Here is a 112,174-nt window from a genome sequence, read left to right on the forward strand (position 1 = left end):
GGCCGGGGCAGCCGGGGCGCCCGGGACGCGGGCGGCGGCACGGCGGGTGGTGCCCGCTCCGGCGGGGACGGTGGTGCGCGTCGTGCGCGGCGCCCGGGCGGCGGGAGGTGCGGCCGCCGGCTCCGGCGGCGGCTTCGGCGCACCGTGGGGGCAGTAGGTCAACGACATGTCACAGTGCTCGCACCAGGCGTCCGCGCTCACCCGACCACCATAGGACGACGGAGGTCCCCGGCTCCAAGCCGGACGGGGTACGGCGGGCTCGATCCGGGCCCGACGTGCGCGACGTCACGTGGTGCGGGCGGGAGCGGACCACGCGCATCTCCGCAGGCCGGCGGTCCGCCCGGCGCCAGCCCAAGACGGCTCCGCTGCTTGGATGCGGGGATGGACGGACGCGACGAGCGACACCTGAGCCGGCTGAGGGCGATCGCGGCGGTGACCGCGGCACCCCACCGCTACTGGGACCTGATCTCGGCAGTCCGGACGCTGGACGAGGCGGTCGTCGCGCTGCAGGAGACCTACGACCTGGGCGAGGAGGAGGCACAGGCCGTGCTCGCTCTCCAGGGCCGTAACTTCGTCGAGTCCGAGGTGCAGAAGGTCCGGGAAGCCCTGGGCGGGCAGCCGGGGACTTACCCGGAGCCGCCGGTCGTGCCTCCGTCGGACGAGCCCCACGAGGTGGCCTCGTCCCGCGTGTGCGACGCACGCGGCGACGTCCCGCCGGAGCCGCCCCACCTCGCTCCCGACCGCGTGGGCGACCTGGTCCACTACGCGCGCGCCCAGGCCGAGTGGCTGCGCCACGAGCAACGCGAGGCCCGGTCGCGGAACCTGCCGCACGAGGGGGGCGACGAGGCCATCGCCACCTGGGAGACGGTGGCGCTGGCGCTCGCGGAGGCGTTCGACCTCGTGGACCTGCTCCCGGGCGAGGACGAGGTGCGTGGTTTCGAGGGCCGCTAGCGCGGCCACCTCAACCACCGAAGCCGCGGGGCCGGCTCAACCACCGAATCCGCGGGGCGGGGTTTCGAGGGCCGCTAGCGCGGCCACCTCAACCACCGAGTGCCCGGGCGGCCACCTCAACCACCGAGTGCCCGGGCGGCCACCTCAACCACCGAGTGCCCGGGCGGCCACCTCAACCACCAAAGCCGGGCGGCCGGCGCGACGACCGGGCCGCTCGTAGGCTCGACGGCATGACCGCGGTCGTCGTCGTCCTGCTCCTCGCCGCGGTCGCCGCTGTCGCGGTGGCCGCCGCCCAGCGGGCGCGCGCGAGGCGCGAGCGGGAGCGGGTGGCCGCGCTCGAGGCCGTCACCCGCGTCGCCGACGAGGACGTGACGCGCTTCGGCGAGGAGCTGCAGGACCTGCACGTCGAGACGCTCACCACCGACCTCGACGTCGCGATGCGCCAGGACTACCAGCGCGCGCTCGACTCCTACGAGGCCGCGAAGGACCTGCTCCGCGACGTCGCCCGCCCCGAGGACGTCAAGGCCGTCACCCGCTCGTTGGAGGACGGCCGTTACGCCATGGCCTGCGTCCTCGCCCGGCAGGCCGGGGACCCGCTCCCCCAGCGCCTCGCCCCCTGCTTCTTCAACGCCGCGCACGGCCCGTCGAGCGAGGAGGTCGAGTGGGCGCCGCCCGGCGGCGTCGCGCGCGACGTACCCGTCTGCCGTGACGACGCCGAGCGGCTCGCCGCAGGCGCCGAGCCCGACACCCGCATGGTCCGCGACGGCAGCCGCATGGTGCCCTGGTACGACGGCGGCGCCGCCTACCGCCCGTACGCCGACGGCTACTACGGGGTGGCCGCCATGAACGGTCTCTTCCCCGTGCTCGTCCTCAGCATGATGGCGAGCGACGCCTCCGCCTTCGACACGTACGGCGGGGCCGACGGCGCCGGCGGGGGCTGGGACATGGGCGGCTCCGACGACGGCGGCGGCTTCGGGGGCGGGGGCTTCGACGGCGGGGGCTTCGACGGCGGTGGCGGCGGGTTCTGAGCGCCGCGACGTGACGCACCGCACGGGGCGGTTGTCACGGTGACAGTCGTGCTGTCATCGTGGCCGCCATGACCCTTCGCATCGCGTCCATGCTCATGTACGACGGCAACCCCCGCTCCGCCGCCGACCAGGTCAGCGCCTGGGAGAAGGCCGGTCTCGACTCCGTGTGGGTGGCCGAGGCGTACGGGTTCGACTCCCCCACCCTCATGGGCTACCTGGCCGCGAAGACCGAGACGGTCAAGATCGGCGCCGCGATCCTCAACATCTTCTCCCGCACCCCCGGCGCCCTCCTGCAGACGGCCGCGGGCCTCGACAACGTCAGCGGCGGTCGCGCGATCCTCGGTCTCGGTGCCTCCGGGCCGCAGGTCATCGAGGGCTTCCACGGCCTGCCCTACGAGAAGCCGCTGGCCCGCACCCGCGAGGTCGTCGAGATCATCCGCCAGGGCCTGCGCCGCGAGCCGCTGCAGCACGAGGGCCTCATCAACCTCCCGCTCACCAAGGAGCAGGGGGCGGTCACCGGTCTCGGCAAGCCGCTCAAGCTGCTCACGAAGCCGGAGCGCTCCTCGATCCCCATCTGGATCGCCGCGCTGGGCCCGAAGAACGTCGAGCACACGGCCGAGTACGCCGACGGCTGGATCCCCCACCTGTTCCACCCGGAGAAGGCCGCCGGCGTGTGGGGCGACGCCCTCGCGGCCGGCGCGGCCAAGCGACCCGACGAGCTCGGCACCCTGCAGGTCATGGCGGGCGGCATGCTCGCCATCGGCGAGGGCGAGGACACCCGCGCGCTGCTCGACCTCGCGCGGCCGCTCTTCGCGCTCTACGTCGGCGGCATGGGCGCCAAGGGCAGGAACTTCTACAACGACGTCGCGAAGGCCTACGGCTACGAGCAGGAGGCCGAGGAGATCCAGGACCTCTACCTCTCGGGCAAGAAGAAGGAGGCCGAGGCGCTCGTCCCCACCGAGTGGCTCGAGGCCGCCAACCTCGTCGGCCCCGCCTCCTACGTGAAGGAGCGCCTCGCCGCGTTCGAGGAGGCCGGCGTCACCGACATCAACGTCACCCCGGTCTCCGCCGACCCCGCCGCCACGATCGCGGAGCTGCGCGACCTCATCGGCTGACGCCGTACAGGTCGCCGTGGGCGGCGACCCGGTCGAGGACGACGTCGAAGGTCATCTGCTCCAGCGCGAGCGGGTCGTCGGCGCCGTCCTCGACCTCGTCCCACGTCAGCGGGGCCGCTGCGAACGGGCGGTCGCGTCCCCGCAGGGAGTACGGCGCGACGGTCGTCTTCGAGCCCGCGTTCTGCGACCAGTCGAGGAAGACCTTGCCCCCCCGGCGCTGCTTCGTCATCGTCGCCGTGACCAGCGAGCCGTGGGAGCGCTGCAGGTCCTCCGCCACCTCGCGGGCCAGCGCGGTCGAGGCGTCCGGGTCCGCCGGCGCCTCGGCGCGCGGCAGGGCGTCGAGGTCGGCGTACAGGTGCAGGCCCTTGCTGCCGCTGAGCACCGGGGTCGTCGCCATCCCGCGCTCCGCCAGGCGCTCGCGCACCATCAGCGCCACGACGCAGCACTCGTGCAGCCCGGCCGGATCGCCGGGGTCGAGGTCGATGACGAGCCGGTCGGGGCGCCGGGAGCGACCCGAGCGCCCGACGCGCCACTGGTGCACGTGCAGCTCGAGCGCGGCCAGGTTGACCAGCCAGGTGAGGGTCGCGAGGTCGTCGACGACGGGGAAGCGGATCGTGCCGTCCTCCGGCTCGCCGCCGCTGCTGCGGGCGCGACGCGAGCCGGTCGTCGACACCTCGGCCGTCCGGACCCACGGCGGGGTGCCGGACGGCGCGTTCTTCTCGAAGAAGCTCTGGCCCCCGACCCCGTGGGGCCAGCGCACGCGCGTCACCGCCCGGTCGCGCAGCTGCGGCAGCAGCACCGGCGCGATGCGGGCGTAGTAGTCGAGCACCTCGCCCTTGGTGGTGCCGGTGACCGGGTACAGCACCTTCTGCAGGTTGGTCAGGCGCAGCACACGGCCCTCGACCTCGACCCGGACCTCCGTCCCCGCCGCAGCCGGCACCCTCAGTGGCCGATCGCGATGAGCGGCACCTGCGCGGGCTCGAGGTGGAGCATCAGCGCCTCCATCACGTGCCGCGGCACGCTGACGCACCCCGCGGTCGCGCCCGAGCCGTTGACGTGCAGGAAGATCCCGGCGCCGCGGTAGCGGACCTGCTCGCGGTAGTTGTAGTCGGTGACGACGCTCATCTCGTACTGCGCGCCGTAGTCCGTCAGCCGCTCCGAGGAGTCGGCCCCCGTCAGCCACCACCGGAACCCGCCCTGGTCCTGGTGCCGGTAGCGGTTGTAGTGGCCCGACGCGTTGTCCTGCACCCAGAAGTCGCCCGGCATGATCTTGCGGTACGGCATCCGCCACGCCGTCTGGTGGTTCCACCTGCCGAACGACGAGATCAGCCCGTGGGTGCCCAGCGGTGTCGTGCCGCTGCCCTGCCGGCGGCGCGTGGGGGCGACGAGCCCGCCGTACCCGATCCGGCCGTCCGTGGTCAGGAACTGCACGTCCCAGCGGCCGCTGCGCAGCTGCCAGAACGCGACCCGGGCGCGGTAGCCGCTCGTGCGGTTGACGGTGACGACGGCGCGCGTACCGCTGCGCAGCGCCACGTCGATGCCGTCGAGGCGCACGGTGCTCGCCGCCCGCGCCGCCGTGGGACGCACCAGGCCGGTGACGGCGAGGGCGCCGACCGTGCCCAGGGCCGCGCGTCGCGTGGCCGTGTACGGCGTGGGGCCGGGGGTGGTGGGGGGTGTGCTCACAGGTCCTCCGCCTCGAGATCGGATCGGACCCCACGGTACGACGGCTGGCGCAGCCGCGCACCGGACTCGTCGGGAGCGCCGCCCAGGCCCAGCGCCTCGACGTCGACGACCACGACGGGCTCCACCCAGTGCGTCCCCGTCGCGTCGACGCGCGGCACCTCGTCGGCGAACGGGCTGGTGCCGCGCTCCAGCGGGGCCAGCAGGTCGCGCAGCACGGGGCCCGCCTTGCCCGCGATCCCCGAGCCGACGCGTCCGCGGTAGAGCAGGCCGGCCGCGGTCGGCGTGCCCACGAGGAGGGCGCCGAGGCGCGACGTCGAGCCGGTCTCCGGGCGCCAGCCGCCCACGACGTAGGACTCGCGGCGCCGGTGGGGGAACTTCAGCCAGTCACGGCTGCGCGCGCCGGGCTGGTACGGCGACTCGGCGCGCTTGCTGACGATGCCCTCCAGGCCCTGCTGGTCCGTGGCGGCGAGCAGCATGGCGCCGTCGTCGTACGTCGGGGGCACCTGCCAGCGGTCGTCGACGGCGACCAGCGCCTCGAGGCGCTCCCGGCGCTCGGCCAGCGGGCGGCGCAGCAGCGACCGGCCGCCCACCTCGAGCAGGTCGAAGGCGACGAGGGTGACCGGCTGCGCGGCCGCGAGGCGGGCGGCCCGGCGGGTGTCGCGCACGTGCATCCGGTCGGCCAGCGCGGCGAAGCTGGGCCGGCCGTCGGCGAAGGCGACCACCTCCGCGTCGATCACGGCGTCGCGCCCGCCGACCGCGTCGACGAGCCCGGCGAGCTCCGGGTAGGCGGCCGTCACGGTGTTGCCGTTGCGGCTCTCGAGGCGCAGCGCGCCGTCGCGCACGTGGGCGAGCACGCGCATCCCGTCCCACTTGACCTCGTGGACCCACCCCGCGGCGGCGGGCACGGCGTCGCCCCGGGTCGCGAGCATCGGGCGCAGGTCGGTCGTCACGCGGTCATCCTGCCCTGGTCCCGGGTACCGGTGGGGGCGATACTGACCGGGTCGCCCGACGGTCTTCCCCGCCCCCGATGAGTCCGGGGCCCCGTCGGGGTCGGAGCTGGTGGCCCGGTGGCGACGGAGAGGAGTGGGCGATGCGCGCGATCTGGAAGGGTGCGGTCTCGTTCGGCCTGGTGAGCGTGCCGGTCAAGCTCTACGCCGCGACCGAGTCCCACGACGTCTCGTTCCGCCAGGTGCACGCGAAGGACGGCGGACGCATCCGCTACCAGCGCGTCTGCTCGCTCGACGGCGAGGAGGTGCCCTACGCCGACATCGCGAAGGGCTACGAGACCGAGGACGGCGAGATGGTCGTGCTCGACGAGGACGACCTGGCGTCGCTGCCGTCGAGCTCGTCGCGGGAGATCGCCGTCGAGAAGTTCGTGCCGAGCGAGCAGATCGACCCGCTGCTGTTCGAGAAGTCCTACTACCTCGAGCCCGAGAAGAGCGGCGCGAAGCCCTACGCGCTGCTGCGCGAGGCGCTGCTGGCCGCCGACCGGATGGCGGTCGTGACCGTGGCGATCCGCAACCGCACCACCATCGCGGTGCTCCGCGTGCGCGACGACGTGATCGTGCTGCAGACGATGATGTGGCCCGACGAGGTGCGCACCCCCGACTTCTCCGTCGAGGTCGGCGAGGTGAAGGACACCGAGGTCAAGATGGCGCAGATGCTCGTCGAGACCCTGGCCGGCGACTTCGACGCCGACGAGTTCACCGACGACTACGCCGAGGCGGTCGAGGCCGTCGTCAAGGCCAAGGTCGAGGGCGGCGAGGTCACGCGCACCGAGACCTCCACGAAGAGCTCCGGCGAGGTGGTCGACCTGCTCGCCGCGCTCCAGCGCTCCGTGCAGGCCGCGAAGAAGGCCCGCGGCGAGGACGTGCCGGACCAGGCCGAGGACGCGGCGGACGACGAGGCGGAGGACGAGGCAGCGGACACGTCCGACGAGGCCGACGAGAAGCCCGCCCGGAAGCGCACGCCGCGGAAGACGGCGACGAGCGGGACCGCCGCGAAGGCGCCGGCCAAGAAGGCGGCCGCCGGGAAGACCACCGCGAAGTCCGCCACGAAGAAGACGGCGGCGAAGAAGACCACCACCAAGAAGGCCGCCGAGCGCAAGGCCAGCTGACCCGCTCCCCCCGTCGTGCCGGCCCCGGTTCAGCCCAGCGAGCCGTCGCGGGAGCGCAGGCGCTCCGCGTCACCGGTGCCGCGCGCGGCGACGGAGTCGGGGAAGGCCCGGTCGGCCAGCGAGAACACGAGGTCGGTGAGCCGCGGCGCGACGACATTCGCGATCTCGGCGAGGCGGGCGGGGAGCACGTCGACGGTGATCGGCCGCTCCTCGAGCGCCCGCACGACCTTGAGGGCCGCCTGCTCCGGCGTCAGCGCGGGCACGCGGGAGTACGCCTCGGTCGGCGCCACCATGTCGGTGCGCACGAGGGAGAGCCGCAGGTTCGTGAAGGTCACGTTGTCGCGGTAGGTCTCGCGCCCCGCGATGCGCCCGAAGACGTCGAGGGCGGACTTCGAGGCGATGTAGGCCGCGAACTTGGGGCTCTTCACCTGCACGCCCCACGTCACGACGTTGACCACGTGGCCGAACTTCTGCGCGCGCATCGCCGGCAGCAGGCCCATCGTCAGGCGCAGCGGACCGAAGTAGTTCACCGCCATCGTGCGCTCGAAGTCGTGGAACCGGTCGTAGGTGAGGTCGAGCGAGCGGCGGATCGAGCGCCCCGCGTTGTTGACGAGGTGGTCGACGGGCCCGAACTCGGCGACCACCCGCCGTACCAGCGCGTCGACAGCGGGGCCGTCGGTGAGGTCCACGACGAACGTGTACGCCGTGCCCCCCGCCGCCTCGACGGCGTCCCGCACCCGGTCGAGCTCCGCCGCGCGCCGCGCCACCAGCAGCACTGTCGCGCCGCGCGCGGCGACCGCCCGCGCCGTGGCCTCGCCGACGCCCGAGGAGGCGCCGGTGACCAGCACGGTGCGGCCCGCGAGCGGGCTCGTCGGGTCGCCGGTGAGGGCGCGCACGACCCGCCGCACGCGGGCCAGCGGGGTGGCGAGGAGGAGGGACATGTCCCGAGCGTACGGCGGCACCCGGCCCCCGCGGGACCCCTCAGCGAGCGGCGTCGAGACGCGCGCGCTGGTCGGGGTCGAGCTCGAGTGCGGCCGCGGCGAGCGCCTCGTCCAGCTGCTCGGGCGAGGACACGCCGACGATCGGGCGCATCGCGGGCCGACCGCCGAGCAGCCAGGCGAGGACCACCTGGCCGGGCCGCGCCCCGAGCTCGCCCGCCACCTCGTGCAGCACGGCGAGGCGACGCGTCGTGCCGGGGTGGTCGTAGGGCTCGGGGAAGGGCCGGTCGGCCCGGTCGTAGCTGCCCTGCACGAGCGGGCTGTAGATCCACAGGTCGAGGCCCGGGTTCTCGGTGACGTGGTCGACGGTCTCGTCGGTGACGAAGCCGAAGCGGTGGTCCTTGCCGGGCACCTCGGTGTCGGGGCGCGGGCGCACGTAGGACGTCGTCAGCTGCAGGGCCGTGAACGGCTCCGTGCCCGCCACCGCGGCCAGCGCGTTGGCCCGCTCCACCCGCCACGTGGGGTGGTTGGAGATGCCGAGCCGGGCCACCTGGCCGTCGGCGACGAGCTCGCCGAAGGTCGCGACGACGTCCTCGAGCGGCACGCTGCGGTCCTCCAGGTGCGCCCAGTAGAGGTCGACCACGTCGACGCCGAGGCGCTCGCGGCTGGCGACGATCGAGCGGCGCACGACGTCGGGGGCCAGGCCGACGACGCGGGAGGGGTCACCCGGCACGACCGGCTCGGGGCCGACCTTGGTGGCCAGCACGACCTCGTCGCGGACCCCGGGGTTGCGGCGCAGCCACTCCCCCAGCAGCGCCTCGCTCTGCCCGCCCGCGCCGGTCTCGGAGGCCCAGAAGGCGTAGCAGTCGGCGGTGTCGAGCGTGGTCCCGCCCGCCTCGACGAAGCGGTCGAGCAGCGCCATCGAGGTGCGCTCGTCGGTCTTCGTCCCGAAGTACATGCACCCGAGCACGAGGTCGCTGACAGCCATGCCCCGATCGTCGCAGACGGCCCCGACCCACCCCGGCGCCGGTGGCTCAGCACCAGTCCGCGGCCACCCGTCGTACGACGGTCAGGTTGCGGCTGGTGCCCGTCACGCCGAGCACGCGCTCGGCGCGGGCGTTGTCGAGGCTGGTCGCGACGTACCCCCCGGACAGCGTCAGGTGCACCGCCCGCCCGCTGACCCGCGCTCGGGCGTCGTCCCCCGACAGGGCCTCGAACGCGGCCGCCGCCTCCGGCGCGGGGGTGTCGCGCAGGAGGGTGACGTACTGACCCGCGGGCGGCGCGGCGCCGCTCGTCGCCGCCGCGGCGATGGCGGCCGCGAGCATCGCCTCGCCCTCCGCGGCCGCCGTGCGGACCTCCGCGGGGGTCAGCACGGCGACCTCGATCGGGAAGCCGCGCTCGGCGCTCAGGGCCTCCTCGAGCCGCTCGGTCAGGCGTGCCACGCTGCGCATCGGGGTGCGCAGGAGCACGTTGCCCGTGTGGATCTACGTCGTGGGGTCGGCGAAGCCCGCGGCCTGCAGCGCCGCGCGCAGCTCGACCATGGGATACCGGCGGCGCGGGCCCAGGTTGATGGCCCGCAGGAACGCGACGTAGGTGGGCACGCCGTCATCGTCGCGCACCCGTGCCGCGGGCGGGCGTCGGCGCGCGCTCGCGCCTACCGGGCCGCGGGCGCCTCGGGGCTCGCGCAGTAGGAGACGGCACCCTCGGCCGGGCCGTGGTAGGCGAAGTCCCGGCCCTCCACGGCCAGCACGACGCGCCGGCCGGGCACGACGGCCTGGGTGTACATCCCGCCCGCGCTGGGGCAGCCCAGCGCGCCGCTGCGCCACTCGACGGCGTCGTCGGAGACGACGGTGACCTCGGCCGGGTCGACGCCCTCGCGCTCGGCCAGGTCGGCCACCGCGGCGGTGACCACCTCGTCGTACGTCGTGCCGCCGGGGGTCGCGCTCATGTCGTCTCCTGCCGAGGGGGTCGCACCGGAGGTGCTGGGCGTGGTGCGGTCGCGGGCCGCGTCGTCGCCGGTGTCGCCGTCGCCGCAGGCCGCGAGCGCGAGGGTCGCGACGAGGGCGAGTCCGGCCAGCGGGGTGCGCAGGCGCGTGCGGTCGAGGACCATCCGAGATCAGCTCCTGGGTCGGTCGGGCTGCGGTCCACCCTAGGACGCGGCCCGGCCCCGGGCGGTTCCCTCAGCCGGCGGCGCCGTCGTCCGCGGGGAAGATCATGCAGGTCGAGGTCGCGAACGCCACGAGGCGACCGTCGGCGTCGGTGAGGCGCCCCTCGGCCAGGGCGGTGCGCCGGCCCCGCTGCACCATGGTGCCCTCGGCCCGCAGCACGCCGGAGGCGTCGGTGGCCGGGCGCAGGAACTTCACGGTGAGGTCGAGGGAGGTGTAGCGCTCCCCCGGCGCGAGGGTCGAGTGCACCGCACAGCCGCACACCGTGTCGAGGAGCGTCGAGTGCACGCCGCCGTGCACCGTGCCGAGCGGGTTGCCGTGCCGGGTCAGGTCGGGCACCAGCTCGACCCGCACCCGGCCGCGCTCGGGCACGTCGAAGGCGCTCATGCCGAGGGTGGTCGCGATGGGCGCCGTGGGGAGCACGCCGGCGACCATGGCGCGGAGCTGGGCGAGGCCGTCCATCGGGGCGGGCTGGGTCTGGGTCATGGACGCAGCCAAGCAGGGCGTTGCTGAGTCTGTCAACGAGACCTAGGGTGGCGGGGTGTCCCGCCCCTCCGTGCTCGACCACGCCACCGACAACTGCTCGCTCGTGCGGGCGGTGCAGGTGCTCGGCGACCGCTGGACCCTCGTCGTGCTGCGCGAGGTGTTCATCGGCGTGCGCCGCTTCGACGACATCCGTCGTCACACCGGCATCCCCCGCCAGGTGCTCACCACCCGCCTGGCGACCCTCGTCGACGCCGGCCTCCTGCACCGCGCGCCCTACCGCGAGCCGGGGGCGCGCGAGCGCCACGAGTACCGGCTGACCGAGAAGGGCCTCGACCTCCAGCCCGCACTCGTCGCCCTGACCCGCTGGGGCGACCGCCACCTGGCCGACCCCGAGGGGCCGCCGCTGGAGTTCCGCCACCGCGACTGCGGAGCCTCGGTGGACGTTGCTCCGGTCTGCTCGGCCGGTCACGTGCTCACCGACCCCCGCGAGACGAGCATCGAGCCGGGCCCGGGCGCACGGCTGCTGCCCACGGCCGGGGGCTGAGCCGCCGGCCGGTCCTCGCTCAGGACGTGCGCCGCACCGCCCAGTCGCGGATGCGGTCGATGCGCGCACGCAACTGCTCCGCGGTGGCGACGGCTGCCGGCGGTCCGCCGCAGTCGCGGCGCAGCGCCGCGTGGGTCACGCCGTGCGGCTGGCCCGTGCGGTGGTTCCACGCCGCCACCAGGCCGTTGAGCTCGCGACGCAGGACCGCCAGCTGCTCGTGGGCGGTCAGCTCGTCGGCGGTGTCGGCCGCGCGGGCCGGTGCAGGTGGCCCGGCGTCGGCCGCGGCCTTCTGCTTGCGGGCGCGCTCCGACTGTCGCGACTGCAGGAGGTCGCGCACCTGGTCGGCGTCGAGGAGGCCCGGGATGCCGAGGAAGTCCATCTCCTCCTCCGAGCCGACACTCACCTCGCCCGCATGGCCGAACTCGCCGCCGTCGTAGAGCACCCGGTCGAAGACGGCCTCCGAGCCGAGCGCCTCGAACGGCAGCTGGCCCTCCTCGGCCATCGCGGACTCGCTCGCGTTGGCCTGCGCCAGCAGGTCGTCCTCGGCGGCGAAGATGTCGTCCTCGTCCTTCACCGTGCGGCCCAGCACGTGGTCGCGCTGCACCTCGAGCTCGGAGGCGAACTCGAGCAGGCGCGGCACCGACGGCAGGAAGACCGACGCGGTCTCCCCCCGCTTGCGGGCGCGCACGAACCGGCCGACGGCCTGCGCGAAGAACAGCGGCGTGGACGTGGTGGTGGCGTAGACCCCGACCGCCAGGCGCGGCACGTCGACGCCCTCCGACACCATGCGGACCGCGACCATCCAGCGGCTCTCCGCGGCGGCGAACTCCGAGATCTTCTTCGACGACGCCTTCTCGTCGCTCAGCACGACCGTGGCCGCCTCGCCCGTGATGGCGCGCAGCAGCTTGGCGTAGGCCCGGGCCGAGGTCTGGTCGGTGGCGATGACGAGGCCGCCCGCGTCGGGCACGTGCCGGCGTACCTCCGAGAGCCGCTTGTCGGCGGCCGCGAGCACCGACGGCATCCACGACCCGGCGGGGTCGAGGGCGGTGCGCAGGGCGTGCGCCGTCATGTCCTTCGTCAACGGCTCGCCGAGGCGGGCGGCGACCTCGTCGCCCGCGCGGGTGCGCCACTGCATCTCGCCCGAGTAGGCGAGGAAGAGCACCGGGCGCACGACGTGGTCGGCCAACGCGTGCTCGTAGCCGTAGGTGTAGTCGGCCACCGAGCGCGGGACCCCGTCGGGGCCCGGCGCGTAGGTGACGAACGGGATGGGGTTGATGTCGGAGCGGAAGGGCGTGCCCGTCAGGGCCAGGCGGCGCTGGGCCGGCTGGAACGCCTCGCGGACGCCCTCGCCCCACGACAGCGCGTCACCGGCGTGGTGGATCTCGTCGAGGATCACCAGCGTGCGGAACCGCTCGGTGCGGATGCGCATCGCGAGCGGGTTCACCGCGACGCCGGCGTAGGTGACGGCGATCCCGACGTACTCCTTCGAGGTGCGGCCCTGGCCCGCGGCGTACGCCGGGTCCACGGGGATGCCGACCTTCGCGGCCGCCGCGGCCCACTGCACCTTGAGGTGCTCGGTGGGCGCGACGATCGTGATGCGGTCGACGACGCGCCGCTCCAGCAGCTCCTTCGCGACCGACAGGGCGAAGGTGGTCTTGCCGGCGCCCGGGGTCGCGACCGTCAGGAAGTCCTTCGGGGAGTCCTCGAGGTACTGCCGCATCGCGGCCACCTGCCACGCACGCAGCGACGGGGCCGTGCCCCACGCCGCACGCTCCGGCCAGGCCGGCGACAGGTCGACGGTGCTGGGCTCCTGCGGGCTGCCGGGTGCTCCCCCGCTCACGCCTCGTCGCCCGAGCCGCCGCCCTTGCCCGAGCCGTCCTGCATGGAGTCCCAGACCTCCTTGCACTCCGGGCAGACCGGGAACTTCTCGGGGGCGCGGCTGGGCACCCAGACCTTGCCGCACAGGGCGATCACGGGGGTGCCGAGCACCATCGCCTCGGTGAGCTTGTCCTTCGGCACGTAGTGGCTGAACCGCTCGTGGTCACCGTCGTCGACCGGGACCGTACGACGGTCCTCCACCACGCTGGTGCCACCGCTCGTGCCCGGGCCGGAGAATCCGATGCGAGTGCTCACGGGGTCGATCCTACGGTCCCCCGGGCGTTCCGACCGACTCGACGGAGCGGCCGAGGGGGTCAGTTCAGGGTGGGGTCGACGGGCCGGTTCACGGCCCAGGCGAGCTCGCCCGGCTGGCGCCGCAGCACGTCGCGGCGCAGGTCGTCGGGGTCGTCGGCGAAGGCGTCGGCGGGGACGCCGGGCACGACGTACCAGCTGCCCTCCGCGACCTCGGCGTCCAGCTGGCCCGGGCCCCACCCGGCGTACCCGACGAAGATGCGCAGGGCGGCGAGGCCGCCCTCGAGCAGCTCGACCGGCGTGTCGAGGTCGACCACTCCCATGCCCATGCCGCCGATCACCTCGCGGTAGCCGACGGGCGGCGCTGCGGGGTCCGCCGGGCGGGCGAGGCCGAGCGCGCCGTCGGGGCTGACGGGTCCGCCGCGGAAGACGACGTCGGGGTCGGAGACGACGTCGCGCCACTGGTCGAGCACGTCGGCGACGAGCACGGGCGAGGGGTGGTTGAGCACGACGCCCAGCGCACCGTCCTCGTCGCTGTCGAGCAGCAGCACCACTGCCTCCGCGAAGTTCGGGTCCTGCAGCTCCGGCGAGGCGACCAGGAGCATCCCGGGACGGGCCTCGATCATGCGTCCATCATGCACGCGACCGCCGCACCTGGGGGGTACGGCGGTCGCGGCGGCGTCGCGGGGACGCCTCACGCGGCGAGTGCCGCCCGCAGCCGGTCGAGCAGGGTCGGGCGGGGCCCGGCGGCGTGGGCGCCGACCCGGGGGGTCGCCGCCGCCTCGGCGGCGAGCGTGGCCCGGGCGCGGTCCTCGATCGCGGCGCCGACCGCGGCCGACGCGGCGTCGTCGAAGCTCGAGCGGCCCGCCATCGCGGCCAGCACCAGGCGCTCCTTCGTCACGGCGATGCCGAGCATGCGGTCGGCCTCCTCGCCGGCGCCCTCGGTCGTCGCCCGGTCGAGCACCATCCGCACGCCGGCGAGGTCGCGCGCCGTCGCGACCCACGCGGCCACGACGGCGGCCTCGAGGTCGAGCGGCTGTCCGGAGAGCTCGCGGTCGATGCGCCCGGCCAGCCGGGTGTGCCAGCGCAGCTGCAGCGCGCCGAGCAGGTCGAGGTCGTCGCGGAAGGTCTCGGCGACCCCGGCGACGTCGGTGGGCAGCAGGCCGTCACGCCGGGCGTCCGCGGTCGCGGCCACGGCCGCGAGCACCTCACCGCGGCGGTGGTACGAGTTCCACGTCATGGTCGTCTCCTTCGGTCGGGCATTCACATACCAGCGGTACGTACTGCGAGTATGCCCAGCAGGTACCCCGCACCGAAGGCACCGTGACGGTGACGTCGCGCACGTGGCGGCGCTCACCCTCCCGGAGCCGCGCGCCGCCCCACCTATGCTGGGCGGCGCCATGAGCAAGCCCCCCTCGTCCAAGCGCCGCCTGCCCGGGCTGCCGTCCGTCCCCGGCACCAACCGGCGGGCGCAGTACTCGGCGTCGACGAAGCGAGCACTGGTCGACGTGGCCGAGCGCCTCTTCGCCGAGGAGGGGTACGCCGGAGCCTCCCTCGACGCGATCGTCGCGGGCGCCGAGGTGACGAAGGGCGCGCTCTACCACCACTTCCACGGCAAGCGAGCGCTCTTCGAGGCCGTCTTCGAGCGCGTCGAGGGCGAGGCGGTCAAGGCGATCCAGCGCTCGATGGGCCAGGCGCGCGACCCGTGGGACAAGGCGCTGGCCGGGCTGCGCGCCTTCGTCGACGTGGTGCAGCAGCCGGCGTACCGGCGGGTGGTCGTGCAGGAGGGGCCCGCCGTCCTGGGCTACGAGCGGATCCGCGAGCAGCAGGAGCGCACGAGCTTCGCGCTCGTGCACGACATGGTGGCCGACGTGCTCGCCGACCCGGGCGCCCCGCTCGACGACCTCCTGCTCTCGTCGTTCAGCAGCGTGTTCTTCGGCGCGCTGTCCGCCGCCGGCGAGTTCGTCGCCGACTCGGACGACCCGGGTGCGGCCAGCCGCCGCGTCGAGGTCGTCGTCGGCTACATCCTCAGCGGGATGCAGCTCATGCGCGACGGGGGCGTCGCACTCCCCACGACCGAGCAGCTCGACGAGCCCGAGGCCCTCGAGGGGGAGGCCGACCCGGACGGCGCCCCGCCCGCGGCCGACTGACGCTGGCGCCGCTCAGTCGTAGGTGACCGACCCCTCGGTGGCCGGGACCAGCTCGATCCACGTGTGGCCCGCCGGGACGGCCAGCTCGGCGCCGTCGGCGCCGAGCAGCCGCAGCGGTGCGGCCGCGCTGGCCTTCGACCACGTGGCCTCGACGGCACGACCCGCGTGGAACACCGTCGCCGTGCCGGTGCCCTCGAGCACCGACTCCGGGACGGGGTTGCCCGCGGGGTCGAGGTAGCCGGCGTCGACGACGTCGACCTCGAGGGCGACCACGGTGTCGGCCCGGAAGTCGTCGCCCTCGCCGGCGTTGCCGTCGACCACGGCGTAGGCGTCCCCGTCGAGCTCCCAGCTCGTCGTGTGCGACCCCGAGAACCGGACGTCGACCTCCGTGGCGGGCGCGCCCCCGGCCCACGCGGCGCCGTCGCCCCACGCGAGGTAGTCGTCGGGACGCTCACCGTCGGAGGGGGTGCCGACGACCTCGGTCAGGTCGGCGAAGAGGTTGTAGGGGATGCGGCGCGCGTCGCTGCGGGAGAACCCCGCGGGCGCGCCCTCCTCCTCGACGAAGCCGACCCCGGCGTCGCGCAGCCGTGTGATGGTGCGCTGCGCCGCCCCGCTGGTGACGACGGTCGTGTCGTCGGTGGGCACGATGCCGATGTCGCTGGCCCGCATCGACCGCACCGGCCCGACCTCGTCCGGCAGCTCGGTGTGGAAGAAGGCGGCGAGCCGCGTCGTACCGCCCTCGACGAGCTCCTCCACCACGAGGTCGGCGCTGCCGAGCCCCCGCTGGGGCGCCGAGGCCGCCGTGTTGTCGATCTTCACCACGAAGGCGGGCCCCGTGGTCGCCGACGGGTCCGCGGGCAGACCGGTGAAGGGCCACGTCGGCGGCGGCTCGGGGGCCGCCGCGGGTGCGGGGTCGTCCCCCTGCGCGGCGACGTCGCCCGCGTCGCCGGAGCAGGCCGCCACAGCCAGGGCGAGCGCGAGCGCACCGACCCCGCCGATCGTCCGCCGGGCCCGTGCCCGCGCCGTACCCGTCACTGCCCCGCTCCTCGTCGTCCCGTCGTGCCCGGCGCAGCCGCCGGCGCGCGCCAGTCTGGGCCGCGGGGGCCGGGACGGCACGGCGCCACGCGCACGGATGACGCAGGACGCCCCACTGGTCGAGACCAGTGGGGCGTCCGAGGTGCCTGCAGGAGAGGGGGGACCGGGGCGGTCGCCGGCGCTCAGAGGAGCGTGGCGCCGCCGTCGACGTAGAGGGTCTGGCCGGTGATGTACGACGCCTCGTCGCTCGCCAGGAACGTGACCGCGGCCGCGATGTCCTCGGGCAGGCCGATGCGCTTGACGGGGTTGCGCTCGGCCACGCCGGCGCGGAAGTCCTCGACGCTCATCTTCATCCGGGCCGCGGTGGCGTCCGTCATCTCGGTGGCGATGAAGCCGGGGGCCACCGCGTTGACGTTGATGCCGAAGGGGCCGAGCTCGATGCCGAGCGTGCGGACGAAGCCCTGGATGCCCATCTTCGCGGCCGAGTAGTTCGCCTGGCCCCGGTTGCCGAGCGCGGAGGTGCTGGAGAGGCACACGACCTTGCCGTAGCGCTGCTCCGTGAAGTGCTTCTGCGCCGCCTTGGTCATGAGGAAGGCGCCCTTGAGGTGCACGCCCATGACGAGGTCCCAGTCGACCTCGGTCATCTTGAACAGCAGATTGTCGCGCGTCACGCCCGCGTTGTTCACCAGGACGTGCAGACCGCCGAGCTCGCTGACGACCCGGTCGACGGCCGCGTCCACCGAGGCCGCGTCGGACACGTCGGCACCGATGCCCACCGCTCGCGCCCCGTCGGCGAGCTCGACGCGGCCGGCCGCGTCGGCGGCGGCCCCCTCGTCGAGGTCGAGGATCGCGACCGACGCGCCCTCGCTCGCGAACCGCTGGGCGGTGCCGAAGCCGATGCCCCGCGCCGCGCCCGTGATGACTGCCACCCGTCCGTCGAATCGACCCATGCGCGTCACCCTAGGCCATCGCCCGGCGCGGCCAGGGCGTCCCGGATGCGGCCGGCGGCGGCGGCGCGCTCGCCCGCGCCGTACTTCTGCCGGGGCCAGAAGAAGCCCCGCAGCCCGTCGCCCTTGGTGCGGGGCACGACGTGCAGGTGCAGGTGCGGCACCGACTGGCTGACGACGTTGTTGACCGCCACGAACGACCCCTGGGCGCCGAGGCCGTCGACCACGGCGCGGCACAGCCGCTGGGCGGTCGCGAGGAACGGGTCGCGCAGCGCGGCCGGCAGCTCGTCGAGCGTCACGACGTGGACGCGCGGCACCAGCAGCACGTGGCCGTGGAACACCGGGCGCTGGTCGAGGAAGGCGACCAGGTCGTCGTCGGCGTGCACGACGTCGGCGTCCGCCTCCCGCGCCACGATGGCGCAGAAGACGCACACGGTCGCGGCCCGTGCTGGTGGCACCCGGCGCTCAGCCGTCGAAGTGGTGCAGGTCGCCCAGGCCGTAGGTCCAGCGGAAGCCGTGGTTCGCGAGGATCTGCACGACCCGGTGCGAGCGGCTGCGCCACGCGACGGTCGGGTGCGACCGGCTGAGCCACCACGTGTTCGGCACCGCGCCCTGGGCCGAGCGGTACGGGTTCTCCCACGGGTTGATGTCGATGGAGCGGCCCGTCGAGTGCGGCGAGCGGCGGCTCGGGTTGCCCACGACGCCGCGGCAGTTGAACGCCGAGGTGTTGTCGGCGGCCATCGACTTGTAGTCGTCGGCCCCCCGCAGCCGCGAGCTGTAGCCGAACCCGTCGGGGCGCACCATCGAGCGGATCGGGATGCCGCCGTCGTGCAGGGCGCTCAGCATCCGCGCCGTGCGCGTCGCGATCGAGCGGTGCACGACGACCTCGCCGCGGTAGCGGAAGCCGTCGAAGCCGAGGTAGTTGACGCGCACCAGCCGCAGGTCGGCGCGGCCCACGGGGCAGCCGGGGCGCCACGAGCGCCCGACCATGTCCGCCCAGATGTGGTTCGGGATCGTCAGCACCTCGGGCGCCGGGCCGGGGATGGTGGCGCGGGGGGCCGGCGGCACGTAGACCGTCGGGCGGGGCGCGCCGCTGGGCAGCACGACGGGCGGGGCGTACGGCGCGACGTTCACCCAGCGCTCCGGGCTGATGCCCTGGGCGATCCACTCCTGCGGGCGGAACACGACGCGGTACTTCGTGCCCCTGCGGGGCTTGAACACGACCTTGCCGCCGCCGTTCGACGCCAGCGGGGCGCGCGCCGCGACGACCTCGTAACCCGACCCGTCGTTGGCGTGCACCTCGACCGTGCCGGTGACCGGGTTGCGGGCCTCGTCGCGCACCGCGTACCAGAGCGTCAGGGGGTGCTCGTCGCGCACGCTCGTGGGCGCGGCGAGCTCGACGACCGCCCGGCGCTGGCGCAGCGTGATGCGGCCCTCGCCGATGGCCCCCGCGTGCTCGCCGTCGCTGTCGAAGAGGGCGCGCACGACGTTGTCGCGGGAGTACGCCGCCACGACCACCGTCGCCGTCGTCGTGCCGTCGGCGCCCGTCGTGAGCGTCGCGACGGGCGCGAACTTGCCGTAGGTGAAGCGCTCCACGCGCACGCGGGCACCGGCCAGGGGCGCGCCGTCGGCGTCGGCGACGGCGATGGTGACGTCCACCTGGTCGCCCTTGAACCCGGCCGGGGCGCTCACCGTGACCCGGGCGGGCGCCGCGGCGGCGGGGTCGGCGGGGGCGTCGGGCTCCGCCGCGCCGGCGTCGGGCTCGGTCGCCCCCGCGTCGGGCTGGGCAGGCTGGGCGGGCTGGCTCGGCGCTGCGGGCTCGGCCGGCTCGGTCGGCGTCGTGGGCTCGGTCGGCTCGGAGGCCGGCGGGTCCGTCTCGGCGGTGACCGCGTGCGGCGCCGCGGCCGCGGACGGCGCGGTCGCGTCGGCGTACCCCACCCCCGGGGCCACGAGCAGGGCGGCGACGACGAGGCCGGTGACCGCGACGGTGCCCCGCGGACGCAGCGGGCTGCGCCACCGGCGCCGGGACGAGAGGGGGGACGCGGGGCCCGAGACGCTCATGGGAGCAGGGTAGGGAGGAGGGGGCCCGACCACAACGGCCGACGAGCCCTAGGCTCGGCGCGCCGAGGACCACCCGCCCGACCCCGAGGACCGCCCGTGACCACCGCACCCGCCGCCGGACCCGCCCGCCGCGGCCTGGCCCAGGTGTGCGCGGCGGGGGTGCTGTGGGGCACGGGCGGCCTGGCCGTCCACGAGCTGCACGAGCGCGAGGGCATGGCGTCCGGCACCGTCAGCGCGTGGCGGATGGGCCTGGCGGCGCTCGTGCTCGTCGTCGTCGTGCTGGCGCTGCGCCAGGGACCCGCCGTGGCCGCGCTGGCCCGTCGCCACCCGGTCCGCACGGCGCTGCTCGGCGCGGCGACCGCGGCGTACCAGGGGCTCTACTTCGCCGCCGTCCTCACCGCCGGCATCGGGGTCGCGACGGTGGTCGCGCTCGGCCTGGCCCCGCCGCTCGTCACGGTCGTCGAGTGCCTGCGCGAGCGCCGGGCGCCGCGCCCCGGCGAGCTCGTCGCCCTCGTGGCGGCTCTGGCCGGCCTCGCCCTCGTCACGTACGGCGGCAGCGACGCCGCCGCGGGCCCGTCGCCGCTGCTGGGGGTCGGGCTCGCCGTCGCCGCCGCGGTGGGCTACGCCGCGACGACGCTCGTGGGGCGCACGGTCAGCCAGGAGGCCCCTCCCCTGGCGCTCACGACGCTGGCGACGACGGTCGGCGCCCTGCTGCTCCTCCCGTGGGCGGCCGTCGAGGCCGCGCGGGGCCTGCCGGTGGCGACGACCGACCCCGTCTCGCTGACGTGGCTGGTGTGGCTGGGCGTCGCGACGATGGCGCTGGCCTACGGGCTGCTCTACGCCGGGCTGCGCACGACGAGCAGCGGCACGGCGACCGTCGCCACCCTGCTGGAGCCGGTGAGCGCCGCCCTGCTCGCGGCGCTGGTGGCCGACGAGCGCCTCGGGCCCGTCGGGGTCGTCGGCGGCGTGCTCATCCTGCTCGCCGTGGCCGTGCGCGCGGTGACCGAACCGCGCGGGACGGACCCCACGGTCGTGCTCGGGGCTCAGCCCGCGGTGCGGCGGTAGAGCCGCTGCGGGCGGCCCGCGCCGCCGTACTGCAGACGGGCGGTCAGCTCGCCCGTCTCGACGAAGTGCTCGAGGTAGCGCCGCGCGCTGACCCGCGACACCCCCACCCGGTCGGCCACCTCGGCCGCGGGGAGCTCGACGTCGCCGGTCAGCTCGGCCGCCACCGCGGCCGCGGTCTCCGGCGACAGCCCCTTGGGCAGCTGGCGGCGGGCGGCGCCGACGGGGGCGAAGACCGCGTCGATCGCGTGCTGGGTCGTGCGCGCCTCGGGCCGCGGGCCGGTCTCGCCGTCGTCCGCCCCGATCGCGGCCAGCGCCTGGTGGCTGCGGCGGAAGTGCTCGAGACGGGCGACGAGGTCGTCCCGCTCGAACGGCTTGACCAGGTAGTGCGCGGCGCCGGCGGCCGCCGCCGCCCGCACCGTGTCGACCTCGCGGGCCGCCGTCACGATGATGACGCCCGTGTCGTCGCCCCGCCCGCGCAGGCGCCGCAGCACCTCGATGCCGGACAGGTCGGGCAGGTGCACGTCGAGGAGCACGAGGTCGGGGGCCAGGCGCTGGACCTCCGCCAGCGCGGCCGTGCCGGTGGCGGCCACGCCGACGGGCACGAACCCGGGGATCTGCTCGACGAAGCGCGTGTGGATGGAGGCGACCATGAAGTCGTCGTCGACCACGAGCACCCGCAGCTCGTCACCCGCCCCGCTCATGCCCGACCTCCCGGCAGCACCGCCGTGAACACGGCGCCGGGCGACCCCGTGCCGACCCGTACCTCGCCGCCCCGACGTTGGCAGACCTGGCGCACGAGCGCCAGTCCGATGCCCCGGCCCCCGGCGACCGGCTCCTTGGACGACCAGCCGCGCTCGAAGACCAGCTCCCGCTCGGCCGCGTCGACGCCGGGACCGGAGTCGGCGACCTCGACCCACGCGGCGGCGCCGTCGTACCAGAGCCGCACGCGGACCCCGGCGTCCCCGGCCTGCCCGGCCTGCCCCGCCACCTGCCCGGCGACCGCGTCGACGGCGTTGTCGACGAGGTTGCCCAGGACGGTGCCGACGTCGGCCGCGAGGTCGGCGTCGAGGCGCGGCAGCGTCTCCTCCCCCACGAGCTCGACGGCCAGGCCGCGCTCGGCGGCGACGGTGGACTTGGCCACGAGCAGCGCCGCGACCTGCGGGTCCTCGACCCGGGCCCGCACGCGGTCGCTGATCGCGGCCTGGCGCCGCACGATGGTGCCGATGGCGGCCGCCGCCTCGTCGTGCTCGCCCAGCTGGAGCAGCCCGGAGATGGTGTGGAGCCGGTTGGCGAACTCGTGGGTCTGGGCGCGCAGGGTCTCGGTCACCGACTCGCGGGCGCGCACCTCGCTGCGCAGGGCGAGCAGCTCGGTGTGGTCGCGCAGCGTCACCACGACCCCGCCGGTCACGCCCCCGCCGCGCACCCGCGTGCGGTTCACCACCAGCACCCGCCCGCCGACGACGAGCAGGGCGTCGCGGATCTCCTCGACGTCGCCGGCCGCGGCGAGCACCGCGACGACCTCGGGCGGCAGCGCGGCGTCGAGCAGCGCCGTCCCGGGGCCGACGGCCGGGTCGAGCTCCAGCAGCTCACGGGCGGTGTCGTTGACGACGGTGATGCGCCCGTCGTCGGCGACGGCCACGAGGCCCTCGCGGATGGAGTGCAGCAGCGCCTCGCGCTGGTCGGCCAGCGCCCCGATCTCGGCGGGCTCGAGCCCGCGGGTGCGGCGCTTGATGAGCCGGGAGAGGCCGAAGGAGCCGACCGCGCCGAGGGCGAACCCGAGGCCGAGGAAGACGGCGAGGTCGGGCGCGGACCGTTCCAGGCGGGCCTGCCAGCCCGGGTACCGCTCGGCGACCATCACGATGCCCACCTGGTCGCCCGTGTCGGAGAGGACCGGCACGAGGGCGGCGAGCGAGGGCCGGCCGCGCTCGCGGACGTCCCCGGTCCACACCCGCCCCTCGAGGATCGAGCCGTCGCCGACGTCGACCTGCTCGCCCTCCTCCGTCGGATTCGGGCCCACCACCTGCCGACCCCCGGCGTCGAGGAGGTAGACCGCGTCGGCCCCGAGGCGGTCGCGCACGTCACCGGCGTACGACGCCAGCGCCTCCTCGGGCGGGTACCGCTCCTGCAGGCCGCTGCGCACGGCCCCGGTGTTGGCCAGGTTCTCCGCCGCTGAGCGCAGCCGGCTGCCGCGGTCGTCGCGGAACGCCGAGTCCGCCTGCTGCACCGTGACGAAGCCCGCCACGGTCAGCACGACGAGCAGCACGCTCAGCTGGAGCAGCAGGAACTGCCCCGCGAGCGTGAGGCGCGAGCGTGACCACAAGTTGCCGAACCTCCGTTGCGACCCAAAGCGTGACGGGGGCCACACCACCGGTGACGATCCCCACATGTGGAACCCATTCTCCCGCCGGACCGCGCGACGACGCGCGGCCGGGACCGTCTCGGCGGTGGTGCTGCTCGCGGCCCTCACCGGCTGCGGCGTCACGCGCGGTGACGCGTCGAACGACTTCACCGTCTACATCCCGAACAGCCCTGGTGGAGGGTACGACCAGACCGGCCGTGCCGCCGTCGCGGCCATGGAGCGCAACGACCTCACGGGCGGCGACTTCGAGATCAGCAACATCATCGGCGCCGGCGGTTCGGTCGCCATGTCGCGGCTCATGAACGCCGAGGGCGACCCGCGGCTGATGATGTACATGGGTCTCGGCGTCGTCGGCTCGCTCTACTCCAACGGCAACGACTTCCGCCCGCAGGACGCCACCCCGATCGCCAAGCTGATCGAGGACCAGGAGGGCGTGCTCGTCCCCCGCGACTCCCCCTACCGCACGCTCGAGGACTTCATCGCCGCATGGCGCGCCGACCCGAACGCGATCGTCGTGGGCGGCGGCTCGTCGGTGGGCGGCCCCGACCACCTCTTCCCGATGCTGCTCGCCCAGGCGGCGGGCATCGACCCGCGCGAGGTCCGCTACGTCGTGTACGACGGCGGCGGGCCGCTGACGTCCGCGCTGCTCGGCGACAAGATCCAGGTGGGCTTCTCGGGCCTCGGCGAGTTCGAGGGCCAGATCGCCTCGGGCGACCTGCGCGCCCTGGCCGTCTCCGGCGAGGAGCGCGTCGACAGCCCGTCGCTCTCCGACGTCCCGACCGTGACGGAGGGCGGGGTCGACCTCGTCTTCAACAACTGGCGCGGCGTGCTCGCCCCGCCCGGCATCACCGACGAGGAGCGCCAGCGCCTCATCGACCTCGTCGAGGAGATGCACGCCACCGACGAGTGGCAGCAGGCGATGGCCGACAACGGCTGGATCGACGCCCTGCAGACCGGTGACGAGTTCACCGAGTTCCTGGAGTCGGAGGACGCCCGCGTCGCCGACACCCTCGACGAGCTGGGTCTCGCGACGTGAGCGCCACCCGCGACGGCGCGCTCCGCCGTACCCCCGACCCCTCCTCCGCCCCCTCCTCCCCCGCAGCCACAGGTGACCCCGTGACCCTCGATCCCCCCGCGCCCGAGCGCGACCTCGCGCAGCTGGGCCTCGCCGCCGCGCTGGTCGTGGTGGGCCTCTACACCGTGTACGACGCCTCCACCCTCGTCGTCGGGTTCGCCGACCCGGTCGGGCCGAAGGCGTTCCCCTACGTCATCGGCGCCGTGCTGACGGGCCTCGGCGTGCTGCTCGCCGTCGCGGCCCTGCGCGGCGACGTGCCCGACCTCGACGACGGCGAGGACGTCGACCTCTCGCAGGGGTCGGACTGGATGACCGTCGTCAAGCTCGTCGCGGTGCTGGTGCTGACCATCGCCACCGTCGGCTGGCTCGGCTGGGCCGTCACCGGCGCCTTCCTGTTCGCGGGGGCGACGTGGGCGCTCGGCTCCCGCACGCCCGTGCGGGACCTGCTCATCGGCGTCGTGCTGTCGGTGACCAGCTGGTACGCGTTCTACGTCGGCCTCGGCATCCCGCTGACGCCGGGCGTCCTCGACGGAATCCTCTGAGAGGGGCCTGGACCATGGAAAGTCTCTCGCTGCTCGGCGACGGCCTCGCGACGGCCCTCACCCCCGAGAACCTGCTCTGGGCCGCCATCGGCGTCCTGCTCGGCACCTTCGTCGGCGTGCTGCCCGGCATCGGTCCCGCCATGGCGGTGGCACTCCTGCTGCCCGTCACCTTCGGCCTCGAGCCGACCCAGGCGTTCATCATGTTCGCCGGCATCTACTACGGCGGCATGTACGGCGGCTCGACGACCTCGATCCTGCTCAACACACCCGGTGAGTCGGCGTCGGTGATGACGGCGCTCGAGGGCAACCGGATGGCGAAGAAGGGGCGGGCCGCCCAGGCGCTCGCCACGGCCGCCATCGGCTCCTTCATCGCCGGCACGATCGGCACGCTGCTCGTCGTGTTCTTCGCCCCGGCCCTGGCCGAGGTCGCCGTCGAGATCGGCGCGCCGTCGTACCTCGCGATCATGCTCATGGCGATGGTGCTGGTCACCAGCGTGCTGGGGTCGTCGCGGCTGCGCGGCTTCATCGCGCTGTTCCTCGGCCTGACGATCGGGCTCGTCGGCCTCGACCTCAACACCGGCCAGCCGCGCCTGTCGTTCGACCAGCCGCTGCTCGCGGACCGCATCGACATCGTCGTCGTGGCCGTCGGCATCTTCGCCGTCGGTGAGGCGCTGTGGGTCGCGGCGCACCTGCGGCGCAAGCCGCTCTCGGTGATCCCCGTCGGGCGCCCGTGGATGGGCCGCGACGACTGGCGGCGCTCGGTCGGGCCGTGGCTGCGCGGCACCGCGCTCGGCTTCCCGTTCGGCGCCGTGCCGGCCGGTGGCGCCGAGACGCCGACGTTCCTGTCCTACGTGCTGGAGCGGCGCCTGGCCCGCAAGGGCCACGAGTTCGGCCACGGCGCCATCGAGGGCGTCGCCGGACCGGAGGCGGCCAACAACGCCTCGGCCGCCGGCACCTTCGTGCCGCTGCTCGCGCTCGGCCTGCCCGTCACCGCGACGGCGACGATCATGCTGGCCGCGCTGCAGGGCTACGGCATCCAGCCCGGCCCGCAGCTGATGACCGAGCACGCCGACCTGGTGTGGACGCTGCTCGCCAGCCTGCTCATCGGCAACACGCTGCTGCTCGTGCTCAACCTGCCGCTGGCCCCGCTGTGGGCGAAGCTGCTGCGGATCCCCCGGCCCTACCTCTACGCCGGCATCCTGTTCTTCGCCTCACTGGGTGCCTACACCGCGAACCAGCAGCCCTTCGACCTGTTCCTGCTGCTCGTCTTCGGCCTGCTCGGCCTGGCCATGCGGCGCTTCGGGCTGCCGGTGCTGCCGCTCATCCTCGGCGTCATCCTCGGCCCGCTGATGGAGACGAAGATGCGCGAGGCGCTCGCCATCTCCGACGGCGACCTGAACGGCCTGGTCGACGAGCCGCTGGCCGTGATCGTCTACGGCGTCATCGTGCTGCTCGTCGTCGTGCCGCTCGTGCTGTCCCGGGTGCGCCCCGGCGCGGCGCCGACGGCCCGGGTCGCCGAGGACACCATCCCCACCGACCCCACCGACCCCCGTGAGCCTCGTGAGAAGGAGACCGCCCGATGAGCGCCGAGACCGTCGTCATCGCCTACACCCCCGACGAGTTCGGGCGCGCCGCGCTCGAACACGGCATCGTCGAGGCCCGCCGCCGCTCCGCGCGGATCGTCGCGGTCAACGCCACCCGCGGCGACGCCCTCGTGGACGAGCGGTACGCCGACGACGCCGCCATCGACGCGCTCGAGAGTGCGCTCGCGGAGTCCGGCATCGAGCACGTCATCCGCCGCCCCATGGCGCCCGACGTGTCCGAGGCCGTGCTCGAGGTCGCCGAGACCGACGGCGGCACCGTGATCGTCGTGGGCCTGCGCAAGCGGTCCCCCGTCGGCAAGCTCGTGCTCGGCAGCGTCGCCCAGCGCGTGCTCCTCGGCGCCGGTGTGCCGGTGCTGGCCGTCAAGCCGTAGCCCCACCCCGGTGGTTGAGGTGGGTGCGCCAGCACCCCTCGAAACCACCACCGGACACGAACGTGGTTTCGAGGCTCGCTAACGCGAGCACCTCAACCACCGGGGAGCCAGCCCGACGCCGGTGGTTGAGGTGGGTGCGCCAGCGACAGTTCCGGTGGTTGAGGTGGGTGCGCTAGCACCCCTCGAAACCACCACCGAATCCGAACGTGGTTTCGAGGCTCGCTAGCGCGAGCACCTCAACCACCGGGGAGCCAGCCCGGCGCCGGTGGTTGAGGTGGGTGCGCCAGCGACAGTTCCGGTGGTTGAGGTGGGTGCGCCAGCACCCCTCGAAACCACCACCGAATCCGAACGTGGCTTCGAGGCTCGCTAGCGCGAGCACCTCAACCATTGGGGCCACCGACGGTCACTCGCCCTCGGGGTCCTCGGGCTCGGCACCGAGGAGGTGCTCCAGGATCCCCAGCGCCTGGCCGTCGGTGACGGGTGGGCCGTTCACCTCGGGCTCCTCGGGCTCCTCGGGTTCGTCCGCCGGCACCGGCACGTCGAGCCGGCGCAGCGCCCGCTCGACGGTGCGGTCGCGCTCCAGCTCCTCGCGCAGGTCGACCTCTTCGGCCGCGGGCACGAGGCCGTGCAGGCGCCAGAGACCGGCGTCGTCGCCAGGGCGGTCGTCGTCCACGTGTGCTCCTCGGGAGGGAGGGGCGACCGTAGCCCGCGCGGCCCCGGCGGCCCACGGCGGCCCGCGGGGGGTCAGCCGGCGCGGTGCGCGTCGTACCGCTGCTGGTGGAAGGCCCGGGGCGTCACGGCGACCTCGGGCTGCTCGAGGTCGTCGAGGTCCGCGGCGATCTCGACCCCGGCCTCGGCGCAGGCCGCCACGTAGTCCTCGTAGTCGACGCGGAGGCCGTCGTGGTCGGCGCTCAGCGCCTCGCTGATCGTGCGGCCCTCGAGCACGCCGAACTGGCCCTCGGTGTCGAGCAGCACGACCGCCGCCTCGGCCAGCGGGGTGTCGTCCGGCCCCCGCCAGTAGCCGTAGGCCGCCTCCTCCTCGCGCTGCGCCACCCAGGTGACGAGGGCGGCGGTGTCCCGGTTCGCGGCCACGTTGGCGGCGATGTCGGGGTTCGCGAGGTCGTCGGGCGTCAGGTAGGACTCGTCGAGCACGGCCGGCACCTCGCCGTCGGCGAGGAACGTGACGCCCTCCTCGCTCCACGGCGTGTCCTCGCCGCGCGCCTCGCGCTCCCGCCACACCTGCGCGTCCGTCGGCCACGTCGTCATCGCTGTCCCCCTCGTCGTCCGGTACGGCGGCACTCGCCGCCCCCGGCCGGTCTGTCCGGTCGCGGGGACGCGCAAACCCACCGGCGGGCGGCGAGTGCCGTCGCACCCTGCCGCGGTGGCCCAGACCGAGGAGGAGCGGCGGCGCGACCTCGTGCTCCTGCGCCGGGTGCGCGACCGCATCGACCGCGACCACGCGCAACCGCTCGACGTCGAGTCCCTGGCGCGCGGCGTGCACTGGTCGGCGGGCCACCTGAGCCGCGAGTTCCGGCGGGCGTTCGGCGAGTCGCCGTACAGCTACCTCATGACGCGGCGCATCGAGCGGGCCATGACGCTGCTGCGGCGCGGCGGCCTCAGCGTGACGGAGGTGTGCTTCGCGGTGGGCTACGGCTCGCTCGGCACGTTCAGCACCCGGTTCACCGAGCTGGTCGGGATGGCGCCGAGCACCTACCGCGCGCGGGCGGCGGCCGGCGACGGCGCCGGCATCCCGCCCTGCGTCGCCAAGCAGGCCACGCGACCGGTCAGGAACGGAGAAGCACCCCGGCCCGACCCGCGCCTAGGTTGAGCGGCATGAGCCTGAGCATCCACCACGCCTTCCTCCCCCACACCGACGCCGAGGCCTCGCTGGCGTTCTACCGCGACGCGCTGGGCCTGGAGGTCCGCAACGACGTCGGCCACGAGCAGATGCGCTGGATCACCGTCGGCCCGCCCGGTGGAGCGGGCACCTCGATCGTGCTGCACCCGCCGGCCGTCGACCCCACCATCAGCGACGAGGAGCGCCGCGTGGTGCTCGACCTCATCGCGAAGGGCACGTTCGCCGCGCTCACCCTGGCGAGCGACGACCTGGACGCCGACTTCGCCCGCATCGAGGCGAGCGGTGCCGAGGTCGTGCAGGAGCCGACGGACCAGGACTACGGCGTGCGCGACTGCGCCTTCCGCGACCCGGCCGGCAACCTCGTGCGCGTCAACCAGGCCTGACGCGGGCCTTCCCCCGACCGGCCCTGCTCGCCTAGCGTCGCGCGCGTGGACACGGGGACCCGGGAGTGGCTGCTCGACCAGGATCCGGCGCTGCGCTGGCAGGTGGAGCGCGACCTCCTCGACGCCCCGGACGAGGTGTGGCGGGCCACCCGGGCACGGGTCACGACCGAGGGGTACGGCGCCCGCCTGCTGGCCCTGCAGGACCCGGACGGCCAGTGGGCCGGCGGCGCCTTCTTCCCCGCCGACTTCTCCGAGCACGCGCCCGACGCCGAGGGCCAGCCGTGGACGGCCACGACGTGGTCGCTCAGCAGCCTGCGCGAGTGGGGCGTCGACGCCTCCCACCTCGCCGGTACGGCGGAGCGCCTCGCCGCGGGCTGCCGCTGGGAGTACGACGACCTCCCCTACTGGGGCGGCGAGGTCGACGTCTGCATCAACTCGTGGACGCTGTCGAACGGGCTGTGGCTGGGCGCGGACGTCGACGGCCTCGTCGACTGGTTCCTCGACCACCGCCTGCCCGACGGCGGCTGGAACTGCTTCTGGGTCGACGGCGCGCGCCGTTCCTCGTTCCACTCGACGCTGAACGCCCTCAAGGGGCTGCTCGACCACGCCGTGCGCACGGGCGACGCCGGACGCACCCGGGAGGCGCGCCGGGCCGGGGAGGAGTACCTGCTCGAGCGCCGCCTCCACCGCCGGCTGTCCACCGGCGAGACAGTGGCGCCGTGGGCGCTGCGTCCGACGTACCCGCCCCGGGCCTACTACGACGTGCTCAACGCGCTCGACCACTTCCGCGCCGCGGCCGCGCACGAGGGCACCCCGCCCGACCCGCGCCTCGCCGAGGCCGTCGCGATCCTGCGCGAGCAGCAGCAGCCCGACGGCCGGTGGCTGCAGGGCCCGCCGCACCGGGGACGCACCTGGTTCCCGGTCGACGTCGACGAGGGCGAGCCGAGCCCGTGGCTGACGCTCCAGGCGCTGCGCGTGCTGCGGTGGTGGGACGCGGAAGCGGGTTGAGCCCGGTCGCGCGGTCTCAGCTCGCCGACAGGACCGCCCACGCGATCAACTTGTCGAGGCGTCGGATGTCGACCTTCTTGTCGAGCTTGATCTTGATGTGACCCGCACGGGTCCACAGCTCGAGCTCCGCATTGAAGTCGAGGAGCTTCCCGGCGTTCTCCGAGGACCACATGTCGATGCGGCTGTAGGGCAGGGAGTAGATCTCCACCTTCTTTCCCGTCAAGCCTTGAGCATCGCGCACGATCAGCCGCTTGCTTGTGAACACCGCGGAGTCACGGAACGTCTTGTACGCCGCGACGGCCTGCTCCCCCTCCACCAGGAGGTCGTTCACATCGTCCGGGATGGGGATCTCCTGGATCAGGGTCCAGTTGGTGATGGTTGTCGTCTCCATGGCGGGCACTGTGGCAGTCGTGGGCGCGTGGCGTGGCGTCTTTCGAGGACTCGGCGACGACGGCGGTGTCGAGATGTCAGCCGTGACGGGCGGACGTCCGTTCGCGGGACGTCATGCGAAGCGTGCCCCTGGGCGCTCGGTCCGCATGACGCCCCACGCCCGGGGTCCTCGTCCGCCGCGGACGTCATGCGCAGGGTGGCGCCGGGGCCCCGATCGGTACGACGTCCGGCGTCGGCCGCTCGCCGCTTCCGGGCCCGCGGCGGCCCCCGATCGTGTTGGATCGGCCCCGTACGGATCGCGCCGTACGCACGCACCGCCGACGGGAGCACCGATGGACTTCGCAGAGTACCGCCGCCACGACGCCACGGGCCTGGCCCGGCTGGTCGCCGAGAAGCAGGTCAGCGCGGCCGAGCTGCTGCAGGTCGCCCGCGAGCGCGCCGCCGAGGTGAACCCGCGGATCAACGCGATCGTGCGGGACGTGCCGTGCGCGGGCGACGAGGAGCGGAGCGGCCCCTTCGCGGGCGTGCCGTTCCTCATCAAGGACCTGGGGCAGGACTACGCGGGTCTGCCCACCTCGAGCGGGTCGCGGTCGTTGCAGTCCGTGCCCGCCGCCGAGCACTCCACCGTCGTCCAGCGCTGGCTCGACGCGGGCCTGGCGATCTTCGGCAAGACCAACCTCCCCGAGTTCGGCGCCAAGGCCATCAGCGAGCCCGACGCCTGGGGCCCGGCGCGCAACCCGTGGGACCTCACCCGCACCCCCGGCGGGTCGTCCGGCGGCTCCGCGGCGGCGGTCGCGGCCGGCATCGTGCCCGCCGCCGGCGCCAACGACGGCGGCGGCTCGACCCGCATCCCCGCCGCGTGCTGCGGCCTCGTCGGTCTCAAGCCGGGCCGCGGGCTCACCCCGCTCGGCCCCGGTGCGGGCGAGATGATGCACGGCGCCGCGGTGCAGGGCGTCGTCACCCGCACCGTCCGCGACAGCGCGGCGCTGCTCGACGTGATGGCCGGCGGCGAGCCGTGGGGCCCGTACCAGCCGAGCCTGCCGTCCGCGCCGTACTCCTCGGTGCTGGGGAAGGACCCCGGCCGCCTGCGCATCGGCGTCCGCGTGCCGTCCGCCATCACCCCCGACCCGCACCCCGAGGCGTACGCCGCGGTGGCCGGCGCCGTGCGCGCGCTCACCGACCTCGGCCACGAGGTGGAGGAGCTGGCGGAGGCGCCGTTCGACGACGCCGCCCTGGCCCGCGAGTTCCTGCTCGCCTGGTTCGTCTACATCGCCTGGGAGGTGCGCGACGCCCAGCAGCGCCCCCGCCACGGCCTTCGAGCGCGACACCCGGATCATGGCGGCGCTCGGCAACGCCACGAGCGGGGTCGACTACCTCGACGCGGTGGAGCGGCGCCACCAGCACGCGCGGCGGCTCTCGACGTACTTCGACACCTACGACCTGCTGCTCACCCCGACCCTGGCCACTCCCCCGCCGAAGGTCGGGGAGTTCGAGCTGCCGGCGGCGCTGCGGGTCGCGGCGGACGCGCTGCTGCGCACGGGTACGGCGCGCCTGCTCACCCGCACGCCGATCGTCGACGACATGGTGCAGAAGAACCTGGGGTGGGTGCCCTACACCCAGCTCGCCAACGTCACGGGCCGCCCGGCGATCTCGCTGCCGCTGCACCAGACGGCGGACGGGCTCCCGCTCGGCGTGCAGCTCGTGGCCCCGCTCGGGGGCGAGACCTTGCTCCTCCAGCTGGCCGCCCAGCTCGAGGAGTCGGTGCCGTGGGCCGACCGGGTCGCGCCCCTGTGAGGTGGTGGTCACCGGTCGGCGGCAGACTCGACCCATGACCGACGCCGCGACCGGATCGCTGACCTTCGCCGACTCGACCGTCATCGCCGCCTCCCCCGAGGCGGTCTACGCGCTCGTCGCCGACGTGACCCGTACGGGCGAGTGGTCGCCCGTGTGCGAGGCCTGCTGGTGGGACGAGGGCGACGGACCCCGCGTCGGCGCGACCTTCACGGGCCGCAACGTGACGCCCGGCCGCACGTGGGAGACGCGCTGCGAGGTGACGGTGGCCGACGAGGGCCGCGCGTTCGGGTGGAGCGTGACGGGCGGCAACGTGCTGTGGACCTACACGATGCGGCCCGTCGAGGGCGGCACCGAGCTGACGGAGTCGTGGGAGTTCACGCCGCAGGGGCAGGCGTTCCTGGCGGCGAAGTTCCCCGAGGACCCCGAGGCGCAGATCGCCGGGCGCGAGCAGGCCGCACGCACCGGCATCCCCGCCACGCTGGCGCGGATGAAGGAGATCCTCGAGCAGCGCTGAGGCCCGCCCCGCGTGCGCCGGTCGGTCAGTTGGAGCCGGCCGGGAGGATCGGCGGCGTGGACCATCACGACGTGACCATCGTCGGGGCCGGCAACGCCGGCATCTCGCTCGCCGCCCGGCTGCGCCGGGAGGGGGTCGCGGACGTCGCGATCGTCGAGCCGCGCACCACCCACCACTACCGGCCGCTGCTCAACTACGTGGGAGCCGGCCGCGCGCCCATGTCGGCGCTCGAGCGGCCCACCCGGGGCCTCGTGCCCGACGGCTGCACCCTGGTCGAGGACCACGTCACCGCGGTCGACCCCGGCGCCGCGGGCGGGCCCACCGTCACCACGGCGGGCGGGCGCACCCTGCGCTCGACCACCCTCGTGCTGTGCCCGGGCCTCGACGAGGACTTCGCCGCCACCCCCGGCCTCGCGGCGGCGTACGACGCCGGCTGGGCCGCCTCGACCTTCGTCGGCGAGGCCGCGCCCCGCGTGTGGCCGGCGCTGCGCGACCTGACCGCGGGCCGGGTGCTCTTCACCGTGCCGCCCGAGCCGGCGCCGTGCGGCCCGACCGCGCTCAAGCCGCTGCTGATGGCGTGCGACCACTGGCGTCGCCGCGGCGTGCTGGGGCGGCTCGAGGTCACGCTGGTGCTGCCGGACGCCTCGCCCGTCGCCGTACCCGAGCCGGACCGCCGACTAGAGGAGGTGCTCACGGGGTACGGCGTGCGCGTGCTGCGCCACGCCCGCGTCGCCCGGCTCGGCGACCGGGCGGTCACCGTCACGACGCCGGGCGGCACCGAGGTCGTCGACGACCTCGCGTTCGCGCACGTAGTGCCGCACTACCGGGCCCCGCGCTGGATCGAGGCCGCCGGGCTGGCCGGAACCACCGCTGCGGGCCTGGCCGCCGTCGACCCACGGACGATGCGCCACCCCGAGCACCGGGACGTGTGGGCGCTCGGCGACTGCGCCGACCTGCGCACCCGGCCCTCCGGCGGGGCGCTGCGCAAGCAGGTCGCCGTGCTCGCCGCCAACATCACCGCGGGTCCCGACGTCGCCGACGCGGACCTGGAGCAGTACGACGGGTACACCGTCATGCCCATCACCACCGACCGGCGGAGGCTGATGCTGGTCGAGATCGACCGGTCGGGGCGCCCCTCGCCCACCGTCCCGTTCCCCGACCTGACCCGCCCGCGCCGGGCCACGTGGCTCGCCGACCGCTACGGGCTGCCGCAGACGTACTTCCGGAGGATCCTGCGCGGGAAGGTCTGAGGCGCGGCACGCGCAGCAACGACGAACGGCCGCCCCGTGCGGGGCGGCCGTTCGTCGTCAGAGGGCTGCTGGTGGAGCTGCGGGGAATCGAACCCCGGTCCTCGAGCGCTGATCCAGGTCTTCTCCGGGTGCAGTCCGCGTTGTCGCTTTTCTCGGCCTCGGCGCTCGCACGGACACGTCGCCGACAGGCTCAGTCAGGAAAGAGTCCCGGCCGCCCCTCCTGACAGGAGACGACCAGCAAGTCCTCTAGATGAGGCCTGGGTCCGGGACGAGGACGGGTGCCCGGTCAGACCCTTCGATCACTGCTCAGGCAGCGAGAGCGAAGTCGTTGCGATTGGTGTTGGCAACTGTGTTTTCCAGCGATCGTTTACGAGATGGCGCTGGCTTCTCGACCCGCTTCTCCTGGAACGAACGTCCCAAGTCGAAACCGATCAGCCCCTCTTGAGTTGTGTTCCACGGACGACGCACCACCGCCGACCCGCTCCGCAGAGCGTACCTCCCCCAACCAGACCGGTGCGAGCGCTATTCCGCCGCCCGGGTCGGCGAGCAGGGCGTCACCTGCTCGTCACCCACGAGGCTCGCCACGGCTCTATGCTCCCGCCGTGCCCACGCTCGCGCCGGTCGTCCTCCTCGTCTCCGAGCACCACCACGGCGTGCTCGCCGACCAGTTCGGTCGCTACGCACGCGAGTACGACGTGCGCACCGCCCGGTCGGCCGCGGAGGCCGTCGAGACCATCCGCGCCGCCCGCGCCGAGGACCGCGCGGTCGCGCTGCTCGTGCACGACGGCGCCCTGCCCGACGCGCACCCGCTCGTCGCGTTCGCCGAGTGGCGCGAGCTGGTGCCGACGGCGCGCCGGCTCGTCGCCTCGCCGTACGAGCGGTTCCTCGACGACAGCGAGACCCTGCGCCACGGCCTGGCGGCCGGCAAGTTCGACGCACACCTCCTGATGCCCCGCGGGGTGCGCGACGAGGAGTTCCACGGCGCGGTCTGCGAGCTGCTGTCGGACTGGGGCTCCACGTCGGTGGCGCCCGAGGTCGACACGGTGCGCATCGTCGGCGACCCCGATGCCACCCTCGAGCGCGCGATCAGCGAGTACACCGGCCGGATGGGCATGCCGACCCTCGTGCACGCCCCCGACAGCCCCGTCGGCGTGGAGCTGACCGCGGAGTTCACGGCCGCCGGCGGCGAGGCGACGTACCCCCTCGTCTCCCTCACGGGCCGGCCCCCGATCGCACCGCGCGACGTGCGCGCCGTCGCGGCCGCGTTCTACGGCCCGCCGCAGCCGGTCGGGTCCACCGACACCGTCGACCTCGTCGTCGTGGGCGCCGGGCCTGCCGGCCTGGCAGCGTCGGTGTACGGCGCGTCCGAGGGCCTCTCGACCGTGGTCGTCGAGGCCGAGGCGATCGGCGGCCAGGCGGGCACGAGCTCGATGATCCGCAACTACCTCGGCTTCCCGCGCGGCGTCTCCGGGATGCGGCTCGCGCAGCGCGCCCGTCTGCAGGCGATGCGGTTCGGGGCGCGGTTCGCCACGGGGTGGGAGGTCACCGCGCTGGAGACCGGGGACGGCGTGCACCGGGTCGTCACCGACGCGGGCACCGTCGAGGCGCGGGCCGTCGTCATCTCCACGGGCGTCGCCTACCGCAGCCTCGGCGTGCCGGCCCTCGAGAACCTCGTCGGCCGGGGCGTGCAGTACGGCTCCGCCACCTCCGTCGCCCGGGAGATGGAGGGGCACGACGTCGTGGTCGTCGGCGGCGGCAACTCCGCGGGCCAGGCCGCGCTGCACCTGGCGCGGTTCGCGCGGTCGGTGACGATCGTCGTACGACGCCCCTCCCTGGCCGAGACGATGTCGCAGTACCTCATCGACGAGATCCGCTGGAACCCGCGCGTCGACGTCGCACCCTGCTCGCAGGTCGTCGACGGCGGCGGCAACGGCCGGCTGGAGTGGCTCGACGTGCACGACACCTCGACCGGGCGCACCACCCGGCGCGAGGCGCACGGCCTCTTCCTGCTCATCGGCGCGGCGCCGCACTGCGGGTGGCTGCCGCCCGAGATCGCCCGTGACGCCCACGGCTTCGTGCTGACCGGCCGCGCCGTGCCCGAGGAGAGCTGGGTCGCCGGGATGCCGCCGGCCGACCTCGCGACGTCCGTGCCCGGCGTCTTCGCCGCCGGCGACGTGCGCGCCGGGTCGATGAAGCGCGTCGCGTCCGCCACCGGCGAGGGCGCGTCGGTCGTCTCGCTGGTGCACGCGCACCTGGCGCCCTGATGTCGAGGCTGTTCTCCCTGGCGAGTCGCGGGAGCGTCGAGGGGTTCCTCGAGCGCTACAGCGCGGACGACGCCCGGCTCGTCGAGAGCTCGGGCCGGACGTTGCTCATGCACGCGCTGCGGAACGACGACCCGCGGCGCGCGTCGCGATCGCGCGCCGGCTGCTGGACGACGGTGCCGATGCGGCCGCCACGATGCCGGACTCCGGGGTGAACGCGCTGCACGTGCTGCTCGGCGTCCTCGACCACGACTTCACCGCGGACGAGTTCGTGGCCGCGAACCCCGCCGCCCAGCCGTTGCCGGAGGCGCTCGTCACGCACGCGACCATCGACTTCGACGCGCACGTGCAGCGCGCGGGAGCGCCGGTGACGACGCTGCGCGACCGGGTGCTCGCCGAGACGAAGGAGGGCAACCCGCTGCGGAGGGCCGCGGAGGCGTCGGCGGGGTAGGCGGGCGTGGTTTCGAGGGCCGCTGGCGCGGCCACCTCGACCACCGGAACAGCGCGGGTGCCTCAGTCGCCGAAGAGCCGCGCGGCGTTGTGCCAGCACACCTTCGCGAGCCAGGCGTCGTCGAGGGCGGCGTGCCGCTCGCGCAACGCCTCCAGCACCTCGACCTGGTGCACGTAGGGGTAGGGGATGTTCGGGAAGTCGGAGCCGAACAGGATCTTGTCGCCCAGCGCCGCGTAGCGCGGCAGCAGCGCGTCGGGCACGTCGCCCGGGTGGCGACAGACGCCAGCCACCTCCCCCACCCTGTTGCTCGTCTCGGCGAAGAAGTGAGTGAACGCCATCGTGGTGTCGAGGTGGACCCGCTCGTAGGTCTCCGCCATCGTCAGGAACTCGTCGTACTCGGGTGCCCCCAGGTGGGCCATGACGAGCGCGAGGCGGGGGTGGCGCGCCAGCACCTCGGCAACCGGGCCGGGGCCGGTGAACGCGGTCGGCACCGGGCCGGAGCCGGCGTGGAGCACGACCGGGGTGCCGGAGGCCTCCAGCACCTCCCACACCGGCGCGAGCAGCGGGTCGCGCACGTCGAAGGCGCCGACCTGCACGTGCACCTTGAACACCTGGACGCCGGCGGCGACCCGGGCCGCGACGTACTCCCCCGCACCCGGCTCGGGGAAGAACGTGGCGCAGTGCAGCGCCTCGGGCACCCGCGCGGCGAACTCGGCCGCCCAGTCGTTGAGGAACTCGGCCATGCCCGGCTTGTGGGGGTAGGGCAGGGCGGTGAAGCGGCGGACGCCGTACGCGCGGAGCCGCTCGACGTTCGCCGCGTCGGTGTCGAGGTAGCGGATCGGCCACTCGCGGCCGATGAGCGGGCCCGCGGACGCGAACACCGCGCGCACCTTCTCGGTGACGCGCGGCGGCAGGAAGTGGGTGTGGACGTCGAACAGGCCGGGGACGCCGAGGCGCTGGAGGACCGCGTGCAGGTGGTCGCGGCGCTCCGCTGGGTCGTCGAGCGGGGGGACGCCCGCGCTCACACCCGGTCCATGCCCTTGAGCTGGCGGCCCAGCGCCTGCTGCTTCTCGCGGTTCGCCTGGCGCTCGGCCAGCGAGTGGCGCTTGTCGTAGGACTTCTTGCCCTTCGCCAGCGCGATCTCGACCTTCGCGCGACCGTCGGAGAAGTAGAGCGACAGCGGCACGATCGTGTAGCCCTTGTTGGCCACCTTCGTGGCGATCTTGTCGATCTCGGCGCGGTGGAGCAGCAGCTTGCGCTTGCGGCGGGCGGCGTGGTTGGTCCACGTGCCCTGCGCGTACTCCGGGATGTGCACCGCGTGCAGCCACACCTCGTCGTGGTCGATGTCGACGAAGCCGTCGACGAGGTTCGCCCGGCCGGCCCGCAGCGCCTTCACCTCGGTGCCCTGCAGGACCATGCCGGCCTCGAAGGTGTCCTCGATGTGGTAGTCGTGCCGCGCCTTGCGGTTCTGCGCGACGAGCTTGCGCCCCTGCTCCTTGGCCATCCGTCCATTCTCCCAGCAACGCGCAACCGGTTTGACCCGGTCGTCACGGGGCCGCGGGCCGCGGATCAGAAGTAGTTCATCGGGTTCGTCGGCGACCCGTTCTTGTAGACCGTGAAGTGCAGGTGGCAGCCGGTCGACCAGCCGGTCGAGCCGACGTACCCCACGAGCTGCCCGCGGCGCACGTCCTGCCCCACGCTCACGACGTACCGCGTGGCGTGGTTGTAGATCGTGGAGACGCCGGCGCCGTTGACGTAGCCGTTGTCGATGATGAGGCGGTTGCCCCACGCCGACTGGAAGTAGCGCTCGACGACCTCGCCGTCGGCAGCCGCGTACATCGGGGTGCCGCAGCCCGCGCCGAAGTCCACGCCGTCGTGCAGCGAGTAGTAGCCGTAGATGGGGTGCACCCGCATGCCGTACGGCGAGGTGACGCGCCCGTTGACGGGGTAGCTGAGGCCGCTGCTGCTGCCCCCGCCACCGCCGCTGCTCGAACCACCACCGCCGCTGGACCCGCCGCCACCGCCGCTGCCCTGGTTGGCGCGCTGGCGGGCGGCCTCGGCCGCGGCGGCCTCGGCGGCGCGCCGGCGCGCGGCCTCCGCGCGCTGGCGCAGGACGGTGCTGATGCGCTGCGACTCGGACTCCAGCGTGGCCAGCTCGGCCCGGTCGGCGTCGCGGGCCGACTGGGCGGCGGCCTCGACCTCGGCGTGGCTGGCGACGAGGGACTGCACCTGGGCCTCGGCCTCGGCGGCCTGCGCCTCCAGCGTGGCCATGCGCTCCAGGTTGGCGGCGGCCTCGGCGCGCTCGTCGGCGACGAGGTCGCGGGCCTCCTGCACCCGGACCTCCTGCACCTCGAGCATGACCTCGGCGGCCCGCAGGTCGTCGTACGCGCGGGCCTCGGTGCCCAGCACCGTGTCGCGCGCCGCCTCGGCCCGGGTGAGGTCGGAGAGGTCCTCGGCGCCGAGCATGGCGCCGAGCGCCTCGAGGTCGGCGTCGGGCGTCATCGACTGGTCGACGATCTGGCGGCCGACGCGGGCGCGCTGACCGACGACGTCGTCACGGCCGCCCTGCAGCTCGGCCTCGGCGGCGGCGAGCTCGACCTCGGCCGCGTTCAGCCGGGTCTGCATCTCGGCGTCGTAGGCCTGCGCCTGCCCCAGCTCGGCACGCGCCGTCGAGAGGCGGGCCTGCGCGGAGGCCAGCTGGGCGGTGGACTCGCGCAGCTGCGCGGTCGCGGCGGCGAGCTGGGCGCTGGACTCGGAGAGGTCGGAGTTCGTCGCGTCGATCTGGCCCTGCACCTGCCCCTGGCGCTCGCGCAGCTCGTCGTCCTCGTCGTCGGCGTACGCGAGGGGTGCGGTCGCGGCACCGGCCGCGACGGCGAGGGACACCGCGATCGCGGCGAGCCGTCGCCGCGACGGCAGGAGGAACTGCTGCATGGGGAAGCCTTTGCCTAGTTCGGGGAAGTGAACCGCACGCGACGGTAGACCACGCAGGTCACACCTTGAGGTATTTCCTCGTCAGCAGGAGTGTCGGCAGCACCGTCAGCAGCGGGCCGAGCAGCGCGATGACGCCGAACGCCACCCACCACTCGCCGAGCCCCACCCACGGCATGAAGTCGAGCGTGGCCGCTGCCCGGTCGTTCACCACGAAGCGCAGCAGGGCTGCCAGCGCCCCGCCGGCGAGCAGCACGCCGAGCAGCGCGGTCACCAGCGCCTCGAGCAGGAACGGCAGGGCGATGTAGAGGGTCGACGCGCCCACCAGCCGCATGATGCCGATCTCCTTGCGGCGCGCGAAGGCCGCCAGGCGGATCGTGTTGCTCACCAGCAGCAGCGCACCGATGACCAGCACCACCGCCGTGGCGATCGAGGCCCACTGCGCGGCCCCGAGGACGTCGAAGACGGGCTCCAGCAGCTCGCGCTGGTCGGTCACGCGTCGTACGCCGTCGAGGGTCGCCACCGCGCTCTCCACCCCGGCCGACTGCTCGGGGTCCTTCAGCGTGATCCAGAGGGACGCGTTGAAGTCCTCGGCCGTGACCGCGGCGTCCTCGCCCTCGATGAGGCGGCTGTCGCCCTGGGCGCGGGCCAGCTCGAGGGTCTTGTCGTAGGCGTCCTGCTGGGTCTCCTCGCGGACGCCGGCCGTCTCCGGGTTCTCCTCGATCGCCCGCAGGATGTCGGCCTTCTGCGCCTCGGTGACCTCGCCGTTGCAGGTGCCCGCGATGTCGGTGGCGTTGCAGAGGTAGACGGTGATCTCGACCTGGCTGCCGAACTGGCGGTCGGCGATGTCGGCCTGCTGCTTGAGCAGCACGCCGACGCCCACCAGCGTCAGGGAGACGAAGAGGGTGAGGATGACGGCGAGGTGCATCGAGACGTTGCGACGCAGGCCCTGCCCGAGCTCGGTGAAGACGTAACGCAGCTGCATGTGGGGGGAATCCGCTCCTGGTTCGGGGTGAGGCCGGGTGGGCTCTGCGTCAGCTCTGGAAGCCGTAGACGCCCTGGGCCTGGTCGCGCACGAGGTGGCCGTTCTCCAGCTCGATCACGCGCTTGCGCATCTGGTCGACGATGCTGTTGTCGTGCGTCGACATCAGCACGGTCGTGCCCGTGCGGTTGATGCGGTCGAGCAGCTTCATGATGCCGACCGAGGTCGACGGGTCGAGGTTGCCGGTCGGCTCGTCGGCGATGAGGATCTTGGGCCGGTTGACGAACGCCCGGGCGATCGCGACCCGCTGCTGCTCGCCGCCCGACAGCTCGTCGGGCATGCGGTCGGCCTTGCCGTCGAGGCCCACGAGCTCGAGCGTCTGCGGCACCAGCTCGGTGATCTGGGCGCGCGGCTTGCCGATCACCTGCAGCGCGAACGCCACGTTCTCCGCGACCGTCTTGTTCTGCAGCAGGCGGAAGTCCTGGAAGACCGTGCCGATCTGGCGGCGGTGCCGCGGGATCTTCCAGCTGGCGAGGCGGTTGATCTCGCGGCCGGCGACGTAGACCCGTCCCTGGGTGGCGCGCAGCTCGCGCAGCACCAGGTAGAGGAACGTCGACTTGCCCGACCCCGAGGAACCCACCAGGAAGACGAACTCGCCCTTCTCGATGTCGAGGGTGACGTCGTCGAGGGCCGGGCGGCCCTGGCCGGGGTAGGTCATGGAGACCTTCTCGAAGCGGATCACCGGAGGGACGTTAGCCCAGGCTCCCCGGGCCCCCGGCGACCACGGGGCGCGTGTTCTCCCCCACGCCGGGCCTGCGTCGGGCCGCCGCCCGGTCCACGAGCTCGTCGCGGAAGGCGGCCGCGGCGGCGGTGAGCGGCGTACCGGCCCGCCACACCACCGACAACCGCCACGGGGGCACGTCGTCGGCCAGCGGGCGGGTCACGCAGCCGTGCGTCGGCACGATCGAGGGCAGCACCGCGACGCCCGTGCCGGCCCGCACGAACGCCACGACCGACGGCAGGTCCCCCGCCTGCACCACGAGCCGCCGCTCCAGCCCTGCGCCCGCCAGGGCGGTCTCGAGCAGCACCCGGTTGGCGTAGCCGGGCAGCGTGTCCACCCACCGCTCCTCCGCGAGCTGCTCGAGGCGTACGACGGACCCGCTCGCCGCCGGGTGCCCCTCCGGCAGCACCGCCAGCGCAGCTCGTCGAGGAGGCGCCCCGCCAGGTCGGCCGGGCGCGGCAGCGCGGAGAAGGCCAGGTCGAGCCGTCCGCGCCGCACGTCCTCGTGCAGCCCCGTCGACCCCGCCGGGGAGGCGACGAGCGTCAGCTCGACGTCGGGGTGACGCTCCTGGAACGCCGACGCCGCGGCGGGCACCTCGAGGGCGTCGAGCGCGGGGAACAGCCCGACCCGCACGCGTCCCCGCAGCCCGGCCGCGGGCTCGCGCGCCTCCGAGCGCAGGCGGGCGAGCGCCGCGAGGGCCTCGCGGGCGGCCGGGACCGCCCGCTCCCCCGCCGCGGTCAGCCGCATGCTGCGCGTCGTGCGCTCGAAGAGCACCGCGCCGAGGTCGCGCTCGAGCGAGCGCAGCGCCGCCGAGACCGTCGACTGGGCGGCGTGCACCCGGGTCGCGGCGCGCGTGACGCTCAGCTCCTCCGCGACCGCGACGAAGACCTCCAGGCTGCGCTCGTCCACCGGGCCAGCCTCGCACTGTTCGGTCGCTCCGCACAGTGCGATCGAAGAACTTCGTTGGACTCGATCAATGCGCGGGCGGACCCTGGAGGCATGGAGCACCCCACCACCCCCGCCCGGCACCCCGGGCAGTCGGCACCGACCGGGCACCGCCGCGGCGCGGTCGTCGTCGCCGTGGCCTTCGCGGTCGGCGGCGTTCGCGACGCTGCCCACGCCGCTCTACGCCGAGTACCGCCGCGCCGAGGGCTTCTCGTCCCTCAGCGTCACCGTCGTCTTCGCGGCCTTCGCGGTCGGCGTGCTGCTGGCGCTCGGACTCGCCGGCCACCTCAGCGACGTGCACGGGCGGCGCAGCCTCCTGCTGGCGGCGGGCGTCGCCCAGGTGCTCTCCGCCGCGGCGTTCGTCGCGACCACCGACCTGGCGGGCGTCCTCGTCGCTCGCGTGCTCTGCGGCGTCGGCGTCGGGCTCCTGGTGCCCACCGCGACCGCGGCGCTCGCCGAGCTGCTCGGGGCCGGCGGGCGGGGAGCGGGCGGGCGGACCGCCGCCTCGACCGTCGTGGTCGCCAACCTCGGCGGGCTGGCGGCCGGCCCGCTCGTGGGCACGGCGCTCCTGGCGGTCACGGGCACCCCGCTGCGCGACCCGTTCCTCGTGCTCGGCGTCGCGCTCGTGCTGGCGACCGCCGCCCTCCTGCTGGTGCCGGAGACGCGGGCACCCGCGCGGCCGCGTCCGCCGTACCGGCCGCAGCGGCTGGCGGTCCCGCCCCACGCGCGGGCCACGTTCTGGTCGCTGGCGCTCGCCTCGTGCGCGGCGTTCTCGGTGCTCGGCAGCTACGCCGCGCTCGCCCCGCGGCTGATGGCCGAGGTCTTCGCGGTCGACTCGGTGCTGCTCGCGAACCTGCCCGTCACCCTGCTCTTCGGCTGCGCCGCGCTCGGCCAGCTGGCCACGGCCTCGTGGTCGACGAGTCGGCGGCTGGCGGGCGCGGCGGTGTTCCTGGGCGGCGGGCTCGCCCTCGTGGCGGCCACCGCGCTGGCCGCGAACCTGCCGGGCGCCCTCGTCGCCGCCGCCGTCGCGGGCACCGGCGTGGGCCTGGCCTTCCGCTCGGCGGTCGCCGGCGTCGTGGCCCTCGCCCCGCCCGAGCGGCGCAGCGGGGTGACGGCGTCGCTGCTGCTCGTGACGTACGCCGGCCTCACCGTGCCCGTCGTCGCCGTGGGGCTGCTCGCCGAGGTCGCGTCGGCCACGACCACCCTCGTCACGCTCGCCGGCGTCGTCGGCACCGTCGTCGTGGTCACGACCGGCGCGGGCGCGCGGGTGCTGTCACGTGCCGAGCAGCACTCGTCGGGGTCGCCCCCCGCGTCCTCCCCCGTCTCGTCCCCCGTGTCCTAGGGTCGACCGGGTGAACCGCCCGGTCCCCGCCCTCGCCGCTCTCGTCGTGCTCGCCCTCGGCACGGTGGCCTGCACGGGCGACGACGGGGGTGACGGCGACGCACCGGTCGCGTCGCCCACGACCACCGCACCCCCGGCGCTCGCCGACCTCGACACCACGACCCTGGGCGTCGAGCGCTCCGCGTTCTGCGACGACGTCACCGACGAGGCGGTCGCCGCCGCGCTGGGCGCCCCGCCCGTCGAGGCGGTGCCGTGGGACACGGGCGCGCCGACGCAGATCGCGCCCGGCCGCGAGGACCTCGTCCACGAGGTCGGGTGCCGCTGGTACGGCGAGGGCGGCGCCGCCGCGCCCACGAGCCCGGCCGCCTCCGCCTGGGTGTTCGTGCCGCCGACGACCCCGGCGGCGGCCGCGGCGTACGTCGAGGAGACCGCGGCGACCGAGGGCTGCCGCGTGCTCGAGGGGCAGCCGGCGTACGGCGCGCCCTCCCTCGCCCAGCTGTGCGGCGCCGAGGGAGTCGCGGAGGTCTCGTTCCGCGGGCTGCTCGGCGACGCCTGGCTCACCTGCACGCTGCGCGTGCCGACCTCCGCGGCGTTCGACGAGGCCGCCACGGTCACCCGCGCCTCCGACTGGTGCGCCGCCGTCGCGGTCGCCGCCGGCCCCTGATCCCCCACCCGAGGAGAGCCACGATGATCGACCGCAGCGCGTTCCTGGCCGGCACGGCCACCACGTCCGACCTCGTCGACGCGCTCGTCGACGCGCTCGTCGACGCCGGCCTCGAGGTGCGCTCGTGCAGCACACAGCTGCGGCTGTACGGCGCACGCCCCCGCTTCACGGGCCCCGTCCGCACGGTGCGCTGCGACCGGGACAACGGGCTGGTGAAGCGGACGCTGAGCTCGCCCGGTGACGGCGCGGTGCTCGTCGTCGACGGCGGCGGGTCGCCGTGGTCGGCGCTCATGGGCGACCAGATCGCCGCCGCGGCGGTCGCCAACGGCTGGGCCGGCGTCGTGATCAACGGTCCCGTGCGGGACGTGACGGCCCTGGCCGGGCTCGACCTCGGCATCAAGGCGCTCGGGTCCAACCCGCGCAAGAGCGCGAAGGACGCCGCGGGCGAGGTCGACGTGCCCGTGACGTTCGGCGACGTCACGTTCACGCCCGGCGCGACGCTGTGGAGCGACGAGGACGGGATCGTCCTCACCGACTGAGCAGCCGGTGCCTCAGCTGGCGTCCGCCTTCTCGGCGCCGCGGCGCCAGCGGATGCCCGCCTCGAGGAAGCCGTCGATCTCGCCGTCGAAGACCGGCGTGGGGTTGCCGACCTCGTAGCCGGTGCGCAGGTCCTTGACGATCTGGTACGGGTTCAGCACGTAGTTGCGCATCTGGTCGCCCCACGACGCCTGCACGTCGCCGCGCAGCCCGTCGAGCTCGGCCTTCTCCTCGGCCTTCTTGAGCGCGAGCAGCTTGGCCTTGAGCACGACCATGGCGCTGGCCTTGTTCTGCAGCTGCGACTTCTCGTTCTGGCAGCTGACGACCGTGCCGGTCGGGAGGTGGGTGAGACGCACCGCGGAGTCGGTCGTGTTGACCGACTGGCCGCCGGGACCGCCGGAGCGGAACACGTCGACGCGGATCTCCTCGTCGGGGATGTCGATCTCGTCGGTCTGCTCGAGCACCGGCACGACCTCGACCGCGGCGAACGAGGTCTGGCGCCGGCCCTGGTTGTCGAACGGGCTGATGCGCACCAGGCGGTGCGTGCCCGACTCCACCGAGAGGGTGCCGTAGGTGTAGGGCCCGTGGATCGCGAAGGTCGCCGACTTCAGGCCCGCCTCCTCCGCGTAGGAGGTCTCGAACACCTCGACCGGGTAGTTGTGGTGCTCGGCCCAGCGGGAGTACATGCGCAGCAGCATCTCCGCGAAGTCCGCGGCGTCGACGCCACCGGCGCCGGCGCGGATCGTCACGAGGGCCTCGCGGGCGTCGTACTCGCCGTTGAGGAGGGTGCGCACCTCGAGGGCCTCGACCGCCTTGTGCAGGCGGCCCAGCTCGGCGACGGCGTCGGCGAGCGAGTCGGCGTCGCCCTCCTCCTGCGCGAGCTCGACCATGATCTCGAGGTCCTCGATGCGGCCCCGCAGGGTCTCGAAGCGCTCGAGCTCGCCCTGGAGCGCGGAGAGGCGGCCGGTCACGCGCTGGGCGTTGGCCTGGTCGTCCCACAGGTCGGGGGCCGCGACCTCCTCCTGGAGGGCAGCGACCTCCCGCTGCATGCTCTCGACGTCGAGCACCTGCTCGATGGTGCGCATCGTCGCGCCGAGCTGCTTGATCTCTTGGTCGAAGTCGGGTCCAGCCACGATGACCAAGCCTACGTCACGGCGTGCGGCCCCCGGTCAGACCAGCCGGGGGTCACCGACGGCGACGTCGGTGACGGCGACGACGACGTCGTCGGGGCCCAGGTCGGGGTCCGGGCCGAGCAGCCCCCGCAGCAGGTCCAGCACCTGCGCCCGTACGGCGTCCCCCAGGGCGGGCAGCACGGTGCCGTAGGCCGCGACGAGGTCGATCTCGACGCCGGTGAGCCGGCCGTCGTCGACGAGCAGCCGCAGGCCCTCGGGGGCGTGGCTGGGCGAGGACTGCAGCAGCTCGCGCAGCGCCGTGCGGACGACGCGCTCCGAGACGTAGGTGCGCGAGCCCGCGGCGTCCTGGTCCGGCCGACCGTCGGCGGCGAAGGTCAGCAGGGGCTCGGAGGGCAGCACCGAGCTGCGCACGCGTGCCATCACCGAGGCGGACAGCTCGACCCACCCGCCGGGCGGCTCAGGCCGCTCGCTCCGGGCGGTCTCGGTCGCGCGGACGAACGGGTCGACCGGCTCTAGCGCCACCGTTCCATCCTCTCGGCCAGGGTGCGTCGTCCGCGGTGCAGGTGCCCGCGGACGCTTCCGGTGCTCAGGTCCAGCGCCGCGGCGATCTCGTCGTACGACAGACCCTCGATCTCGAAGAGCAACCAGGCCGCGCGCTGGTGCCACGGTAGTTCGTCGAGCGCGGCCTGCAAGGCGGCGAGCAGCTCGGAGTCGAGGGCGTCGCGCAGCGGGTTGTCCTCCGCGGGCCGCAGCGCGGCCGAGAGCAGCTCGTCGTCGATGGGGGTGGGGCGGCGGTGGCGCTGCAGGTCGGCGGCGCGGCGGTGCACCAGCCGGAAGAGCCACGTGCGCAGGCTCGAGCGGCCCGCGAAGGTGTCGAGCCCCTTCCACGCGGAGATCAGCGCCTCCTGCGTGACCTCCTTGGCGTCCGCGTCGCTGCCGCCCACGAGGCGCAGGGCGTAGCGGTACATCCCGGGGGCGTGGCGGTCGACGAGCACGGCGAAGGCCTCCTCGTCCCCCAGGCGCGCAGCACGCAGCAGCGCGTCGTCGGTGGCTCCGCTGCGCTGCGGGCCGTTCGGGCTCATACCGGTGGATCGTGACGGGGCCCTCCAAGCGGGCCCATCCGCAGGTGCCCTCGGCGACGAACAGCAGTCGCCCCTCGGGAGGGTCGTGACCCGGATCACACGGCGGCCGCGTGACGATCCCGGGCCTCCACGCGACCAACACCTGTCCGACACGAACGAGAGGAACCACGATGACCGAGAAGCAGAGCACCACGACGACCACCGCCCTCGAGAGCCGCGGCACCACCGCGCTGACCTCCGAGGCCGGCCGCACCTCCATCGCCGACACCGTGGTCTCGAAGATCGCCGGCATCGCCGCCCGCGACATCAGCGGCGTCCACGACCTCGGCGGCGGCACCGCCCGCGCCGTCGGCGCGCTCCGCGAGCGCATCCCCGGCTCGCGCACCAACCTGTCGCAGGGCGTGAGCGTCGAGGTGGGCGAGCGCCAGGCCGCCGTGGACCTCGACATCGTCGCCGAGTACGGCGTCGCGATCGCCGACCTCGCCGCCGCCATCCGGCGCAACGTCATCTCCTCGGTGGAGCGGATGACCGGGCTCGAGGTCACCGAGGTCAACATCACCGTCCACGACGTCTTCCTCGACGACGGGCAGGACGACGTCGAGCCCGCCGCCCCCCGCGTGGAGTGAGCGAGCCCAGCGTGGACCCGCACGAGGTCGCCCTGCCGGAGGAGCCGGCGGCGCCCGCCGCGGCGGTGCTGGAGGACCCGGTCGACCTGGTCGCCCGCGCCGTCCGCTCCGTCCCCGGGGTGCACGACCTGCACGGCGGCGTGCTGGGCGAGGTCGCGACGTACCTCCCCGGCCGGCGCGTCGCCGGCATCCGGCTCCGCGAGCCCGGTGCCGACGTGCACGTCGTGCTCGCGTGGGCGGCGCCGCTGACGGCGACCACCGAGGCGGTCCGCGCGGCCGTCCGCCCCCTCGCGGGCGGGCCGGTCGACGTGACCGTCGAGGACGTGGCCCCGCCCGGCGCGCCCCGGCCCACCGACGACTGACCGCACCACCCACCCCATCCAGGAGGAGACGTGGAGGCACCCGCCACCGCGCGCACCGACGCCGACGCCCTGCGCCGGCTCCGGCGCGAGGCCGCCCTCGCCCACCACCCCGACCGGGGCGGTGACGCAGCGACCTTCGCCCGCGTGATGGCCGAGCTCGAGGTCCTCCGCAGCCGCGGCACCGACGCGGTGCTGCCCCCTGCGGCGACGGCCACCCCCGTGGTCGTCGTCCCCGGCAGCCGGCTGCGGCGCGCCGCCCACGTCGTACGACGACAGGGGCGCGCCGCGGCCGGGGGGATCCGCCGACGGGTCCCCCGGGGCCTGCCCGGCGCCCGCCGGTACGGCCACCTCTGAGCACGCCTCCCCCACACCACCCGTGAACCCGAAGGAGAACACCCTCATGACCACCTCCAGCCTCGGCCTCGTCGCCGGCCTGCTGCTGACGATCGCCGTCACCACCGGCGGCTTCCTCGGCCTGCTCCTCGCGGTCGTCCTCGGCGGCGGCGGCTACCTGCTCGGCGGCCACGTCGACGGCGAGCTCGACCTCGGAGCCCTCGTGCGAGGACGTCGTGGCTGAGCAGGCCGTGGCGCCGACCCGCCCGACGGTGCCCGCGCACCGCGGCGAGCCCGCGCCCGACGACGCCGAGAACCGCGGCACGCTCGAGGTGCGCACCACGGCGGTGCGCACCCTGGTGGAGCGGGCGGTGCTGGAGACCCCCGGCACGGTCGCCCACCGCAGCGCGCTGGGCCGTCTGACCGGCCAGGGCAGCCCCCGGGCCGACGTGGAGATGCACGGTCGCAGCGCCCGGGTGAGCGCCGACGTGGCCGCCGTGTGGCCGTGCTCGGTGACCGCGATCGCCGCCGGCGTGCGCGACCGCGTGCGGGAGCGCGCGGCCCGCCTGTCCGGCGTGCACATCAGCACCGTCGACGTGACCGTGCACGTCGTCTCCCCCGACGACGTCGACTCCCCGCGGAGGAGGGTGGAATGAGCGAGACCCTGGAAGCCCGACGCGGCACCACCCGTGCCGCCACCCCGCCCGACGTGGCGCTGCCGAAGCCGCTGAGCGCCCCGCCCCGCGCCCTGCCCGGCGCCGGCGCCGTGGCCGTGCTGCTCGGCATCGTCGTCATCGGCCTGGCCGTCGTGGGTGTCCACGACCTGGCGGTGCGCCAGGGCTGGGCGACGACGCGCACCGAGTGGCTGCGCTCGACGGTCGATGCCGTCGACGGCCTCACCCCGTCGCTCGGCCTGCTGATCGGCGCCGCCGTGCTCGGCGTCGTCGGCGTGCTCCTCGTGCTCGTCGCCGTGAAGCCGGCGCGGGCCACGCACCGGCCGACGAAGGACGGGCGCCTCGACCTGTGGCTGGCGCCCGGCGCCCTCGCCGCCCTCGCGCAGAGCGCGGCCGACCGGGCCCCCGGCGTCGTCGCCGCCGAGACCGTCCGCGTCTCGCGCCGCAAGGTCCGCATCGCGGTGACGACGAACCGCGAGCCCGCGCCCGTGCGGCAGGCCGCCCAGCGCGCCGCGCAGGAGGCCGTCGGCCACCTGACCCGTGCCCGCATCGACGTCGTGACGAAGGAGCTGCCGCGATGACCCCCCGCGTCCGCGTGCTCGACCGCACGCTCACCCTGCTGCTCGGCCTCGGCCTGGTGGTGCTCGCCCTGTTCGCCTTCGACTGGCGCTTCGGCGTCGTGGGGCGCTACCAGGACAGCCTGCCGACCGGCCCCGCGAGCGACGTCGTCGCCAGCGGCTGGTGGCCCTGGGTGTTCGCCCTCGCGACCGTGCTGCTGGGCCTGCTGGCCCTGGCGTGGCTGCTGGCGCACCTGCGCCGCCCGGGCCCGTCGAGCCAGCGGCTCGACTCCAGCGACGAGACGGGCCGCCTCGAGGTGGACCTGCGCTCGGTGGCCGCGGCCGCCGCGGAGCGGTTCGCCACGATGGCCCCCGTCACCGGCGCCCGGGGCACGACCGAGGCCCGGGGCCGCCGCACCCTGCTGGTGCTCCACGCCTCCGTCGACCCGGCGGCCGACGCCACGACGCTGACCGAGGCGACCGAGGCGAGCGCCCGCGAGGTCGCCGCCGCGTTCCCCGACGACGACGTGCGCCTGCGCGTCGTGCTCGACGCCCCGCGCCGCAAGCGGCTCGGCCGCGGCACCGACCGGGTCCGGGTGCGCTGAGCGCGTCCCGTCCCTCTGAGCCCCGTGCACACCACGCGCGGTGGGAGCGCCCGCTCCCGACTTGTGATCACCGACCGGAAGGAGAACGACATGGGTATCGCCGACAAGGCCAAGAACGCCGCCGAGGACCTGGCCGGCAAGGCCAAGGAGGTCGTCGGGGACGTCACCGGCAACGACGAGCTCAAGGCCGAGGGCAAGGCCGACCAGACCAAGGCCTCCGCGAAGGACAAGGTCGAGGGCGTCAAGGACACCTTCAAGAGCTGACGCCTCGCAGGTGCGTGCGGGCCCGGTCGCCACTGGCGGCCGGGCCCGCGGCGCTACCGGTGGTTGAGATGGCCGCGCCAGCGGCCTCGAAACCACCACCTCACCGCGGACGTCCGCCGGCCCGCCCCGGACGTCATACCGATCGTGGCCCCAAGGGCTCGCCCCGCATGACGTCCCGCGACCCGCCCCGGACGTCATACCGATCGTGGCCCCAAGGGCTCGCCCCGCATGACGTCGCACGGGGTGCTCGGGGCGAGCGCCTCCACCCCCTACCTGCTGACCGCTCGTACGGCGTGCACGTGGGCGGTCTTCGGGTACGCCGCGGGGTCGCGCCGCTCGTCGGCCGGGAACTCGAACAGGTCGATCATCAGCTGCTGCTCGTAGTCGATCCGTTGCGCGCTCGTCGCCACCACCGCCCCGTCGACGGTGAACTCGACGCGCTCGCCGCCCCAGCGCACGCCGTACTCGTGCGGCTGGGTGGCGTCGATCGGCAGGTCGACGTCGGTGACCTCGTCGACGAGGCGGGGGTCGTGGTGGGCCTTGACGCCGACGCGGACGGTCGAGCCGCCGGGGCCGATGCGGTCGCCGAACAGCTCGGCGATGCAGAGCTCGCCGGAGTCGTCGGGGCCGGAGTCGTCGACGCCGACCAGCCAGATGCCGAGCATGCAGGTGGGGTCGGGGCTCGCGCTGGCGCGCACGACGACCTCCCCGGCGTCGGCCACCCACCCCTTCCACGTCGGCGTCCCCGTCACGACGACGAGGCCGTCGGGGCGGTGGCGGTGGGTGCCGGCGGTGCCGCCGACCGGGCCGGCCCACGTCGCGGTCTGCACGTTGCTGACCCGCATCTGCCCGTCGGCCTCGCGCCAGGCGGGCTGATCGGCGTCGACGCGCAGCCGCAGCCCGTGCTCGTCGAGGTCGTAGCGCGCCGCCGACCGCTTCGGGATCGTCCAGTGCGGCAGGTAGTGCGGCACCCAGAGGTCGGGGTCGAGCGCCGGGGCCGTGAACGTCTCGTCGATGCGCGCGCGGGTCACGGCAGGAGTATCCGACTCAGAGCAGCCCGTGCGCCCGGAACACGTCGTCGAGGATGGCGTGCACGACGGGCTCCTTGCGCGCGTTGTAGTCCATCACCACCCCACTCACCGCGTTCGTCTCGTCGGCGGCGGCCCGCTTCGCGGCGGCGTACCGCTCCCGGTCCGCCGGGTGCTCGCGCAGCCAGTCACGCAGCAGCCGGTGCCGCACGACCTCGGGGCAGTCGGGGCCCCACACGTGCACGTTGGCGCGCGGGGCCTCGCCGCGCAGGATGCGGTGCTCGTGCCAGCGCGGCTCGCGCAGCAGCAGGGTGAGGCCCGCGGCCTCGAGTGCGGGCACGTACGCCGCCTCGTCGCGCGGGTCGGGCACCGTCACGTCGACGTCGATCACCGGCTTCGCCGCCAGCCCCGGCACCGCGGTCGACCCGACGTGCTCGACGGCCAGCGCCACCGGGCCGAGTGCGGCCCGGATCAACTGCTCGAGACCGGCGTACGCCGCGGGCCAGAGCGCGTCGTACCCGACGACGGCGATGTGCTCGACCACCTCGGGTACGACGCGCTCCACGTTCGCGGGGTCGTGGACGTAGTGGCGGACGATCTCGGCGGGCTCGAGCACGGGGCGAGGCTAGTCAGCCGAGCTGCAGCGCCGCCGTACCCGTCGCGGCCACGGTGGCCTCGTCGGGCCCGCCGGGGAGGACGAGCGGAAGGTCGAGCGGGGCGTCGACCCGCACCTCGACCGTGCCGCCGTCGACCGCCACGTCGAACTCGAGCCCCGGCCAGCGGGCGTGGGCGCCGATCTCCTGCAGGTACGACGCGACCGCCGCCTCGGCGGCCTTCTCCGTCTGGATCGCGCGACGGTCGGCGCGGAACCCGCCCGTGTACGCCTCCCCGCCCAGCGCCCCCGCGTCCGCACCCGCCAGCGCCGCCCCGTCCGCGACCGTCGCGAGGCCCTGGCGCTGCAGGTACGCCGCCGACGCGTCCACCACGACGGCCAGCAGCATGAACAGCACGCCCGCGAAGCCGACGATCATCAGCGTCGTCTGGCCGCGCTGGTCCCGCCGACGCAGCCCGCTGGCCGGGGCGCTCACGACGCCTCCCGGAACTGGCCGTACGGCACGGAGTGCGTCGCCTCCAGGGCGAACGTCGGCGCGCCGCCGCCGAGCACCTCGGGGAGGTAGGGCAGCTCGACCGCCGAGTCGACGACGACCGTGATGATCGCGCCCGGCAGTCGACAGGCGGCCGGACCGGTACGGCGCGCCTCACCGTCGGGCGCGCTGCAGCTCACCTTCACCCCGACGGGCTCCTCGATGCCCTGGTCGGAGAACGCCAGCCGGGCGGCCGCGTCCGCCGCCGCCTGCCCGGAGGCGTGGTCGTCGGAGAGCGCGTAGGCGCGGGCGGCGGTGCGCGACGCGGACGTCACCGCGAACGCGCCGCGCTGCACGTCGAAGACCGCGAGCACGATGTAGATGACCGGGACGAGCAGGATGATGCCGAGCCAGGTCAGCTCGATGACGGCGCTGCCGCGCTGGTCTCGCACCCGCCGCTGCCGGCGACCCCGGCTCGCCCCCGCGCTCACGGCGCCTCCTCGACGGCGTGCCCCTGCACGCGCAGCTCGATGCCCGGGCCGCCGAGGCCGAGCGCGGGCACGGTGGCCTCCACGGTCACCCGCACGCCGGGCCGTCCCTCGACGGGCCGCTCATCGACCCGGATGCGCTGCGCGAAGCGCGAGGCCACGGCGCGCTCGATCTCCTCGCGGGTGCGGCGCTCGCCGTCGGCCAGCGAGCGGTCGTACGCCGCCGCGTGCCGCGCGCCCTCGGACGCCGCCGACGTCAGCGTGTTGCGCACGTGGAGCACCAGCGCGACCTGCGCGATCCCGGCGAACAGGGGCAGCAGGACGACGAGCACCAGCACGAAGTCGACGACGGCCGAGCCGCGCTGGTCACGTCGCCGCCCGTCTCGCCCGGAGCGCGAGCGGCGCGGGCGCTCAGCCCAGGCCACTGACCGAGCCGAGCGCCCGCGACAGCATGGCGTTGAGCTCGGGACCGGCGAAGGTCCAGATGGCGTAGACGAGGCCGGCGGTCATGACGGTGACCATGACCCAGCCGGGCACGTCGCCGCGCTGGGTGCGGCGCGCCGTACCCCCGGTCAGCAGCAGCACGGCCGCGCGCAGGCGGGCGAGCAGGTGGATGAGTCCCGAGACGGACATGTCGCTCCTTGGGTGGTGGGAGGGAGGGCAGGACGAGGAGGGGCTCACGGCGCCACCAGCCGGAGACCGATGACGCCGGGGTAGAAGGCGAAGAGCACCACGACGGGGAGCACCAGGAAGACGACCGGCACCATCATGAAGACCTCGCGGCGGGCCGCGGACTCGATGAGCTCGCGCCGGCCGGCGTCGCGCACGTCGGCGGCCTGGGCGTGCAGCACGTCGGACAGCGGGGTGCCCCGCTCGACCGCGACGGCGATGCCAGAGGCGAACCGCGCCACCAGCGGCAGGCCGGTCGTGGCGGCCATCCGGTCGAAGGCGTCGGCGACCGGCTCGCCGGTGCGGACGGCGGCGAGGACCCCGGCGAGCTCGCGGGACAGCTCGCCGCCACTGCGCCGTACGACGCGCTCCAGCGCCGCCACCGGGCCCTCGCCCGCGGCCACGGCGAGGGCGAGCAGCTCGGCGACGGTGGGGAACTCCTCGATGATGCGCCGCTCCCGGCGGCGCACCTGCGACGTCAGGTGCTGGTCACGCGCCAGGACACCACCGACGAAGGCGAAGAGGCAGAACACGATCGCGCTCACGGCGGCGCCCGGGTCGGCCAGCGTCCGCACGGCGCCCCAGACGGCGGCGGCCGCGAACGCGGCGAGCCCCCAGGTGACCTGCTCGATGCGGAACTCGTGGACGGACCGGTCGATGCCCGCCCGCGCGAGGCGCCGCCGTACGGACGTGGCTCCGCCCAGCACCTTCTCGACGCCGTCGGCGGCGCTGCGGAGCAGCGGTCCGAAGACGCCGGACGCGGCACCCAACGGACCACCGGTCCCGGCGCCGACGGCGGGCAGCGACGCCCGGCCCGGGGAGGCACCGGAGAGACGGGGGACGTCCCGCACGAACGGTGCGACCCGCAGGGCCAGCGGCGGCCGCCGGACGGCCCGCACTCGCGCGAGGACGAGCAGCACGCCACACGCGACCGTCGCGCCCAGCAGCGCCCCCCACAGGGCCGGGCTCACCGGAGGATCCGCCGTTCGGTCGGCAGCCGCCCGATCCGCATCATCAGGCGATAGGCGACGACGCACACGGCCGCGCCGGCGACGAGGATCGCCGTACCGGTCGGGGTGGCGTAGCGGCGGATGACCTCGCCCTGGAACGACATCATCAGCAGCACCAGCCAGGGCGCCGCGACCGCGAGCCGCGCGCCGTTGACGGTCCAGGCCTGGCGCGATTGCATCTCCGAGCGCAGCCGGGCGTCGTCGCGCAGGTAGCCCGACAGGTTGCGCAGCAGGCGGCCGAGCTCGCCGCCGCCGACCTCGCGCGCGATGCGGAGGCCCTCGACGACGCGGTCGCCGACGGGGTCGGCCAGCCGCTCCTTCAACCGGTCGAGGCAGTCGGAGAAGCGGCCGGTCACCTGGTAGTCGAGGGCGAACGCCGCGAACGCGGGCCGCAGCGCCTCGGGGCCCCGCTCCCCCAGGCCGGCGACGGCGTCGGGCAGCGACAGCCCGGCGCGCACGGCGGACGCGAGGTTGTCGACGGCGTCGGGCCACACGTCCGCGAACTCCGCCTGCCGCGTGCGGGCGCGGGCGCTGACGAGGGCGTAGGGCAGGTACGCCGCCAACGCGCCGAAGACGAGCGCGATCGGGGGCGTGCGCGACACGGCCTGCAGGATCACCGCGGCAGCCGTCCCGCAGAGGGCGCACAGCACGACGAAGCTCGCGGGCGAGACGCTGGTGAGCCCTGCACGGGCGAGCAGACGAGCCAGCGCGCCGGGACCACGCTCAGTGGCGCGCGGCGTGCGCGGCACGAAGAACGCCGACCACACGAGGAGGAGCCCCAGCCCCACCCCCAGCCCGACGACCGCCCCCACCGCTCAGCCCGCCTGCAGGATCCGGTGGACGTCGATGCCGTTGCGCTCGAAGGCCTCGACGCGCGGCGGCATCCCGTGGGTGCGACGCAGCTCGCCCGACTGGCGCACGAACAGCGGCTCGACCTCGATGACGTCGTTCTCGACCCGGCCGGGCACGCCGACGATCTCGTTCACCCGCCGTACCCCGCCGGGATCGATGCCGAGGTGGACGACGATGTCGACCGAGGCCGCGACGGTCGGCACGACGAACTTGGCCGACACGTTCTCGCCCGCCAGCAGCGGGAGGGTGCACATCTTCACCAGCGCCTCGCGGGCGCTGTTGGCGTGCAGCGTGCACATGCCCGGGAGACCGGAGTTGAGTGCGAGGAGCAGGTCGAGGCACTCCTCGGAGCGCACCTCCCCCACGATCACGCGCGAGGGGCGCATCCGCAGCGCCTCCTTCACCAGCGCCCGCAGCGGCACCTCGCCCGTGCCCTCGAGACCGGCCTGGCGCGTCTGCATCGCCACCCAGTCGGGGTGGGGGAAGCGCAGCTCGAAGACCTCCTCGGCTGACACCACGCGGTCACCGCCCGGGATGGCCGCGGCCAGGCAGTTCAGCATCGTGGTCTTGCCCGCCTGGGTGCCGCCGGCGACCAGCACGTTGAGCCCCGCCCGTACGGCGGCCGTGAGGAACGCGGCGGCCTGCGGTGTCATCGACCGCAGCTCCACCAGGTCGTGGAGACCGGCCGCCTTCAGCACGAACTTGCGGATGTTCACCGCCGTGAACCCTCGCGTGATGCCCTCCAGCACCACGTGCAACCGGTGCCCGTCGGGCAGCATCGCGTCCACGAACGGGCTCGACACGTCCAGACGCCGGCCGCTCGTCTTCAGCATCCGCTCCACCAGGTCCGCCACCTGGGCCTGGGTCAGCATCAGGTTCGTCAGCTCGTGGCGCCCGTTGCGCGCCACGAACACCCGCGAGGGGTCGTTGATCCAGATCTCCTCCACCGACGGGTCGTCCAGCAGCGGCTGCAACGGACCGAAGCCCGCCACCCGCGCCACCACCTCCGCGACCACCGCCGGCGGGTCGACCAGCTTCGCCACCGCACCCGTCATGGACAGGTCGTCGTGCTCACGCGCCGCGTCCTCCGCGATCCGGCGCACCGCGGCCACGTCGCGCTGCGGGTCCACCCCCTGGGCCCGCACCACCTCGCGCACCCGGGCGTCGAGGGCGTCGACCACGGCGGCCGGGGCAGCAGCCACCGGCGCACCCGTCGGCACCGCCCGCTGCCCGGGCGCACGAGAACGCGCGTCGGCGATCGACATGTTGAGCCCTCATCCCGAGTAGAGGTCGTCCACGGATCCGCCGCCCATTGCAATCCAGGCCGGCGGGGGCTCGCAACCACTCATCCACAGGTTTTGCCCGCCGGAGTCGTGCATGCTCACCCCCGTGACAACTCCACGCAGCAGTGACGCGACCGGCGGGCCGAGGGGACGCCGTACCCGGTTGCGGCGTGCCGCACCGCTCGCTGCCCTCGCCGGCGCCGCGGCGGTCTTCGTCGCGGCGGTCGTCTACCTCACGGTGGACACGGACCGGCGCCCGTCGCCGGACGGGGCGCGCGTCGCATGCCACGCGCACGTCGAGAGCGAGCTCGGCCAGCTGGTCCGCTTCGACCCGTCGCCGACGGTCGCCGCGGACGGCGACTACGTCACCGTGAGCGGTACGTTCAGCAGGGCGACCGGTCCCGGCGACGGCGGCGAGTACCACTGCGCGGCCCACTGGGTCGGTAGTGACGACGGCGGCTGGTCGGTGGGCACGTCCGCGCTCGCCGACGACCCGACGGCGGAGCCCACGCCCACCGTCATCGCCCGCCACCGCCCGTCCCCCACCCCGACGGCAGAGCCTCCGTCGGCGAGCACGCCGTGACCACCCGGCGGCGCGGGTGGGTGCGGCGCGTCGTACCCCTCGCCGCCCTCGCGACGGGGGTCGGGGTGTTCGCGCTCGCGGCCGGATACCTCTTCATCGACCGCGACGGGCCGCCCACCGACCACGGGGCGCGCCTCGCCTGCGAGGCGGCCCTGCAGGAGACGACCGAGGACGAGCTGCGGTTCGACGTGCCGGAGAGCGTGCACCGGGACGGCGACGCGGCCACGGTGGACGGCTCGTTCGGTCTGCAGGGCCAGCCCGACGACGTGGGCAACGGCAGCTACACCTGCGCGGCGCGGTGGACCGGCGGCGAGACCGCGCCGTGGGAGGTCGATCAGTTGTCGACGCTCACGGTGAACCGCTCGGGGTTCGACGTCCCCGCGCCCTGAGGGCGCATCGCTCAGATGGACATCACGAGGTCGGGGTGCCGGCGGTAGGACGCGCTGAGACGTGGCGCGCTCGTCACGGAGGAGCCCCCTCGGCGCCCCATCTCCTCAGCGCGAGGATCGGTTCTCGCAGGGCGAGACCGCGTTCGGTGAGCGCGTAGGCGCGGGTGTTGTGCTTCAGCGGCAGCCGGGACAGGACGCCCGCCGCCTCGAGCTCGCGCAGACGGATGGCGAGCATGTTCGTCGGCGCCCCCAGGGCCCGCTGCAGGTCCCCGTAGCGCTGTGGCCCGTCGAGCAGCTGGTCGACGACGAGCAACGCCCAGCGGGCTCCGAGGATGTCGAGCGCCGCGGCCAGGTCGCTCATGCAGTCGCGTCGGCGTCCGGCTTCATCCAGAACGGCGAGTAGTGGTAGCCGTCGGGGTCATCGAACTGGCGCTGGTACATGAAGGGGTAGTCGTCGGTGCCGCCGATCCGTCCGCCGGCGGCCCCGGCCCGCTCGACGAGCTCGTCGACGGCCTCCCGGCTGCCGAGGTCGAAGGAGACCGTGACCTTCGACGGCGTGTCGACCCCGCCGACCAGCTCCTCGACGCCGCCGACGCTGGCGTACATCTCGCGGCTCCCGAGCATGACGTACTGCCCGGGTGCGATCTCGAAGCACGAGACGTTGTGGTCGGACATCTCGGCGTTGCGGATCCACCCGAGAGCGCCGTAGAAGGCGGTTGCGCGTTCGACGTTCTCGACCGGGCAGGTGATGAAGAGGCTCATGCGGAACATGCTTGTAAAAACGAAGTGCGGCGTCAAGGGTCACCGCGCGGCGGACGCGGAGACCCGGGCCACCCGCCGTGCCTAGGATCCCGCCATGGGTCTCAGCTTCTCGCTCCTCGCCCTCTCGCGCGACGGCGCCCTCGACCTGTCGCGCCCCTCGGAGGGGGCCGAGGCGGACGCCGCCGCGGTGGTGCAGCGGCTGTTCCCCCGCACTCCCCACCAGCTGACGCAGAGCCGACCGCTGCTGCAGACCGCCTTCCCGCCCCGGGGGACGCCGGTGGTCGGCGTGTTCGAGTCCGGGGTGCTCGTCGCGACCCGGGACGCCCACCTCTACGACCCCGGCATCCTCCACGCGCGCTACCGCAAGCTCACGGAGTGGCCGGACGTGCGGCTGCTCACCGCGGCCTCCGTCAACGACATGTTCGCCTACGGGCGCTGGGCGTCGGGCGAGCTGGCCCGCTGCTTCTCGGTCAACGCCGTGGCCGGCGTCGTGCGTGACCGCGGGACGCCCGACCCCTTCGAGGAGCAGCTCGCCGTCGACCCCGAGAACTGGCTCGACCTGTGCAACGCGGCCCTCGCGTCCGTGCTCCGGTTGCAGGGCGACGCCGCGCCGGGCTTCGCCGGGGCGGTGCCGTGGGAGGACGTCACGATGCACGTCTTCGAACGCGCGCACGGGTAACCGGTGCTCGTGCACGACCTCGAGCCCCGCCGCGCGCTGACGCGCACCCTCGCCCACCGCCCCGCCCTCACCGTCGCCGCGAAGGCGGCACTGGCGGCGGTGATCGCCTGGCTGGTCGTGCAGCCGTGGGGCGACGTGGCCGACGACTACGCCTACTACGCGCCGCTGGGCGCCGTCGTCTCGGTCTCCACCACCGTGGCCCAGTCGGTGCGCGCCACCCTGCAGTCGGTCGTCGCCATCGGTCTCGGGGCGACGCTGGCGGCCGCCGCCATGTTGAGCGACCTGCCGCAGCTGCTCGCCCTCGCCCTCGTCGTCGGCGTCGGCAGCATGCTCACCTCGTGGCCGCGGCTCGGCACCATGGCGAGCTGGGTGCCCATCTCCGCGCTCTTCGTGCTCATCATCGGGCGGGAGGACCCGTGGCACTACGTGCTCGGCTACCTCGGGCTCACCACGGTCGGCGCGGCCATCGGCGTCGTCGTCAACGCCGCCTTCCCGCAGCTGCCGCTCGTCTCCACGGCCGCGGCCCAGGACGCGCTGCGCACCGAGCTGGCCGGGCAGCTCGACGACCTCGCCGACGGGCTGAGCCAGGAACCGCTGCCCCGCCCCGAGGAGTGGGCGAGCCGCCGGCGCGACCTCAGCCAGCAGACCCGCCGCATGCAGGACCTCGTCGCCCGCGCCACCGAGGCCCAGCAGGCCAACTGGCGCGCCCCACGCTGGCGCACCAGCGCCGAGCGCACCCTCGACCAGGGCCGCGCGCTCGACAACCTCGCCTTCCAGGTCGAGGGCGTCACCGAGCTGCTCGCCGAGAACGAGCACGCCGCCAACGAGCACGTCGTGCTCGGCCCCGAGCTGCGCCCCGGCGCCGCCCGCGCCCTCACCGCGCTGGCCGACGCGCTGCGCTCCGTCGACGACGCCAAGGCCGACCCCGAGGCCCACGACACCGCCCGCGCCACCCTCGAACGGCTCGCCGCCGACATCCAGGAGATGCGCCGCGAGACCGACGCGGAGTACTTCGCCGCCGGCAGCCTCGTCGTCGCCATGCGCCGCGCGCTCGCGACGATCGCGCCGTCCGACCGGGGCGCGCGACCGAGCGCCTGACGCCCCGCCCGCTCAGGTACGCCGGAGCCGACGGAACCGCCGCCGCGTCACCACCGCGGCGACAGGAACAGCACGACCGACAGCGCCGCAAACGCCCAGTCGACCGTCGACACACCCTCCTCGTCGACGAACGCGCCGTCGGTCACCACGGTGCCGACCATGACGACGGCCAGCAGCAGGAGGAGCAGCGCGCCGACCACACTGAGCCACGCGCCCGCGACCCGCACGGGCCGGGCGAAGAACGGCTCGTAGCCCGCGTCGTCCCGCACCCCCTCACTCCAGGTGCGCCAGAACCCCGCGGCGGTGACGACCTCGGCGTCCGGGTCCGGGGCGACGGTGCGGTCGAGGATCGCCAGGCCCTCCGGCGGCAGGCCGAGGAGCTCGACGAGCTCGACCAGCGGGTCGCCCCGGCGCTCGTCGGCGCGCATCAGCGCCCGCAGCGCGACCATGTCGAGGTCGTGCGCCCCCTCCCCTGCGACCTGGTGGGCCAGGAACGCCGCGACGTCGTCGGCCGTCCCGGTGTCCCGCGGGCCGACCTCGCGCCAGCCCGTCCCCCAGCTGGAGCGCGCGAACGCGCGGTCCCCGTGCGCCACGTCGACCCCGCACGAGCCGTCGGCGTCGCGCCACAGGGCGAGCACCGGCGTACGACGCGGGCCCGCCGCCGCGACGACGCCCGCCAGCGCGGTGAAGAGCTCGTCGACCTCGGTGGTCGTCGTCGGCTCCAGCGCCTGCCACCCCTCCCCCAGCGGCGTGATGCGCACCGGGCCGGTGATGTTCGCCGCGATCCGTGCCCCCATGCGCGCGCCCTGCTCGTCGCCACGGCGGAGCACGACGACCCGCTCGATGGGCGCCGACTCGAGGGCGGGCAGCTCGAGCAGCTCCTCGAGCGCCTCGACGAGCTCGTCCACCCAGCCGTGGCTGCGGCCGAACGCGGCCGCCACCGCCCCGGTGGGGTCGGTGCGCGGGTCGGGCGCCGGCGGCTGCGGGTGGCGGCGCGCCCGCCGCGCCTCCCAGCGCGCGATCCGCTTCTCCTCCCGCGGCGTCAGCGGCACCGGCGTCGGCCGCACCGGCGGCTTGGCCCGCACGCCGAACAGCGCCGTCAGTGCCTCGGCGACGGCGCGGAGGTCGCCCGCGGTGCGCTCGCCGTCGGTGCGGTACGTCGCGCGCCCCGCCGGCCCGGCGACCACGGCGACGAGGCTCGCCTCGAAGTCCTCGCCCTGGTCGCCGCCGTCGCCGCGGCGCCGCCGTGACCGACGGCCCGCGGAGCCCGCCTCGTCGGGGTCGCGCTCCTCGGACACGTCCCAGAACCCGACGACGTCGGTGCGGGCGGCGAAGAGGTCCAGCGCGCCGTGGTCGCACCAGGCCAGCGTCCACCCCCCGGCACCCGTCGGGGCCACGGACCCCTCGACGCGGGCGCGGTCGAGCGTCTCCGCGACCTCCGCCTGACCTGCCCGGACCAGCAGCAGCACCGCCGCACCTCCCTCAGCTCACGAGCGGCACATCCTTCCAGCCGGCCGCCGGCGACGAGCGGGAACCGCGGCCCCCGCTCAGGAGCCGGCGGGGTCCTTGAGCACGACGGTCACGCACCGCACGAACGTGTCGCCCACGTTCTCCAGGTCGTGCACCGTGCACTGGTCGCCGGCGTAGGTCAGGAAGTTGGTGTGGCCGACCTCGACGTCGACGACGCGGCTCGTGCCGTCGTCGTAGCGCTGCAGCACGCGTCCGGGGTCCGTCACGGTCCAGAAGTAGTCCTGGTCGTGGCAGTGGAAGGGCAGCCGCTCGCCGGGCTGCAGCGACAGGTCCCAGACCTGGACGCGGTCGTTCTCGAACCACACCCGGGTGCCGATCGCGCGGTTCTCGCGCACGTCGCGCAGCTCGTCGGCGTAGTCGGCCGGGTCGAAGGTCGGGCCGACGTCGGCGCCCTCGGTCTGGCCGGGCGCGGGCTTCTTGGTGGTCTCGCTCATCGGTCGCTGCTCCTCCGGTGGTGGTGGTCGTCGTGGTCGTCGTGGTCCGCGGGGCGGGTGCGGGCGTCCGTGACGATGGCACGCGCCTGCGCGTGCGCGGCCGCGAGCGGGGTCGTGCCGGCGGCCCGGGCGTCGTCGAGGATGCTCGTGACCCGCGCCCCGATGCCGGCGAGCGCCCCGTGCAGCCGGTCGTCGTCCCAGCCCGCGGTGAGGGAGTGGATGTGGACCACGCCGCCCGCGTTGGCCACGAAGTCGGGCACGTAGAGGATCCCGGCGGCCTCGAGCTCGTCGGCGCACCCGTCGTCCTCGAGGGTGTCGTTCGCGCCGCCGGCGACGATGCGGCAGCCCAGGTGCGGGATCGCCGCGCGGGTGACGACCCGGGCCGCGGCGCAGGGCGCGAGGACGTCGGTCGGCTCGCTCAGCGCCCGGTCGACCGGGATGGCCCGGCCGTCGACCTCGCGGGCGACACGCGCCGCACGATCGGCGTCGATGTCGGTGACGGTCACCCGGGCACCGGCCTCGGCGAGGAGGCGCGCGAGGGCGGCCCCGACGTTGCCCACGCCCTGCACGACGACGTCCACCCCGGTGACCCCGTCCGAGCCGAGCCGGTGCTCGGCCGCGGCGCAGACGGCGTGGAAGACGCCCAGCGCCGTCCACGGCGAGGGGTCGTCGCTCGCGCAGGTCGACGGCGCACCCACCGACGCCATCAGCGCCAGGTCGGCGGTGGTGGTGCCCATGTCGACCCCCGGCAGGTAGGCGCCGCCCAGGCGGGCCACCAGCTCGCCGAACCGCACGAGCCGCTCGGTACGCCGGCTCCGGTCACCGTCGTCGATGATCACCGACTTGGCCCCGCCGTACGGCAGGCCGGCCAGGGCGTTCTTCCACGTCATGGCCCGGGCGAGGCGCTGCGCCTCGAACGCTCCGTCCCAGAAGGACGGGTAGGCCCGCATCCGCACACCACCGAGCCCCGGCCCCAGCGCGGTGCTGTCGACGGCGATCACGGCGCGCAGGCCGGTGGCCGGGTCGGCACAGGTGATGAGCTGCTCGGACCCGAACGGGTCCGGCAGGTGCTCGCCGGTGGCGGGCAACGGGGTCGCGGTGGCGGTCGGGGGCATGACGGATGTCCTCTCGCGGACGGGTGGGGGCGGGGTGGTGGGGTGGTGGCTCGGGGGGGGCGGTCGGGTGGCGTGGGTCAGGCGGGCGCGGCGGCGCGGAGCGCGGCGTTGCGCTCCTCGATGGCCTCACGCGTGGTGGGGAACAGCAGGGCCGCACCCTGGTCGGCGATCGCCTGCGCGCGCTCGACGATCGGGCGCATGCGCTGGTCGTACGCGCGCAGTGCGGCGGGCACGCCGGGTGCCTCCTCGAGCGCCTCGGCCAGGGCGCGGGCGCCGACCATCGCGAGCGTCGTACCCATGCCGGAGAAGAACGAGGCGCAGTAGCCCGCGTCGCCGACGAGCGCGGTGCGCTCGCCGGTCCACGACGGCATGCGGATCTGGCTGACGGAGTCGAAGTAGAAGTCCTCGGCGCCGACGACCTCGGCCACGGCCTCGGGCGCGACCCAGCCCTCCATCCCGGCGAACGCGCGGCGCACGATCTCCCGCTGGGCCGCGACGTCGCGGAAGTCGTGCTCGAGCCACTCCGAACGGAAGCCCAGCAGCGCCGACGTCGAGGTGCCGTCGCTGCGGAGCATCACCATGCGTCCCGGGGTGTTGAGCACCTCGGAGCCGGTCGCGACGCCCACCGAGCGGCAGCGCTTGGCGATGGAGACGTAGAGGCCGAGGTGGTGCACGAACTGCCGCTCGGGACCGAAGACGAGCTCGCGCACCGCCGAGTGCATGCCGTCGGCGCCGACCACGAGGTCGACGACGAGGACGCTGCCGTCGTCGAGCGTCACCGCGCGCCCTCCGTCGGGCGCGGTGGTGATCGCGGTGATCCACGTGTCGAAGCGGAAGTCCACGTCGTCGGGCACCGCCGCCCGCAGCAGGTCGGCGAGGACGTCGCGGGAGATCTCGACGTCCTCGGTGTTGTCGTAGACGTCCGCGGCGGGCCGGAGCTCGGCCTGCGTGGCGCCCGACTCGTCGACGAAGCGGTAGACGTCGTCGTGCGGCACGCGCAGGCGCCGCACGTCCTCCCAGATGCCCATCGCGCGGGCGACCTCGACCGCCTCCTCGCGCACGTCGATCGAGACGCCGCCGCTGCGCAGGCCGTCGGAGCGCTCGACGACCGTGACGTGGTGGCCGTGGCGGGCGAGCCAGTGAGCCGTGGTGAGGCCGGCGATGCTGGCGCCGGAGATGAGGACGTCCATGGTCTTCCTTGCGGGGTGGGTGCGGTCGTGGGTCGGGGCGGCCCCGTCGGGGGCGGCGGCGCTCAGGGCGCTCCCCCGCGGTCCCACCGGGAGGTGAGGAAATCGAGCACCCGGGCGACGAGCGGCTCGGCGGAGAACTCGGGGGCCCCGTGGTCGGCGCCGGGCACGACCACCAGCTCGGCGGGCACGCCGTGCGCGTGCAGCGCGTCGATCAGCCGGCGCGACTGGCCGAGCCCGACGCGGCGGTCGGCGTCGCCGTGCGCCACCAGGAACGGCGGCACGTCGTGGCCCGCCTCGCGCCGCCGGGCCAGGTGCGCCTCCAGCGCCGTCGGCGCGGGCGACGTCTGGTCGAAGAAGCGGGCCATGACCGCCTCGAGCGCGTCGACCTCGTCGGGCGTCGTGTGCTCGGCGTCCGCCCGCAGCGCAGCGGGGTCGGTGACGGGGTGTTGCGCCACCACGGCAGCGACGCGCGGCCAGGGGGACGGGTCCGGGCGCGACAGGCCACCGACCGGGCGCCCCACCGGGTCGGCGCCGGTGATCCCGACGAGCGCGGCCAGGTAGCCGCCGGCCGAGGACCCCCACAACGCCACGCGCCCGGGGTCGAGGCCGAACCGGTCCGCGTTGTCGGCCACCCAGGCGACGGCGGCGCGCACGTCCTCGACGGCGGCGGGGAAGGGTGCCTCGCCCGCCAGGCGGTAGGACACCGACGCCACCGCGACCCCCCGGGCCGGCAGGGTCACCCAGGGCCCCATCGCCGGCACGCCGGCGAGGAAGGAGCCGCCGTGGACGTGGACGACCACGGGCCAGGGCCGACCCTCCTCCCCCGGTACGGCGGGCAGGTGCAGGTCGAGCTGCAGCGGGCGCCAGCCCTGCACGACCGCGTAGCGCAGGTGCAGGTGGCTGCGCGCACCGGGCAGCACCTCGACCGGGGGCGGCGCCACGAGGTGGGGGTCGACCAGTGCGTCGAGGTCGAGGTGGGGCATCAGGTCGTCGGGGTGCACGGGGGCCTCCTGGGGGTGGACGGGACGCGCCGTCTCAGGATGCATCGATCTCGAGCTCCCCGACCCGCCGCGCGCGCAGCGTGTAGGCCACCGCGCCGTACAGCCCGGCGGCCAGCGGCAGCAGCGGCATGAGGGCGATGACGCGTGACGAGCTGCCCGTCACCTCCTGGTAGTTGGCCAGGATGATGGCGACGATGGCGACCATGCCCGCGCCGGCGACCAGCGGGGCGCCCAGCGTCACCCACCGGCTCTCGGGCAGCAGGCCCCGGCGTCCGGCGACGACGATGCTGAGGCAGCAGCCGATCATCAGCGACGTCAGCGAGATGCTCGTGATGCCCGAGACCGCCGGGAAGAGGTTGAGGATCGGGTCCGCCCCCGAGACCGCGAAGGGCACCAGCATCAGCACGGACAGGCCGATCTGCAGGGCGCTGCTGCGGTGCGGCGTGCCGAAGCGCGGGTGGGTCGCCGCGAGGGCCCGCGGGAGCAGGCCCGTGCGGCCGAGCGAGAAGTGGTAGCGCGCGGCCATGTTGTGGAACGCGACGCCGGCGGCGAGGAAGCTGATCGTCACCATCGCCGAGAGCAGGCCCCCGGACCACGACCCGAGGTAGGCGTCGGCAGCGCGGAAGACCAGGGAGCCCGGATCGGCCGCGGCGGCCGCCTGCACGTCGTCGTAGGCGGCGACGATCGACCAGGTCGAGAAGACGAAGACGGCGACGAGGAGCGCGATCGAGGTGTAGGTGGCGACCCGGATCGAGCGGCGGGCCGCCTTCGCCTCCTCGCCGTAGATGGCCGTGGCCTCGAACCCGACGAAGGAGAGGATGCAGAAGACGAGCGTCATCGCGATGTTGCCGTCCAGCATCTGCCCGGGCGTGAACACCCCCAGGTCCCACGAGCCGGGGCGCTCGAGGAGCACGGCGACGCCGAGCACCACGATGACGGCGAACTGCAGCAGCGAGACACCGGTGGTGAGCCGCTGCGCGACGTCGACGCCCCGCCGGCCCAGGTACGCCGTGAGCGCCAGCGCGACCGCGCCGTAGAGGTACCAGGGCAGGTCGACGTCGAGGTAGGACACGGCGGTCACGTCGGCGAAGTAGCCGGTGGCGGCGATCATGCCGCCGGCCGCCATGTTGTAGGCGACCGTCGCGACGAACGCGGCTCCGGCGCCGACGGCCCGACCGAGCCCGAAGCCGATGAACGCGTAGTACGCCCCCGCGTTGGTGACGTGGCGGCTGAGCGCGACGTACGCCGTCGCGAACACGGTCAGCAGGACCGCCACGACGACGAGCAGGCCGACGGTGCCGGCGCCGACGCCGAAGGCGAGGCTGAGGGAGATGTTCGACGCCATCGCCGTCAGGGGGGCGGCCGCGGCCACGACCATGAAGGTCAGTCCGAAGGCGCCGATCGTGTTGCGCTTGAGGCTCGCCGGAGCGGTGCCCACGGGTTCCGGCTGCAGTGCTGAGCTCACGGTGCCACCTTCTGGAATGGATGCGACTCTCTCGGATTGGATGCAGTTTGCGAGAGATCGGCGCCCCTGGCAAGAGGGTTCGCGGAATCGACCCCTGCCCGTCACCCGGGGACGGGTGGCCGTACGACGGCGTCCGGCAGGCCCAGGAGCGCGGAGAGGCCGTCGAGGCCGTCCTCCTCCGGGCGCCACGGGGGCGTCGGCGCCCGCACGGACGCCGAGGCGATCCGGTCCTCCCGGCGCCAGTGCTCCTTCCGGATCGCCACCGAGGCGCCGGGCTGGGTCTCGACGTGGCAGCGGGTCGCGACCGAGCCGACGAGCCGCAGGCTCTCCTCGACATCGCCGCGCTGCCACGCGTCCACGGCGGCGACCAGCACGCGCGTCGGCGTCGCGCCGAGCGCAACCGCCCGCGCCCCGGCGTGCAGGTCGGCGACGAGGCCCGTGCCGCCCATCCCCGACATCGCCACGACGTCGGTGTGCCGCACGAGGGCGGCGACGGCGACGAACGTGGGCGGGGACTCGCACTTCACGGCCGCGACGAAGTCGAGGCCCTCCACCGCCCGCAGCAGCTCGTCCAGCCCGATCGTCACGCCCGTGGCCCGGGGCAGGTCCTGCACGACGAGCGGCAGTCCCGACGCATCGTGGACGGCCCGCAGGTGCCGCCGCGTGCTTCGCGCGTCGGGCGCGGGCACGGGGACCAGCAGGGCGTCCGCCGACCGGCGCAGGTCGGCGGAGCGCCGGACCTCGGCGACGGCGTCGTCGGTCCGCGTGCCCGCCAGTCCCACGACCAGGCCGGCGCCCCGCGCGCGGGCCACGGCGCCCAGGTCCCGGACGACCGCGTCGCGCTCGGCCGCGGTGAGGGTGGCGGGCTCCGCGATCGCGCCGAGGGCCACGAGCCCGGTGCAGCCGTCGTCGAGGAGGCCGCCCGCCAGTCGCACGAGGGAGCTCCGGTCCACGACCGCGGCGTCCGCCGAGAACGGGGTGGGCACCATGGCCCAGCAGCCGAGCGGTCGGGACGGGGCGGCAGCGGGCGCGCCCGACGGATCGTGAGCGGGGGGAAGCACGGGCACGGGGTCTCCTCGGGAGGTCGTCGACACGACGGATCGATTGGATGCAAAACTGGGGCCGGGTCCGGCGCGGCGGGCCCACCGCGACGGGGAGGTGCCCCGTCCGCGACCGGGCGACCCGCCCAGGAGGTGCCAGCGGTGGTGGCCGAGACGCAGAACGGACGCGAGACGGACGGCGCGCTCGGCGAGTGGCTCGCCGACGAGCTGCTGCGCCGGATCCTCTCCGGCGAGGTGCCCGTCGGCAGCTGGATCCGCCACGCGGCCGTCGCCGAGGAGTTCGGCGTCAGCCGGACTCCCGTCCGCGAGGCGCTCCGCGTCCTGCACGCCCAGGGCGTCGTGACCATCACGCCGAACCGGGGTGCCCGGGTCAACGGGCACAGCGGGCGCGACATCCGCGAGCTCGGCGCGGTGCGGGGCGAGCTGGAGGGCCTGGCCGCCGAGCTCGCCGCGGGCCTCATCGACGACGACCAGCTGCGGCGGCTCAACTCCGCGTGGGACCGCTACGACCGGGCGGTCGATGCCCACCAGGCCGCCGACCCCGAGGCCGACCCGGCCGGCGTCACCGAGGCGGCCCGCCTGTGGGCGGAGGCCAACGAGGACTTCCACGGCGTCATCCTCGAGGCGGCCGCGAGCCACCAGCTGAGCCTCACCATCGCCGAGATCAGCCGGCGCCTGCCCCGCAACTCCGCCTTCGCGGCGTACGCCGGCAACTCGCGGCTGCTGCGGCAGAACTCCGCCGAGCACCGCCAGATCGCCGAGGCGATCAACGCCGGCGACGCGGCGCGCGCCCGGCGCGCCATGACCCGTCACGTCCGCTCCTCCGCCGAGGCGCTCGCCCGGTGGGTGGAGAACCAGGGCCAGAGCCGGGACCGCTGAGCGTCACTCCCGTCGCGCGCGGGCACGGTGCTGCAGGCCCCCGGCGAGGGCGACGCCGTACGTCAGCAGTGCCGACAAGCCGATGCCGACCCCGGGGTGCCACCGCAGCGTGAGCGCCCCGACGAGGGCACCGAGCCCGATCGCGACGACGGCCAGCGCCCGGCGGGCCCAGGGCTGCCCTCCGCCGGCCCCCAGCCGGGAGTCGGCGGCCAGCCCCGTGATGGTCGAGGTGACGACCACGGTGGTGACGTCCTTGACGGCGACGTGGCGGGCCACGGCGGCCTGCAGCCCCATCGCCCACGCGATGACGCCCGCGAGGACCAGGCCCTCCTCGTGCCCGTACGACGTGGGCCGGGCGGCCGTGTAGCCGGCCGTGGCCGCGAAGGTGGTGCCCACGACCGCGAGGAGCACCGCCGTACGGGTCTGCCACCCGGCGGGCACCGCCCGCTGCGCGCGGCCACCGGTCGCGGCGCCCGCCATGAACGCCCCGAGCGCGACGAGCGGACCGGCCACCGGGAGGCCCTGCTCCCCGGCCAGGCCCATGCCGAGGATCACGACGTTGCCCGTCATGTTGCCGGTGAAGACCTTGTCCAGCGCCAGGTAGCCGATCGCGTCGGCGACGCCCGTGGAGAACGTCAGCACCAGCATGAGGGCCACCGCGGTCGAGGGCGCGACCCCGGCCCGCGCACTGCTCACCCCGCTCACCGGCCCGCCGCGTAGCCCTGGGCGCCCCGCGCGTTCGCGGCCGCGCCGAGGCGGCCGGTCGCGGGGTCCCGGACGACCGCGGAGAGGCGCCCGAGGCTCCAGCCGTCGGCGACCGTGACGTCGTGCCCGCGGCGCTCGAGCTCGGCGACGACCTCGGGGCCGACGCGGTCCTCGACGACCAGCCCCGCGGCACTCAGCTCCCGCGGCCAGAACGAGCTCACGAGCGCCGTCGTGTGGAAGGCCGGGGCGTCGACGGCCTGCTGGGGCGTGTAGCCCCCGACCAGGGTGCGCAGCAGGTACAGCAGCTGCCACTGGTCCTGCTGGTCGCCGCCCGGCGTGCCCAGCGCCGCGGTGGTGAGGCCCCCGCGGCTCAGCATGGTCGGGCTCAACGTGGTGCGCGGCCGGCGGCCGGGACGCAGGGCCGAGGGGCTGTCCGGGTCGAGCCAGGTCATCTGCAGGCGCGTGCCGAGGCAGAAGCCCAGCTCCGGGACGGCGGGCGACGACTGCAGCCACCCGCCCGACGGCGTCAGCGAGGCCAGGTTGCCGTGCCGGTCGACGACGTCGACGTGGCAGGTGTCCCCCCGCGTGCTGCCGTCCCGCGCCACCGTCGGCTCCCCCGTTCCGGCCCCGGCCGCCGCCCCGCCCTCCAGCACGAGCGGCACCCGCCACGGCGTCAGCCCCGGCAGGTCGCCCGGCCGGTGCTCGCACGAGGCCGTCGCGCCGATCTGCGCGGCCCGGGCGGCGGCGTACTCGCGGGACAGCAGCGCCCGTCGCGGGTCCGAGCTGCCGCCGGCCCCCTCGGGGTGCACCGGGCCGGCGTCGCCGTAGTAGGTGTCGCGGTCGGCCATCGCCAGCTTGAGGGCCTCGGCCACCGTGTGGATGCCGAGCGCCGTCGACGGGTCGAGGTGGTCGTCCGGGAAGTGGTCGAGGATGGCGAGCGCCTGCAGCAGCACCGGGCCCTGCGTCCAGAAGCCCGCCTTGTGGACCCGGGTGCCGCGGAAGTCGAGGACGAGCGGCTCCTCCGTGGCGACCCGGGCGTCGGCGAGGTCCTCGGCGGTGAGGAGCCCCCGGTGGTCGCGGCCCGAGGAGTGGCGGTGGGGGCGCTGGACGGCCGCCGCCACTGCCGCGGCCACGAAGCCGGTGCGCCACTCGCCCGCCACCGCGTCGATGCGCTCCTCCCGGGTCGCCGCGTCCGGCGCGGCCCGGAGCAGCCGCCGCAGGGTGGCGGCGTACGCCGGGTTGGTCACCACCTGCCCCACCGCGGGCGCACGGCCCTCCCGCAGCCAGATCGCCGCGGAGGTCGGCCAGTGCTCGATGAAGTGGTCGGCCATCGCCGCCACGACACCGCACAGCTGGGGTCCCGCCGCATGGCCGGTCTCCAGCTGGTCGACGGCGTAGGCCAGGACGTCGGCGACGTCCCAGGTGCCGTGGTCGCGCAGCACGTGGAGCAGCGCGAGCACCGCGCCCGGGACGGCCGCCGCGAGGGCGCCGCTGCCGGGCACCTCCTCGAGCCCCTCCGCCCGCATCCGCTCGATCGTGGCGCCCGCGGGCGCCGGGCCCTGACCGTCGACCACCGTCGGCGCCCGGCCCGCGGGCGCGACCAGCGCCACCATGTCGCCGCCCGGGCCGTTGAGGTGCGGCTCGACCGCGTGCAGCACGAACGCGGCCGCCACGGCTGCGTCGAACGCGTTGCCACCCCGTTCGAGCACCGACTGCGCCGCAGCGGTCGCGGACCAGTGCGTGGAGGCGCTCATGCCGTAGGCCCCCTCCAGCGTGGGCCGCGTCAGGTGGGCAGGAGGCGACGTGAAGGCCGAGGCCGGCAGCGGGGAGGACACAGCCGACAGTATGCAAATACCGGTGATTGGATGCAATACGGCCACGGCGCACACCACGCCTCGACCCGGCCTCCCTGTGAATCTCGCCCCATCCTCCCCACGAGCACCATTCGCCACATACATTGCGGCCTTGTGCCAGTCAACGACCACGAGCCCGTGTCGCCGGGCGGACCGGAGCGCACCCGCCCCGCGGGCCGCGTCCGCCGTACCGCGACCCGGCGCGCCGCCGCCCTCCTGGCGGGCCTGGCGCTCGTCGTCGTCACCCTGACCCTCGTCACGGGCGGCAACCCGCTGGACCCCGAGCCCGAGGGCGGGGCCGAGCAGTCCGCGGCCGCGGGCGGCACGCGCGTGGCCATCTACATGCCGTTCGACGACGGCGGCCGCACGGGCCTCATCCGCCCCGCCGACCACACCCCGCGCCTGCTCGGCGGCTTCTCCTGGGACCTCCACAAGGGTCCGGGCGCCGCGGTGAAGCCGCAGATGAAGTCGTTCGACGGGCCCGTGAGCCTCAAGGTCGCGCGCGTCGACTCCAACAACAACGGCGCCGGGCAGATGGTCACCCTCGACGTGCGGGTCGGCGGCACGGCGGTCGGCCAGATCCGCTACGGGCACCTCGCGAACGTGCAGGTCAGCACGAGCACGCCGGCGTTCCCGCCCGGCACCACCATCGGCTTCCTGCCGAGCGGCAAGCGCGACGACTCCCGCTGCGGCGACGGCACCGCCGACGGCTGGGCGTACTCGTCGTCGTGGCGCGTGTGCACCGAGAGCGGCATCCACACCCACACCGACTTCCAGAAGGGCTGCTGGGCGGCGTTCGACACCTACGCCGTGCTCCCCGCCGACACCCCGATCGCCATGATGTCGACGGCCCTGCCGACCGCGAGCAACGCCCGCTGCGACGCCGCCGAGCTCGCGCACGTCGCCACCGACCCGGTCGCCGAGGGCGACTTCGTGGGCTACGGCGGCCACGTCTACCGCATCGCCGGCGGTGCCCCGATCCACGTCTCCAACTGGGCGGCCTTCGGTGGCACCCAGCCCAGCGAGACCTACGACGCGGCCCAGTGGGGCACGCTGCGCCGCTACCCCGTCGACGAGACCTGGATCCGCGGCCTGCCCTCGGGCCGCGTGTTCCGCATCGCCGGCGGCGCCCCCGTGCACGTTCCCGACATCGCCCCCGACGGGCCGGTCGTCGACGTCGACGACCGCGCCATCGACCGCATCGGCACCGACCACGTCTACGACCACCTGCGGCCCGCGCCGGTCGACGGCACCTTCCTCGTCGCGGCCCGCAGCGGCCGCACGTACGTCGTCGCCGGCGGCGCCCCGCTCTTCGTCTCCTCGCTCGCCCCGTGGGGCGGCACCCGCGCCGTGACCCGGGTCTTCGTCGGCGAGGAGGCCCTCGACAACGCCGGCGGCACGGGCGGGTTCGCCTTCCTGCGCCGCACCCCCGTCGACGGCACCTTCCTCATCGGCCGCTCCACCGGCGGCGTCTTCCGCGTCGCGGGCGGCTCGCCGCAGTGGGTCGACTCGTGGGCCCCGTACGGCGGGGTCCAGCCCACCACCGCCGTCGACGACGCCGCGATCGACCGGGCCGGCACGGGCGGCGAGTGGGACCGCATGGCGGCGTACCCCGCCGACGGCACCGTCCTGCGCACCGTCACCGACGGCCGCCTCTACCGCGTCGCGGGCGGCGCCCCGCTGCACCTGCCCACCACCGCCGCGCTCGAGGACCCCGCCCAGGCGCCCGTCGACGTCGCCGCCACCGTCGTCGACGACGCGGCGCGCGCCGACCGCAACCACGCCCACCTGCGCGCCACCCCCGCCGACGGCACCTTCGTCGTCGTGCCCACCGGCGGCGTCTCCGTCTTCGCCGGGGGCGCGGCGTTCCCGGTCGAGAGCTGGACCCCGTACGGCGGCCCGCAGCGCGCCGTGCGCATCGACCGCGCCGCGCTCACCCACCGCGGCGTCGCCGCCCAGCCGTGGGGCGGCCACGTCGCCGCCGTCCCGGCCGACGGCACCTTCGTGCGCGTGCTCGACGGCACCGTCACCGGCCGCGTCGCCCGCGCCGCCGGCGGCGGGCTCATCCCGCTCTCGTCGTGCGACCTCGTCGGCTGCGCTCCGCTCACGGGCGTCACCGGGATGGCCTACGACAGCTACACCGCGACGTACGCCCGCCCGGCCGACGGCGCCGTGCTCCGCTTCCTGCCGTCGGGCCAGACCGTCGAGCTCGACGGCGACGCCTGCCTGCCCGCCCGCCCCGGCTCCTCCGTCGTGGAGGTCAACGACCGCGACTACCGCTGCGTCTCGACAGTGCCGGACGCACCGAGCGGCGTCACCGCCCTGCGCGGCGACCGCTCGGCCACCGTCACGTGGACCGCGCCTGCCGACGACGGCGGCGAGCCGCTGACGGGCTACGTCGTCGTCGCCACCCCCGCCGACGGCGGCGCCGAGGTGCGCGCCTCGGCGCCGGCCGACGCCACCAGCGTCGAGGTCCCCGGCCTGACGAACGGCACCACCTGGACCTTCCGCGTCGCCGCCACCAACCGCATCGGCGACAGCGAGCCGTCGGAGGTCTCCGCCGGGGTCGTGCCCGCCGGTCCGCCGGCGCAGGTCGCCACGCCGTACTCCCGTGCCACCGGCGACGACGTCGTCGTCGCGTGGCTGCCGCCCGACGCGAACGGCGAGCCCGTGACCGGGTACGTCGTGCACCGCGACGGCCGCGCCTGGGCCGTGCCGGCGGGCACCGACCGCATCACCTTCCGCGACCTGCCGCGCGGCACCTACGCCTTCACCGTCACCGCGACCAACGCGGTCGGGGCCTCCGTGCCCAGCGAGGTGCGCACCCAGGCCGTCACCGTCGCGCCCCCCAGCTCCGTCGGGACACCCGCGGTCGCGCTGAAGGGCCGCGACGTCACCGTCTCGTGGGCGCTGCCGGCCGCCAACGGCGGCGCGATCACGGGGTACGTCGTGCAGCGCGGCGACAAGTTCTGGTCCGTGCCGCCCACCCAGCGCCACCTGACCTACCGCGGCCTGGCGCCGGGGACCTACGAGTTCTGGGTCTACTCGACGAACATCGCCGGCAACAGCCCCGCCAGCCCGGTGCGCCGCGTGATCGTCGTGCCGTAGCCGGGCGTCGGGCCGGGCTAGAGCGTGCCCTCCTCCACCATGCGCACGAGGTCGGCGATGGACTCCTCGACGCGGGTGGGGCGGTAGGGGAAGTCCTCGACCTGTGCGCGCGTGGTCGAGCCGGTCATGACGAGCACGGTGCGCAGGCCCGCCTCGAGGCCCGCGACGATGTCGGTGTCCATGCGGTCGCCGATCATCACCGTCGTCTCCGAGTGCGCCTCGAGCCGGTTGAGCGCGCTGCGCATCATCAGCGAGTTCGGCTTGCCCACGTAGTAGGGCCGCCGGCCCGTCGCCGCCGTGATGAGCGCGGCCACGGCACCGGTCGCGGGCAGCTTGCCCTGCTGGCTGGGCCCGCTCGGGTCGGGGTTGGTCGCGATGAAGCGCGAGCCGCCCTCGATGAGCCGGATGGCCCGCGTGATCGCCTCGAAGGAGTAGGTCCGCGTCTCCCCCAGCACGACGTAGTCGGGGTCGCGGTCGGTCTGCACGTAGCCCACGTCGTGCAGCGCCGTGGTCAGCCCCGCCTCCCCCACGACGTACGCCGTGCCCCCCGGCCGCTGGTCGAGCAGGAACTGCGCCGTCGCGAGCGCGGAGGTCCAGATGCGGTGCTCGGGGATGTCGATGCCGCTGCCGAGCAGCCGGGCGCGCAGGTCGCGCGGGGTGAAGATCGAGTTGTTGGTCAGCACGAGGAACTCGCGCCCCGACGCCTGCAGGGCGGCGATGAAGTCCGACGCCCCGGGGATGGGCTCCTCCTCGTGGACGAGCACCCCGTCCATGTCGGTCAGCCAGGTGTGGATCGGAGCGCGGTCGGTCATGACGCCATCATCGCGCGCCCCGGCGCTCAGCGACGCCGCAACGACCGCTCGATGACCTGGTTGGCGGCCCGCTGGAAGCCGACGACGACGCCCTCGAGGGTGATGCGGCGCAGCGCGGAGACGGTGCGCTCCATCCGCGCGGCCTCCTCGGGCGTGTGCTGCTCGGCGCGGAAGGGCCGCACGACCTGGGTGCGCAGGATCTCGGTGAGCTCGTCGGCCAGCGACTCCATGTGCCGCTCGATGGTCTCGGTGGCCTCGATGACGCTGGTGATGGGGATGTCGAGCGACAGCATCTCGAGCCCCAGCGCGAAGCCGGCCAGCACGACGTACCGGTCCGTGCCCGGCTCGACCTCGACCGCCCGCACCTGCACGAGCACCTCGACCTCCTCGTCCTCCAGGCGGCGGCCCGCGCGCTTCTCGAGCTGGCGGCGGGTGAGGCGCTCGGGGGGCTCGGTGGTCCAGGAGGTGAGCATCGCGCGCTGCAGGGCGAGCTCCTCCGTCGTGGCCTCGCTCGAGACCGACGCGAGGTAGCGCTCGATGGCCTGCAGCGTGAAGCCGTGGTCCTGCAGCGCCCGCACCATCTCGAGCCGGGCGAGGTGGACGTCGCCGTAGTAGGCGACCCGCCCGCGCCGCTCCGGCGGGGGGATGAGGCCGAGGCTCGCGTAGTAGCGCGTCGTGCGCACCGTCGTGCCCGCCCGCGCCGACAGCTCGTCGATCGTCAGGGTGGCGCCGTCGGGGTCGTGGTGCTCGGGGCGCTCGGGGATGGCGGTCACGACTGTGACAGTAGGGCTGTCATCGAGGTCGGGGCAATCCGCCGCGCGGGCCGGCTCCCCGCCCCGCTTGCTCCCTGACAGTTTCGCTGTCACAGTAAGGGTGTCATGTTCTGACGCCCTCGTCACCGCGCCCAAGGAGCCCCTCCATGCCCCTCGCCTCCGCCGCCGACATCCTCGAGACCGAGCACGAGGACTTCCGCGGGACGGTCCGCGCCTTCCTCGAGAAGGAGGTCGTGCCGCACCACGAGAAGTGGGAGGCCGCCGGCATCGTCGACCGCGAGGTCTGGCGCAAGGCGGGCGCGACCGGCCTGCTCTCCTTCGACGTGCCGGAGGAGTTCGGCGGCCTCGGGCTCGACGACTTCCGCTACAACATGGTCGTCGCCGAGGAGATCAGCCGCGTCGGCGCGAGCGGGCTGGGCTTCCCGCTGCACAACGACATCATCGTCCCCTACCTGCTCGCCCTCGGCACGCAGGAGCAGAAGGAGCGCTGGCTGCCCGGTTGCGTCTCCGGCGACATCGTCACCGCGATCGCGATGACCGAGCCCGGCGCCGGCTCGGACCTCCAGGGCATCCGCACGAGCGCGGTCGACAAGGGCGACCACTACGTGCTCAACGGCTCGAAGACCTTCATCTCCAACGGGATCATGGCCGACCTCGTCGTCGTGGTCGCGCGCACCGACCCCGACGCGGGCGCGCAGGGCATCAGCCTGCTCGTCGTCGAGAGCGGCGCCGAGGGCTTCTCCCGCGGCCGCAACCTCGACAAGGTCGGCATGAAGGCGCAGGACACGGCCGAGCTGTTCTTCGACAACGTCGTGGTCCCGAAGGAGAACCTGCTCGGCGAGGAGGGCTCCGGCTTCATCTCGCTGATGGTGAACCTGCCGCGCGAGCGCGTCTCCATCGCCGCCATCGCCGTCGCCGCGTGCGAGCACATCCTGGCGATCTGCCTCGACTACGTGAAGGAGCGCGAGGCGTTCGGCCGCCCCATCAGCAAGTTCCAGAACACGCGCTTCACCCTCGCCGAGATGGCGACCGAGGTGCACATCGCCCGCGTCTTCCTCAACGACACGGTGCTCAAGCTCAACCGCGGCGAGGTCGACACCCAGCTCGCGTCGATGGCCAAGTGGTGGACCACCGAGCTGCAGACCAAGCTCGCCGACATCGGCGTCCAGCTGCACGGCGGCTACGGCTACATGATGGAGTACCCCATCGCCAAGGCCTTCGTGGACAGCCGCATCCAGACGATCTACGGCGGCACGACCGAGATCCAGAAGGAGATCATCGGCCGCATGCTCGGCCTGTGATCCTGCGCACCATGAGCATGGTTCGCGGCGAGGTCTAGGCTGCGACGGTGACCTCTCCCGACGCGCCCAGCCCCCAGCAGGTACGCCGCGCGCTGGTCCGCGCGGAGCGCGGGGCGAGCCTGGACGCGGCGGAGGCGACGGCGCTCCTGGCGGCGACCGGCGAGGAGCTGGACCGGCTCTGCGCCGTCGCCGCCCGGGTGCGCGACGCCGGGCTGGTCGAGGCCGGCCGGCCCGGCGTCGTCACCTACTCCCCCAAGGTCTTCATCCCCGTCACCCGGCTGTGCCGCGACCGCTGCCACTACTGCACCTTCGTGGAGACGCCGAAGCAGGCGGCGCGGGAGGGGCGCGCGCCGTACCTCTCCCCCGACGAGATCCTCGCCATCGCCCGGGAGGGCGCCGAGCTGGGCTGCCTCGAGGCGCTCTTCACCCTCGGTGACCGCCCCGAGGACCGCTGGCCCGAGGCGCAGGAGTGGCTCGACGAGCAGGGCTACGACTCCACGCTCGCCTACGTGCGCGCCATGGCGGTGCACGTGCTGGAGGAGACGGGGCTGCTGCCCCACCTCAACCCCGGCGTCATGAGCTGGGAGGAGATGAACCGGCTCAAGCCCGTCGCCCCCTCGATGGGGATGATGCTGGAGACCACCTCCCGCCGGCTGTTCGAGACGCGCGGCGAGGCCCACCACGGCTCCCCCGACAAGGACCCGGCCGTGCGGCTGCGGACCCTCGAGGACGCCGGCCGCCTCGCCATCCCCTTCACCACCGGCCTGCTCGTCGGCATCGGCGAGACCCTCGCCGAGCGCGCCGACACGATCTTCGCGCTGCGGCAGGTCTCCCGCGCCTACGGGCACGTGCAGGAGGTGATCGTGCAGAACTTCCGCGCGAAGCCCGACACCGCCATGCGCCACACCGACGACCTCGGGCTCGACGAGTACCGCGCGGCCATCGCCGTCACCCGCGTGCTCCTCGGCCCGAAGGCCCGCGTGCAGGCGCCGCCCAACCTCGTCGACCTCGCCGAGTGCCGGGCCCTGCTGGGCGCCGGCGTGGACGACTGGGGCGGGGTCTCGCCCCTCACGCCCGACCACGTCAACCCGGAGCGCCCCTGGCCCTCCCTCGAGCGGCTGCGCGACGTCACCGCGGCCTGCGGGCTCACCCTCGAGCCGCGCCTGACGGTCCACCCCGAGTACGTCGTGGGCGCGCTGGCCCGCGAGGAGCCGTGGATCGACCCCCGCGTCGCCGGGCACGTCGCGGCCCTGGCCGACGCCGGCGGCGACGACCCCGCGCGGGCGGGGCTCGCCGTACCGGGGGTGCGGCCGGTCGGCCGCCCCTGGCAGGAGCCGGACCCCTCGCTCGAGGAGTCGGGCTTCGGGCGGGTGGACCTCCACACCGAGGTCGACTCCACGGGGCGCACCGAGGACCGGCGCAGCGACTTCGACACCGTGTACGGCGACTGGGCCGCCGTCCGGCGCGCCGCCGACGGCGCCGCGGTGCCCGCCGCCGCGCCCGTCGCCCCGGCGGTCAACCTGGCCGCCGGCCGCGAGGCGCTCGCCGCCGCCGTGCGCGACCCCGGTGGCCTCTCGGACGCGCACGCGCTGACCCTCGTCACCGCCGAGGGCGCGCTGCTCGACGAGGTCTGCGCGCTCGCCGACGACCTGCGGCGCACCACCGTCGGCGACGACGTCACCTACGTGGTGAACCGGAACATCAACTTCACCAACGTCTGCTACGTCGGTTGCCGCTTCTGCGCCTTCGCCCAGCGCCGCACCGACGCCGACGCCTACTCGCTGTCGCTCGACCAGGTCGCCGACCGCGCCCAGGAGGCGTGGGAGCTCGGCGCCACCGAGGTCTGCATGCAGGGCGGCATCGACCCGCAGCTGCCGGGCACGGCGTACTTCGACATCGCGGCCGCGGTGAAGGCGCGGGTGCCGCAGATGCACGTGCACGCCTTCAGCCCGATGGAGGTGCTCAACGGCTCGACCCGCACCGGGCTGTCCTTCGAGGACTTCCTCATCAAGGCCCGCGAGTCCGGCCTCGACTCCATCCCCGGCACCGCGGCGGAGATCCTCGACGACGAGGTCCGCTGGATCCTCACCAAGGGCAAGCTGCCGACAGCGACGTGGGTCGAGATCATCTCCACCGCGCACCGCGTGGGCATCCCGACGACGAGCACGATGATGTACGGCCACGTCGACAACCCGCGCCACTGGATCGGCCACCTGCGGGTGCTGTCGGGCATCCAGGACGCGGCGCGCGAGCACGGGTACGGCGGGTTCACCGAGTTCGTGCCCCTGCCGTTCGTGCACTCCTCCGCGCCGATCTACCTCGCCGGCGTCGCCCGCCCCGGCCCGAGCCTGCGCGACAACCTCGCCGTGCACGCGGTGGCCCGCATCCTGCTGCACGGGCGCGTCGACAACATCCAGACGAGCTGGGTGAAGCTGGGCGTCGAGGGCACCCGGCGGATGCTGCAGGCCGGTGCCAACGACCTCGGCGGCACGCTCATGGAGGAGACGATCTCCCGCATGGCCGGCTCGGAGCACGGCTCGGCCAAGACCGTCGCCGAGCTCGTCGACATCGGCGCGGGCATCGACCGACCGGTCGTGCAGCGCGGCACGACGTACCAGCCCAGGAACTAGCCCAGGAACTAGCCCAGGAGCTAGCCCAGGGGGCGCACCAGCAGGCGCTCGACGCCGAACACGATCGAGGCGTCGAACGTCTCGAGCCCGTCGGTGCCCTCCACGAGCGCCATGCGCGGGAAGCGCTCGGCGAGCGCCGGGTAGGCCTTGCGCAGCTCCATGCGGGCGAGCTCGGCGCCCACGCAGCGGTGGATGCCGTGCCCGAAGGCGAGGTGCGACTTGGCCGGGCGGCCCGGGTCGAAGCCCATCGGGCAGGCACCGAAGGCGGGGTCGCGGTCGGCGGCGGGCAGGTGCACCATCACGACGTCGCCCTTGCGGACCTGCTGGCCGGCCACGACGACGTCGGTCGTCGCGAACCGCGGGAAGGCGACCTGCACGACCGAGAGGTAGCGCAGCAGCTCCTCCACGACCGCGTCGACGTCGGCGGTCGCGTCGACCAACGACTGCCAGGTGCCGCCGTTCTCGACCAGCACCGCCGTGCCGAGCGCCAGCATGCCGGCGCTCGTCTCCATGCCGCCGGTGAAGGCGCCGTCGGCGAGGCCGCCGAGGTCGTAGTCGCTGATGTCGTCGCCGAAGTCGCGGATGATCTGGCCGATGAGGCCCGGGCCCGGGTCGGTCCGCTGGCGCGCCGTCTCGGCGAGGAGGAACTCCCGGGAGCCGGAGATGGCGCCGAACGCGCCGTACCCCCCGCCGGAGATGTCGAAGCGCGCCGAGCCCAGCTCGCGGAAGGTCTCGCGGCGCTCGTCGGGCAGGCCCAGCAGTTCGCAGATCACGAGGAAGGGCACCGGGAAGCTGAAGAGCGGCACGAGGTCGACGACGCCGTCCTCGGCGGCGCGGGCCGCCTCCTCGATCTCGTCGAGCTGGCGGGCCACGATCTTGTCGACCAGCGGCTCGAGGCGCTGCAGCCGCCGGCGGGTGAACTCGGGCGTGAGGAACTTGCGCAGCCGCGTGTGGTCGGGCGGGTCGGTGAACCCGAGGCCGCCGATGTCGCCGTCCGCGGCGCCGGCCTTGCCGACGTACGGGCGGATGTCGGTCGAGTACGACGACCGGTCGGTCAGCACCTCGTGCGCCGCGTCGAAGCCGGTCACCAGCCACACGTTCATGCCGAGGAAGGTCGTCAGCCGCTGCACCGGCGCCTCGGCCCGCATCTCGTCCAGCCGCGCGGGCGGCTCGATGCCGTCGCGCGTCAGCGGCCAGCCCAGCGAGGCCGGCACCTTGTCGATGCGTGAGAGGTCCATGCGCCCCGCCGCCTGGCGCAGCACCACGCCCCGAAGTCCCCCGAGGACGCGCGAGCGCACGGCGCCCAGCGTCCCGATCAAAGTCGTCACCGGGTCAGTCTGACGGAAACGGGGCCGCCACCGCACGACGACGGCGTGGAATCGCCGCGTCGTGGAGGTGACGGCCCCGTCGGGCCGTTCGGCCGGGTGGGTGCCGGGTCGTGCCCGGCTAGCCGCGTCCGCTGGAGGAGCGGGCCCGCCGCGCCACCGAGTCGATGGCGACCGCGAGCAGCAGCACCGCGCCCGTGACCATGAAGCGCACCGACGAGTCGACGCCCACGATGTTGAGGCCCGACTGGATGGCCTGCAGCACGATGATGCCGAGAAGCGCCGCGTACGCCGACCCGCGGCCACCGAAGAGGCTCGTGCCGCCGATGACGGCGGCCGCGATGGCCGTCAGGTTCGTGTCCGTCGTGCCGGTCGCCTGGGAGACCGACGTCTGGAGCCCCGCCCCGAGCACGCCGCCGAGGGCGGCGAGCGTCGAGGTGAGCACGAAGACCGACACGTAGATGCGGGTGACCTTGACGCCCGAGCGGCGCGCCGCCTCCTCGTTGCCGCCCACCGCGAAGACGTGGCGCCCCCACCGCGTACGGCGCAGCGCCAGGTCCATGAGCACGACCAGGGCCACGAAGAGCAGGAACAGGTAGCTCCAGCCGCGGTCGATGCCCAGGTAGTAGGTCAGCCCCGCCAGGCCGGCTGCGAGCAGCGCGGCCTTGACCGCGAGGCCCACCACCGACGGCGCGGACAGCTCCGCGCGCTTGCGCTGGCGGATGGTCCACAGCCCGCCCAGCACGTACAGCGCGACGACCCCGGCGACCAGCGCGTACGCCGCCGCCCCCGTCAGGTGGCTGAACCGGGTGAACTCGATGAGCCCCGAGTCGCTGGGCAGGTTGATCGTGCCCTCGCTGCCCAGCAGGTAGAGCAGCACGCCCTGGAAGCCGAGGAGGCCACCGAGGGAGAACACGAAGCTCGGGATGCCGAGCTTCGTGAACAGCAGCGCGTAGACGAGGCCCACGAGGACGCCCACGCCGATGCCGGCGAGGAGGCCCACGAGCACCGACTGGCTCTCGCGCACGACGAGCACCGACATGACGGCGGCGCCCATGCCCGAGACCGAGCCGACGGACAGGTCGATCTCGCCGAGCAGCAGGACGAGCACGATGCCCAGCGCGATGATCCCGACCGGTGCGGCGTAGGTCAGGATGTTGACGAGCGAGAACGACGACAGGAAGCGCGGCTCGAGGCTGTAGAAGACCACGCAGATGATCGCGAGGCCGACCACGACCGGCAGGCTGCCGAGGTCGCCGCCGCGCAGGCGGCGCCACACGACGTCGACGGCCCCGGCGAGGCCCTTGCTGCGGACGAGCCGCTCGTCGGCGAGGTCGGCGGCGACCGTCATGACGTCCCTCCTGCGGGGTTCGGGGTGGCCGCGAGGTCGTCGCGACCGCTGCGGGCCTCGTCGCTCGCACCGGTGATGGCGGCGACGAGCTGCTCGATCGAGACGTCGCGGGCGTCGAAGCTCGCGGCGTTGCGACCGAGGCGGAGCACCTCGATGCGGTCGGCGACGGCGAGCACGTCGGACATGTTGTGGCTGACCAGGATCACGCCGAGGCCGGTCTCGCGCAGGCGCCGTACGAGGGCGAGCACCTCCGCGGTCTGGGCGACGCCGAGCGCGGCGGTGGGCTCGTCGAGCAGCACGATGCCGGGGTCGCCGACGAGGCTGCGCGCGATGGCGACCGTCTGGCGCTGCCCGCCGGACAGCGACGCGATCGGGATGCGCACCGACGGGATCTTCGCCGAGAGGCGGCGCAGCAGCCGCCACGCCTCCTGCTCCATGCCGACCTCGTCGAGCACGATGCCGCTCTGGCGGCGCTCGCGGCCCAGGAAGAGGTTGGCGACCACGTCGAGGTTGTCGCACAGCGCGAGGTCCTGGAAGACCGTCGCGATGCCGAGCCCCTGGGCGGCGCGCGGGCCGCTGATGCTCACGCGGCGTCCGTCGACCTCGATCTCGCCGCCGTCGGGCTGGTAGACGCCCGAGATGATCTTGACGAGGGTCGACTTGCCGGCGCCGTTGTCGCCGACGAGCGCGACGACCTCACCCGCGCCGACGCGGAAGTCGATGTCCGCCAGCGCCTGGACGGCGCCGAACCGCTTGCCGACCCCGCGCAGGGAGAGGGCGAGGCCCGAGCCGGCCGGGGTGTCCCGGCCGGCTCGGTCCGACGCGGCGGCGCCGCGTCCCTTGCTGGTGTCGATCGGGGTCACGAGGACAGCCCGGCTGCGGCGCAGGCGTCCGCGTAGTCCTCGGTGCAGATGTCCTCGACCGAGTAGAACTCGTCGGCGACGACGGTGTCGGCCACGTTCTCCGCGGTCACGACGATCGGGTCGAAGATGAAGGACGCGACGCCCTCGTAGTCCTCGGTCTCGCCCACGTCCTCGCCCTGGGCCAGGGCGACGGCGACCTCGGCGGCCTTCTCGGCCTCGATCTTGATGGGCTTGTAGATCGTCATGGCCTGCTCACCGGCGACGATGCGCTGGATCGCGGCCAGCTCGGCGTCCTGACCCGTGATGGGGGGCAGGGCCGCGGGGTCGACGCCCGCGCCGGTCAGCGCGGCGATGACGCCACCCGCCTGGCCGTCGTTGGCGGCGTACACGCCCGTGATCTCGCTGGCGTCGAAGCGCGCGAGCTGGTCGGACGTCCACTGCTGGGCGTTCGTGGGGCTCCAGTCGGGGTTGTCGTACTCCGCGAGGACCTCGAGGCCGCTGGCGTCGATCGCCTCGTGGGCGCCGGCCTTGAACTGCGCGGCGTTCGGGTCGCTCGGGGCACCGTTGAGCATGAGGATGCCGCCGGTGTCGCCGGTGGCCTCGATGAGGGCCTCGCCCTGCATGCGGCCGACCGTCTCGTTGTCGAAGGACAGGTAGTAGTCCGCGCCCTCGATGAAGCGGTCGTAGGCGATGACCTCGGCGCCCGCGTCCTGGGCGGTGCGGACCATGCCACCGGCGCCCGCGCCGTTGACCGGGTCGAGCACGATGACGTCGGCGTCCTGCGACAGGGCGGAGTCGACCTGCTGGGTCTGCTTCGCCTCGTCCTGGTCGGCGTTGAAGTAGATGACGTCGCAGTCGTCGCAGAGCTCGGCGACCTTGGCCTCGAACAGCGGCTTGTCGAACGCCTCGTAGCGCGTGGTGCTCGACTCGGGCAGCAGGAGCGCGATGGTGGACCCGCCGCCACCCTCCCCGCCGCCGGACTGGGCGTCGTTGGCACCGCACGCGGCGAGGGCGCCGGCACCGACGACGAGTGCGGCCGTGGAGACGACGACCCGGTGGAATCTGGTGGACATGCTTCTCTCCTCGATGACCGGGCAGCACGCGCTGCCGACGGGGGAACGAGTGGAGTGTTGTGCCTCACAGGCTTTGTCGTCAAGTGTTGAACGCAAATCGTTTCCGGCGTGTGAACGAGCGCGGTTTGTGGACATTGCTTGACGACTAGTGAGTAACCCGTCAGGGTGACGCCCGTGTCCACCGCCGACCTCCGCGGGCCCTCGCCGGGCTCCACGTCCACCCTGCGCACCGCCAACCAGCGCCGGGTGCTGGACGTGCTGCGCACGGCGGCCACCCCGGGGGACGAGCCGGTGCTGACGCAGGCCGACCTGGCCCGCACCACGGGGCTCGCCCCGGCGACCGTCTCCAACATCATCCGCGACCTCGGGGCCGTCGGCCTGGTGGTCACCGAGCCCGGCAGCGGGCGCCGCGGCACCGTCGTGCGGCTCGCGGCGTCGGCCGGGCTGGTGGCCGGCGTCGACTTCGGCCACAGCCACGTCGCGGTCGCGCTGGGTGACATGACCGGTCGCCTCGTGCGCGAGCGCCGCCAGCGCCTCCCCCCCACCCACCCGTACGGCGACGGGCTCGCCCTCGCGACCTCGCTCCTGGACGAGCTGCTGGCCGAGGAGGGCACCGACCGCTCGACGCTGCGCAGCGTGACCACCGGCCTGCCCGCGCCGATCAACCAGCGGGTGGTCGCCTCCGCGGCGATCCTGCCGGGGTGGGTCGGCGTCGACGCCCTCGCCGTCTGCGAGGCGGCGTTCGGCGTGCCCGTCTGCGTCGAGAACGACGCCAACCTCGGCGCGCTGGCCGAGCACCGCCTCGGCGTCGGCCGGGGCCGCGACAGCTCGGTCTTCGTGAAGATCTCCTCGGGCATCGGCGCGGGCATCGTGCTCGACAACCGGCTCTTCCACGGCAGCGGCGGCGCGGCCGGCGAGATCGGCCACCTGACGCTCGACGAGCGCGGGCCGGTCTGCCGCTGCGGCAGCCGTGGCTGCCTCGAGGCCTACGCGTCGGTGAGCGCGGTGCTCGCGATGATGGACGACCAGCTGCCTGGCGCGACCCTCGACGACGTCGTGACCGCGGCCCACACCGGCAACCTGTCGGCCCAGCGCTCGCTCGAGGACGCCGGCCGCCACCTCGGGTGGGGCCTGGCGAGCGTCGTCAACCTGCTCAACCCGGCCGTCATCGTCGTGGGGGGCGACATCGCCCGCGCCGGGGACCTGCTGCTGGAGTCGGTACGCCGCGAGCTGCGCCGCCACGTGCTCGACGCCGTCGCGACCACCCCCGTGGAGCTCAGCGAGCTCGAGGAGCGGGCCTCGCTCGTCGGTGCGGTGCTGCTCGCGGCCGAGAACACCGACCTGCTGCTGCCGCTGGAGTGACGCCGGGGTTGCTACGTTCGACGGATGACCTCCCCCACGAGCCCCACGGGCCCCGAGCCCGGCCGTCCGGCCCCTCCCCCGGGTCCCGCGCAGCAGACGACGCCGGGCACCGGGCCCGTCGCCCCCACGACGCCCGGCGCCGCCCCCGGTCAGCCGGGGCAGCCCGGTAGGCCCGCCAAGGACCCGACGCGCGGCTCGAAGGCCGGGGGCCTGTGGGCCGCGCTGGTCGCGTTCGGCGTGATCCTGGTGCTGCTGGTCGTCTTCATCGCCCAGAACACCGACACGACGACGGTGGAGTTCCTCGGCTTCGAGGGCGAGACGCCGCTGGCGGTCGCGCTGCTCGTCGCGACGGCGGCGGGCATCCTGCTGACCGCCCTCGTGGGCTCGCTGCGGATCGCCCAGCTCAAGCACCGCGCGCGCAAGGACGCCAAGCGCCGCTGACGCGCCCAGAGGGGCGGGGCCGCCGGGCGGCGGCCCCGCTCACTCCCACTCGATGGTGCCCGGCGGCTTGCTCGTCACGTCGAGCACCACGCGGTTGACCTCGGCCACCTCGTTGGTGATGCGGGTCGAGATGCGCTCCAGCACCTCGTATGGCAGGCGGCTCCAGTCGGCCGTCATGGCGTCCTCGCTGGAGACGGGGCGCAGCACGACCGGGTGGCCGTAGGTGCGCCCGTCGCCCTGCACCCCGACGGAGCGGACGTCGGCGAGCAGCACGACCGGGAACTGCCAGATCTCCGCGTCGAGGCCGGCGGCGGTCGTCTCCTGCCGCACGATCGCGTCTGCGGCGCGCAGGATCGCGAGGCGCTCCGCGTCGACCGCGCCGATGATGCGGATGGCCAGGCCGGGCCCCGGGAAGGGGTGCCGGGACACGATGGCCTCGGGGATGCCGAGCTGGCGCCCCACCTCGCGGACCTCGTCCTTGAACAGGGTGCGCAGCGGCTCGATGAGGGAGAACTCGAGGTCCTCGGGCAGGCCGCCCACGTTGTGGTGGCTCTTGATGTTGGAGGCGCCCGCTCCTCCGCCCGACTCCACGACGTCGGGGTAGAGCGTGCCCTGCACGAGGAACTTCACGGGCGCACCGGGCGTGGCCAGCACCTCCCGCTCCGCGGCCTCGAAGACGCGGATGAACTCGCGGCCGATGATCTTGCGCTTCGTCTCCGGATCGGTGACCCCGGCCAGGTGGCCGAGGAACTGCTCGCGCGCGTCGACGACCTTCAGGTCGACGCCCGTCGCGGCGACGTAGTCCTGCTCGACCTGCTCGGCCTCGCCCTCGCGCAGCAGGCCGTGGTCGACGAAGACGGCCGTCAGCTGGTCGCCGACCGCGCGCTGCACCAGGGCGGTGGAGACGGCGGAGTCGACACCCCCCGACAGCGCCGAGATGACGCGGGCGTCGCCGACCTCGGCCCGGATGCGCTCGACCTGCTCCTCGACGATGTTGACCATCGTCCACGTCTGGCGGCACCCGGCGATGTCGACGAGGAACCGCTCGAGCACCTCCTGGCCGTGCTCGGAGTGGAGCACCTCGGGATGCCACTGCACGCCCGCGAGCCGCCGCTCGGTGTCCTCGAACGCGGCGACCGGCGTGACGTCGGTGGAGGCCAGCACGGAGAACCCGTCGGGCGCCGCGGTGACGGAGTCGCCGTGCGACATCCACACGCGGTGCTCACCGGGCAGGTCGGCGAGCAGGGTGCCGGGCAGGCCGACGGTGACGGGGGTCCGCCCGTACTCCCGCGCGCCCGTCGGGGACACGGTCCCCCCGAGGCCCTGCGCCATGAGCTGGAACCCGTAGCACATGCCGAACACCGGGGTGCCGGCCGTGAGCAGGGTGTCGTCGATGCCGGGGGCACCGTCGGCGTACACCGACGACGGGCCGCCCGACAGGATGATCGCGGCGGGCCGCTTCGCGAGCATCTCGTCGACCGGCATGGTGTGCGGCACGATCTCGGAGTAGACCCGCGCCTCCCGCACCCGGCGGGCGATGAGCTGGGCGTACTGGGCGCCGAAGTCGACGACCAGGACGAGGTCGTGGTCGGGGGTGCCGGTCATCGGGTGCCTTTCGCGGGGGTACGGCGGGAGCCCGCCGCCGCGGCGCGGGCGCCCGCGAGTCTAGCGAGGCCCGGCCGCTCCCCCCGCCAACGCATCAGGGCCCGGCCGGGGAGGGAGGGTGGCCGGGCCCTGATGGTCCTGCGACTGCTGGACAGCGCTGGACGCGGGGCCCGGGCTGGGAGGGAGCAAACGTGCCGGACCCATCCTGTGCAACGAGCCCTCGGACCCCCGGTTACGGGAGGTGACGACAAACTTGCGACCGCCGTCACACCCCGTTCCGCGGCCCCGTCCGGGCCGGTCGCGAGGGGTCAGCTGACCCCGACGATCGGCAGCCGCAGCGCCGCCGGGGCGTGGGGCGGCACGGCCGGCTCGCGCGGCTCGACCGGGTCCACGCGCTCGTACGACGCGCCCAGCGGCGGCCGCGCGTCGGCCTCGCCCTTGTTGGGCCAGAACGCCATCGCCCGCTCCGCCTGGGCGGTGATCGTGAGCGAGGGGTTCACGCCGAGGTTGGCGGAGATCGCCGAGCCGTCGACCACGTGGAGGCCGGGGTGCCCGTACATCCGCTGGTAGGGGTCGACCACGCCCGACTCCGGGGAGTCGCCGATGGTGCAGCCGCCGATGAAGTGGGCCGTCAACGGCCGGTTGAACGGCTCGCCGATGGTGCCGCCCGGCGTGCCGTCGACCTGCTTGGCCATCTTGCGCGTCGCCTCGTTCGCGACCGGGATCCACGTCGGGTTCGGCGCGCCGTGGCCCTGCTTCGAGGACAGCCGCCAGCCGAACGGCGTACGCCGCGGGAAGGTCGTGATCGAGTTGTCGAGCGTCTGCATGACCAGCGCGATGACCGTGCGCTCCGACCAGTGCTTCATGTCGTAGAGGTCGAGGACGTGGCGGCGCTGCAGCCACAGCTCCTTGAGCCACGTCTGCCAGCGGGGACCCGGGCCGTCACCGTCGGTGAGGACGGTCTGGAGCAGCGCCATCGCGTTCGAGCCCTTGCCGTAGCGGACCGGCTCGATGTGGGTGTGCTCGTCGGGGTGCCAGGACGAGGTGATGGCCACGCCCTTGCTGTAGTCCGTCGACAGGTCGGGCGCCAGGGCGCCGAGGATCGACTCCGAGTTCGTGCGGGTCAGCATGCCGAGGCGGTCGGACACGTTCGGCAGGTCGCCCTTCACCTTGAGCCGGTGCAGGAGCTTCTGGGTGCCCAGCGCGGCGGCGGAGAAGATGACCTGCTCCGCGGTGAAGGAGCGCACGGCGGTGCGGCGCGACAGCTTCGCCTTCGTCCACCGCGCGTCCACGCGGTAGCCGCCGTCGGGCAGCGGCCGCACGCGGGTCACCGTGGTCAGCGGGTGCACCACCGCGCCCTTGCGCTCGGCGAGGTAGAGGTAGTTCTTGACGAGCGTGTTCTTCGCGTTGTGCCGGCAGCCGGTCATGCACTCCCCGCAGTTGCGGCACGTCGTGCGGCTCGGGCCCGCGCCCCCGAAGAACGGGTCGTCGACGTGCACCCCGCCCTGCTCCGCGCCGCCGTGCTCCGGCCCGCCGAAGAACACCCCGACCGGCGTCGGGTGGTAGGTGTCGCCGGCGCCCATCTCCTCGGCCACCTTGAGCATGACGTCGTCGCTCGCGGTGCGCACCGGGTTCTCGACCACGCCGAGCATGCGCTTGGCCTGGTCGTAGTAGGGCGCCAGCTCGGAGCGCCAGTCGGTGATGTGCGACCACGACGGGTCGCGGTAGAACGCGTCGAGCGGCTCGTAGAGCGTGTTGGCGTAGACCAGCGACCCGCCACCCACCCCCGCGCCGGCGAGGATCATGCAGTCCTTGATGAGGTCGATGCGCTGGATGCCGTAGCAGCCGGCCTCGGGCAGGAACAGGTACTTCTTCATGTCGAACGACGTCTCCGGGAAGTCGTCGTCCTCGAAGCGGGCGCCGGCCTCGAGCACGGCGACCTTGTAGCCCTTCTCTGTCAGGCGCAGGGCGCTGACCGAGCCGCCGAAGCCCGACCCGACGATGAGGACGTCGTAGTCGAAGCTCATGCCCGCCCCGTCTTCCGCAGCAGGCGCAGGCTGGTCGTCATGAGCTTGGCGTACGACTCGTCGGACAGGCCGAGCACCGGCGCGATGGGCAGGACGCGCTGCGTGGCGACCGACTGCGTCTCGGTGTAGCGCAGGATGCCCTCGGCGCCCTGGCGACGGCCCATGCCGGACTCGCGCATGCCGCCCATCGGCGCCTGCAGCGACGCGAACGTGGCCGCGAAGGCCTCGTTGATGTTGATCGTGCCGCACTTGACCCGGCGGGCCAGCGCCCGGGCGCGGTCGCCGTCGCGGCTGAAGATGGCACCGTTCAGCCCGTACTCCCCGTCGTTGGCCCGGGCCACGGCCTCGGACTCGTCGTTGAACCGGTAGAGCGAGACGACCGGGCCGAAGGTCTCCTGGCCGAAGCAGGACATCTCGGGCGTGACGTCCGCGAGGATGGTGGGCTCGTAGACGTAGGGGCCGAGGTCGGGCCGGGCGCGGCCGCCGGTGAGCACGGTCGCCCCGCGGGCCACCGCGTCCTCGACGTGGGCCACCACCGTGTCGAGCTGGCTCTGGTTGATGAGCGAGCCCATGTCGTTGCCCCAGTCGAGCGTGGCCCCCAGCGTCATCGCCTGGGTGCGGGCCACGAAGCGCTCGACGAACCGGTCGTAGACCTGGTCGGCGACGAACATCCGCTCGATGGAGACGCAGAGCTGGCCCGCGTTGGAGAACGCGGCGCGCACGGCGCCCTCGGCGGCCTTCTCCACGTCGGCGTCACGCAGCACGATCATCGGGTTCTTGCCGCCGAGCTCGAGCGAGCAGCCGATGAGGCGCTCCGCGGCCTGCGCGGCCACGCGCTTGCCGGTGGCCGTCGAGCCGGTGAAGCACACGTAGTCGGCCTGGTCGATGATCGCGGAGCCCACCACGGAGCCGGGGCCTGCGACGACCTGCCACAGGTCGGCGGGGAAGCCGGCCTCGTCGAGCAGCTGGGCCGCGAACAGGGCGCTCAGCGTCGTCTGCGAGTCGGGCTTGGCGACCACGGCGTTGCCGGCCGCGATGGCGGCGAGGCCGTCGCACAGCGCCATCGTGAACGGGTAGTTCCACGGCGAGATGACACCCACGACGCCCTTGGGCACCCGGTTGACCTCGACCCGCGTCAGCAGGGGGAAGACGCCCGGCACGCGGCGCGTGCGCACGTGGTCGCTGAGCGTGCGGCCGTAGTAGCGCGCCGTCAGCGCGATGTGCAGCGGCTCGTCGAACGCGTGCTTGCGGGCCTTGCCCGACTCCCACACGATCAGGTCGAGGATCTCGTCCTGGCGGTCGAGCACGATGTCGTGCAGGCGCAGCAGCAGCTCCTGGCGGTGGGCCAGGGACGTGCGGGCCCACGACTCCTGAGCGCGGCGGGCGCGCACGAAGGCCTCGCGCACGTCGGCGGGCGAGGACTGCGGAAGGTTCGCGAGCGGCGCGCCGCTGAGCGGGGTGCGGGTGACCACGGGGTCCGCACCGCCGGCGGTGAGCCGGGCGGTCAGGGAGGCGACGTGCTCCGGCTCGAGCGCGTAGGCCGCGGTGGGGTCGTGCTCGGGGTCACCGGGGCCCGTGACGAGGGGCCCGCCTGCCGGCGTGGAGTTGCTCATGTACCGAGAGTATGTGAGCGCGGTCTCCCGTTCTACCTCGTGGTAACAATTGGCCGGAGTTGACAACCCCCGGCGATCTGTCAAGCCCCCGCCGCTCCGTCCGGTGCGGGCCGGGATGCCTCAGACGAGGTCGGTCACGCTCACGCGGGCCTCGTCGGCCTCCTGGTCGGTCAGCATCTCCTGGCTGCGGCGCTCCGCGGCCACGCGCCGCAGGTAGTGGTCGACCTCCTCGTCGGCGCGCGCGGCGTCCCAGCCCAGCTCGGCCGCCACCAGCTCGGCGACCGCCCGGGCCGACTCGGTACCCCGGTGGGGCGTCTCGATCGAGATGCGGGTACGGCGGGCCAGCACGTCGTCGAGGTGGCGGGCACCCTCGTGGGTCACCGCGTGCACCACCTCGGCGCACAGGTAGTCGTCGGCGCCGGGCACGGGCTCGCCCAGCTCGGGTCGCGCGGCCACGAGGTCGAGCACCTCGTCGACGAGCCCGCCGTACCGGCCCAGGAGGTGGTCGATGCGCGCGACGTGCAGCCCCGAGCGGCGCGCGAGCAGCACGCGCTGGTTGGAGCGCGCCTCGAAGCCCTCCGCGCCCAGCAGGGGTACGCGGTCGGTGATCGAGGCCCGCACGGCGCCGCCCGCCGCGCTCAGCGAGGGGGTGGCCGCGTCGACGGCGTCCCTCGCCATCACCCGGTACGTCGTGAGCTTGCCGCCCGCGATCATCACCAGGCCCGGCACGGGGGTGACGACCGTGTGCTCGCGCGAGATCCGCGAGGTGGGCTCGGACTCCCCGCGCAGCAGCGGGCGCAGGCCGGCGTACACCCCGACGACGTCGGCGTGGTCGAGCGGCTCGCGCAGCAGGGTGTTGACGTGCGCCAGCACGTAGTCGATGTCGGCGCGCGAGGCCGCCGGGTGGGCCTTGTCGAGGTCCCAGGCGGTGTCGGTGGTGCCGATGATCCAGTGCCGGCCCCACGGGATGACGAAGAGGACGGACTTCTCGGTCTTCGTGATGAAGCCGGCCTCGGAGCGGATGCGGTCGCGGGGCACGACGAGGTGGATGCCCTTCGAGGCCTGCACGTGCATCGTGCCGCGCCCGCCGACCATCTCCTGGATCTCGTCGGTCCAGACCCCGGCGGCGTTCACCACGACGCGGGCGCGCACCTCGAGCTCGCGGCCGCTCTCGAGGTCGACCGCACGGACGCCGACGACCCGCTCGCCCTCGCGCAGGAACCCGACCACCTTGGTGCGGGTCGCGACGTGGGCACCGTGGCGGGCGGCGGTGCGGGCCAGGGTGGTGACGAGGCGGGCGTCGTCGACCTGGGCGTCGTGGTAGCGGATCGCGCCGGTCAGCTCCTCGGTGCGCAGGTCCGGGGCGATGCGCGCGACCTGCCGGCGGAACAGGTGGCGGTGGCGCGGCACCCCCATGTCGGAGGAGCCGAGGGCGGCCATGGCGTCGTACAGCACGAGGCCCGCGCCCACGTAGGGCCGCTCGTGGGTGCGGCGCAGCGGGTAGAGGAACGGGACGGGACGCACGAGGTGGGGCGCGAGGCGGGTGAGCAGCAGGCCCCGCTCCTCGAGCGCCTCGCGGACCAGCCCGAAGTCGAACATCTCGAGGTAGCGCAGCCCGCCGTGCACGAGCTTGCTGGAGCGGCTCGAGGTGCCCGAGCCCAGGTCGCGCTGCTCGACCAGCGCCGTCGTAAGGCCGCGGGTGACGGCGTCGAGGGCCGTGCCGGCGCCGACGACACCGCCGCCGACCACCAGCACGTCGAGCTCGCCGGCGCCGGCGGTCGCGCCGTCCCCGGAGGCGGTGAGAGCGGCGAGGGCGGCGTCGCGCGCCTCGGGACCGAGCGTTCCGGGACGCGTCGCAGTCATGGCCCCCACTGTGACAGAGGGCTCAGACCCGCCGTCGGCCGCCGAGGCCTGCGCGGTGGTCGGCGAGCATCGTGTGCCGGGCCCGGGTGCTCGCCACGACCGCGGGGTCGAGGTCGGCGACCGCCACGCCCTCCTCCGTGCCGAGCCGGGCGAGCGGGCGGCCCTCCGGGTCGTGGACGGCCGAGCCGCCGCTGAACTCGGAGCTGCCGCAGCGGCCCGTCAGACCGGCCATCACGACGTACGAGCCGTTCTCGACCGCCCGCGCCGCGTGGTGCAGGTCGCGACGGTGCTCGCCGCCGCGGAACCACGCCGCGGAGACGAGGTAGCCCAGCGCGCCGTCGGTCGCCGCCGCCCGCGCGTGCTCGGGGAAGCAGGCGTCGTAGCAGACCGCCAGCCCGAGCTCGTGGCCGTCGACCCGCACGGAGGCGCCGGCGTCGCCCGTGGTGAAGACCTGCTTCTCGTCGCCGTCGAGGTGCTGCTTGTCGTACGCCGCGACGACCTCGCCGTCGGGCCGCGCCAGCAGGAGCGACAGGGTGCGGGTCGCCCCGCGGTCGAGCGCGACCCCGACGAGCGCCGTCGTGCCGGTCTCCCGGCAGGCCTCGCGGACCGGGTCCAGCAGCGGGCCCGTCGCGTCGGCCGGGGTGGGCAGCGGGCCGGCGAGGACGGGCGCGTCGTACCCCACGAGGAAGGCCTCGGGGAGCACCACCACCCGGGCGCCCGCGTCACCGGCGCGGCGGACCAGCCGCGCCGCCGTCGCGACGTTGGCCGCGAGGTCGCCCGGGACCGCCGCGGCCTGCGCCGCGGCGACCCGCAGCGGTGTCACAGCAGCGTCACAGGACGACGACCTCGACCCGCTGGAACTCCTTGAGCTCCGTGTAGCCCGTCGTGGCCATCGCGCGGCGCAGGGCACCGACGAGGTTCATGGTGCCGTCGGCGACGCGGGAGGGACCGAAGAGGACCTCCTCGAGCGTGCCGACCGTCGGGAACTCGACGCGCTGGCCGCGGGGCAGCAGCGGGTGCCACGCCTCGGCGCCCCAGTGGAAGCCGCGGCCGGGCGCGTCGGAGGCCCGGGCGAAGGGCGACCCGACCATCACGGCGTCGGCGCCGCAGGCGATGGCCTTCGCCAGGTCGCCCGACGTGCCGATCGAGCCGTCGGCGATGACGTGCACGTAGCGCCCGCCCGACTCGTCGAGGTAGTCGCGGCGGGCCGCGGCGACGTCGGCGAGCGCCGACGCCATCGGCACCGCGAGACCGAGCACGGAACGCGTCGTGTGCGCCGCCCCGCCGCCGAAGCCCACGAGCACGCCCGCCGCGCCGGTGCGCATGAGGTGCAGCGCCGCCTGGTAGGTCGCGCAGCCGCCCACGATGACGGGCACGTCGAGCTCGTAGATGAACTCCTTGAGGTTGAGCGGCTCCGCCTGGCTGGAGACGTGCTCGGCGCTCACCGTGGTGCCGCGGATGACGAACATGTCGACGCCCGCGTCGACGACGGTGGCGGCGAACTCCTTGGTGCGCTGCGGCGAGAGGGAGCCGGCGACGGTGACGCCGGCGTCGCGCATCTGGTTGAGCCGCGCGGTGATGAGCTCGGCCCGCACCGGCTCGGCGTAGATCTCCTGCAGCCGGGCGGTCGCCGCCGTGCCCTGCAGGCCCGCGACCTCCTCGAGCAGCGGGGTGGGGTCGTCGTAGCGCGTCCACAGGCCCTCGAGGTCGAGCACGCCCAGGCCGCCGGCGCGGCCGAGCGCGATCGCGGTCTCGGGGCTCATCACCGAGTCCATCGGGGCGGCGACGACCGGGATCTCGAAGCGGTAGGCGTCGATCTGCCAGGCGACGCTGACCTCCTCCGGGTCGCGCGTGCGGCGGGACGGCACGATGGCGATGTCGTCGAAGGCGTAGGCCCGGCGAGCGCGCTTGGCGCGGCCGATCTCGATCTCGGTCACGGGCCCCAGCCTAGTTGCCGGGACCCCCGCGCCCTCAGCGGGCGTTGTAGTTCGGCGCCTCGGCGACCATCTGGATGTCGTGGGGGTGGCTCTCCTTGAGCGAGGCCGACGTGATGCGCACGAAGCGGCCCTTCTGCTGCAGCTCCGGCACGGTGCGGGCACCGATGTAGAACATCGACTGGCTCAGGCCGCCGATGAGCTGGTGCGCGACCGCCGCGAGCGGGCCGCGGTAGGCGACCTGGCCCTCGACGCCCTCGGGCACGATCTTGTCGTCGCTGGCGACCTCGGCCTGGAAGTAGCGGTCCTTGGAGTAGGACTTCTTGCCGCGGCTGCTCATGGCGGCCAGCGAGCCCATCCCCCGGTACGCCTTGTACTGCTTGCCGTTGACGAACACGAGCTCGCCCGGCGACTCCTCGCAGCCGGCGAGCAGCGAGCCGATCATCACGCTCTCCGCCCCCGCGACGATCGCCTTCGCGATGTCGCCGGACTGCTGCAGGCCGCCGTCGGCGATGACGGGCACGCCCGTCGGGCCGCAGGCCAGCGAGGCCTCGTGGACGGCGGTGATCTGCGGGACGCCGGCGCCGGTGACGACGCGGGTCGTGCAGATCGAGCCGGGGCCGAAGCCGACCTTGACCGCGTCGGCCCCGGCGTCGACGAACGCCTGGGCGCCCTCGCGGGTCGCGACGTTGCCGCCGATCACCTGCACGTGGCGGGTCGCGGGGTCGGCCTTGAGGCGCTGCACCATCTCCAGCAGCATCCGCACGTGGCCGTGGGCGGTGTCGGCGACGAGCACGTCGACGCCGGCCTCGATCAGGGTCGTGGCGCGCTCCCAGGCGTCGCCGAAGTAGCCGATCGCCGCCCCGACGAGCAGGCGGCCGTCCGCGTCGTACGACGCGTCGGGGAACTGCTCGGACTTCACGAAGTCCTTCACCGTGATGAGACCGGCGAGACGGCCGGCGTCGTCGACCAGCGGCAGGCGCTCGCGCTTGTGCTTGCGCAGCAGCGCCGTGGCGTCGTCGCGGCTGATGCCGACCGGACCCGTGATGAGCGGCATCGGCGTCATCATCTCGTCGACCTTCGTGGTCGCCCACTCCGCCACCGGTGTGAAGCGCAGGTCGCGGTTGGTGATGATGCCGAGCAGGCGGTCGTCGGCGTCGACGACCGGGAGCCCGGAGACGCGGTACTCCCCGCAGATGCGGTCGAGCTCCTCCAGCGTCGCGTCGGGCCCGATCGTGACGGGGTTGGAGATGATGCCCGTCTGGGTGCGCTTGACCAGGTCCACCTGGTAGGCCTGGTCGGTCACCGAGAGGTTGCGGTGGAGGATGCCGATGCCGCCCTGGCGGGCCATCGCGATCGCCATCCGCGACTCGGTCACCGTGTCCATCGCCGCCGAGACGAGCGGCGCCTTCAGCGAGATCTCCCGCGTCAGGCGCGACGTCGTGTCGATGTCGGCCGGGGCGAGGTCGGAGTACCCCGGCAGCAGGAGCACGTCGTCGTACGTGAGACCGAGGGCGGCGAACTTGTCGGGGATCTCCACCCCCGCATCGTACGCCGCGCGACGCCGCCGCCCGCGCCCCGGTCAGCGGGCGAGCGGCTTGAGCTGGTGCACCGGGATGCGCACCGTCAGGGTGTCCGCGGCCATCCGGATCCGGCCCCGCAGGCCGGCCGCCAGCACCATCGGGAGCACCGCCTGGTTGTCCGCGCGGGTGGCGACGAGGATCTCCTCGACCCCCTCCGCCGCGGCCAGCCGGGCGACGTCGACGAGCAGCCGCGTGCCGATCCCGCGTCGCTGCCAGGCCGGGTCGACCTCCAGGTCGACCTCGCGCAGACCGGACACGTCGCGCGGCGGGCGGATCTCGGCGTACCCCACGACCGCGCCGTCCACCTCCGCACGCACGGCGAGCCCCACGACGCCGTACGACGGGGTGGTCCCCCCACCGAGCCGGCGGCTGCCCGAGCCCAGCACGGTGGGCGCCCGGCCCAGGACGTCGGAGACCAGGTCGGCCATCGCCGCCCCGCGGGCGTGCTCGGTCGGGGTGAACGGCGCGCGCCGCCGGATCTGCACCGCGACGTCGCCGACCGTCAGCTCCATCAGGTCGCCGGCGGGGGCCGCCTCGCCGGGCACGTCGGCCTCGGCGTCGAAGAGCCGCGCGACCACCTCGGGGAAGCGGGCCGGGCGGGCGATGACGGCGCGCGCCGCCTGCACGTAGCGGGTGGGCTGGTCGACCAGCGCCGCCTCGGTGCAGGGGGTGCCGACCACGCCCGTGCCGCCGGCCGTCTCCAGGAGCCGTACGACGTGCCCCTCCGTCCACCCGTCGGGGGTGCGGACCACCAGCTCGTCCGTCACGCCCTCGGTGCCCGGGAAGACCTGGACCCCGAGGATGTTCACCCCCGCCGCGCCGCACTCCCGCGCGAGCGCGGCGAGCGCGCCCGGTCGGTCCGGCAGCGTCGCGCGCACCCTCCACAGCATGGGCCCGAGCGTGCCCGGCCCGTGTTGCGCGGCGGGCACCGCCGTGTTGCGGCAGTGCAACGGCCCCCGCCCCCCGGAGGGGACGAGGGCCGCGCGTGCTGCGGAGGGAGCCGGGGCTCAGTGCCCGTGGCCGTGGCCGTGACCGGCCGCGGCGGGCTCCTCTTCCTCGGGCTTGTCGACGACGAGGGTCTCGGTCGTCAGCAGCATGCCGGCGATCGAGGTCGCGTTGACGAGCGCCGAGCGGGTGACCTTGACCGGGTCGAGGACGCCCTGGGCGACGAGGTCGCCGTACTCGCCGGTGGCGGCGTTGTAGCCGTTGCCGACGCCGAGCTCGCGGACCTTGGAGACCACGACGTAGCCCTGCTCGCCACCGTTCTCGGCGATCCAGCGCAGCGGCTCGTCGGCGGCCTTGCGCACGATGCGCACGCCGACGGCCTCGTCACCGGTGAGGCCGAGGTCGCCGTCGAGGGCGGAGACGGCGTGGATGATCGCCGAGCCACCGCCGGCGACGATGCCCTCCTCGATCGCGGCGCGCGTCGCGGAGACGGCGTCCTCGATGCGGTGCTTCTTCTCCTTCAGCTCCACCTCGGTGGCGGCGCCGACCTTGATGACGCAGACGCCGCCGGCCAGCTTGGCCAGGCGCTCCTGCAGCTTCTCGCGGTCCCAGTCGGAGTCGGTGCTGTCGATCTCGGCCTTGATCTGGTTGACCCGGCCCTCGACGGCGGAGGAGTCACCGGCGCCGTCGACGATCGTCGTGTTGTCCTTCGTCACGACGACGCGGCGGGCCTGGCCGAGCACCTCGAGGCCGACCTGGTCGAGCTTGAGCCCGACCTCGGGGGCCACGACCTGGCCGCCGGTCAGCACCGCGATGTCCTGCATCATCGCCTTGCGGCGGTCGCCGAACGCGGGGCTCTTGACCGCGACGGCGTTGAACGTGCCGCGGATCTTGTTGACGACCAGCGTGGAGAGCGCCTCGCCCTCGACGTCCTCGGCGAGGATGAAGAGCGGCTTGCCGGCGGCGATGACCTTCTCCAGCAGCGGGAGCAGCTCGGAGACGGCCGAGATCTTCCCCTGGTGCAGCAGGATGTACGGGTCGTCGAGGACCGCCTCCATGCGCTCGGGGTCGGTCACGAAGTACTGGCTGATGTAGCCCTTGTCGAACTGCATGCCCTCCGTGAAGTCCAGCTCGGTGCCGAGCGTGTTGGACTCCTCGACGGTGATGACGCCGTCCTTGCCGACCTTGTCGAAGGCCTCGGCGAGCAGCTCGCCGATGTGGGCGTCGCGCGAGGAGATCGTGGCGACGGAGGCCATGTCCTCCTTGGACTCGACCTCGCGGGCCGAGGAGCGCAGGGCGTCGCCGACGGCCGCGGCCGCCAGGTCCATGCCGCGCTTGAGACCCATCGGGTTCGTGCCGGCGGCCACGGCGCGCAGGCCCTCGTGCACCATCGCCTGGGCGAGGACGGTCGCGGTCGTCGTGCCGTCACCGGCGACGTCGTTCGTCTTGGTCGCGACCTCCTTGGTGAGCTGCGCACCCAGGTTCTCGAACGGGTCGTCGAGCTCGATCTCACGGGCGACGGTCACGCCGTCGTTCGTGATCGTGGGGGCGCCCCACTTCTTGTCGAGGACGACGTAGCGGCCCTTCGGGCCGAGCGTCACCTTGACGGCGTTGGCGAGCGCGTCGACGCCGCGCTCGAGGGAGCGACGAGCGTTCTCGTCGAACTCCAGGATCTTGGGCATGGGCTCTCCTCAGACTGGGGGGTGGAACAGGTCGAGCCGTGCGCCCCGGAGCGCGCTCAGCGGCTCACGGGGCGCACGGCCCTAGGAGTTCAGGAGACGACGGCGAGGACGTCGCGGCCCGAGAGGATGAGGTACTCCTGGCCGGCGTACTTGACCTCGGTGCCGCCGTACTTGCTGTAGATGACCTTGTCGCCGACCGCGATGTCGAGCGGGATGCGCTCGTCGCCGTCCTCGTTCCAGCGACCCGGGCCCACCGCCAGGACCTCGCCCTCCTGGGGCTTCTCCTTGGCGGTGTCGGGGATGACGAGACCGGACGCCGTGGTCTGCTCGGCGTCGAGCGGCTTGACGACGATGCGGTCCTCGAGGGGCTTGATGTTGACCGACACGATGTCGACCTCCACTTTCCGTGCGGATCCGAAAGATCGGGAGGCGGGTGCCTCCCGTCAGGGCGTTGGTCGTCGCCGGTCCGGGCACGCCGTCGCGGGGGTCGCGCCGTTACGTCGACGATTGGCACACTCACCAGGAGAGTGCCAGCGCCGACGTTAGCACTCCACTCCGGTGAGTGCCAGGAGCAGGGTCAGGTCAGCGGGACGTCGCCCGCCCAGGTGAGGGTGAACGCGTCGGGCACGCCGGCGGGGTCCCCGGTGCGCACCTCGCGCACGGGCGTGCGGGCCGCGACGTCGAGCCGCACGGTCGTCGCGTCCTGCGGGACGTCGACCACGACGACGCCCACCGACGCCACGGGCTCCGTCGGGGGCCGGTAGGCCGCCGGCGCGACGGGCTCCTCCCCCGCGACGCCCACCCGGATGTCGGGGCGGGCCTCGTAGAGGCTCCACGACCGGCTCCCGATCGTCACCGACCGGTACCCGTCCTCGAGCTCCCCCGCGACGTACAGGTCGAGCGGCAGCACCGCCCACGTCCGTCCCGCGGGCGCCCACCCGAGCCCCGTGACGTACGGCTCCCGGTAGGCCGCGACGACCGACAGGTCACCGTCGAGCGGGTCGGTGGGCGTGCCGGGGAGCAGGAACGCGAAGTCGGTGCCCGTGCTGCCCGGCAGCACGGCCACCGGCGCGGTCCGCTCGTCGGAGCGGTCGTAGTCGTCGTACGCCGCGAAGCGGCCCGGGTCGCTCAGCTCCAGGCGTCCCCGCGCGACCTCGACGACCTGCTCCTCGCCGTCCCAGCCGACGGCCAGTCCCAGGTCCACCGTCCGGTCCGCGGGCACGGCGACGTGGAACCACGCGCCGTCGGGCTGTGACCGGGGCACGGCCGGCTCCCCCACCCGGAGCGGGTGCCGCTCGCCGTCGACGAGCAGGGTGAGCGTGGGGGACGGCGCCGTGTCGGGGGTGACGGTCACCGGCGCGCCCTGGTAGACGCCCAGCGCCGGTCGCTGCGTCCACTCCGTCCACTGCCAGCTCACCGGCAGCCACGTCCCGTCCTCGGGCGCCGGGACGCCGGGCTGCTCGGTGCCGGTGGCGTCGGGCAGCCGCGCGACCGTGTCCCCGATCCGCAGCACCGCCGCCCCGCCGGGCAGCTGCACCGCGACCTGGTCGGTCGCGGTGGGCACCTCGTCCTCCGCGTACGACGTCGGGTCGACCACCGCGCCGACCCGGGCCGGTGTGGGGCCCTCGCCGGTCGTGCGCACGAGCACGACCACCAGGACGGCGGCGACCAGGACCACGAGCGCCACGCCCACCAGCACTGCGCGCCGGCCCCGCAGGGCGCTCACGACCGGTCCTCCGCCGGCGGCGCGACGGCGGGTCCCACCGGCACCTCGACGTCGACGCGCAGGTCCGGCGGCGCCGCGAGCTCGCCCACCGACCCGACGTCGTAGGTCTGGCGCAGGCGCACCGCGACCTCGTCGGCGGACCGCGGACGCGTGCCGGGGTCGGCGAAGACGTAGGTGGCGCCGGTGAGGTCGGTGCCGGCGAACTGGTCCGTGGTGTCCTGGTAGCCCGGCCGGACGGCGAGCGGCGCCTCCCCGGCCAGCTCCACCTCGGAGGCCGTGATGCGGCCGACGACCCAGGCCCGCTCCGCGGACCCGTCGACCGGGCCGGCGTCGGTGGCGACCATGTGGGTGCTCAGCCCCACGAGCCACCACGTCTCCCCCGGGTCCGCCCAGCCGGTCTCGGCGGTCCACGGCGTCGTGCGCACGGTGCCGAGGGTGCAGAGCAGCGCGCCGTCGCCGAGCGTCGCCGGGGGCAGCACGTCGAGGTCCGGGCAGGGCTGCGGGAACCACGCGGCCGGGGCGTCGTCGTACAGCAGCGCCGCGTCACCCGCCTCGACCCGGCCCGTCCAGGGGTCGAGCACCTGGGTCACGCCGTCGGCGGTGACGTCGAGCCGCACGCCCGCCACGTCGAGGTCGCCCGGGACGCCGACGACCGCCGCACCACCCTCGACCAGGTCGGGGAACCGGCCCGTGCCGTCCGGCTCGAGGGAGTCGGCCGCGAGCACCACGCTCTCCTCGCCGTCGGCGCGCAGCACGAGCTCGAGCGGGGGCGGCGGCCCGGTCAGGGAGACCTCGTCCGGGCCGCGCAGCCGCCAGCTGACCGCGACGAACGAGCCGTCGCCGTCGGTGTCCTGCAGCGGCTCGTCGAGCACCGACGTCATCCGCACCTCCAGGGTGCCGTTCGGGACCCGCACCTCGCTGCTGACGCCGTCGACCCACGCGGGCTCGACGGGCTGCACCCGCCCCACGCCCTCGTCCGCGCCGCACCCGGCGAGTACCGCGGCGAGCACCAGCGCCGCACCCGTCGTCCGCGCCCCGTCCCGCACCACGTCCCGCACCCCGCACCGGCCTCTCGGTCCTGCTCCCCCGCCCGCAGCGCCGTGCCGCGACCGGCCGGGGGTGTGCCCCGTCACCCGGCCCGCGAAACGGCGCCTGGGAGGATGGCTGGTCGTGGACCTCGCGACGTTCTCCTGGCTGCTGACGCCCGACGGCCGCACGCTGCTGGAGGTGGCGGGGCGGGCCTGGGCCGACGCCGACGGCGACCCGGTGCGTGCGGCGGCCGCGGTCCGCCGTACCGAGCCCGACCCGGAGCGCTCCGCGGCCGCCCTGACGCAGGTGGGCCTGCGGGTGCGGGGCGTGGCGAAGTTCGGCGAGGACGCGCTGCGGATGTTCTTCACCCCCGACGGGCTCGAGCAGGCCACGCGCCGCCGGGTGGGCGACCACCGGGCCGCGCGGCTGGCCGCCGCGCAGGTGCCGTCGGTGGTCGACCTGGGCTGCGGCATCGGCGGCGACCTCACCGCGCTGGCCCGGGCGGGTCTCGTGGCGGCGGGCGTCGACCTGGACCCGGTGCGCGTCGCGGTCGCCGCGGCCAACCTCGACGCCCTCGGCCTCGACGGGGCGACCACCGTCGCCGACGTCACGAGCCTGCCGCTCGACGGCTTCGGGGTCGCGCTCCTCGACCCGGCCCGGCGCGACGGGCGCGGCCGGGTCTTCGACGCCGAGGGGTGGACGCCGTCGTGGGCGTTCACCACGCGCCTCCTGACGACGCGGCCGACGGTCGCGAAGCTGGCGCCGGGGCTGCCCCACGACCTCGTGCCGGACGACGTCGAGGCGGAGTGGGTGAGCGACCGGGGCGAGGTGAAGGAGGCCGTGCTCTGGTCGCCGCACCTGGCCGTCTCGCGCCGACGCGCCACGGTGCTGCGCGACGGGGGCCTGGCGAGCATGACGGAGGAGGACGACCCGTACGCCGGGGCTCCCCGCCCGGTGCGGGCGGTCGGCCGCTACCTCCACGAGCCCGACGGCGCCGTCATCCGGGCGGGGCTCGTGACGGCGGTGGCGGGCGTCGTCGGGGGCGGGCTCCTCGACGAGCGGATCGCCTACGTCACCACCGACGAGGCGGTGCGCTCGCCGTTCGCCACGGCGTACGAGGTGCTCGAGGAGATCCCCTACCGCGAGAAGGCGCTGCGCGCCGCCCTGCGCGAGCGGGGCGTCGGCCGCCTCACCATCAAGAAGCGCGGCGTCGACGTCGTGCCCGAGCAGCTGCGCAAGCGGCTGGCGCTGCGGGGCGACGCCGAGGCGACCCTCGTCATGACCCGCGTGGCCGGGGAGGGCACCGCACTGCTGGTCCGCCCCCTCTGACGCCTCCCCCGGTCCTCGGCCTAGCGCGCGGCCGCCCGCTCGGCGAGCCGTCGGCGCACCTCCCGCTTGAGCACCTTGTGGGTCGGGCCCAGCGGCAGGTCGTCGACGAGCACGACGCGGCGCGGGTACTTGTGGCGCCCCAGCCGCTCCCGTGCCCACTCCACGAGCGCGTCGGCGTCGACCGCCCCGGGAGCGGTCGGCACCACGACAGCGACGACCTCCTCGCCCACCTGCTCGTCGGGCACACCGACGACGGCGACCTGCGCGACCCCGTCGTGGCGGGCCAGCACCTCCTCGACCTCGCGGGGGTACACGTTGAACCCGCTGCGGATGACGAGGTCCTTCGTGCGGTCGACGATGGAGACGAAGCCCTCCGCGTCCTTGACCCCCACGTCGCCGGTGCGGAACCAGCCGTCCACGACGGCGCCCGCGGTCGCGGCCGGGTCGTCGAGGTAGCCGGCGAACACGTTGTGGCCGCGGACGACGACCTCGCCCCGCTCCCCCGGCGGCAGCAGCACGATGCGCTCCGTCGTCTCCACGTCGGCGACCTCGACGTCGACGCCCCAGATCGCGTGGCCCACGGTGCCGGGCCGCGCCCCGAACGCGCGCTGGTTCACCGTGGCCGACGGTGAGGTCTCCGAGAGGCCGTAGCCCTCGTAGATCGACGTGGCGAAGGTGGCCTCGAACTGCTCGAGCACGGCCACGGGCAGCGAGGCGCCGCCGGAGACGCAGTCCCGCAGCCGGGGCAGCTCGGGGGCGTCCCGCGCGGCCGCGAGCAGCTGGATGAACATCGTCGGCACCCCGAAGAACAGGGTGGCCCGGTGCCGCACCATCGTCGCGAGCGCCTCGGCCGGGTCGAAGCGCGGCTGCAGCACGAGGGTCGCCCCCACGCGGAACGTGGTGTTGAGCGAGACCGACTGGCCGAACGTGTGGAAGAGCGGCAGGGAGCCCATGACGACGTCGTCGGAGCGCACCGGGTTCGCGTCGAACGCGTTGACGGTCGCGTTGAGCACGAGGTTGAGGTGCGTGAGGACGGCGCCCTTGGGCCGCCCCGTCGTACCGCTCGTGTAGAAGACGACGGCCGTGTCGTCGGGCGCGCGGGTGGCGTAGGTCGGGAGCGCCCGCGCCCCGTCGGCGAACCCCGACAGCGGGTGCGCCGGCACGCCCGCCGCCGCGGCCGCCGCCCGCGCCACGCCGGTGAGCGCCTCGTGGTGCACGAGGAGGCGGGCCCCCGAGTGCCGCACCAGGTGGGTCGCCTCCTCCGCCTGCAGGAGGGTCGGCACCGGCACGACGACGGCGCCCGCGGCGAGGATGCCGTAGTAGGCGACCACGAACTCGGTCACGTTGGGCGCCAGGAGGGCCACCCTGTCCCCGGGCGCGACGCCACGGGCGTAGAGCGCCCCCGCGAAGGTCCGGGCGTCGCGCCAGAGCTCCTCGTACGTCGTGCGGCGCTCGCCCTCGACCACGGCGACGTGGCGGGGCCGGCGCCGGGCGGGCTCGGCGAGCACCGCGGCCAGGGACAGGGTGGAGGTCATCTCAGCCCACCGGCTCCACGTCGGGGATGCCGCTCTCCGGCGGGGCGTCGCCCGCCGCGGACTCGTCCTCGGTGACCTCCGCGTCGCCGAGGTCGCTGGTCAGCACCGGCGTCAGCGGCTGGCCGACACCGCCCTCGAGCTGCACGACGCGCATGCCGGACAGGCCCAGGTGGCTGTCGGCCGAGTAGCGGAAGGGCGCCAGGCCCGGGCCCTCGAAGTCGCCGCCGGCCTCCTCGATCGCCGCGACGACGCCCTCACGGGTCAGGTCGTCGCCAGCGGCCTGCAGGGCCTGGACGAGGGTGTAGGCCTGCGACATGCCGTAGATGCGGTAGTTGGTGAGCGGCTCGCCCTCCTCGCCGTACTCGTCCCAGACCCGCTGCCACAGCTGGACCCACGGGTCCTCGGGGGCGTCGACGCCCGGGATGTACTCGGTCGTGATGACCCCGTCGAGCAGGCTGGCGCCGTCGGCGACGGCACCCTCGGAGAACGTGGCGAGCAGCGAGCCGACGAGCGAGGGGTCGGAGCCCACGTTGGTGTACATCCACTGCGGGTCGAACCCGAGGCGCAGCGCGACCAGCTGCGACAGCGCCGTGAACGACGGCACGCTGAACCCGATGACCAGGTCGACGTCCGCGGCCTGCAGCTGCGCCAGCTGGGGCGCGATGTCGGTGTTGCTCGGCGTGTAGGAGACGACCTCGACGATCTGGTCGTCGATGAACTCCCGCACGCCCGCCTCGCCGTCGGCGCCCAGGTCGTCGTCCTGCAGCAGCAGGCCGACCCGCGCGTCCGGCATGTTCTCCGCGATCCACTGGCCCATGACCTTGCCCTCGATCACGTAGTCGGGCTGCCAGCCGAAGGTCATCGGGTACTCCTCCGGCGTCTCGCCCCACTGCCGCGAGCCCGAGGACACGAACAGGTCCGGCACGCCCTCGTCGTTGAGGAAGTCGATCGCCGCGCCGTGCGTGGGCGTGCCCAGCCCGCCGACCATGCCGAAGATCTCGTCGGAGAGCACGAGCTCGTTCGTCACCTGCGTCGTGTTCGTCGGGTTGTAGGCGTCGTCCTTGGCCACGAACTCGATCTCGCGACCGCCCACGCCGCCCTCGGCGTTGACGAAGTCGTAGAACGCCTGGTGGCCGCTCGGGATCTCGCTGTAGCCGGGCGCCGCGACGCCGGTCAGCGGGAAGTGGCCGCCCACCTTGATGGTGTCGTCGGTGACGCCGACGCGGTCGGCCGGGGACTCGGCGTCGTCGCGGTCCTGGCCGGCGCCGCAGGCCGTGGCGAGCGCGCAGGTCAGGACGGTCGCCGTCGCCGCCGCGGTGCGGCGGCGCCAACGGTCGGCGGTGGTGCGGGGGGTGCTGGGGCTCATGCTCGTCCTGCCTTGTCGGTCGGGTGGGTCGGGTGGGTCGGGTCGGAGGGGCGGGTCGGGTCGGAGGTGCGGGTCGTCGCCGGTACGGCGGGCGCCGCGGGGCCGGCGGCCGCGCGCCGGCGCAGCCGCCAGCCCTGCAGGGTGCCGACGAGCCCGGCGGGGGCCAGGAGGATGACGAGGATCATCACGACGCCGTACACGAGCGGGGCCAGCTCGGCGGACTGCACGTCGTCGAGGCCGAGGTCGCTGCCGATGCCGGTGACGACCTGGGGCAGGAACGTGAGCAGCGCCGCGCCGATGAGGGCGCCGGCGAGGCTGCCGAGCCCGCCGAGCACGACGGCCGTGAGCAGCGTCAGCGACAGCGTGAGGGTGAAGCCGCTGGGGGCGGTGAGGCGCACGACCATCGCCATGAGGGCGCCGGCCAGGCCGGCGGTCGCGGCGCTGACGACGAAGGCGACGACGCGGGCGCGGGTCAGGGAGATGCCGGCGAGCTCGGCGGCGACCTCGTGGTCGCGCACGGCCCGCCAGGTGCGCCCGACGCGGCTCTGCGACAGGTTCGCCAGCAGCACGAGCACGACGATGAGCACGAACCACGACAGGTAGGCGACGAACCGCCCGCGGGACGGGTCGACGGCGGTGAGGAAGAACAGCAGGTCGGCGAACCAGGCCGGCGGCTCCGGCACCCGCACGGACAGGCCCTGCTCCCCGCCCAGCGTGTCCCCGAAGTAGATGGCGAGACCCGGTACGGCGACCGCGAGCGCCAGGGTGGCCCCGGCGAGGTACGGGCCGTGGAGCCGCGCCGCCGCCAGGCCGACCACGAGGCCCACCAGGCTGGCGACCGCGGTGGCGGCGAGCAGCACGACGGCGAGCGGCGCGGCGGGCTCGACGTCGCCGAGGAAGAGGGCGGCGGTGTAGGCGCCGATGGCCATGAAGGCGCCGTGCCCCAGCGACAGCTGGCCGTTGAGGCCGGTGAGCACGGTGAGGCCGGCCGCGGCGATGCCGAGGTAGGCCATGGCGGCCAGCTGGCCGGCGCGGAAGTCGTCGACGGCGGTCAGCACGGCGAGGGCCACGGCGCCGCCGACGAGGGCGACGAGCAGGTGGCGCAGCAGCGGCGAGGAGCCGAGGCGAGGTCGCAGGGCGGGCACGGCTCAGACCCTCCGGTGGGCGGTCGTGGCGAAGAGCCCCGAGGGCTTCACCAGGAGGACGGCGACGAGGATCAGCAGGGCGGCCATCGCCACGAGCTCGGAGCCCAGGTAGCCGCTGACGAAGCTCAGGCACAGACCCAGCAGCACGCCGCCGGCGACGGCGCCGCCGGGGCTGTCGAGGCCGCCGAGGACCGCGGCGACGAAGCCGTACACCACGACCGCGTCCATGTAGCCGGGGTGGACGAGACCGCCACCGGCGATGAGGAGGCCGGCCAGCGAGCCGACCACCGCGGCGAGCGCCCACCCGAGGGTGAGCATGCGTCCGACCCGCACGCCCAGCAGGCGGGCCACCTCGGGGCTGTGCGCCGAGGCGCGCATCCGCAGGCCGACGTCGGTGAAGCGGAAGAGCAGCACGAGCAGGCCCATGACGACCACGACGGCGAGGATGGTGAAGATCCCGAACCCGGTCAGCGCCACGGTCGTGCCGCCCACCTCGATGCCGCGCACGCCGAAGGGTGCGGGGAAGGAGCGGTAGCGCGAGCCGAAGACGAGGGCCGCCACGGAGTGCAGGACGATGAAGAGGCCGAGGGTGAGGATGACCGCGTTGAGGTCGCCCTTCCCCTCGACCGGTCGCACCAGCACGCGCTCCACCACGGCGCCGAGCACCAGGCCCGCCAGCAGGGCGGCCACGAAGCCGAGCCAGAACGAGTGGCCCGCCTCGATGATGACGAGGGCGATGTAGGTGGTGAGCATCGCCATCGGCGCCTGGGCGAAGTTCACCACCCGGGTGGAGCGCCAGATCATGACGAGCGCGAGCGCGAACGCGGCGTAGACCGCGCCGAGCACGAGACCCGTGAGGGTCGTGGTGAGCAGCTGTTGCACCGGGGGTCCCCTGTCGGTGGCGAGGTGGGGCGGGTGGACGGGTGGGGCTGGTGGTCGGGCGTCAGAACCCGAGGTAGGCGTGCCGCAGCTGGTCGTCGTCGACGAGGGTGTCCGCGGCCTGCTGCACGACGAGGCGCCCGAGGTTGAGGACGATGCCGACGTCGGCGATCCCCAGCGCGCTCCGCGCGTTCTGCTCGACGAGGAGCACGCTCAGGCCGGTGCTGCTGACCAGGTCGCGCAGGAGGGCGAAGATCTGGGCCACGACGCGCGGCGCCAGGCCGAGCGACGGCTCGTCGAGCAGCAGGATGCGCGGCTCGGCGAGCAGCGCGCGGCCGATGACGAGCATCTGGCGCTCGCCGCCCGAGAGGGTGTCGGCGACCTGGTGGCGGCGCTGGCCGAGCACCGGGAAGAGCTCGGTGACCCGGTCGACGTCGAAACGGCGCTCGCCCCCGCTGGGGGCGCCGAGCGCGCCGAGGCGCAGGTTCTCCTCCACGGTCAGCTCGGTGATGACGCCGCGGCCCTCGGGCACGTGGGCCAGGCCGGTGCGGGTCATCTCCTCCACCGGGGTGCGGAGCAGGTCGGTCGAGCCGAGCCGGGCGCTGCCGGCCGTCGGGCGCACGAGTCCCGACAGCGTGCGCAGGAGGGTCGTCTTGCCTGCTCCGTTGGCGCCGAGGACGGCGGTGATCTGCCCGTCCGCCGCGTCGAAGCTGACCCCGTCCAGGGCCTTGACCGCGCCGTACGACGCGCTGAGGTCACGCACCTCCAGCACGGCTCAGTCCTCCGCGCCGAGGTAGGCGGCCAGCACGGCCGGCTCGTCGCGCACCTCGGCCGGCGTGCCCCGGGCGATGACGCGCCCGAAGTCCAGCACGACGACCTGGTCGCAGACGCTCATCACCAGGTCCATGTGGTGCTCGACCAGCATCACGGCCATGCGGTCCGACAGCGCGCGGATGCGGTCACCGAGGGCGGCCATCTCCTCGTCCGACAGCCCGCTGGCGGGCTCGTCGAGGAGCAGCAGCTCCGGCTCGGCGACGAGCGCGCGGGCGAGCGCGACTTGCTTGCGCACGGCGTAGGGCAGGCTCGGCGGGTAGCGGTGGGCGTGGGCGGCGACCCCGAGCTCGTCGAGCACCGCCATCGCCCGCTCGCGCAGCGCGCGCTCCTCCCGGCTCGAGCGGGGCAGCGCGAGGAGCCCGGACAGGAAGCCGGCCCGGGCGTGGCGGTCGGCCCCGACCACGACGTTGTCGAGCACCGTCATCCGGTCGAAGAGCCCCAGGCCCTGCAGGGTGCGACCGATGCCCATCCCGGCGAGGTCGTGGGGCCGCAGGCGGCGCACCTCACGGCCCTGCCAGGCGAGCGCGCCGCCGTCGGGGCGCACCAGGCCGCAGGCCACGTTGAACAGCGTGGTCTTCCCGGCACCGTTGGGTCCGATCACCCCCAGCACCTGGCCCGGCGCGACGGAGAGCCCGACGCCGTCGAGCGCGGTGAGGCCACCGAAGGTCACCGTCACGTCCCGCAGGGCGAAGAGCTCCGCAGTGCCGGGGGCACCGCCGGCGGGGGCACCGGCGGCGGGGCCGCCGCGCGCGGCCGGGACGGCGCTGGGCAACGGGCTGGGGGTCGTCACTGCGGCTGGCTCCTGGGGTCGGACGGCGTGGTGCAGATCACTGTCGCCGGGCCGCGGGCCACGAGATATGGGCAAGGTGCACGAAGCGGGCTGTGCGCGGCGCCCCGAGAAGGGGCGAGGAGACCCGTGGCACTGTGCATCCGTGAGAGCCTGTGACTCGTGTCACAGACTGCGACGACCCCTGCCCTGCCACCCGTGCCCCGGTGGCAGGCCACGCACGACGAGGCGACGGCGCGCCGCATCGAGTGCGCGTGGACGGCCCTGCTGCCGCGGGCCGACGCCATCGCCGACACCATCTCGGCCACGATCTTCGCCCGCGACCCGGACTGGTACGCCAAGGCCGACGAGCGGCTGCGGGCCGACGTCCGCCAGAACACGCGCGAGCACATCCGCTCGGGCCTCGTGGCGCTCGCCGGCCGCAAGAGCTCGGGCACGCGCACCACGGACGTGTGGCGGGAGACGGGCCGGCGCCGCGCCCGGCAGCGGGTGCAGCTCGAGCTGGTGCTCAACTCGTACACGCTGGGCGCCCGCCTGCTGTGGGAGGCGATGCTCGACCTGGCCGGCTCCGGGCACCCCGACATCGACGACCAGGTGCTCGTCGTCGCCGGCCAGCAGCTGTGGCACAACCTCGACATCCAGAACGCCGTGCTCATCGACGCCTACCGCCGCGAGAGCGCCCGGATGGAGCGCCGCGACCTCCAGCGCCAGCAGGGCTACCTCGACGGCCTCGTCGACGGGCGCGGCGCGGACCACGCCTTCGCCACCGAGTCGGCCGCGGCCCTCGGCATCGCGGCGGACGAGCCGATCGCCTGCGTCGTCGCCCCCTTCGACGGGCCCCTCGACGAGCCCCTGACCGCGCCCGACGACCGCCTGGAGCGGTCGGGACGGACCTCGCACTGGCACGTCCGGGGCGGGCAGGTCTTCGGGCTCGTGCCCATGGGCGGTCTCGGCACGGCCCAGCTCGTGGAGATCCTCCGCCCCGCGGCCACCGGGCGCGTCGGCGTGGCGTCGAGCCCCGAGGGCATCGGCGGGTTCGCCACGGCGTACCAGCTCGCGGCCCGGGCCGCGCAGACCGTGCCGCGGGGGGCGACGGCGGTCGTCCTCGTCGACGACCGCCTCCCCGAGGTGCTGCTCGCGGGCAGCCCCGAGGTCACGGCGCTGCTCGTCGAGCGGTCGGTGGCGCCCCTGCTCGCCCAGTCACCGCACCAGGCGCGGGTGCTGCTCGACACCCTCGCCGTGCTGCTCGACTGCAACGTCTCGCCCAGCCGGGCCGCGGAGCAGCTCTACTGCCACCGCAACACGGTGATCTACCGGCTCAAGCAGATCGAGCAGCTGACGGGCCGCGACCTGCACGACCCGCGCCAGCGGCTGCTGCTCACCCTCGGGCTGACGGCGATCGGCCACACCGGTCCGGACCGGCCCGCGGCCGACCGGTGACCCGCCGGGTCACCCCAGGCGCGTCCCGGGCGGGTCGAGGTCGGCCAGGCGCGCGACGACGGCCCGGTGGCGCTCCGGGCTGCCCAGCGCGAGCTGGTCGGACTTGGCGCGCTTGAGCAGCAGGTGGGCAGGGTGCTCCCAGGTCATCGCGAGGCCGGCGTGCAGCTGCACCATCTCCTCCGCCACCCGCACGGCCGTGTCGGAGCAGGCGGCCGCCGCGACGGCGGTGACGAGCGCCTGCTCGAGGTCGTCGTCGACGTCGGCGAGGGTGCCCACCGCGAACGCGGCCGCGGCACCCATGGACTCGACGTCGACGTAGACGTCGGCCAACCGGTGCTTGAGGGCCTGGAAACCGCCCAGCACCCGGCCGAACTGCCGGCGCTGCTGCAGGTAGGCCACGGTGTCGACCAGGCAGCGCCGGGCGAGGCCGACCTGCTCGGCGGCGAGCACCGCCGTACCGGCCCGCAGGCCCGCCCGCAGCGCGTCGCGCGCGTCGGTCGCGACGACGGGCGCGGCCGCGAGGGCCGCCGCGTCGACGGTGACGTCGGCGAGCTGGCGGGTCATG

Annotated in this window: 116 protein-coding genes, 1 other RNA gene and 2 pseudogenes (1 of these 119 cut by a window edge); 42 read left to right on the top strand and 77 right to left on the bottom strand. The window is 74.6% G+C overall.

Annotated elements, in window-relative coordinates; all coding sequences use genetic code 11:
• Window positions 1-201 (bottom strand): annotated as a pseudogene (locus tag KK617_RS00900) (hypothetical protein); the annotation flags it as partial.
• A 180-nt stretch (window positions 202-381) separates the two neighbouring features.
• Between KK617_RS00900 and KK617_RS00905 the strand changes: the two are divergent.
• The 3 genes from KK617_RS00905 (at window position 382) to KK617_RS00915 (ending at window position 3,094) form a co-directional block, all read left to right on the top strand.
• On the top strand, window positions 382-951 hold the full coding sequence (locus KK617_RS00905; RefSeq protein ID WP_277497511.1) for a hypothetical protein: 570 nt from the start codon (window positions 382-384) through the stop codon (window positions 949-951).
• A 230-nt stretch (window positions 952-1,181) separates the two neighbouring features.
• Entirely contained in the window at window positions 1,182-1,979 is a 798-nt protein-coding gene (locus tag KK617_RS00910) for a hypothetical protein (RefSeq protein ID WP_277497512.1), read from the top strand.
• A 68-nt stretch (window positions 1,980-2,047) separates the two neighbouring features.
• Complete coding sequence (locus KK617_RS00915; protein WP_277497513.1) at window positions 2,048-3,094, top strand: LLM class F420-dependent oxidoreductase; 1,047 nt, start codon at window positions 2,048-2,050, stop codon at window positions 3,092-3,094.
• Here the strand turns inward: KK617_RS00915 and ligD (KK617_RS00920) are convergent.
• Genes ligD (KK617_RS00920) through ligD (KK617_RS00930) form a run of 3 tightly spaced genes read right to left on the bottom strand, consistent with a single transcriptional unit; the run spans window position 3,084 to window position 5,727 of the window.
• Window positions 3,084-3,986 carry a non-homologous end-joining DNA ligase gene (gene ligD, locus KK617_RS00920; RefSeq protein ID WP_277497514.1) on the bottom strand — a complete coding sequence of 301 codons (903 nt, stop codon included), beginning with the start codon at window positions 3,984-3,986 and terminating at the stop codon, window positions 3,084-3,086. The genes KK617_RS00915 and ligD (KK617_RS00920) overlap by 11 nt on opposite strands.
• A 50-nt stretch (window positions 3,987-4,036) precedes the next feature.
• On the bottom strand, window positions 4,037-4,777 hold the full coding sequence (locus tag KK617_RS00925) for a L,D-transpeptidase family protein (protein WP_277497515.1): 741 nt from the start codon (window positions 4,775-4,777) through the stop codon (window positions 4,037-4,039).
• Window positions 4,774-5,727 (bottom strand): non-homologous end-joining DNA ligase, encoded by a 954-nt coding sequence (gene ligD / locus KK617_RS00930; protein WP_277497516.1) that lies wholly within the window; start codon window positions 5,725-5,727, stop codon window positions 4,774-4,776. Before ligD (KK617_RS00930) ends, KK617_RS00925 begins: the two co-directional genes overlap by 4 nt.
• A 140-nt stretch (window positions 5,728-5,867) precedes the next feature.
• On the opposite strand from ligD (KK617_RS00930), the gene KK617_RS00935 reads away from it, so the two are divergent.
• Window positions 5,868-6,893 carry a Ku protein gene (locus KK617_RS00935; RefSeq protein ID WP_277497517.1) on the top strand — a complete coding sequence of 342 codons (1,026 nt, stop codon included), beginning with the start codon at window positions 5,868-5,870 and terminating at the stop codon, window positions 6,891-6,893.
• Window positions 6,894-6,922: 29 nt separating this feature from the next.
• On the opposite strand, the gene KK617_RS00940 is transcribed toward KK617_RS00935, so the two are convergent.
• From KK617_RS00940 to KK617_RS00960, 5 genes and pseudogenes are all read right to left on the bottom strand, one after another.
• Window positions 6,923-7,834 (bottom strand): SDR family NAD(P)-dependent oxidoreductase, encoded by a 912-nt coding sequence (locus KK617_RS00940; protein WP_277497518.1) that lies wholly within the window; start codon window positions 7,832-7,834, stop codon window positions 6,923-6,925.
• Between the two features lie 40 nt (window positions 7,835-7,874).
• Window positions 7,875-8,819 carry an aldo/keto reductase gene (locus KK617_RS00945; RefSeq protein ID WP_277497519.1) on the bottom strand — a complete coding sequence of 315 codons (945 nt, stop codon included), beginning with the start codon at window positions 8,817-8,819 and terminating at the stop codon, window positions 7,875-7,877.
• 46 nt (window positions 8,820-8,865) lie between these two features.
• Window positions 8,866-9,450, bottom strand: a pseudogene (locus KK617_RS00950) (DUF1697 domain-containing protein).
• A 35-nt stretch (window positions 9,451-9,485) separates the two neighbouring features.
• Window positions 9,486-9,941: a hypothetical protein gene (locus KK617_RS00955; protein ID WP_277497520.1), complete on the bottom strand. Its 456-nt coding sequence runs from the start codon at window positions 9,939-9,941 to the stop codon at window positions 9,486-9,488.
• A 70-nt stretch (window positions 9,942-10,011) separates the two neighbouring features.
• Window positions 10,012-10,482, bottom strand: a complete 471-nt coding sequence (locus KK617_RS00960; protein ID WP_277497521.1) for a PaaI family thioesterase — start codon at window positions 10,480-10,482, stop codon at window positions 10,012-10,014.
• 55 nt (window positions 10,483-10,537) lie between these two features.
• On the opposite strand from KK617_RS00960, the gene KK617_RS00965 reads away from it, so the two are divergent.
• The gene (locus KK617_RS00965) at window positions 10,538-11,026 is read left to right on the top strand and encodes a helix-turn-helix domain-containing protein (RefSeq protein ID WP_277497522.1); all 489 of its coding nucleotides are present in this window, start codon (window positions 10,538-10,540) and stop codon (window positions 11,024-11,026) included.
• Window positions 11,027-11,045: 19 nt separating this feature from the next.
• Here KK617_RS00965 and KK617_RS00970 read toward each other — a convergent pair whose 3' ends face one another.
• The 4 genes from KK617_RS00970 to KK617_RS00985 form a co-directional block, all read right to left on the bottom strand.
• The gene (locus KK617_RS00970; protein WP_277497685.1) at window positions 11,046-12,818 is read right to left on the bottom strand and encodes a DEAD/DEAH box helicase; all 1,773 of its coding nucleotides are present in this window, start codon (window positions 12,816-12,818) and stop codon (window positions 11,046-11,048) included.
• A gap of 44 nt (window positions 12,819-12,862) precedes the next feature.
• Window positions 12,863-13,108, bottom strand: a complete 246-nt coding sequence (locus KK617_RS00975) for a DUF3039 domain-containing protein (RefSeq protein ID WP_277497686.1) — start codon at window positions 13,106-13,108, stop codon at window positions 12,863-12,865.
• A 110-nt stretch (window positions 13,109-13,218) separates the two neighbouring features.
• The gene (locus tag KK617_RS00980) at window positions 13,219-13,782 is read right to left on the bottom strand and encodes a YqgE/AlgH family protein (RefSeq protein WP_277497523.1); all 564 of its coding nucleotides are present in this window, start codon (window positions 13,780-13,782) and stop codon (window positions 13,219-13,221) included.
• 68 nt (window positions 13,783-13,850) lie between these two features.
• Window positions 13,851-14,396 (bottom strand): hypothetical protein, encoded by a 546-nt coding sequence (locus KK617_RS00985; RefSeq protein ID WP_277497524.1) that lies wholly within the window; start codon window positions 14,394-14,396, stop codon window positions 13,851-13,853.
• Between the two features lie 160 nt (window positions 14,397-14,556).
• Between KK617_RS00985 and KK617_RS00990 the strand changes: the two genes are divergently transcribed.
• Window positions 14,557-15,306 carry a TetR/AcrR family transcriptional regulator gene (locus KK617_RS00990; protein ID WP_277497525.1) on the top strand — a complete coding sequence of 250 codons (750 nt, stop codon included), beginning with the start codon at window positions 14,557-14,559 and terminating at the stop codon, window positions 15,304-15,306.
• 12 nt (window positions 15,307-15,318) lie between these two features.
• Here the strand turns inward: KK617_RS00990 and KK617_RS00995 are convergent, their stop codons facing one another.
• The 4 genes from KK617_RS00995 to KK617_RS01010 all read right to left on the bottom strand — a co-directional run bounded on the left by KK617_RS00995 (window position 15,319) and on the right by KK617_RS01010 (window position 19,349).
• On the bottom strand, window positions 15,319-16,341 hold the full coding sequence (locus KK617_RS00995; RefSeq protein ID WP_277497526.1) for a DUF3048 domain-containing protein: 1,023 nt from the start codon (window positions 16,339-16,341) through the stop codon (window positions 15,319-15,321).
• Window positions 16,342-16,523: 182 nt separating this feature from the next.
• Complete coding sequence (gene fabG / locus KK617_RS01000) at window positions 16,524-17,291, bottom strand: 3-oxoacyl-ACP reductase FabG (RefSeq protein WP_277497527.1); 768 nt, start codon at window positions 17,289-17,291, stop codon at window positions 16,524-16,526.
• 5 nt (window positions 17,292-17,296) lie between these two features.
• Window positions 17,297-17,746 (bottom strand): HIT family protein, encoded by a 450-nt coding sequence (locus tag KK617_RS01005; RefSeq protein ID WP_277497528.1) that lies wholly within the window; start codon window positions 17,744-17,746, stop codon window positions 17,297-17,299.
• A gap of 7 nt (window positions 17,747-17,753) precedes the next feature.
• A complete protein-coding gene (locus KK617_RS01010; protein WP_277497529.1) occupies window positions 17,754-19,349 on the bottom strand; it encodes a M15 family metallopeptidase in 1,596 nt (531 codons plus the stop codon).
• Window positions 19,350-19,445: 96 nt separating this feature from the next.
• Between KK617_RS01010 and KK617_RS01015 the strand changes: the two genes are divergently transcribed.
• The gene (locus KK617_RS01015; protein WP_277497530.1) at window positions 19,446-20,414 is read left to right on the top strand and encodes a DMT family transporter; all 969 of its coding nucleotides are present in this window, start codon (window positions 19,446-19,448) and stop codon (window positions 20,412-20,414) included.
• Here the strand turns inward: KK617_RS01015 and KK617_RS01020 are convergent.
• Complete coding sequence (locus KK617_RS01020) at window positions 20,393-21,115, bottom strand: response regulator (RefSeq protein WP_277497531.1); 723 nt, start codon at window positions 21,113-21,115, stop codon at window positions 20,393-20,395. The two genes, KK617_RS01015 and KK617_RS01020, sit on opposite strands and share 22 nt — an antisense overlap.
• Window positions 21,112-22,734: an ATP-binding protein gene (locus KK617_RS01025; protein WP_277497532.1), complete on the bottom strand. Its 1,623-nt coding sequence runs from the start codon at window positions 22,732-22,734 to the stop codon at window positions 21,112-21,114. Before KK617_RS01025 ends, KK617_RS01020 begins: the two co-directional genes overlap by 4 nt.
• Before the next feature lie 64 nt (window positions 22,735-22,798).
• Here KK617_RS01025 and KK617_RS01030 point away from each other — a divergent pair, with 64 nt between their 5' ends.
• The 4 genes from KK617_RS01030 (at window position 22,799) to KK617_RS01045 (ending at window position 26,365) form a co-directional block, all read left to right on the top strand.
• A complete protein-coding gene (locus KK617_RS01030; RefSeq protein WP_277497533.1) occupies window positions 22,799-23,809 on the top strand; it encodes a tripartite tricarboxylate transporter substrate binding protein in 1,011 nt (336 codons plus the stop codon).
• 80 nt (window positions 23,810-23,889) lie between these two features.
• Window positions 23,890-24,390: a tripartite tricarboxylate transporter TctB family protein gene (locus tag KK617_RS01035; protein ID WP_277497534.1), complete on the top strand. Its 501-nt coding sequence runs from the start codon at window positions 23,890-23,892 to the stop codon at window positions 24,388-24,390.
• A gap of 14 nt (window positions 24,391-24,404) precedes the next feature.
• The gene (locus KK617_RS01040; protein WP_277497535.1) at window positions 24,405-25,973 is read left to right on the top strand and encodes a tripartite tricarboxylate transporter permease; all 1,569 of its coding nucleotides are present in this window, start codon (window positions 24,405-24,407) and stop codon (window positions 25,971-25,973) included.
• Window positions 25,970-26,365, top strand: a complete 396-nt coding sequence (locus tag KK617_RS01045; RefSeq protein WP_277497536.1) for a universal stress protein — start codon at window positions 25,970-25,972, stop codon at window positions 26,363-26,365. Before KK617_RS01040 ends, KK617_RS01045 begins: the two co-directional genes overlap by 4 nt.
• 403 nt (window positions 26,366-26,768) lie before the next feature.
• On the opposite strand, the gene KK617_RS01050 is transcribed toward KK617_RS01045, so the two are convergent.
• Window positions 26,769-27,038 (bottom strand): hypothetical protein, encoded by a 270-nt coding sequence (locus KK617_RS01050; RefSeq protein ID WP_277497537.1) that lies wholly within the window; start codon window positions 27,036-27,038, stop codon window positions 26,769-26,771.
• A 71-nt stretch (window positions 27,039-27,109) separates the two neighbouring features.
• Window positions 27,110-27,631: a hypothetical protein gene (locus KK617_RS01055; protein WP_277497538.1), complete on the bottom strand. Its 522-nt coding sequence runs from the start codon at window positions 27,629-27,631 to the stop codon at window positions 27,110-27,112.
• Window positions 27,632-27,746: 115 nt separating this feature from the next.
• On the opposite strand from KK617_RS01055, the gene KK617_RS01060 reads away from it, so the two are divergent.
• From KK617_RS01060 to KK617_RS01070, 3 genes are read left to right on the top strand one after another with little or no spacing between them, the layout of a single operon-like run.
• The gene (locus KK617_RS01060) at window positions 27,747-28,193 is read left to right on the top strand and encodes a helix-turn-helix transcriptional regulator (RefSeq protein WP_277497539.1); all 447 of its coding nucleotides are present in this window, start codon (window positions 27,747-27,749) and stop codon (window positions 28,191-28,193) included.
• A 5-nt stretch (window positions 28,194-28,198) separates the two neighbouring features.
• Window positions 28,199-28,606, top strand: coding sequence for a VOC family protein (locus KK617_RS01065; protein WP_277497540.1), 408 nt, complete (start codon window positions 28,199-28,201; stop codon window positions 28,604-28,606).
• Window positions 28,607-28,651: 45 nt separating this feature from the next.
• Window positions 28,652-29,614: a squalene cyclase gene (locus KK617_RS01070; RefSeq protein ID WP_277497541.1), complete on the top strand. Its 963-nt coding sequence runs from the start codon at window positions 28,652-28,654 to the stop codon at window positions 29,612-29,614.
• 16 nt (window positions 29,615-29,630) lie between these two features.
• Here KK617_RS01070 and KK617_RS01075 read toward each other — a convergent pair whose 3' ends face one another.
• On the bottom strand, window positions 29,631-30,005 hold the full coding sequence (locus tag KK617_RS01075; protein WP_277497542.1) for a PH domain-containing protein: 375 nt from the start codon (window positions 30,003-30,005) through the stop codon (window positions 29,631-29,633).
• Between the two features lie 1,334 nt (window positions 30,006-31,339).
• Between KK617_RS01075 and KK617_RS01080 the strand changes: the two genes are divergently transcribed.
• The 3 genes from KK617_RS01080 to KK617_RS01090 are packed head-to-tail and all read left to right on the top strand — an operon-like array spanning window position 31,340 to window position 33,562.
• Window positions 31,340-31,798, top strand: coding sequence for an amidase family protein (locus KK617_RS01080; protein ID WP_277497543.1), 459 nt, complete (start codon window positions 31,340-31,342; stop codon window positions 31,796-31,798).
• Between the two features lie 34 nt (window positions 31,799-31,832).
• Window positions 31,833-32,312, top strand: a complete 480-nt coding sequence (locus tag KK617_RS01085; RefSeq protein ID WP_277497544.1) for an SRPBCC family protein — start codon at window positions 31,833-31,835, stop codon at window positions 32,310-32,312.
• A 56-nt stretch (window positions 32,313-32,368) separates the two neighbouring features.
• Window positions 32,369-33,562, top strand: a complete 1,194-nt coding sequence (locus KK617_RS01090) for an FAD/NAD(P)-binding oxidoreductase (protein ID WP_277497545.1) — start codon at window positions 32,369-32,371, stop codon at window positions 33,560-33,562.
• 69 nt (window positions 33,563-33,631) lie between these two features.
• On the opposite strand, the gene ssrA is transcribed toward KK617_RS01090, so the two are convergent.
• Window positions 33,632-34,001: a transfer-messenger RNA gene (gene ssrA, locus KK617_RS01095) on the bottom strand.
• A 163-nt stretch (window positions 34,002-34,164) separates the two neighbouring features.
• Here ssrA and KK617_RS01100 point away from each other — a divergent pair.
• Both KK617_RS01100 and KK617_RS01105 read left to right on the top strand, forming a co-directional pair.
• Entirely contained in the window at window positions 34,165-35,826 is a 1,662-nt protein-coding gene (locus tag KK617_RS01100; protein WP_277497546.1) for an FAD-dependent oxidoreductase, read from the top strand.
• Between the two features lie 208 nt (window positions 35,827-36,034).
• The gene (locus tag KK617_RS01105) at window positions 36,035-36,274 is read left to right on the top strand and encodes a hypothetical protein (protein ID WP_277497547.1); all 240 of its coding nucleotides are present in this window, start codon (window positions 36,035-36,037) and stop codon (window positions 36,272-36,274) included.
• A gap of 62 nt (window positions 36,275-36,336) precedes the next feature.
• On the opposite strand, the gene KK617_RS01110 is transcribed toward KK617_RS01105, so the two are convergent.
• The 6 genes from KK617_RS01110 to KK617_RS01135 form a co-directional block, all read right to left on the bottom strand.
• Window positions 36,337-37,299: an amidohydrolase family protein gene (locus tag KK617_RS01110; RefSeq protein ID WP_277497548.1), complete on the bottom strand. Its 963-nt coding sequence runs from the start codon at window positions 37,297-37,299 to the stop codon at window positions 36,337-36,339.
• Window positions 37,296-37,778 (bottom strand): SsrA-binding protein SmpB, encoded by a 483-nt coding sequence (gene smpB, locus KK617_RS01115; protein WP_277497549.1) that lies wholly within the window; start codon window positions 37,776-37,778, stop codon window positions 37,296-37,298. Before smpB ends, KK617_RS01110 begins: the two co-directional genes overlap by 4 nt.
• Window positions 37,779-37,843: 65 nt before the next feature.
• Entirely contained in the window at window positions 37,844-39,205 is a 1,362-nt protein-coding gene (locus KK617_RS01120; RefSeq protein ID WP_277497550.1) for a M23 family metallopeptidase, read from the bottom strand.
• Window positions 39,206-39,263: 58 nt separating this feature from the next.
• Window positions 39,264-40,187 carry a permease-like cell division protein FtsX gene (gene ftsX / locus KK617_RS01125; RefSeq protein WP_277497551.1) on the bottom strand — a complete coding sequence of 308 codons (924 nt, stop codon included), beginning with the start codon at window positions 40,185-40,187 and terminating at the stop codon, window positions 39,264-39,266.
• Between the two features lie 49 nt (window positions 40,188-40,236).
• Window positions 40,237-40,926 carry a cell division ATP-binding protein FtsE gene (gene ftsE / locus KK617_RS01130; protein ID WP_277497552.1) on the bottom strand — a complete coding sequence of 230 codons (690 nt, stop codon included), beginning with the start codon at window positions 40,924-40,926 and terminating at the stop codon, window positions 40,237-40,239.
• A gap of 10 nt (window positions 40,927-40,936) precedes the next feature.
• Window positions 40,937-41,374, bottom strand: coding sequence for a LysR family transcriptional regulator substrate-binding protein (locus tag KK617_RS01135; protein ID WP_277497553.1), 438 nt, complete (start codon window positions 41,372-41,374; stop codon window positions 40,937-40,939).
• 567 nt (window positions 41,375-41,941) lie between these two features.
• Here KK617_RS01135 and KK617_RS01140 point away from each other — a divergent pair.
• The 3 genes from KK617_RS01140 to rraA are packed head-to-tail and all read left to right on the top strand — an operon-like array spanning window position 41,942 to window position 44,455.
• On the top strand, window positions 41,942-43,252 hold the full coding sequence (locus KK617_RS01140) for an MFS transporter (protein WP_277497554.1): 1,311 nt from the start codon (window positions 41,942-41,944) through the stop codon (window positions 43,250-43,252).
• A gap of 10 nt (window positions 43,253-43,262) precedes the next feature.
• A complete protein-coding gene (locus tag KK617_RS01145) occupies window positions 43,263-43,916 on the top strand; it encodes a hypothetical protein (protein WP_277497555.1) in 654 nt (217 codons plus the stop codon).
• Between the two features lie 23 nt (window positions 43,917-43,939).
• Entirely contained in the window at window positions 43,940-44,455 is a 516-nt protein-coding gene (gene rraA / locus KK617_RS01150) for a ribonuclease E activity regulator RraA (protein WP_277497556.1), read from the top strand.
• Between the two features lie 12 nt (window positions 44,456-44,467).
• On the opposite strand, the gene prfB is transcribed toward rraA, so the two are convergent.
• The 3 genes from prfB to KK617_RS01165 are packed head-to-tail and all read right to left on the bottom strand — an operon-like array spanning window position 44,468 to window position 46,668.
• Entirely contained in the window at window positions 44,468-45,586 is a 1,119-nt protein-coding gene (prfB, locus tag KK617_RS01155) for a peptide chain release factor 2 (protein WP_277497557.1), read from the bottom strand.
• Between the two features lie 36 nt (window positions 45,587-45,622).
• Window positions 45,623-46,108: a hypothetical protein gene (locus KK617_RS01160; protein WP_277497558.1), complete on the bottom strand. Its 486-nt coding sequence runs from the start codon at window positions 46,106-46,108 to the stop codon at window positions 45,623-45,625.
• Window positions 46,099-46,668 (bottom strand): sigma-70 family RNA polymerase sigma factor, encoded by a 570-nt coding sequence (locus KK617_RS01165; protein WP_277497559.1) that lies wholly within the window; start codon window positions 46,666-46,668, stop codon window positions 46,099-46,101. Before KK617_RS01165 ends, KK617_RS01160 begins: the two co-directional genes overlap by 10 nt.
• A 170-nt stretch (window positions 46,669-46,838) precedes the next feature.
• Between KK617_RS01165 and KK617_RS01170 the strand changes: the two genes are divergently transcribed.
• The 8 genes from KK617_RS01170 to KK617_RS01205 all read left to right on the top strand — a co-directional run bounded on the left by KK617_RS01170 (window position 46,839) and on the right by KK617_RS01205 (window position 50,089).
• Window positions 46,839-47,294: an Asp23/Gls24 family envelope stress response protein gene (locus tag KK617_RS01170; RefSeq protein WP_277497560.1), complete on the top strand. Its 456-nt coding sequence runs from the start codon at window positions 46,839-46,841 to the stop codon at window positions 47,292-47,294.
• A gap of 11 nt (window positions 47,295-47,305) precedes the next feature.
• The gene (locus KK617_RS01175) at window positions 47,306-47,656 is read left to right on the top strand and encodes a hypothetical protein (protein ID WP_277497561.1); all 351 of its coding nucleotides are present in this window, start codon (window positions 47,306-47,308) and stop codon (window positions 47,654-47,656) included.
• Between the two features lie 30 nt (window positions 47,657-47,686).
• Window positions 47,687-48,010: a hypothetical protein gene (locus KK617_RS01180; protein WP_277497562.1), complete on the top strand. Its 324-nt coding sequence runs from the start codon at window positions 47,687-47,689 to the stop codon at window positions 48,008-48,010.
• A gap of 46 nt (window positions 48,011-48,056) precedes the next feature.
• Complete coding sequence (locus KK617_RS01185; protein WP_277497563.1) at window positions 48,057-48,233, top strand: DUF2273 domain-containing protein; 177 nt, start codon at window positions 48,057-48,059, stop codon at window positions 48,231-48,233.
• Window positions 48,226-48,645 (top strand): hypothetical protein, encoded by a 420-nt coding sequence (locus KK617_RS01190; protein WP_277497564.1) that lies wholly within the window; start codon window positions 48,226-48,228, stop codon window positions 48,643-48,645. Before KK617_RS01185 ends, KK617_RS01190 begins: the two co-directional genes overlap by 8 nt.
• Entirely contained in the window at window positions 48,642-49,244 is a 603-nt protein-coding gene (locus KK617_RS01195) for a DUF6286 domain-containing protein (protein ID WP_277497565.1), read from the top strand. The genes KK617_RS01190 and KK617_RS01195 overlap by 4 nt, the downstream gene beginning before the upstream one ends.
• Window positions 49,241-49,825: a hypothetical protein gene (locus tag KK617_RS01200; protein ID WP_277497566.1), complete on the top strand. Its 585-nt coding sequence runs from the start codon at window positions 49,241-49,243 to the stop codon at window positions 49,823-49,825. The genes KK617_RS01195 and KK617_RS01200 overlap by 4 nt, the downstream gene beginning before the upstream one ends.
• A 90-nt stretch (window positions 49,826-49,915) precedes the next feature.
• On the top strand, window positions 49,916-50,089 hold the full coding sequence (locus KK617_RS01205; protein ID WP_277497567.1) for a CsbD family protein: 174 nt from the start codon (window positions 49,916-49,918) through the stop codon (window positions 50,087-50,089).
• 269 nt (window positions 50,090-50,358) lie between these two features.
• Here the strand turns inward: KK617_RS01205 and KK617_RS01210 are convergent, their stop codons facing one another.
• The 9 genes from KK617_RS01210 to KK617_RS01250 are packed head-to-tail and all read right to left on the bottom strand — an operon-like array spanning window position 50,359 to window position 56,486.
• Window positions 50,359-51,120, bottom strand: a complete 762-nt coding sequence (locus KK617_RS01210; RefSeq protein WP_277497568.1) for a glycoside hydrolase family 16 protein — start codon at window positions 51,118-51,120, stop codon at window positions 50,359-50,361.
• A 16-nt stretch (window positions 51,121-51,136) separates the two neighbouring features.
• The gene (locus KK617_RS01215) at window positions 51,137-51,733 is read right to left on the bottom strand and encodes a GrpB family protein (protein ID WP_277497569.1); all 597 of its coding nucleotides are present in this window, start codon (window positions 51,731-51,733) and stop codon (window positions 51,137-51,139) included.
• A gap of 13 nt (window positions 51,734-51,746) precedes the next feature.
• Complete coding sequence (locus KK617_RS01220) at window positions 51,747-52,205, bottom strand: pilus assembly protein TadG-related protein (protein ID WP_277497570.1); 459 nt, start codon at window positions 52,203-52,205, stop codon at window positions 51,747-51,749.
• Window positions 52,202-52,693: a hypothetical protein gene (locus KK617_RS01225; RefSeq protein WP_277497571.1), complete on the bottom strand. Its 492-nt coding sequence runs from the start codon at window positions 52,691-52,693 to the stop codon at window positions 52,202-52,204. Before KK617_RS01225 ends, KK617_RS01220 begins: the two co-directional genes overlap by 4 nt.
• Window positions 52,690-53,115: a TadE/TadG family type IV pilus assembly protein gene (locus KK617_RS01230; protein ID WP_277497572.1), complete on the bottom strand. Its 426-nt coding sequence runs from the start codon at window positions 53,113-53,115 to the stop codon at window positions 52,690-52,692. The genes KK617_RS01225 and KK617_RS01230 overlap by 4 nt, the downstream gene beginning before the upstream one ends.
• The gene (locus tag KK617_RS01235) at window positions 53,102-53,323 is read right to left on the bottom strand and encodes a hypothetical protein (protein ID WP_277497573.1); all 222 of its coding nucleotides are present in this window, start codon (window positions 53,321-53,323) and stop codon (window positions 53,102-53,104) included. The genes KK617_RS01230 and KK617_RS01235 overlap by 14 nt, the downstream gene beginning before the upstream one ends.
• Before the next feature lie 44 nt (window positions 53,324-53,367).
• Window positions 53,368-54,330, bottom strand: coding sequence for a type II secretion system F family protein (locus tag KK617_RS01240; RefSeq protein ID WP_277497574.1), 963 nt, complete (start codon window positions 54,328-54,330; stop codon window positions 53,368-53,370).
• Window positions 54,327-55,181, bottom strand: coding sequence for a type II secretion system F family protein (locus tag KK617_RS01245; RefSeq protein ID WP_277497575.1), 855 nt, complete (start codon window positions 55,179-55,181; stop codon window positions 54,327-54,329). Before KK617_RS01245 ends, KK617_RS01240 begins: the two co-directional genes overlap by 4 nt.
• 3 nt (window positions 55,182-55,184) lie before the next feature.
• Window positions 55,185-56,486, bottom strand: a complete 1,302-nt coding sequence (locus KK617_RS01250; RefSeq protein WP_277497576.1) for an ATPase, T2SS/T4P/T4SS family — start codon at window positions 56,484-56,486, stop codon at window positions 55,185-55,187.
• Between the two features lie 124 nt (window positions 56,487-56,610).
• On the opposite strand from KK617_RS01250, the gene KK617_RS01255 reads away from it, so the two are divergent.
• Together KK617_RS01255 and KK617_RS01260 are read left to right on the top strand one after the other, a co-directional pair.
• Complete coding sequence (locus KK617_RS01255) at window positions 56,611-57,087, top strand: hypothetical protein (protein ID WP_277497577.1); 477 nt, start codon at window positions 56,611-56,613, stop codon at window positions 57,085-57,087.
• Window positions 57,084-57,476 carry a hypothetical protein gene (locus tag KK617_RS01260; protein ID WP_277497578.1) on the top strand — a complete coding sequence of 131 codons (393 nt, stop codon included), beginning with the start codon at window positions 57,084-57,086 and terminating at the stop codon, window positions 57,474-57,476. Before KK617_RS01255 ends, KK617_RS01260 begins: the two co-directional genes overlap by 4 nt.
• A 73-nt stretch (window positions 57,477-57,549) precedes the next feature.
• Here the strand turns inward: KK617_RS01260 and KK617_RS01265 are convergent, their stop codons facing one another.
• Together KK617_RS01265 and KK617_RS01270 are read right to left on the bottom strand one after the other, a co-directional pair.
• The gene (locus KK617_RS01265; RefSeq protein WP_277497579.1) at window positions 57,550-57,837 is read right to left on the bottom strand and encodes a helix-turn-helix domain-containing protein; all 288 of its coding nucleotides are present in this window, start codon (window positions 57,835-57,837) and stop codon (window positions 57,550-57,552) included.
• Window positions 57,834-58,238, bottom strand: a complete 405-nt coding sequence (locus KK617_RS01270) for a VOC family protein (RefSeq protein WP_277497580.1) — start codon at window positions 58,236-58,238, stop codon at window positions 57,834-57,836. The genes KK617_RS01265 and KK617_RS01270 overlap by 4 nt, the downstream gene beginning before the upstream one ends.
• Before the next feature lie 94 nt (window positions 58,239-58,332).
• Between KK617_RS01270 and KK617_RS01275 the strand changes: the two genes are divergently transcribed.
• Window positions 58,333-58,917 carry a hypothetical protein gene (locus KK617_RS01275; RefSeq protein WP_277497581.1) on the top strand — a complete coding sequence of 195 codons (585 nt, stop codon included), beginning with the start codon at window positions 58,333-58,335 and terminating at the stop codon, window positions 58,915-58,917.
• A gap of 3 nt (window positions 58,918-58,920) precedes the next feature.
• Window positions 58,921-60,015 (top strand): aromatic acid exporter family protein, encoded by a 1,095-nt coding sequence (locus KK617_RS01280; protein ID WP_277497582.1) that lies wholly within the window; start codon window positions 58,921-58,923, stop codon window positions 60,013-60,015.
• A gap of 47 nt (window positions 60,016-60,062) precedes the next feature.
• On the opposite strand, the gene KK617_RS01285 is transcribed toward KK617_RS01280, so the two are convergent.
• From KK617_RS01285 to KK617_RS01315, 7 genes are all read right to left on the bottom strand, one after another.
• The gene (locus KK617_RS01285) at window positions 60,063-61,484 is read right to left on the bottom strand and encodes a hypothetical protein (RefSeq protein ID WP_277497583.1); all 1,422 of its coding nucleotides are present in this window, start codon (window positions 61,482-61,484) and stop codon (window positions 60,063-60,065) included.
• Window positions 61,485-61,562: 78 nt separating this feature from the next.
• Window positions 61,563-61,979, bottom strand: coding sequence for a hypothetical protein (locus KK617_RS01290; protein WP_277497584.1), 417 nt, complete (start codon window positions 61,977-61,979; stop codon window positions 61,563-61,565).
• A complete protein-coding gene (locus KK617_RS01295) occupies window positions 61,976-63,094 on the bottom strand; it encodes a Glu/Leu/Phe/Val dehydrogenase dimerization domain-containing protein (protein ID WP_277497585.1) in 1,119 nt (372 codons plus the stop codon). The genes KK617_RS01290 and KK617_RS01295 overlap by 4 nt, the downstream gene beginning before the upstream one ends.
• A 77-nt stretch (window positions 63,095-63,171) precedes the next feature.
• A complete protein-coding gene (locus KK617_RS01300) occupies window positions 63,172-64,284 on the bottom strand; it encodes an FAD-dependent monooxygenase (RefSeq protein ID WP_277497586.1) in 1,113 nt (370 codons plus the stop codon).
• Between the two features lie 62 nt (window positions 64,285-64,346).
• On the bottom strand, window positions 64,347-65,285 hold the full coding sequence (locus tag KK617_RS01305) for an alpha/beta hydrolase (protein WP_277497587.1): 939 nt from the start codon (window positions 65,283-65,285) through the stop codon (window positions 64,347-64,349).
• 34 nt (window positions 65,286-65,319) lie between these two features.
• Window positions 65,320-66,750, bottom strand: coding sequence for an APC family permease (locus KK617_RS01310; protein ID WP_277497588.1), 1,431 nt, complete (start codon window positions 66,748-66,750; stop codon window positions 65,320-65,322).
• Between the two features lie 101 nt (window positions 66,751-66,851).
• Entirely contained in the window at window positions 66,852-67,739 is an 888-nt protein-coding gene (locus KK617_RS01315; protein ID WP_277497589.1) for a dihydrodipicolinate synthase family protein, read from the bottom strand.
• Window positions 67,740-67,952: 213 nt separating this feature from the next.
• Between KK617_RS01315 and KK617_RS01320 the strand changes: the two genes are divergently transcribed.
• Entirely contained in the window at window positions 67,953-68,690 is a 738-nt protein-coding gene (locus tag KK617_RS01320; RefSeq protein WP_277497590.1) for a GntR family transcriptional regulator, read from the top strand.
• Between the two features lie 3 nt (window positions 68,691-68,693).
• Here the strand turns inward: KK617_RS01320 and KK617_RS01325 are convergent, their stop codons facing one another.
• Together KK617_RS01325 and KK617_RS01330 are read right to left on the bottom strand one after the other, a co-directional pair.
• The gene (locus tag KK617_RS01325; protein WP_277497591.1) at window positions 68,694-69,386 is read right to left on the bottom strand and encodes a YoaK family protein; all 693 of its coding nucleotides are present in this window, start codon (window positions 69,384-69,386) and stop codon (window positions 68,694-68,696) included.
• Window positions 69,387-69,391: 5 nt separating this feature from the next.
• Window positions 69,392-71,230: a gamma-glutamyltransferase gene (locus KK617_RS01330; RefSeq protein ID WP_346812576.1), complete on the bottom strand. Its 1,839-nt coding sequence runs from the start codon at window positions 71,228-71,230 to the stop codon at window positions 69,392-69,394.
• A 132-nt stretch (window positions 71,231-71,362) separates the two neighbouring features.
• On the opposite strand from KK617_RS01330, the gene KK617_RS01335 reads away from it, so the two are divergent.
• Complete coding sequence (locus KK617_RS01335; protein ID WP_277497592.1) at window positions 71,363-74,356, top strand: fibronectin type III domain-containing protein; 2,994 nt, start codon at window positions 71,363-71,365, stop codon at window positions 74,354-74,356.
• Between the two features lie 17 nt (window positions 74,357-74,373).
• On the opposite strand, the gene KK617_RS01340 is transcribed toward KK617_RS01335, so the two are convergent.
• Entirely contained in the window at window positions 74,374-75,168 is a 795-nt protein-coding gene (locus tag KK617_RS01340; protein ID WP_277497594.1) for an HAD-IIA family hydrolase, read from the bottom strand.
• Window positions 75,169-75,194: 26 nt separating this feature from the next.
• Complete coding sequence (locus tag KK617_RS01345) at window positions 75,195-75,941, bottom strand: MerR family transcriptional regulator (RefSeq protein WP_277497595.1); 747 nt, start codon at window positions 75,939-75,941, stop codon at window positions 75,195-75,197.
• Window positions 75,942-76,087: 146 nt separating this feature from the next.
• On the opposite strand from KK617_RS01345, the gene KK617_RS01350 reads away from it, so the two are divergent.
• Together KK617_RS01350 and KK617_RS01355 are read left to right on the top strand one after the other, a co-directional pair.
• Complete coding sequence (locus KK617_RS01350) at window positions 76,088-77,242, top strand: acyl-CoA dehydrogenase family protein (protein ID WP_277497596.1); 1,155 nt, start codon at window positions 76,088-76,090, stop codon at window positions 77,240-77,242.
• Window positions 77,243-77,289: 47 nt separating this feature from the next.
• The gene (locus KK617_RS01355; protein ID WP_277497597.1) at window positions 77,290-79,872 is read left to right on the top strand and encodes a bifunctional FO biosynthesis protein CofGH; all 2,583 of its coding nucleotides are present in this window, start codon (window positions 77,290-77,292) and stop codon (window positions 79,870-79,872) included.
• A 20-nt stretch (window positions 79,873-79,892) separates the two neighbouring features.
• Here the strand turns inward: KK617_RS01355 and KK617_RS01360 are convergent, their stop codons facing one another.
• The 4 genes from KK617_RS01360 to KK617_RS01375 form a co-directional block, all read right to left on the bottom strand.
• Window positions 79,893-81,200, bottom strand: coding sequence for a cytochrome P450 (locus KK617_RS01360; RefSeq protein ID WP_277497598.1), 1,308 nt, complete (start codon window positions 81,198-81,200; stop codon window positions 79,893-79,895).
• Window positions 81,201-81,318: 118 nt separating this feature from the next.
• Window positions 81,319-82,548 (bottom strand): sugar ABC transporter permease, encoded by a 1,230-nt coding sequence (locus KK617_RS01365; RefSeq protein ID WP_277497599.1) that lies wholly within the window; start codon window positions 82,546-82,548, stop codon window positions 81,319-81,321.
• Window positions 82,545-83,318, bottom strand: a complete 774-nt coding sequence (locus tag KK617_RS01370) for an ATP-binding cassette domain-containing protein (protein ID WP_277497688.1) — start codon at window positions 83,316-83,318, stop codon at window positions 82,545-82,547. The genes KK617_RS01365 and KK617_RS01370 overlap by 4 nt, the downstream gene beginning before the upstream one ends.
• A gap of 89 nt (window positions 83,319-83,407) precedes the next feature.
• Window positions 83,408-84,484, bottom strand: a complete 1,077-nt coding sequence (locus KK617_RS01375; RefSeq protein WP_277497600.1) for a substrate-binding domain-containing protein — start codon at window positions 84,482-84,484, stop codon at window positions 83,408-83,410.
• A 174-nt stretch (window positions 84,485-84,658) separates the two neighbouring features.
• On the opposite strand from KK617_RS01375, the gene KK617_RS01380 reads away from it, so the two are divergent.
• Both KK617_RS01380 and KK617_RS01385 read left to right on the top strand, forming a co-directional pair.
• Entirely contained in the window at window positions 84,659-85,846 is a 1,188-nt protein-coding gene (locus KK617_RS01380) for an ROK family transcriptional regulator (RefSeq protein WP_277497601.1), read from the top strand.
• Between the two features lie 24 nt (window positions 85,847-85,870).
• The gene (locus KK617_RS01385) at window positions 85,871-86,287 is read left to right on the top strand and encodes a lipopolysaccharide assembly protein LapA domain-containing protein (protein WP_277497602.1); all 417 of its coding nucleotides are present in this window, start codon (window positions 85,871-85,873) and stop codon (window positions 86,285-86,287) included.
• Between the two features lie 39 nt (window positions 86,288-86,326).
• Here KK617_RS01385 and guaA read toward each other — a convergent pair whose 3' ends face one another.
• The 12 genes from guaA to KK617_RS01445 form a co-directional block, all read right to left on the bottom strand.
• The gene (guaA, locus tag KK617_RS01390; protein WP_277497603.1) at window positions 86,327-87,892 is read right to left on the bottom strand and encodes a glutamine-hydrolyzing GMP synthase; all 1,566 of its coding nucleotides are present in this window, start codon (window positions 87,890-87,892) and stop codon (window positions 86,327-86,329) included.
• A gap of 308 nt (window positions 87,893-88,200) precedes the next feature.
• Window positions 88,201-89,919: a GMC family oxidoreductase gene (locus KK617_RS01395; protein ID WP_277497604.1), complete on the bottom strand. Its 1,719-nt coding sequence runs from the start codon at window positions 89,917-89,919 to the stop codon at window positions 88,201-88,203.
• A complete protein-coding gene (locus tag KK617_RS01400) occupies window positions 89,916-91,532 on the bottom strand; it encodes a succinic semialdehyde dehydrogenase (RefSeq protein ID WP_277497605.1) in 1,617 nt (538 codons plus the stop codon). Before KK617_RS01400 ends, KK617_RS01395 begins: the two co-directional genes overlap by 4 nt.
• 120 nt (window positions 91,533-91,652) lie before the next feature.
• Window positions 91,653-93,395, bottom strand: coding sequence for a glycerol-3-phosphate dehydrogenase/oxidase (locus KK617_RS01405; protein WP_277497606.1), 1,743 nt, complete (start codon window positions 93,393-93,395; stop codon window positions 91,653-91,655).
• Between the two features lie 22 nt (window positions 93,396-93,417).
• Window positions 93,418-94,218, bottom strand: coding sequence for a carbon-nitrogen hydrolase family protein (locus tag KK617_RS01410; RefSeq protein ID WP_277497607.1), 801 nt, complete (start codon window positions 94,216-94,218; stop codon window positions 93,418-93,420).
• Window positions 94,219-94,225: 7 nt separating this feature from the next.
• Entirely contained in the window at window positions 94,226-95,332 is a 1,107-nt protein-coding gene (locus KK617_RS01415; protein ID WP_277497608.1) for a GuaB3 family IMP dehydrogenase-related protein, read from the bottom strand.
• A 34-nt stretch (window positions 95,333-95,366) separates the two neighbouring features.
• Window positions 95,367-96,869, bottom strand: a complete 1,503-nt coding sequence (gene guaB, locus KK617_RS01420; RefSeq protein WP_277497609.1) for an IMP dehydrogenase — start codon at window positions 96,867-96,869, stop codon at window positions 95,367-95,369.
• Window positions 96,870-96,911: 42 nt separating this feature from the next.
• Window positions 96,912-97,802: a GNAT family N-acetyltransferase gene (locus KK617_RS01425; protein WP_277497610.1), complete on the bottom strand. Its 891-nt coding sequence runs from the start codon at window positions 97,800-97,802 to the stop codon at window positions 96,912-96,914.
• A gap of 117 nt (window positions 97,803-97,919) precedes the next feature.
• Window positions 97,920-99,539, bottom strand: a complete 1,620-nt coding sequence (groL, locus tag KK617_RS01430; protein ID WP_277497611.1) for a chaperonin GroEL — start codon at window positions 99,537-99,539, stop codon at window positions 97,920-97,922.
• A gap of 89 nt (window positions 99,540-99,628) precedes the next feature.
• The gene (groES, locus tag KK617_RS01435; protein ID WP_028472534.1) at window positions 99,629-99,925 is read right to left on the bottom strand and encodes a co-chaperone GroES; all 297 of its coding nucleotides are present in this window, start codon (window positions 99,923-99,925) and stop codon (window positions 99,629-99,631) included.
• Window positions 99,926-100,116: 191 nt separating this feature from the next.
• Window positions 100,117-101,265 (bottom strand): hypothetical protein, encoded by a 1,149-nt coding sequence (locus tag KK617_RS01440; protein ID WP_277497612.1) that lies wholly within the window; start codon window positions 101,263-101,265, stop codon window positions 100,117-100,119.
• On the bottom strand, window positions 101,262-102,323 hold the full coding sequence (locus KK617_RS01445; protein WP_277497613.1) for a hypothetical protein: 1,062 nt from the start codon (window positions 102,321-102,323) through the stop codon (window positions 101,262-101,264). Before KK617_RS01445 ends, KK617_RS01440 begins: the two co-directional genes overlap by 4 nt.
• Window positions 102,324-102,435: 112 nt before the next feature.
• On the opposite strand from KK617_RS01445, the gene KK617_RS01450 reads away from it, so the two are divergent.
• Complete coding sequence (locus KK617_RS01450; protein WP_277497614.1) at window positions 102,436-103,623, top strand: methyltransferase domain-containing protein; 1,188 nt, start codon at window positions 102,436-102,438, stop codon at window positions 103,621-103,623.
• A gap of 20 nt (window positions 103,624-103,643) precedes the next feature.
• Here KK617_RS01450 and KK617_RS01455 read toward each other — a convergent pair whose 3' ends face one another.
• The 6 genes from KK617_RS01455 to KK617_RS01480 all read right to left on the bottom strand — a co-directional run bounded on the left by KK617_RS01455 (window position 103,644) and on the right by KK617_RS01480 (window position 110,172).
• On the bottom strand, window positions 103,644-105,158 hold the full coding sequence (locus KK617_RS01455) for an AMP-binding protein (protein WP_277497615.1): 1,515 nt from the start codon (window positions 105,156-105,158) through the stop codon (window positions 103,644-103,646).
• 1 nt (window position 105,159) lies between these two features.
• A complete protein-coding gene (locus tag KK617_RS01460) occupies window positions 105,160-106,524 on the bottom strand; it encodes an ABC transporter substrate-binding protein (protein ID WP_277497616.1) in 1,365 nt (454 codons plus the stop codon).
• Entirely contained in the window at window positions 106,521-107,669 is a 1,149-nt protein-coding gene (locus tag KK617_RS01465; protein WP_277497617.1) for a branched-chain amino acid ABC transporter permease, read from the bottom strand. Before KK617_RS01465 ends, KK617_RS01460 begins: the two co-directional genes overlap by 4 nt.
• Window positions 107,670-107,672: 3 nt before the next feature.
• Window positions 107,673-108,551 carry a branched-chain amino acid ABC transporter permease gene (locus KK617_RS01470; protein WP_277497618.1) on the bottom strand — a complete coding sequence of 293 codons (879 nt, stop codon included), beginning with the start codon at window positions 108,549-108,551 and terminating at the stop codon, window positions 107,673-107,675.
• A 61-nt stretch (window positions 108,552-108,612) separates the two neighbouring features.
• On the bottom strand, window positions 108,613-109,320 hold the full coding sequence (locus tag KK617_RS01475) for an ABC transporter ATP-binding protein (protein WP_277497619.1): 708 nt from the start codon (window positions 109,318-109,320) through the stop codon (window positions 108,613-108,615).
• Between the two features lie 3 nt (window positions 109,321-109,323).
• Window positions 109,324-110,172 (bottom strand): ABC transporter ATP-binding protein, encoded by an 849-nt coding sequence (locus KK617_RS01480; RefSeq protein ID WP_277497620.1) that lies wholly within the window; start codon window positions 110,170-110,172, stop codon window positions 109,324-109,326.
• A 195-nt stretch (window positions 110,173-110,367) separates the two neighbouring features.
• On the opposite strand from KK617_RS01480, the gene KK617_RS01485 reads away from it, so the two are divergent.
• A complete protein-coding gene (locus KK617_RS01485) occupies window positions 110,368-111,609 on the top strand; it encodes a helix-turn-helix domain-containing protein (protein ID WP_277497621.1) in 1,242 nt (413 codons plus the stop codon).
• Between the two features lie 9 nt (window positions 111,610-111,618).
• Here KK617_RS01485 and KK617_RS01490 read toward each other — a convergent pair whose 3' ends face one another.
• Window positions 111,619-112,174: the 3' portion of an acyl-CoA dehydrogenase family protein gene (locus tag KK617_RS01490; RefSeq protein ID WP_277497622.1), read on the bottom strand. Its footprint extends 575 nt past the window's final position; only the last 556 of its 1,131 coding nucleotides appear in the window; its start codon lies beyond the right edge, outside the window — the gene reads right to left on this strand; it ends in the stop codon at window positions 111,619-111,621.

Origin of the sequence: Nocardioides sp. ChNu-99 (assembly GCF_029493445.1) — a bacterium.
Lineage (GTDB): Bacteria > Actinomycetota > Actinomycetes > Propionibacteriales > Nocardioidaceae > Nocardioides.

Excerpts from the sequence above, each read along its gene's own strand:
- KK617_RS00905 (WP_277497511.1), top strand. The coding sequence starts at position 382 with ATGGACGGACGCGACGAGCGACACCTGAGCCGGCTGAGGGCGATCGCG.
- KK617_RS00910 (WP_277497512.1), top strand. The coding sequence starts at position 1,182 with ATGACCGCGGTCGTCGTCGTCCTGCTCCTCGCCGCGGTCGCCGCTGTC.
- KK617_RS00915 (WP_277497513.1), top strand. The coding sequence starts at position 2,048 with ATGACCCTTCGCATCGCGTCCATGCTCATGTACGACGGCAACCCCCGC.
- KK617_RS00935 (WP_277497517.1), top strand. The coding sequence starts at position 5,868 with ATGCGCGCGATCTGGAAGGGTGCGGTCTCGTTCGGCCTGGTGAGCGTG.
- KK617_RS00940 (WP_277497518.1), bottom strand. The coding sequence starts at position 7,834 with ATGTCCCTCCTCCTCGCCACCCCGCTGGCCCGCGTGCGGCGGGTCGTG.
- KK617_RS00945 (WP_277497519.1), bottom strand. The coding sequence starts at position 8,819 with ATGGCTGTCAGCGACCTCGTGCTCGGGTGCATGTACTTCGGGACGAAG.
- KK617_RS00955 (WP_277497520.1), bottom strand. The coding sequence starts at position 9,941 with ATGGTCCTCGACCGCACGCGCCTGCGCACCCCGCTGGCCGGACTCGCC.
- KK617_RS00960 (WP_277497521.1), bottom strand. The coding sequence starts at position 10,482 with ATGACCCAGACCCAGCCCGCCCCGATGGACGGCCTCGCCCAGCTCCGC.
- KK617_RS00980 (WP_277497523.1), bottom strand. The coding sequence starts at position 13,782 with ATGATCGAGGCCCGTCCCGGGATGCTCCTGGTCGCCTCGCCGGAGCTG.
- KK617_RS00985 (WP_277497524.1), bottom strand. The coding sequence starts at position 14,396 with ATGACGTGGAACTCGTACCACCGCCGCGGTGAGGTGCTCGCGGCCGTG.
- KK617_RS00990 (WP_277497525.1), top strand. The coding sequence starts at position 14,557 with ATGAGCAAGCCCCCCTCGTCCAAGCGCCGCCTGCCCGGGCTGCCGTCC.
- fabG (WP_277497527.1), bottom strand. The coding sequence starts at position 17,291 with ATGGGTCGATTCGACGGACGGGTGGCAGTCATCACGGGCGCGGCGCGG.
- KK617_RS01010 (WP_277497529.1), bottom strand. The coding sequence starts at position 19,349 with ATGAGCGTCTCGGGCCCCGCGTCCCCCCTCTCGTCCCGGCGCCGGTGG.
- KK617_RS01020 (WP_277497531.1), bottom strand. The coding sequence starts at position 21,115 with ATGAGCGGGGCGGGTGACGAGCTGCGGGTGCTCGTGGTCGACGACGAC.
- KK617_RS01030 (WP_277497533.1), top strand. The coding sequence starts at position 22,799 with ATGTGGAACCCATTCTCCCGCCGGACCGCGCGACGACGCGCGGCCGGG.
- KK617_RS01040 (WP_277497535.1), top strand. The coding sequence starts at position 24,405 with ATGGAAAGTCTCTCGCTGCTCGGCGACGGCCTCGCGACGGCCCTCACC.
- KK617_RS01045 (WP_277497536.1), top strand. The coding sequence starts at position 25,970 with ATGAGCGCCGAGACCGTCGTCATCGCCTACACCCCCGACGAGTTCGGG.
- KK617_RS01055 (WP_277497538.1), bottom strand. The coding sequence starts at position 27,631 with ATGACGACGTGGCCGACGGACGCGCAGGTGTGGCGGGAGCGCGAGGCG.
- KK617_RS01065 (WP_277497540.1), top strand. The coding sequence starts at position 28,199 with ATGAGCCTGAGCATCCACCACGCCTTCCTCCCCCACACCGACGCCGAG.
- KK617_RS01075 (WP_277497542.1), bottom strand. The coding sequence starts at position 30,005 with ATGGAGACGACAACCATCACCAACTGGACCCTGATCCAGGAGATCCCC.
- KK617_RS01080 (WP_277497543.1), top strand. The coding sequence starts at position 31,340 with ATGGCGGCGCTCGGCAACGCCACGAGCGGGGTCGACTACCTCGACGCG.
- KK617_RS01085 (WP_277497544.1), top strand. The coding sequence starts at position 31,833 with ATGACCGACGCCGCGACCGGATCGCTGACCTTCGCCGACTCGACCGTC.
- smpB (WP_277497549.1), bottom strand. The coding sequence starts at position 37,778 with ATGGCCAAGGAGCAGGGGCGCAAGCTCGTCGCGCAGAACCGCAAGGCG.
- KK617_RS01120 (WP_277497550.1), bottom strand. The coding sequence starts at position 39,205 with ATGCAGCAGTTCCTCCTGCCGTCGCGGCGACGGCTCGCCGCGATCGCG.
- ftsX (WP_277497551.1), bottom strand. The coding sequence starts at position 40,187 with ATGCAGCTGCGTTACGTCTTCACCGAGCTCGGGCAGGGCCTGCGTCGC.
- KK617_RS01140 (WP_277497554.1), top strand. The coding sequence starts at position 41,942 with ATGCGCGGGCGGACCCTGGAGGCATGGAGCACCCCACCACCCCCGCCC.
- rraA (WP_277497556.1), top strand. The coding sequence starts at position 43,940 with ATGATCGACCGCAGCGCGTTCCTGGCCGGCACGGCCACCACGTCCGAC.
- KK617_RS01165 (WP_277497559.1), bottom strand. The coding sequence starts at position 46,668 with ATGAGCCCGAACGGCCCGCAGCGCAGCGGAGCCACCGACGACGCGCTG.
- KK617_RS01170 (WP_277497560.1), top strand. The coding sequence starts at position 46,839 with ATGACCGAGAAGCAGAGCACCACGACGACCACCGCCCTCGAGAGCCGC.
- KK617_RS01185 (WP_277497563.1), top strand. The coding sequence starts at position 48,057 with ATGACCACCTCCAGCCTCGGCCTCGTCGCCGGCCTGCTGCTGACGATC.
- KK617_RS01195 (WP_277497565.1), top strand. The coding sequence starts at position 48,642 with ATGAGCGAGACCCTGGAAGCCCGACGCGGCACCACCCGTGCCGCCACC.
- KK617_RS01200 (WP_277497566.1), top strand. The coding sequence starts at position 49,241 with ATGACCCCCCGCGTCCGCGTGCTCGACCGCACGCTCACCCTGCTGCTC.
- KK617_RS01205 (WP_277497567.1), top strand. The coding sequence starts at position 49,916 with ATGGGTATCGCCGACAAGGCCAAGAACGCCGCCGAGGACCTGGCCGGC.
- KK617_RS01235 (WP_277497573.1), bottom strand. The coding sequence starts at position 53,323 with ATGTCCGTCTCGGGACTCATCCACCTGCTCGCCCGCCTGCGCGCGGCC.
- KK617_RS01250 (WP_277497576.1), bottom strand. The coding sequence starts at position 56,486 with ATGTCGATCGCCGACGCGCGTTCTCGTGCGCCCGGGCAGCGGGCGGTG.
- KK617_RS01265 (WP_277497579.1), bottom strand. The coding sequence starts at position 57,837 with ATGAGCGACCTGGCCGCGGCGCTCGACATCCTCGGAGCCCGCTGGGCG.
- KK617_RS01270 (WP_277497580.1), bottom strand. The coding sequence starts at position 58,238 with ATGAGCCTCTTCATCACCTGCCCGGTCGAGAACGTCGAACGCGCAACC.
- KK617_RS01275 (WP_277497581.1), top strand. The coding sequence starts at position 58,333 with ATGGGTCTCAGCTTCTCGCTCCTCGCCCTCTCGCGCGACGGCGCCCTC.
- KK617_RS01290 (WP_277497584.1), bottom strand. The coding sequence starts at position 61,979 with ATGAGCGAGACCACCAAGAAGCCCGCGCCCGGCCAGACCGAGGGCGCC.
- KK617_RS01295 (WP_277497585.1), bottom strand. The coding sequence starts at position 63,094 with ATGCCCCCGACCGCCACCGCGACCCCGTTGCCCGCCACCGGCGAGCAC.
- KK617_RS01300 (WP_277497586.1), bottom strand. The coding sequence starts at position 64,284 with ATGGACGTCCTCATCTCCGGCGCCAGCATCGCCGGCCTCACCACGGCT.
- KK617_RS01315 (WP_277497589.1), bottom strand. The coding sequence starts at position 67,739 with ATGGTGCCCACCCCGTTCTCGGCGGACGCCGCGGTCGTGGACCGGAGC.
- KK617_RS01340 (WP_277497594.1), bottom strand. The coding sequence starts at position 75,168 with ATGACCGACCGCGCTCCGATCCACACCTGGCTGACCGACATGGACGGG.
- KK617_RS01350 (WP_277497596.1), top strand. The coding sequence starts at position 76,088 with ATGCCCCTCGCCTCCGCCGCCGACATCCTCGAGACCGAGCACGAGGAC.
- KK617_RS01365 (WP_277497599.1), bottom strand. The coding sequence starts at position 82,548 with ATGACGGTCGCCGCCGACCTCGCCGACGAGCGGCTCGTCCGCAGCAAG.
- KK617_RS01375 (WP_277497600.1), bottom strand. The coding sequence starts at position 84,484 with ATGTCCACCAGATTCCACCGGGTCGTCGTCTCCACGGCCGCACTCGTC.
- KK617_RS01385 (WP_277497602.1), top strand. The coding sequence starts at position 85,871 with ATGACCTCCCCCACGAGCCCCACGGGCCCCGAGCCCGGCCGTCCGGCC.
- guaA (WP_277497603.1), bottom strand. The coding sequence starts at position 87,892 with ATGACCGGCACCCCCGACCACGACCTCGTCCTGGTCGTCGACTTCGGC.
- KK617_RS01395 (WP_277497604.1), bottom strand. The coding sequence starts at position 89,919 with ATGAGCTTCGACTACGACGTCCTCATCGTCGGGTCGGGCTTCGGCGGC.
- KK617_RS01400 (WP_277497605.1), bottom strand. The coding sequence starts at position 91,532 with ATGAGCAACTCCACGCCGGCAGGCGGGCCCCTCGTCACGGGCCCCGGT.
- KK617_RS01405 (WP_277497606.1), bottom strand. The coding sequence starts at position 93,395 with ATGACTGCGACGCGTCCCGGAACGCTCGGTCCCGAGGCGCGCGACGCC.
- KK617_RS01425 (WP_277497610.1), bottom strand. The coding sequence starts at position 97,802 with ATGCTGTGGAGGGTGCGCGCGACGCTGCCGGACCGACCGGGCGCGCTC.
- groL (WP_277497611.1), bottom strand. The coding sequence starts at position 99,539 with ATGCCCAAGATCCTGGAGTTCGACGAGAACGCTCGTCGCTCCCTCGAG.
- KK617_RS01455 (WP_277497615.1), bottom strand. The coding sequence starts at position 105,158 with ATGACCTCCACCCTGTCCCTGGCCGCGGTGCTCGCCGAGCCCGCCCGG.
- KK617_RS01460 (WP_277497616.1), bottom strand. The coding sequence starts at position 106,524 with ATGAGCCCCAGCACCCCCCGCACCACCGCCGACCGTTGGCGCCGCCGC.